This is a genomic window from Yersinia alsatica (assembly GCF_025133195.1).
Classification (GTDB): Bacteria; Pseudomonadota; Gammaproteobacteria; order Enterobacterales; family Enterobacteriaceae; genus Yersinia; species Yersinia alsatica.
Genome location: NZ_CP104006.1, coordinates 4,151,126 through 4,259,103, shown reverse-complemented (window position 1 = coordinate 4,259,103; position 107,978 = coordinate 4,151,126). Strand labels below are relative to the sequence as shown.

Here is a 107,978-nt window from a genome sequence, read left to right as displayed (position 1 = left end):
GGTTCAAAGTGAAAGTAGTAGGGGATGGTGTTGATTTCAGTTCGGTGTACAGTGATATTCAATCGGATGTATCGCTATAGGTTTTTTGAGATAATCATAAAGTTACTTTTGAGATAATCTACAAACAATAATCTGTTAACATTATGACTATAAAGTGTTTTTTAATCTATTTTTAAGATAATCATATTTACATATTTGAGATAATCTAACTTTATGCCTAAATTTAATCACTATGATTTAGCACTGTTAAACCCCAGTTTCGACTCGCCACTGGTTGATGCGTTGACCGAGCTTGAGTTACTGAGACACCTGCGCCTTGAAACTGATGTGCATCCTTTGTTATTTGCCCAGTTAAAAAGCATTTTTCATATGTTGGAATGATGCTTTTGATGGTTAAACATAGGATAAAGATAACAAAGCCATTCCCCAATCTGGGCTTTTTTTCAGCCCAATTTGGGAGCAAACATTAATTCGAGGGTATTGTTGGTGGTATATGAATAATTTAACTAAAAAACATTATTTAACAATTGGTTAAGTGTTTAGTTTTACTCCTGTAGGATCTCCAAATTATCCGTATGGGACGAATTTGGGACGTAACCGCCAAAAATGCTATCAATTTGCTTGGCATGAACACTCAAATAACACAGTGTAAGGTGTGCATATCTCTGTACCATTTCAATCGATTCCTAACCGCCCATTTCTTGCAAACTCCCTCCCTTGCCCCTGATCGGCAATGCGCTGGCGACGCCAAATGCTTTTCCAGTATCCGTTGCCGTTCCTGTTGATGAATACTTTGTTGAACCGGGATTAATTCTGCGCAATGATTGACGTGAGTAATAGTTACCGCAGGAAGTAATACGCCAGCAATTAATATAAAATTATAGGAAAACAGCTAGGGCATACTCTTATTTTCCCTGATAGGTAGATAAAGAGTAGATTTAAATAATTTATTGCATTATTCCTGCTTATCTATTGTTTTTAAGGTGTTTTTAATTCTATAAATAACACAGTAGCGCCTGATTATTGTGGGAGATATCCTGAAATCTGGATAAAGCCAAGAAATATCTTATTCTGATGGATGCAAAGTGAAAGGAAGTAAATATTAAATATCGCCGTAAATGTTAAATCAATTGTTACGTTTACGCCCATGAGTATGATAAAATCAATGCAGATTTTGAGCTTGGCAGAGTATGTCCGTTCCCCAATTAACAAAGCTTCGTAATCCGTAAAAGTCTGGCAGTTCCTGAACGTGACAACCTGTTTTGTGATGATGAAATGTAATTCAACATATAAAATACTGGCAGTATTAAATATCAGGAAAGTAAATGTTAGAAATTTTCGATGTCCGATACAGTGAGTTGACTGATGTACGGTCTGAAGATCTGTATAAATTGAGGAAAAAGACATTTAAAGATCGGCTTAATTGGGCGGTGAATTGCAGTAATGATATGGAATTCGATGAATATGACAATCCAGATACACGTTACCTACTGGGTGTTTATCAGGGGCAATTAATCTGTAGTGTCCGTTTTATCCCTCTCCGTCTACCTAATATGATCACCCATACTTTTAACGCTCTCTTCTCTGACGTGGTGTTACCTACAGAAGGGTATATAGAGTCGAGCCGTTTCTTTGTTGATAAAACCCGCGCCCAGTTGCTTTTGGGGAGCCGTTATCCCATCAGTTATGTGTTCTTTCTGTCGATTATTAATTACTCTCGACATCATGGATACTTAGGTATTTATACTATTGTCAGCCGGGCCATGTTCACCATACTTAGGCGATCAGGTTGGCAGGTAGAGGTAATAGAAGAAGGCGATGTTGCGGAAAAAGAACGTATCTATCTACTGCGTCTCCCGACAGATCAGAATAACCAGGCTCGTTTACTCCGACAAGTTAGTCAACTCTTGCAGGATCCAGATCTTACATTGAGTACATGGCCAATGGTGCTGCCTATCATATCAGAACCGGTTTGATCAGTTCGAGTTCAACGCCAAGCCTGATTGCCTGTTTGGCGTTAATCACTCCCAGTTTTTTTACCACATTTCCTATGTGATATTTTACTGTTCTTGGCGTGATGTCTGTAATCAGCGCAATTTCCTGATAGGTTTTTCCCATGCTGGCCCAGTGAAGTACTTCATTTTCGCGGGGGGTTAAAATGGCTTTACTCGGTATTTCTACCCCTTTGCGTTCTGGGTTATTACCCTTATTTTGACTTAGCATAAGCATCTTTTCATGGATTTCGATCAGGGATATCTGTAGTTTCCCCCTGTCTTTAGATACACTATCTTCTCGTCCTTGTTGAACACTATCGTCCATTATCAGTGATAACATTGCCATGTTATTCATTGTATCGTGGAGGACATAAGTGTAGCCATTAACGATATTATATTGTTTGGAAAGGGTAAAAATTTTTGATGATTTTAAATCTGACAAGATAGTGATATTTTCATCCCATGAGAACGGTGAGAATCGTTTCAAAGCAGTTAGAACGATGGGATCGATATGTTGGAAGCTATTGGTTGTGTAGAGTTCAGCCCACTCATTTGGATAGCTGGTAATAATAAATATATCGGCAGAATTCTTTTTATTGATCACCATATAAGTGTATTTGGGATTACCATAGGCGATGAGTTTTCTATCAATATAATCACGCAGCGTTTCTATTATCTCTGCATTTTTTTTGAAACCAGAATGCATTTCCCCACTCCATTTACTGTCTTAAAGTACAATACAATATTGCCCTTTAGTACAACTATCGTCCTACGCTAGCATCCGTATAATCATCATCAGGAGTTGATAAAAAAACCTGACCATGAGAGTCAGGCGACAACATTAGTCTAATCAACACCAGGGAAAACAATAAATATACTGATGGAAAATGCTACAGAAGTGCATTTGTTTTTGCAAGTGTAACTTCTGGAGTATGAAATATAATGAACTACTTACTTGTCCTTATTCCTCTTTCGACAGACCAAGATTAATTAGCATGTGAATTACTTTGCATTTTCAGGTAATAATATGATTGATAACGATTGGAATTAGATTAGATTATCCTGTTAGAAATAAACATCGTCATGATCCTTCCTCACTCGCAATTCAATAGCACCCGCCCAAAGTAGGCATTCTCAGTAGATCATTGTCTTTTGGGGCATTGGCGCTGCCAATACTTAAGCAGCACCAGGCTTTCATCATTACTGGATTTTGTTAATTGTAATGGCTCAATAAGACCGGACACATTATTAGAGATTTAATAAACAATATTAACGAGGTGAAAATGTTACGGCTACGACAATATGAGCCCAGGTGGATTTTCATTTAGAGTTCAATGTGGGCTCATTGCGAACTCGGCCATTTACGATGGCAAACCGCTACCAATCGGTTACTCCTCGCATTGGACGCTTAACAATGCGATCCCAGCTTCGTGGTAATCAGCAGCATCTTCCGGCAGGGTATCGAGCACAATGGTGTCGATTTGTGCCGGAGTGGCGAACTGCGCCAGTGAAGTGTTGCCCAGCTTTGTATGATCGCAGACTACAATCACCTGATTGGCGTGTTCCACCATACTGCGTTTGGTTTCTGCTAGCATAATGTCGGCCACGCATGCCCCATACCTACAGACGAAATATCTCCTCTAAATCTCAGGTTGAAAGTTTGTCACGTTTAAGGGGTAAACTTGAGGGTCGAACAGCCCAAAGGGATATTCCCCTTCAGGCTCTCTCACAACCGCACATGGAATAACCGGCATTCACCACCGGTAATAAATATGTTCCGCATGCTCGCGTGCTGACGCGTCATTCCCTTCCAGTCTTGCCGCAATAGTTAGAGCAAAATCAAATACGCGGCCTAATCCTTTGCCGCTGATTAAGTTACCGTCTTCCACCACGTCTGCATCCACGTAAACGCCGTCTGTGACTTGTTGCCATAAGTCACCAGAGCACACATAGCGACGGCCTTTCAACAAACCGTTACCTCCTAATACCCGCGCTGCAGCAGAACAAATTGGACAGATAAATTTCCCCGCTTCATCGTGGCGCTGCACAAAAGCAATCACGCTTTTGCTGTTAGCCATGAATATGCTGCCTTCCGGGCCACCCGGTAAAACGATGGCATCAAATGTAGTATCAAAACTTTCACTCAGTGTAGCATCGGCCACCATCGGGATATCGTGATAGCTCACCACTGTACGGGTATCAACACAGGAAAGTGTTTGTACATTAATCTTCAACCTGCGAAGAATATCAATGGTAACAATGGCTTCCCCTTCTTCAAAACCGGGTGCCAGTAGTACTGCAACAGTTTTCATTACTGCCCTCCAGGGGTTAAAACTTACCAGTAGGAATGCCAAACTTGACGCAGTCGTGCCAGCGCTTCGAGGTAGAAATAGTCTCCCCAACTGCAACATTCATCGACTCCTTTACCGCTCGCCATGTGGTAAACCGAGTGTTTCAGCAGACCTTCACACGCCTCATCATCGCGCGCCAGATAGTTGTCGGTAAGCGACTCAACAATGCACAGTGCCATTTCTTCGTAATGGGCGCGATGTTGGTCAAGTGTTGGCAATATCTTCACCAGTTCTAGTAGGCCGCAGGCTGCAATTGCCGCCGCCGAGCTGTCGCGTACTGCATTAGTGCCGAGCAATGCCAGATCCCAATGGCAAATGTTATCCTCCGGCAGGCGGTTGATAAAATAATGCGCCAAGCTGCGTGACAGTTCGACCATGCTTTTGTCACCGGAATGCAAGTAGCTGAGCAGGAAGCCGTAAATACCCCATGCCTGTCCGCGCGACCAGCAAGACGTGTCGTTGTAGCCTTGATGTGTGTTGCCGAAACGCGGCTCACCTGTTTTCACATCCATATAGTAAGTGTGCCAGGTCGAGGCGTCCGGCCGGACGATGTATTTCGCTGCCTGTTCGACGTGTGCTATCGCCGCCTGTGCATAACGTGGGTCGCCGGTTTGCTCGCTGGCCCAGTACAGCAGTGGTAGATTCATATTACAGTCGATTATCATACGCCCCTGCTGCTCTGGGTCGTTTAAGTCGCCCCATGCCTGAATGATTTTCGCTGTCGGATTAAAGCGTTCCATCAGTGCATCGGCAGCCTTCAGTGCCGACCGACGAGCAGATTCATTACCGGTTAGTCGCCATGCGTTAACGCAGGATAATGAATACAGGAAGCCGAGATCGTGAGTCGCCGTATCGATGCGTTTCTCGATACGTTCCGTGAATGAAGCAACATAGCGCTCGGCAGCTTCACGGTACTTCTTATCCCCGGTCATTTCCCAGACCAGCCAAAGTTGTCCTGGCCAAAAACCCGTGGTCCATTCCACGTTTTCAGTACGTGGCCAGACGCCATTTTCACAAGCTTCACCGGGGAATTTATCGCCAAAGGCAATCATGTTTTTGTCCAGCTTGCGCGTAATGCGTGCCAGTGCTTCGTCCAGTTTATGGCGCAGTGCCAGTCTATCGGTCTGGTGCAGTTCAATCGGGCGCAGGGCCTCAGTCTTCACAGAATGAGTCATAACATCTCCTGAATTAAGGTTTAACAGGTTCAATCGGGGCAGTATTGAGCACTGGGGTAAAATTACGAGATTCATCGCGTTTTGATTGACAGCGCGAGAGTGTAAAGGCGGAAATTAAAGTAAACAGCAACGCGCAAGAACCCATCATCAGGTAGGTGTGCTCAAAGCCAATTTTGTCGTAAAGATAGCCAGCAGGAGGCGCAACCACGACGGAACCGACATATATCATCGCCTGATAGCCAAGCAGGTACATGGTCGCGTTAACTTTCTTGTTAAAATGTTCGGCGATGTATTTGAAAACTGAAATCAGCAGCAGTGAAATCTCAAGGCCGTAGAAGGGTTTAATGATCGAAATAATCAACGGATCGGAGGTCAGGCCGGAAGCAATCAAGCGCGCACCCACCACGCAACCGCAGAGCAGTAGCCCGCGTTTTGCTCCGTAATAGTTAACCAGTAGCGGGATAAACATCATCATCACAAACTCGGTGCCGGACTGAACGGTACTCAGATAGCCGTACCAGGCATTGCCCTGTTCTTTGGTCGAGAAGAACGAGACGAAATAGCGCGGGAACTGCTGCTCGGCGATAAACATCATCCACACTACGCCAGCGACGTAGAGGCTAAACATCCAGAACTTGCGGTTTTGTAACAGCACCAATACATCGGCAAAAACAATCTTATTCGCCGAAACTACATTGTTATTACGCAAGTGTTCGTCGCCAATTTTCAGGCTAATCAGCACCAGCAGCATCAGAACTGAAGTGGTGCTACTAACAATGAAATTTGCCAGCGGTGTGAAGTTAAACAGCAGGCCAGATACCGAAGCCGCCATCGCCCAGCCGAGCGATCCCCACATACGAATACGACCAAACTCCAGGCCATATAAACGGCTAAAGCGGTCAGCATAAGATTCGGACGCAGCCACACCCGCATACCAGCCGAGGCTTAGGTAGAACGCACCGATAACAATCCCTACCATGGTGTGACTCAAAAGTAGAGGCTGGTAAATAAACACGAAGAAAGGTGCCATCAGCGCGGACACCAGGCAAACGAAATAGAGCAGGTATTTGCTCATGCCGATTTTGTCCATGATGTAGCCATAAATCGGTTTGAGGATCACTGCAAATACGCCGTTAATGGCAAATACGCTGCCGATAGTGATGCTGTCCAGCCCGACTTTCTGGCTGAGCCACAGTGCATAAAGTCCAAAACTTGATGACCAAGTAAAGAAATAGAGAAAAATGAAGCTGCTCATTTTTATCTGTGCGGTGCGAGTAATTGTCGAAATCGTCATACGAGTTTCTCCTGAGCCATCACGGCAAATCGACTAAAGTGAGACGTTTTTCATGATGGGCCGTTACCAGGCGTACTTCGTCATCGCCAATAAGGACCTGTGGGCAAAGCTGTGCATTGAAGGCTGATGTCTCTCCAGCCCAGACTGCGCTAATCAACACGTGTTTCCCTTGCGTGATTTCTCCTCGTAAAAGTGGGATCGCGGCACGTTCGGCAAACAATAAATTGCTGTTCGGTGGCGTTAACACTTGTTCGCCACTGCGCATATTTGAACTTAAACAAAAGATCGCGCTGACATCCGTCGGGGTGGTGAACTGGCAACTACCGTGCTCCATCTGAGCTTGCTGCATCGTGCTATTTGGCAGGCTGAAACCGCCTTCTGCCGTGTCGAGATCGCGCGCGGTGCTGATGTGGTGAACACGTATTTGCCAGTCACCAAGTGGTAGCAGCCAAGTGTCGATGGTGACGTCGTGCCACGGCTGCCAGCGGCTGTAAATTGCGCTGTCCTCCGTTCGTACAAAAGAACAGTCACGTCGCCCGCGCCAGTAATTGTCTTTTTCGCTCAGTAACAGCATCGAGTCTGCACTTGCGTGGGAAAGACCATAGCGTCCACGTTCAATGGTGAAGCCGTAGCGAGTGGAGTAAGCAAATTTGCAGTATTTGGTTTCGGTATTGACGAAATTATTCAGCTCAAGTTGCCCGGAGGTCAGCATCCATAAATGACCGGGCTGGTGAACCAGAATTTGATCGGCATGGGGAATGCTGTGCTGTGCGGCAAGCTCTGGTAACGGTAATTCCTGTGCTTGCCAAAACTCATCGTCTTCACCCAATGCAAGTACCAACATGGTTTTCAGCCCCCAGTACGGTGAACCCGGAGCGTTGTAATCTTCCGCCATAATCAGGTTCGGATAGCTGTAACCCACACTTAATATGCCGTCGCGATCGAACAACGGCTGTTTCATCCACCAGCGTAAATGGCGCAAAACAATGCCTTTTACTACGCCCGGCGAGTAAACCTCTAAACCGGCAAAGGCGGCGGTGCTCCAAAAAGCTGCCTGCGCAAAGCGATAGGTTAGACTGCGGCCAAACGGAATAGCAGCCCCGTCGTCGGCAAAGAAATGAATAAAATCAGCAGCAAACTGAGTGGCTCGGTGGCGTAGTATTGCGCAGCGTTTGGGGTCAACATCGGTCATCAATTTCGAATAAATCAGACCGTAGAAATGGAAGGCCATAGATATGTAGTAATCACGTGGACGGCCCTGCCCGTCGGAATACCAACCGTCACCGAGATAATAGTGCTCCATCGCGGCGAAGTGCTTTTCCAGCGCTAGCGGGTTTTCCGGCATCCCGGCATGATGAAAACCAACCTGTACCAGAATCGGGAAAAAGTGCCAGTTGTTATCAGGTATGTCCTGAGTTTCACACTGTTTCAGCCAACGCCAAAAGTTGTTCTTTTCCTGCTCGTTAAAATGTGCCAGCACGGATTTATGGGCCAGCGCCAATAACAGCCCGTAAGCGGCCATTTCCACAATGCGCTGGTCGTAAGGTGCAACTTCACCCCAATAATCAATATGCTGAGGATCTGTACCGTTTTTTATTGCCTGAATATAAAAAGCAAAATGTTCCGGCTCGCCGCCGCTAGCAAGTAATGGTGTCACTCCCCACAGCAGACGTGAAAAAGTTTCCATACTCGCCACTGCTTGTCCGTAATGTGCAGTGAAATTAGCGAGGTCTATGCGGCTAGCATCCTTTTTAAAAAAAGGCGTAACTGCGTTAAGTAATTCATTAACCAATTGCTGGGTATCATTCCGGCACAGCAACGGATTGGATACAGTTATATTTTTAGGTTGCACGATGTCCTCCCGCTTAAAACGAGAAATAGATAAGTCATTGTTATTAATGTTTTCTAAAGATATTTACACGACGTCGTAGCGAAGAGTAACTGCTTTTATTTAGTACACTGAGTGAGCCTGCTCACAAAATTGAACCGCCGTTTCAAATTCACTGGATTTTTCATATCGCAGCGGTAATAAATTGTAATTGGTAGCGTAAAAATTTAAATTTGTTGTCCTGGAGAATAATGAGCGAAGCACAACTGCTTGAGCGGATCACTCTTGATAGTCGGGTTATATCCTTTAACCGTCAGCGTTCTTTGAGCGCGGTGTATTATCACTGGCATCAGTGCGTGGAATTGCTTTATATCTCAAAAGGCTACGGTATTGTGGTGGTTGATAATCAACACTACACAGCACGGCCCGGGCGTTTGTTTATCTTCCCGCCGTTTCGCCTGCATAAAGTTCACGTTGATGACAGTGAGAAAAACCACTATCACCGTACTACCATGCATATTGAGCAATCGGTGGTCGAGAGCGCTCTGCATGCGTTTCCACGGCATCAGGCACAGTTTGCGGCGCTTGCTGCCAGCAATGTTCCTGCGCAGGTCTACGACTTAAGCGAACGTGCGGATTTTATGGAAACTATTCTTACGCAGTTTGATGCGATAGATGCCACAGGCCATTATCCTGCCTGCGAAGTGGCTTTTCTGATGATGCAAATCATGGCCTTCTTGCCCGCGCAGCCGCAGTCGCTGGTTTCACAACAGCAAACGGTGGCTTCACGCATCATGAGCTGGATTGAAATATACTACTCAGAGAAGTTTTCTCTTGATGAGCTGGCACAGGCGATGGGGCTTTCGCGTAGCTATACTTCACGCGTGTTCCATCAGCAAACCGGTGGAAGCATTCAGGAATTTCTGCTAACTCGCCGCATAAAGCGCAGTTGCGACTTGTTGCGTACTACGGCAGACAGTATTGATGCTATCGCCATAGCGGTGGGTTTTAATGAAGTAACCTATTTTATTACCTGCTTTAAGAAGATGATGCTTCAGACGCCATTGCAGTACCGCAAATCATCTCACCACCGGCAGCCAGTTTAAATATTAGAAATGTGCAATTGAACATTATATTCAGTCAGTAAATTGAATTAATTTTAATTCAGCACAATTAATATATCGTTTCTATATTCTTTAATTACCTAAATTACTATTAACTTATCTCAAATAATAACATCGGATACACTTGGATATTCATGTTGTCGCTACCTTTTCCCCTCCAGCCACTCAAGCTCTTAATATCGCCCAACTCTGATAACTAAACTGGAGTCGCAGTGGCTTTCTGGTGCACTGAATCCACGCCGTCAGCAATGTATTACGGTTAGGATCGGGGAATTTATCTGTGATGCCGAAATGCTGGGCAGTCATAGTTATGTCCATATCGCGGTGTATCACGAACTATCTTCGTTACCTTCAGAAGGAGGAGGGGCACCTGACGTTTAAACGCCTTGGGCTGATAGAGCATTATTAAGAAGCACTATTCGGGTATGCTGGTAAGGCTCATCTGAGCTGCTATTCCTCAACCGGCTTTTCTTTAGTAAACTCACTTAAAATTGTAAAGTCTGTCTTCTTTTAACTCATTGATATATTGATGCTATCAATCAAAAATCACTGAGTATATAAAGTAAGTTTATCATTATTTATAATTCAATGAATTAGACTTTATTGGCGAGTCCGGATTTCCTATTGCTATCAAGTTCGCATCGTGGACAATGTTTAATCATGTACTACGTGTATATCAACGAAATCAATAATTTTCATTAAATTATGGGGCAGGGATGGACATAAATACTCAGGGATTTGCATCATACTGGCGCAACTCCTTAGCAGATGCCGAGTCTGGCAAAGGGGCATTTGAGCGCAGAGATACGGATGCATTCACCCCGTGGATGGATATCACCACGGGACGATTGAATGAGGAAATTGTTCGCGCGTTCTTTGAGGGGGAAGGCGATACGGTGAAAACCGTTGAGGTACTGCTACGCCCACAAGCGTGGATCCGCCTGATACAGCATGGCAAAGAACGGACGGCCGGAGCGCCGGGCATCGTCACGCCGTTAGTGACTTCTGCTCTCCTGAATCGTGAAGGATTTTTATTCCCCACAGGGGCAACCACCATTCCTCGTGATCTACTCGAACCGCTCCCCAAAGGCACCTTCTCAATTGGCGAGATGGCGCAATATGATAAATATAAAACCACGCATAACTCGACTACCTTTGATGAGGATGATGAACAGCAAGGCCTTGAGGAAAATGACGAGCAGCGAGCTGAACGTTATGCAAAGCACCAGTTGCAATGGCAAAAGTATCTAACTGAGTCAAATAATCTCCTGAAGAACGTGGCCGAAACATGGCTCTCTACCCACGAGCAATACGAACCGGCTGGGTATGGTTATGTTATCAAAGCGAACCAACCCGGAGGGGCCAGTATCCATATCCTGCCCATGTACGATCATCTGCTGACGTGCAAAAAAGAGGTTCCGTTACTAACGCGCTTTGCTTCGACTAAAATGCCATCTGTAGAACCTCTCCTTGCCGCCAATGCCATGTTCTGCGAGCGTCTGGGGCATTCCGGGGATGAGTTCCCGCTGGCAATGGCGCAGCGAGATGCCCTAAACCATTATCTCACCCAGCAATCGGGCGATATCCTCGCGGTTAATGGCCCGCCGGGAACCGGAAAAACTACTCTGGTTCTCTCAATCATTGCCACTGAATGGGCAAGAGCGGCCCTCAATAAAATCGAGCCACCAGTGGTAATAGCCGCATCAACCAACAATCAGGCTGTGACCAACATCATTGAAGCGTTTGGTAAAGATTTTTCCACAGGCACTGGAGCAATGGCCGGGCGCTGGTTACCTGGGCTGAAAAGTTATGGTGCTTACTTCCCGTCTTCGGGTCGTAAGGCCGACGCCGCGAAAAAATACCAGACTGATGACTTTTTTAACCGTGTTGAATCTCTGGAATACGTTGAAGAGGCACAGGTCTTCTATCTGGAAAAGGCAAGGGCGGCGTTCCCGTCGTCGGATTGCAGCTCTCCCGAACGCGCCGCGGATCTTCTACACAAATGTTTAGTCGAGCACTCCGAACAGCTTAAGCAAATTAATCCGGCATGGGATAGTCTGAACCGTATTCGTGAGGAACGGACCGCTATCAGCGAAGATCTCGACCAGTACGTTCAGGATAAAAATACGTTACTACTCGGCAGCACGAATGAAATTGCATTTTTGAACCAAGGCAAAAAACAGTGGCAGCAATATCGGGCGGACGAGTCGATGGTGTATGCGTTCTTCTCCTGGCTCCCCGCAGTCCGTACTAAGCGCCACTATAAGATTAACCTCTTTCTGGACGAGATGTTTGGCGCAAGGATGGCTGCGTTTCGGGGTACCGCACCTGAAGGTATCGACGCGTATATTGACGACCTTGTTGCCCAGGTGAAAACAGAACAGGATGGATATCAGCAGCAAATCGATCTTGCTCAAGACGTTTCCCGACGCGAAAGCAAGGCTACCCGATATTGGCATGAACTAACCCAGTCACTAGGGCATACAAGCGAAGAGGAGCTGAGCCTGGCTGGAGCTGATGAGCTTGCCGATATGAAGATCCGCTTCCCGGCATTCCAGTTGGCGACCCACTACTGGGAAGGTCGCTGGCTGATGGATATGGCGGCGATTGATAATCTTCAAAAAGAAAAAGGCCGCAAAGGAGCTAAAACTGTTAAGGCCCGCTGGCAGCGCAGGATGAAGCTCACACCTTGTGTTGTGATGACCTGCTACATGCTGCCTCACCATATGAAAACCAATGAATTTGCCGGAAAGGGCAAGCCATTTGATAAAAGCTATTTTTATAATCTTGCCGATCTGTTGATCGTCGATGAAGCTGGGCAGGTGCTCCCCGAAGTGGCAGCAGCCTCCTTCGCATTAGCGAAGAAAGCGCTGGTGATTGGCGATACTGAGCAGATTGCGCCGATCTGGAACAGTTTACCCAGCATTGATATCGGTAATATGGTGGAGGAGAACATTCTCCCCGGCGGTACTCAGGAAGAGCTTACGGATGCCTATGCACTGGTGTGTGATTCAGGGAAAAGTGCAGCATCGGGCAGCGTAATGAAGATTGCCCAGTTTAACTCTCGCTATCACTACGATCCGGATTTAGCCCGTGGGATGTATCTGTACGAGCACCGTCGCTGCTTCGATAACATTATCGGCTACTGCAATACTCTGTGCTATCACGGCAAGTTACAACCAAAACGGGGAACCGAAAATGAGACGCTTTTTCCTGCGATGGGCTATCTGCATATTGATGGCAAAGGCATGCAGGCAAACAGTGGGAGCCGTTATAACGCTTTCGAGGCAGAGACAATAGCGGCTTGGCTCACAGCTCACAAAGAAGAAATCGAGCATCATTACGATAAACCGCTGCATAAAGTGGTTGGAGTCGTGACACCATTTTCAGCGCAGGTCAACGCTATCAAAGCCGCATTACGCAAGCTCGATATTAACTGTAGCGGTAGTGAGGATTCGCTAACGGTTGGTACAGTGCATTCGTTGCAGGGGGCAGAAAGAGCAATTGTGCTCTTCTCACCGGTCTATTCGAAACATGAAGATGGTGGGTTTATCGACAGCGATAGTAGCATGCTGAATGTTGCCGTATCCCGCGCTAAAGATAGCTTCCTGGTCTTTGGTGATATGGACTTATTCGAGATCCAGCCCGGATCTTCCCCGCGAGGGTTATTGGCAAAATATCTGTTTGCTTCCACCAACAATGCATTGCAGTTTGAGTTTCAGGAGCGCAAAGATTTAAGCGCGGCACAAACGCAGATCTCAACCTTGCACGGTGTGGAACAGCATGATGCATTTCTTAACCAGACTTTTGGCACTATCGGAAAGAGCATTACTATCGTTTCCCCTTGGCTGACTTGGCAAAAGCTGGAACAAACCGGCTTTTTGACGTCGATGATCCAGGCGCGCTCACGCGGCATTGATATCACTGTGGTGACAGATAGAAATTACAATACCGAACACGTTGATTATGAAAAACGCAAAGAGAAACGACAGCGCCTTAACGATGCTGTAGAAAAGCTTAACGAGATAGGTATTACTACAAAACTGGTCAATCGCGTTCACAGTAAAATTGTGATTGGGGACGAGGGTTTACTCTGCGTAGGGTCGTTTAACTGGTTTAGTGCCGCTCGAGAAGATAGGTATCAACGATACGATACGTCGATGGTGTACCATGGCGAAAGCTTAAAAGGTGAAATCAAAACGATTTATACCAGCCTGGAACAGCGTCAGTTATAGGGGCGCGCGAGTTGTCTAGGAAGGTGTCGACTTTTTGTGTATCAGATCTGTATGTCAATCAATGGGACAGGTCAGCGTGCAGTGGATAAAATGACGAAAGCAAGCGAGCCAGAAAGCATACGTATTGCCTGAGCCATAGATTCATCACAGGGCAACTGGCCCTAAAGTCTGATTTATTAAGCAATGCAGTTAATCAAGACAGTACAGCCAGTCCATTTTTACCTAGAATGCTCATTAACTCGCCAGCGTTGCAAGCGAATGGACATTGTCTGGAATAAGATACTTCCAGAGTCTATCGAGTAAAACGGAAGCGCTTTCACTATTATTTAGGGTAAAACAGCCTGTCTGATGTTGCTGCCACCAGGATTCACACTCCAGCCTTTCAAGTTCTTGATTGCGAGGAACCAGTAACAATGAAAGTACCGGTCGCTTTTGCTGCAAACGCAGGGAATCATGATAAATATGTGCGGATGCCATTTCTTCAAGAATGCGCTTTCCTCGTGAAGTATATTTACTGTCCAGGCAGATGAACTGCGTTGTACCTGATGTGGTGATTTCCAGTATCAAATCGGGTCTACGCATGGAGCTAATGGAATGGGGCATATCGTCGTTTATTGACGGTCTTTTTAATAAAGCGGGAAACGACTTTTGGCTATGCAGTTTAATGCTCTGGCCATTATGTTTTGCCCGGAATGTAAGTCTTCCGGCGTATTGCGACAGTTTCCATTTTATGTCGGGAAGTTTACGTTTTAGCCCTTCCGCTAACGCGACAAAACACCACGCCTCGTAGACATCCCAGCTTGGTATCAGATAATGGTTTTCATCACGGGACAAGCCGGATATACCTTCACGAAGTAATCTGACTCCCATGCGCCAAGTCAGTTGGTAGTGAGGGTGTCCGGCAATGGCATCGAAATCCAGACCATTCGACTGTTTTGGGTCAGCAGCGAAAAAGGGCATCTGTTCGACGGTGTAACGCAACTGCTTCTTTGCAGCTATCAGATAGTCAATCCTCCGTTCCAGCCGATCGTTGATATTGGTTCGTGTATCGGAGATTTCCTTAACGTTAGCCTTTTGTATGTTCTTTAGAGTGGTGAGCACCTGGGTTACCCGGCGGTCAATAAGCTGCAACTGGTATTTTAATTGACGGTTGGCAGGAGTATCCCAGGTGATATCGGAATGTGTGGCCCTTACCTGTAACTGATTGATATCATTATCGGAGCATCGCGACTCCGCAGAGCTCCCAGTCAGCAGATCTGCATACCGGACAAGTTGTTGCACTACTGAAGGTGTAATCTGTTTCAGTCTGCCCAGTGGATATTGTTTCGTCTGTTGTTGATATCCGTAAACAGGGTGATGAAGAACGGCGTTCAATCCCTGTTCATAACGTGGGAAAAACTGCTTTATACGTGCATAACGTAGCCAGACCCCCGCATAGCGCGACATTCCCCCTAATTGATGTTGAGCAGGTTCACTGCCTGCAATTCTTAAACTGTCAAAGGCGATTATATCCTGGAGGAATTGCTGCCACGCTTCTTTGCCACTTTTTAGCGGATCATTGCTCACGTCCACACGCCAGCTCACAGTGGTACCTCTATCATCCAGCACCAACTCTAGATCCACTTCTCCTGCATAGAAATTAGGGTGCCAGATCCAGTAACCGGAAATCTTCTGCAAGCAGGCGTCATCAGCGTATAGTTGAGCATTCTGCAATTCCTGAGGGCACTCGATCAGGTATCTGCGCAACTCCGAGAATCCTGTTACCGGCTGGTTTGCCTGATCCAGCATTGCGCAGTGATCTGAATTGATGTTTTCTTCTAGCCAAACTCTCAGTTTCATATTAGCGCCAGAACCTCATCATGCCCGCATTTTCCAAATCAGCAGTTAACGAGGCTATTTTGCGTGCGCAGCGTATCAGGCGGAATGCTTCACATGATGAATGACATTCTGCCAGCAACTGCCGTAGACGGTCGCTATCTGACCCGCGAAGCTTGGGCAGAACGCGGGCATAGATCACGTCATCCAAGGTGTTTTCTAGCCTAAATGAGTCAGACTGACGAGCGAGTGAAACATAGCTAAGTACATCTTCAATGGTACGCCAGCCGAAGTGTAATCGTTCAGGTTGTAAGTGCCCTAAGAGTGCCTCTAAGACTCTGCGAACATGGCTCTGTTCATCATTGGTCAATCCGTACTTAGTCCAACTAGGGAAGTCATCTAGATTGATATCCCAGAACTCCATTGTCCACGCCCTGTCGAGGACTTTATCCGACAGGCCATGAGTCGTTTCATCCATGTTAAGAGTACCTATAAAAGCTACATTAGAAGGGTAACGCATACGAGCAGGCACACCATCGAACATGTCACCTTCACTATGTAGCATCAACGGTGAACCAGACTCCATTGCTGAAAGGAATGGTGCGAAGTAATGCTCCGGATGGGAGAGGTTCATTTCATCCAGGATGATCACAAACGGTTTGTCGGGGGTATTGGCTGCCTCAAGTAAGAAGTTCAGCAACGGGGTCCGTGTATAACTTTCTGGACGTAGCGGGTTGATATAGCCTAATAGGGGCGACGGATCGTACCAGCCTGGCAAGACCGCCTGAATGAACCAGGTTTTTTTATCATCATCAAAGGTAGAACCAGAATGATGAGAACCTAATGCCTGAGCATACCTTAGTGCGAGTTGTGTCTTTCCTGATCCCGAGAGACCGGCGAGTATCGCGAAGTGTCGTTGTTTATTTGACCAAAGACCTAAATGAAGTTGTTCAACCTGCCAGAGTTGAAAAGCACTATCTTTGACGACGTCGTTAACAATTGCACTTATATCGAGGGCATACACATCAAATTCAGCAGAAACACCATCCGGTTGTAAGTCCGTTTCAATAACCGGGACTTGTGGCAGGTATTCAGGCTGCCAGGTAATCCGGTTCGACCACACATTACCTTCTTCGGTCAGATTGTAAGCTTTCTGGTCATCCTTTTTGACTAAACCAAGTTGAATAAGCCAACTGAGTATTGAACGGGGTACGGTCTCAGATGTCCATCCTGCATGCACTTTTCTGAGTAAAGCCAGCAGTTGTATAAAACTTTTACTCTCGTCACGCATGGCAAGTAGCACATGATCTACCCCGAGAATATGGGTGATCATCACTGGGATTAGCTCCTGCGGATCTTGGGTTCTGAGAAAAGCTGCTCCGCGTGAGGATAGGGTAAATTGGTCTCCGTCTTTTTCAATAACGAAGAATTCATTACTGAGTATGCTGATGATGGTGCTTAAGGTGCTGTTTTTTGAATCAGGAAACTCTTCCTGGAGAAAATCGATTAAATCGTTTCGTGTCTTAGGCGTTTCCAGAAAATAAAGTACACTTTTTATCGTGCTAATACCTCCGGTCAGTGAGGTCAACCCTTTACGACGCTGTTCTGCTGGTCGGTGCTGTAAGATGATATCACCCGATTTACCCAGTTCCTCTGATTGCTCTGGATTTTCACTCTGGCGTATGGATCTTAATGCTAACCACGGCAATGCCATACGTGCTGCAACCGCCGTCATATCTTCTCCGGTTTTCCCCAGCAGGTCATTCATGTGATCTGTAAGCGCCAGTTGCAACCTAGTTGCCGTAAAGTCAGTACTGCCAAACCAAACTCGCGCAATGTCATATGCCGGTGTAAAGCTACTCAGCGTTGTGAATTTACGTGGCCATAGAGCAGCGAGAGTTCGCATGGTCAATAAATAGGGTGTCGTAGTAGTAAACTGCCGGATGCGTATCAGTAACTCTTGATAAAAATTATGCAGCCAAAGCGCGCACGTTTCCGTGTCTTTATTCTCCAGCTTTTCCATAGATTGTTCCGCCACCCAAAGGCGAAATGGCTCATCAGCGATGGCTTTACTCACATCAATCGCTCCCTGTGCGGCGTTGCTGACAGGGTTTTGAGTCCACAGGCGCTGATGAAATTCAACAGATGAACGAGTCTCAAGATCTGCATTGTGAACTTCAACAATAAATTTATGGAGGTTATTCAACCACAAAGGGCTTTCAGCCCAAGGGTCAATGGTATTCAGGAGTTTTTTTAAATTTTCTGCATGAGTGTAATCAGTGCGCATGATGATGTCCTTGCTGTAAGCGATCAATGCGTATAAGCCATTGGCTATAAAATATAAACATGTTTATATCAGTACTGGCAGGAGAACGCAGAGTTAATGGCCACGTTTTCTTCAAAAACTCATCAGTATAAGCTTTCTCATCAAGTTCTATTCTCGAACGCGTTTCTGTAACACAAGCTGAATCACCGGCATCCCAGCACGATTTTAGCTTCTGAATATTTTCCGCCGATTCCTGAGCCATATTTTTACGGATATTCTGCTAACAACCCGTATTTCCATTACATTCTTTATATTTCTCAGTGTATTTCTACGGACTACCCTGACTCAGATGGCTATTCTCCACCACATTCTTCCTGGCCTATGCCCTGGCAATGGCACTACCCGTACCGCGCTATCCCCGGAGATGTCACCGGATCGTCCAGCGGCCAGAGAGCTCAGGTTAACAATAACCTGCTTCTGTGAGGTCTTTGGTATTGATATTCGGGTACAGACTGTTTTTGATGTAGATGGCGGCCAGATCATCGCTTAAAGCTCCGATACCACCGGCGGCGTTGTTGCCTTGTAAATGAGAAGGCACCGCACCCAGCACCGCATGCGCATCAATACGTGCCGCTCCATTATCGTCACCGACCACATCTTTAATTAACTGCGCCAGATACGCGGCTGATGCACCGGCCAATGCTTTGGTCCTATCGCCCACGCCAACCCTTGCAGGGCCGCAATGGCGACTTGCGCAATATTCTGGTAGGTACCTACAATGTTGTAATCCTTCATGACATCTTTGTAGGTTTGCGGCGCTTCTTTCTCTCTGTCAAATATTGGGGGGCGTTATTGTTCCCAGCCAGCACCAAGTTCCCCATGCTACTACCGCAGGTACTGATCCGTATAAAAACAGTGCGCTGTTGGTGTTGTTCGTCCTGCAAAAGTGACGGTTTTTTGTGATCACCTCGCGATTTTATCGCAATTATACTTGTATGGTAGTATGTGAGTTGAGTAAGTTCTATACATCGCAAAAGAGATGTAAGGAACAAAAAATGAAGATTGTAGCGGCTGAAGTCTTTGTCACCTGTCCAGGACGTAACTTCGTCACTCTGAAGATTACGACCGAAGATGGCATTACCGGTTTAGGTGACGCGACTTTGAATGGGCGTGAACTGTCTGTTGCGTCGTATCTAAAAGATCATCTATGTCCTCAGCTTATCGGGCGTGATGCGCACCGTATCGAAGATATCTGGCAGTTCTTTTACAAAGGTGCTTACTGGCGTCGTGGACCTGTCACCATGTCGGCGATTTCTGCTGTCGATATGGCGCTGTGGGATATCAAAGCGAAAGCAGCCAATATGCCACTGTATCAATTACTGGGTGGTGCATCCCGTGAGGGAGTGATGGTTTATTGCCATACCACCGGCCATAGCGTTGACGATGTGCTGGAAGATTATGCACGTCATAAAGAGATGGGTTTCAAGGCTATTCGGGTGCAGTGCGGCGTACCGGGCATGAAAACGACTTACGGTATGTCGAAGGGAAAAGGACTGGCTTACGAACCTGCAACCAAAGGGCAGTGGCCGGAAGAGCAACTGTGGTCAACTGAGAAATACCTCGATTTTACGCCAAAACTGTTTGAAGCCGTGCGCAACAAATTCGGTTTTAATGAGCATCTTCTGCACGACATGCATCACCGCCTGACGCCTATTGAAGCCGCGCGTTTTGGCAAGAGCATTGAGGACTACCGGCTGTTCTGGATGGAAGATCCCACGCCTGCTGAAAACCAGGAGTGCTTCCGCCTGATCCGTCAACATACCGTCACACCCATTGCAGTCGGTGAAGTTTTTAACAGCATATGGGATTGTAAACAGTTGATTGAAGAACAACTGATCGACTACATCCGCACCACCATTACCCACGCCGGCGGTATCACAGGAATGCGCCGCATTGCTGACTTCGCTTCGTTATATCAGGTTCGTACAGGCTCGCATGGTCCGTCTGACCTCTCTCCAGTTTGCATGGCTGCTGCGCTGCACTTTGACTTGTGGGTACCCAATTTCGGCGTTCAGGAATACATGGGATATTCGGAGCAAATGCTGGAAGTCTTCCCGCACAACTGGACGTTTGATAACGGCTATATGCATCCCGGGGATAAGCCAGGCCTCGGTATTGAGTTCGATGAAAAACTGGCGGCGAAATATCCGTATGAACCCGCCCATTTACCGGTTGCCCGTCTGGAAGATGGCACGCTGTGGAACTGGTAATCAACGATTCAGTAGTGAATACAGGAAAATAAACATGGACTTCATTAACGATCATTTCATGATCGACAATGAAGTCGGTGTTCGGCTGTATCAGGACGTCGCGAAAGATCTGCCGATCATCGATTATCATTGTCATCTCGAAGCAAAAGATATTTACGAAAATAAATCATTTGAAGATATTACCCAGCTCTGGCTGGCGGGCGACCATTATAAATGGCGGGCAATGCGTGCTAATGGCATCAATGAACACTTTATTACTGGAGACGCCAGCGCAGAAGATAAATTCCGTGCCTGGGCCGAAACCGTGGAGGCCGCATTCGGTAATCCGCTTTATCACTGGACGCACTTAGAGCTGAACAAATATTTTGGCTGCAATATGAATCTCGATAGCCAGAATTGGCGTGAGGTTATGGCGCACTGTAACCAGCTCATTAAACACAGTGATTTTAAACCGCGTCGTCTCATGGAACGGTCAAACGTCGAGGTTATTTGTACGACTGACGCACCGCTGGATTCTCTGGAATATCATCGTTTGTTACAGCAGGATCAAACCTTTGCCATTAAGGTTTTACCGACATTTCGCCCCGATGATGTTTTTAATGAAAAAGCGGCTGAGTTTGCACTCTTTATTACAAAACTCGCTCAGTTAACTGAGACCAGAATAGATACCTTTAATCAATTTGCTGATGCGATTGGTAAACGTATTGACTGGTTCCATAAAGTGGGCTGCCGTATTTCCGACCATGGCCCGGTGAGTATTCAATATAAGGCTTGTTCGCCAGAAGATGCGAACCATCTCTTTTCTCGTAAGGCCGAGGGGCAATCCCTGACTGATGAGGAAGAAATACAGCTCAACAGTGCCATTTTCATCATGCTCTCCGCGCACTACAAAGCTAGAAACTGGGCGATGCAGATTCATTTTGGCGCTATTCGTAATAACAACAGCCGAATGCGTCAGCAAGTGGGAATTAATGCCGGTTTTGATTCGATCAACGATCAATTGCACTTGGCATCATCCCTCAATCAATTGTTGGATGCGATGGTACAAGCAAACGCGTTACCGAAAACCATCCTTTATAACCTCAATGCCAGTTATAACGACGTTGTTGCGACAACTATCGCTAATTTCCAGAGTGCCGAGCACGGAGTGAAATCTCCGATGCAGTTTGGTTCGGGCTGGTGGTTTAACGACACACGTCGGGGTATGGAAAGTCAGCTCAATAGTCTTGCTGACCAGGGATTACTCATGCATTTCGTTGGCATGCTGACGGATTCCCGCAGTTTCGTTTCTTATACCCGACACGATTATTTTCGCAGGATCCTTTGCAACCTTATTGGCGGGTGGGTTGAGAAAGGTGAAGTACCAAATAATAAAGAAGTTCTGACGCGAATGATCAGAAACATTTGTCACGCTAACGCTAATAACTATTTCAACTTCTAATACTCTCCCTGTGAGGATAGAACATGACTCGTACCAACCGCAAAATTACCATTCCGGTCAGTATTGGATATGGTCTGACGGATATTATGGGTGGCGGCGCATTTACCGTTATTGGCGCCTGGTTACTTTTCTTTTATACCACCTTTGTGGGCTTATCTCCGGTCGAGGCGGCGTCAATTGTCGCGATTGCGAGGATCGTCGATGCCATTGTTAGTTTATTTATGGGATCTTTTACTGACCACTTTTATAAAAATGCATTAGGTAAAAGGTTTGGCAGAAGGCGCTTCTTTTTACTTATCGGCGCGCCATTAATGTTGGTTTATATTCTGCTGTGGGTAACTGGAATGAGTTTCTGGTTTTACCTTACGGTATATCTGGCATTCGAAATCATTGCCGCGGTAGTGTTAATTCCATGGGAAACGCTGCCCTCAGAAATGACGAAGGATTTTAATTCCCGAACCAAACTCTCGACGTGCCGCATGTTCCTCTCTGCATCAGGTACATTTCTGGCCACTTTTATTCCTGGTCTATTAATTGGCCATTTTGGTGAGCACGATCCTAATGCCTATTTTATTAATGGCGTAGTTTTTGCGGTCCTATTCATGCTGTGTGTGTTTATTTCTTGGAAAGTGACATGGGAGCGCGATTTAACCCCAGAAATGTTGCAAGAACTGGAACGCAGCAATCAGCCGACAACATTCAGCGAAAAATTAGTCATGGTTGGCGGGCTGTTTAAGGAATATGGATCGACATTAAAGGTTCGCGCATTCAGAAAACATCTGGCCATTTATCTGTTTTCCTTTACTGCAAAAGATGTCTACAACACGGTGTTTGTTTTCTTCTGTGTTTACTGCCTGAATGTTTCTTCATCACTGGCCGGTACGTTGTTGTCGATGAGTATTGTTGGTCTGCCGGTCACTTTGTTAGCTGGGGTGGCGATCATTAAATACGGTCCTTCGCGCCTATATGTTTTCGCATACACATTGATGATGTTGTGTCTGGCCGGCTTGTTCATGGTTTATCAGTTCCCGATGGGGAACAAAGTTACCGTGCTGCTGATTCTGGCAGCCCTGTATCAGGTTGGTCGCTGTGTGCTGGAGTTCACTCCGTGGAATGTGTTTCCTTTCATTCCGGATATTGACGAGATGATCACTCGCCAGCGTCGCGAAGGTTTGTTTGCTGCGGTGATGACTTTCTCGCGTAAAACGACGGTTGCCATCGCCACCTTTATTGTGGGGCTGATGCTACAGAACGGTGGGTTTGAGAAGGGGAGTCTGGTGCAGCCTGAGCAGGCGATCAATACCATCGCGACGTTATTGTTTGCTGGAACCGCAGGTTTACTGCTGCTGGCACTATGGCAGGCGGTTACATTCCACTTGAACAAACGCACGCATAAAATCTTTGTTGATGAGGTGGATCGTTTGAAAGCTCATGGCCTGAAGCAGGATGTGGAGCCAGAGACTCGCCGAATTGTTGAAGACTTAACCGGGTATTCTTATGACGCACTGTGGTGCGACGCGGATGATACGGTGGCCAAAGCAACCAAGTCGGCGACAACATTAAGTTAATACCGCGACACCTCTATGTAGGGGTGTCGCATAACTTAATAATGATGACGAAAAGCTTCGTTCAAAAACTATATAGGCGCTTCCTTAAAGACGTCCTGATTTTATTATAAAGTAGGTCATACAATGCAAAATAAGCTCTTAACGGCAAAGGCTACACTTCCTGGCTATGATCGCACTAAGCTGGTTCCACGTATGGTTCATCTTGGTTTTGGTGCGTTTCACCGTGCTCACCAAGGAGTGTATACCGATATTTTGGCTACCGAGCACAACAGTGACTGGGGCTATTGCGAAGTTAACCTGATCGGCGGCGAACAGCAGATTGCCGATCTGAAGCAGCAGGATAACCTCTACACCGTAGCGGAAATGTCAGCGGATACCTGGACGGCAAGAGTGGTTGGCGTGGTGAGAAATGCGCTACATGCAAAGGTTGATGGACTGGAGTCGGTATTGAACGCGCTGCGTGAACCACAGGTCGCTATTGTTTCGCTGACAATTACGGAGAAGGGATACTGTCATTCTCCGGCAACCGGTCAACTCATGCTGGATCACCCGATGATCACCGCCGATCTACAGAACCGCAAGCAGCCAAAAACCGCACTCGGCGTGGTGGTTGAAGCGCTGGCTCGCCGTAAAGTAGCGGGTTTACCGGCATTTACTGTGATGTCCTGCGACAACATGCCTGAAAACGGCCATGTGGTACGCAATGTGATCACCGCTTATGCTCGTGCCGTTGATGCTGATCTGGCCACATGGATTGAGCAGAATGTCACCTTCCCCTCCACGATGGTTGACCGTATTGTGCCAGCCGTAACGGCAGACACGCTGGATAAAATTGAGCAACTGACCGGCGTACGTGATCCTGCCGGGGTGGCGTGCGAGCCATTCCGTCAGTGGGTGATTGAAGATAATTTTGTTGCTGGTCGCCCTGAGTGGGAAAAGGCGGGCGCAGAGCTGGTCGCTGATGTCATTCCTTTTGAAGAGATGAAATTGCGTATGCTCAACGGAAGCCACTCCTTCCTGGCATATCTGGGCTATTTGGCGGGTTATCAACATATTAACGACTGTATGGGTGACGAAAATTATCGTCTTACCGCGCGTGCACTGATGCTGCAAGAACAAGCGCCGACACTGAAAGTGCGAGGTGTGGATCTTGCGCGTTACGCCGATCTGCTGATTGAACGTTACAGTAACCCGGCACTGCGTCATCGTACCTGGCAGATCGCCATGGACGGTAGCCAAAAACTTCCTCAGCGCATGTTGGATTCCATTCGCTGGCATTTAGCACATAACAGCAGTTTCGAGTTACTGGCGCTGGGTGTGGCAGGCTGGATGCGTTATGTCGGCGGGGTAGATGAACAAGGCAATGCGATTGAAGTCAGTGATCCTCTGCTGCCAGTGATCCAAAAAGCGGTACAAGAAAGTAAAGAAGGTGAAAATCGCGTTCAGGCACTGCTGGATATTGATGCCATCTTTGGCAATGAACTCCCGCAGGTTGAGCAGTTTACGAAGAGAGTGAAAGAGGCGTATCTGTCGCTTCTGGCAGATGGCGCAAAAGCTACTGTTGCAAAACATGCCGCAAAGCTGAAATAAACAGGCGATGAATACCGCTTTTGGGCGGTATTCACATCATTCTTCACTAAACCAGTCGCTATTTTCCTGACGAATCAACTGTACAGACTCACCAATCTCTTGCAGATGTATCGTCATCGCGCGTTCTACTGCATCACCATCATGCTTTTCAAGGGCAGTAAAAATCTCCAGATGTTGACGTAGCAGCATTTCTGGCGGTGAAATATGATCCAAGCTCATATAACGGACTCGGTCAATTGTCGCCTTAATGTTTTCAACGGTATCCCACGCTAGCTGGCAATCAGCAATAATCGCCAGTTGCTGGTGAAAATCATCATCGAGCTCGAAGAAATCATTAATCTGCTTATGGTCGATGGCAACGCGCTGCTGGTTAAGATTCTGTTCCAGTTGGTAGCATTGGCTGTCGGTTATCATCGATGCTGCACGACGAACAACCGCGCATTCAATTGCCTGGCGTACAAAACAGCCGTTACGCACCTGCGATAACGAAATTTTGTTCACATAGCTGCCGCGCTGGGGGCGAATTTGGATCAGACCGTTCTCCGCCAGTTTGATAAACGCTTCACGAACCGGCTGGCGAGAAACATTAAAACGGACAGAAACCTCTTTTTCAGAAAGCGGCGTGCCCGGCGCAATAAGGCAATGCACAATGTCTCGACGAAGAATTCGATAAATTTGCTGATTTACGGGCTGTGTAGGATTGAGCTGCGTTTCGACGGTCATTCATTCTTACTGTTTAGTGAGTTAACGCTGTGATTCTACCACTCTTTTGCCGGAACAGGGCGGCCTGATGGCCGCAAATCGAAAACCTGATTTATTCCGGCCGGGTTACCGCCACTTCTCGGGCAAAATATAGATGATTTAACACTCTATTTTCTTCAAGGTATTGCTTCATGCTGCCCCGTAAAAATATCGCCACTCTTTTGTCGTCTTATGTCTGAAAAACTTTTATTATCATATTGTTAATTTATAAATTAGCCTATATGACGCCAGCTTCTCCTACCTTTATGCGTAGCCAATCCAGTCTATTCGCTTGTGACAAGCCCTAAAAATCGGGGCCAATAATCCTATAATTATTAGCCCCGGAGTCATGTCAGTCAGATTTTACCCTTCATTAATTGCCGACTTTGATTGCCGAAGTCTACGTACCACTCGTAGGAGTGGCGGCAGAATCAACACCGCCACCGCTAGGATTAGTAAGCTTTTGGCGATGGGGCTCGACCACAAAATATCGTAGCTTCCATTGCTAATGGACAGTGCGCGGCGCAAGTTCTGCTCCAGCATTTCTCCCAAGACAAAGCCTAAAATCAGCGGGGACATGGGGAAATTCATTTTTCTGAGCAGATAGCCGAAGATACCCAACCCCACCATCAGCATCAGGTCGAAAGTGGTGCTGTGGACGGCATAAACCCCTACCGCAGAGACGGCGGCAATGGCGGGTACCAGGAACCATAACGGAATAGTTAGCATGCGGGTGAAGAAACCAACCAGAGGCAGGTTCATCAGCAGTAATATGACGTTGGCTATCAACAGAGAGGCAATTAACCCCCAGACAATATCCGGTTGCTCGGTGAACATCGCCGGCCCTGGCGTGATGTTATACAGGGTCAATGCGCCCATCATTACCGCTGTGGTGCCTGAGCCAGGAACGCCCAGAGTCAGCATCGGAATAAAAGACCCACAGGCAGATGCATTATTCGCCGCTTCAGGTGCGGCAACACCGCGAATATCGCCTTTACCAAAGCTATCACTGTTGCCACTGATGCGTTTTTCGGTCATGTAGGTCAGTGCACTGGCGATAGTGGCTCCGGCACCCGGCAAAATCCCGACAAAGAAACCGATGACTGAAGATCGCAGTGTTGGCCCAACACATTCAGCCGCTTCTTTACGGTTGAACATCAGACGACCGGTTTTACGCACCAGCTTCTGGCCGGTGCTGGTACTTTCCAGCATCAACAAGATTTCACTGACCGAGAACAAGCCGATTACCACCACGATAAATTGGATCCCATCCGAGAGATGGACACTATCAAATGTGAAGCGGTAAACGCCGGTGTTTGCATCAACACCCACAGTTGCCAGCCCCAATCCGATTAAGGCGGCAAGCAGTGATTTTAAGGGGTTTTGGCTCATCATGCTGCCAAGGCAGGCGATGGCGAAGACCATCAGCGCGAAATACTCTGATGGCCCGAAGGCCAGTGACCACTGTGCCAATAGCGGTGCGAACAGAATAATCCCACCAATAGCCAAGATTGAACCAACAAATGAGCTAACTGCTGAAATAGATAGCGCCACCCCGGCACGACCTTGCTGCGCCATCGGATAACCATCGAGGGCGGTCATGATGGCGGCAGCATCACCGGGAACGTTCAGTAATATGGATGAGATACGCCCGCCATATTCACAACCGATATAAACCGTGGCCAGCAAGATCAGTGCAGACTCTGCGGGGAGTTTTAGAGCAAAAGCGAGTGGCAGCAAAATAGCTACGCCGTTGATCGGCCCCAGTCCTGGGAGTAAGCCAACAATGGTACCGATAAAGCAGCCTATCAGGGCAATCATCAGGTTTTGCGGTGTTAATGCCACCTCAAATCCTTGCGATAAATACATCCAAGTTTCCATCACAGCCTCGTTAGTTCAGCCAAACGCCAAGCGGCAAGGTGACATCAAGTAAATAGTCAAAGGCGTAGAATAATGACGTGCCCAGAACCACGCCGGACAGCGCAGCGACCCATATTTTTGCCTCAAATAACAATGCGATGCTGAATGTTAGTAGGGCGGTCGCCAGCGGAAATCCAAGTGACTCAAACCCCCAGGCATAGAGCACCAGCGTTATCACCATCACTAACAAGCGCTGCAATACTTTGGCGTGCGGCCAGGCAATCACATCTGGTTTACGTAGCAGCAAAAGCAGCGCGCAGAGTGTCATTAACGCCAGAATGGCCATGGGGAAAGGACGCGGCCCTAGCGGCTCGTAGCTATATTCGCTTTGAATTCCCCAGCCGATAAATAAGCCGCTGATGCAAAGCAGTATCCAGATACTGGCAAAAATACGATCGCTCATCATCTTGCTCCTTAATTATTTGGCCAACCCGAATGCTTTGGCTTGCTCACGATATTGTTCAATCTGTTTTTTGACATAAACATCCAGCTCTTTGCCGGTTAGGTTGAACTCAAATAAGCCACGTAATTCACGTTGTTTTTTGAACTCGTCAGTTTGTACCAGAGTGTTAAAGGTATCCGTCCACCACTGATATTCGGCATCACTAACCTTCGGCCCCAGATAGAAGCCACGAATAATCGGCCACACTAAATTGAAGCCTTGTTCTTTAGCGGTCGGAATATTAGCGAGTTGACCGGGCAGGCGTTGTTCTGCATAAACGGCCAATACCCGTAATTTGTCGCCTGCCAGATAGGGCACCATTTCACTTAAATCCCCAGATACTGCCTGAATATGGTTGCCTAACAATGCGGTAACCGGTTCGCCGCCACCCTCAAAGGCCACATAGCGCATTTTATGGGGATCGACACCGACCTCGCGGGCCAGTAACGCCGTTTTCATCCAGTCCTGGCTGCCAATTGAGGCACCGGCCCCGAAAACCACACTATTAGGGTCCTGTTTAAAGGCATCCATCAGATCTTTTAGTGTTTTATAGGGAGAGTCAGCCCGCACGGCAATCATGCCGTAGTCAGTACCGATGGCCGCCAGCCACTTCACATCGTCAGGGCTATAACGGCCAAATTTATTTTGTGCCAGATTCAGTAAGGAACCGCCGGAGAAGGCGACCACTGTGCCGAATTCTGCTGGGCGCTGCGCCACAATGGCGTTATAGGCTACCGCGCCAACACCACCCGGCATGTAAGTCACCCGCATTGGGCGGTCAATCGCTTTAGTCTCTTGCAGGGAAACCTGAATCAATTTACAGGTAAGGTCAAAGCCGCCACCGGGTTTGGCAGGCGCAATACATTCTGTTCGGTTAGGTGCATCGATGGCCTGTGCCATTTGTGCCGTCAGGAGCAGAACCGAGGCGGCTAAGGTGCGGGTAATTATTCTTTTCATATTATTCCCTTATTATTTTCTTCTAAATTGTGAGCCTTCCCGCGATTGCGAGGTTGCTGAATTGTTAATAGATTAACCTTTCAGTTACCTTTCAATGGGAAGGAAAAAGTGCAGGATGTGATATGCGTCTCTTGTTGGTAGAAGATCACCCCGAGTTATCTCACTGGTTACAAAAAGCATTGACTCATGCGGGCTTCGCTGTGGATGTGGCAAATGATGGTGTTGCTGCCGATCATTTGCTGCAAAACGAAAATTACGCACTGGTGGTATTGGATGTGGCATTGCCACGCCTGAATGGGTTAGACCTGCTGGCACGGCTACGTAAGCGTGGGCAAACGCTGCCGGTGTTGCTGCTAACTGCCAGAACGGAAGTGGCAGACCGGGTAAAAGGGCTGAACTTGGGGGCCGATGACTATTTGACGAAACCGTTCGAAATGGATGAATTGGAGGCGCGGATACGTGCTCTATTACGGCGTAGTGTTGGGGGAAGCGGGCAGGTGGTGCAGTTTGGTGATTTGACTTATCACGACGAAGGATACTTTCTGTTGACCAATAAGCCATTGGCGCTGACACCGCGGGAATCGGCAGTATTAACGTCACTGATGCATCGCCGGGGGAGACCGGTTGCCAAACAACAGCTATTCGAGCAAGTATTTACCTTATCCGATGATGCCAATCCAGAAAGTATTGAGCTGTATGTGCATCGGGTGCGTAAAAAGTTACATGGCAGTAATGTGTCTATTCAAACCTTACGCGGTTTAGGTTATAGCTTGGAATGCACCGATGGAGCGCTCTAATACTCTTGCGCCACGATGGCTTAAAGCCCCGCGCTCGCTGTTTCATCAATTGCTGCTGTTTTTTGGCGTACCCTTATTGATTTTAGGGGGGATTTCTATTTATACCCACTATATCAGTGCGATGAATGCCGCTACGCTCGCTTATGATCGTACCCTATTAGCCTCTGCCCGAACGGTGGCGGAGCGGTTAGTTGTCCGTCATGGGCAGCTAGAGGTTGATGTCCCTTATATTGTCCTCGACAGCTTTGAACGGAACATGAATGATCAGCTTTACTATCAGGTGATTACGCCGGAGGGGAAAAGTATTGCTGGCTACAATGATTTGCCGCCTTTCCCGCTAAATACGCCGCGCTCCCTTCTTTACCCTGCATTGGTGCATTTCTATGATGCCGAGTATCGAGGCAAACCAATACGTGTGGCCGCGCTTTATCAACCGGTTAATGAGTCCGGTGTCATGGGGATGGCGATGGTGTTGGTGGCTGAAACGCTGGCATCCCGCCATGATTTGGCACAGCAGATCATGGTCTCCGCAGTTTTGACCCAAGGTACGCTGGTGCTATTGACGCTGGTAATGGCCTATATCTTACTCAAAGGTATTCTCAAGCCATTACGTAAGCTGTCGAGCTTGATGCTGCGCCGCAGTCCCGGTGAACTAACCCCGCTCCCCAAAGTGTTGCCATGGTCAGAAATGGAACCCTTGTTATTGGCCTTTGATCGCTACATCGAGCGTTTACGGGAAATGGTGGCTCGGCAGGGGCGCTTTAGTGCCGATGCCTCTCATCAATTGCGTACACCGCTAACGGTGTTGAAAACGCAGGTAGCGGTGGCTCTGGCCAGTGACGAACCACGGCAATGGCGTGAAAGCCTATTGGCGATGCGCGGGACGCTGGATCATACCGTCTCTCTGACTGATCGGTTGTTGCAGTTATCCCGGATGAAAGTGCACGAGCGCAAGCTCCAGCCGGTTAATCTTGGCCCACTATTACGAGATGCGTGTTTCGCGCATCTTGCCCAAGCCCGCAGTAAGCAGATTGATCTGGGCTATGAGGGGGCGTCTGATTGCTGGATCGAAGGAGATGCTTTGTTGTTGACCGAACTGTGCGACAACTTGCTAGATAACGCGTTGAAATACACACCAAAGCAAGGCGTGGTGACGGTAAGGTTGGTTATCGGCAAGGAAGCAGAGTGCTGTTTGTTGGAAATAGAAGACAGCGGCCCCGGCATTGCACAAGATGAAGCTGTACAAGCACTGATGCCATTTCACCGGCTGGACAATGTGGGTGAGCAGCCCGGCGCCGGGCTGGGGTTAGCCTTGGTAAAAGACATTACGACTTACCATAAAACCCGCCCAGAGTTATTGCACAGTGAGTTACTGGGCGGTTTATTAGTTCGGATAAATTTCCGCTTGTGTGAATGATGTGAATGGCCGCAAGATTTTGACTAAATTTATTTTTATGAAAAGAAAGCTGTTTTTGTAGGACTCACTTTTTCACTATTTTACTTTGTCATCTACGACGAGTTTCTTTCATACTCTTTATTCGCGCTGTGTCAGTATAAGCTTGATTCCCAGCCCAATAAAACTCAACGAGAAACTCGCTCGCAATATTTTCATGACTTTGGGGCGGGATAATATATGACCGCGCATGAAAGAAGAAAACACGCCATATAACATAAAAATCAGCAGTGTCATTAGCATGAAAATACCGCTGAGTATCAGCATGTCATTTGTCGGGGAAGCGGTTTCAGTACTGATAAACTGTGGTAGAAATGCTAAAAAAAACAGTGACAGTTTTGGATTAAGTAGGTTGATTAAGACCGCATGAACAATAACTTTTAAAGGCGTGGCGGTTTCATTGGTACTTTCAATTTGTAATGGGCCATTTTGCTTGAGGGTTATCCATGCCATATACAGTAACCAGATAACGCCTAGGAATTTTATAATCCCAAAGGCTGCGGCGCTGGTATGAAATATAGCCGCCAGCCCAGTAATGGCCGCCAACATATGAGGAATAATACCTAGGGTACAACCTACCGCAGCAATAAGACTTTGCTTTACTCCGCTCCCCAGGCCGGTGGCAATGGTATAAAGCGCCCCAGTACCCGGCGATATAACTACAATAAGTGATGTTATCAAAAATTCGCTACTCATCTGCATGGCGTATCTCTTTACGTCATCGGGATATGTAATGCAGAGTGTCTGGTATATTTAGCTGGTGTGTCTTGAAGAAAATTGCAGGTGAGAATTACTCTCTGGCTGATAAAAAATAACCGGGAGTCATGCCAAATTGCTTCTGGAAAGCACGGGTCAAATGACTTTGGTCAGCAAACCCTGTCATTAGTGCCGTATCGATAATTGTTTTCCCACCCGACAGTAATTTCCGGGCCAGACGTATACGTGACTGAACTAAGTATGCGTGCGGTGTAATACCTAACTCATGTGAAAATGCACGTATTAGCTGAAAACGGCTGATATCACAAAGAGCAGCCAACTGACTGAGTGTGATTTTTTCCTCAGGACAATCATCAAGATATTGTTTAGCCAGTATGACAGGGGGAGTATATTTTTTGAGTGGTAACTTTGAAAAAATATGATATTGAGTGACTCGCATTAGGCTCAGAATAAAAGCCTCTTCAATCGCAGTACTGTCAGGATGAGGTGCATTTATTTTATCGAACATCGTCCTCATATGGCTACTGAGTGCCGGATCAGTGATGACAGGAGACATCAGAATATCCTGAGTTTTAGAATCATGCTGTAGTTCTTGCGCCATTACGTCAGGTTCGAAAAAAATCATATGCCATCCGCGCGGCCCCTGTAGCGGTTGTCCATCATGGATTTCTCCCGGATTAACCATAATGATGTCCCCCGCACTGGCTTGCACATTCCCCAGGTGACTCCAGGAGCGCTGTGTTCCCTGAATGACAATACCAATGCCAAATTGGTCATGTGAATGACGGGGAAACGAGTGTTCGGTCAGTAATGATATTGCATCCATTCCAGGGATTAATGGCTGATGCCGCTTTACGTGATGAATATATTTCTTCATGTATATCCCTAGGATCTAAACCCGTTTTTATGTCTTCTCTAAGATAATGGCATCCACAAACTCTGCTGCCTTTTCAGATGCTTGATGTGCCAGCTCGGCATTAAATGCTGGGCTATCTGCATCACAAAATCCGTGAGGTGCATCGAACATAACACACTGTACTAACGGCAGTTTTTCCAGCTCTTGTTGCATCAGTAGAGTATCGAATGATGGCTCGTAGCGGGCAATAATAATCAGTGCCGGGCAGGGTGGAGCAATATCGCTGTATTGACGAATACGGGATCCATAATGGCAGATAACGCCGTCGCATAAATCGCTTCTGGCAGCCAGCCACGCATGTGTAGCGCCGACGCTGTATCCCACAACCAGCAGCTTACTGTACTTTGCTCTTAATTTAGTCAGCAGTGCAACCACGCGGGTGGGATCAAAGCCAACGTTTTCTGAAAAATGGCGGTAAGCTTTATCTTGCTGCGCATAGCCGAAAGGGGTGGTATGAGGAAACAGGGCTGGGATATAGACGTCGAACCCGCGCCTTTGCCACTTATCGTGCTCGCGCCGGATATGATGATTAATGCCATAGATTTCATGCAGTATGACGACGGCATAGCGGCTGGCGTTGGGCATGAGTGGGTTAGTCGTCAGCTTTATGTGCCCAGGCAGGCATTGCCGTCAAATAGCGCTTTGCCCGTTTGCGAGCTTCTTCAGGCCCGACTTTTTGCCAGGAGTCGAGGAATTCAGCCAGACCGGAAACGGCCTCTTCCCAAGGTTTAAGATGACCTTCAGTGTCGCTGCAATATGCGCAGTATTTATCGCTCGCGCCTTGTGCATCCGCAACTGACATCGGCATACCGCAGGCTTGGCAGAACTGTTCTTGCTGTGACATATAACGCTCCTTGCGTTGTGTTTATGTCTAATAAATATACTGGTTTTGCCAAGGGTGTATGCCGTGTCAGATCAACGAATCTTATAAACGATGTATGACCATCAACCGGTATTTCCTGACCACTACTGGCCTCATTCCTCCCATCAGTGTGGTCAAATATCTTGGGCAGATTTTATGGCAGTTTTTTGTCTCTTAATTTTCGACTGTATTTCATCTTTCTGAATCATTTGGACAGCAAAATAGAGGTCAGGCACTAAAATAATCTCTTCAGTGTAATGTGACATATCGTTTTTCGTTAGCCAGAGGGATAATTCTTTGTTACGACCGGCAAGAATAAGCGTCACGCCTTTTTCCCTCAACGTCGGGATCAGCTCTTTAAGCATCGAAAATACACTGGCATCATTATATGTAAAGCAAGTGGCTGCATCGACAACTAGCCAGTGAGGTGTAATAGGAGCATTACTAATTAGCTGGGTTACGCGTTTTTTAAAATAGGTCGCATTAAAATAGGTTAATATAGAGTTGAAGCGATACATTATTAAACCATCAATAGGTTTAATATTATTTTCAGCATCAATAGAGTGAATTATTCCTTGATTATCAACACCCAGTAACTGGTCTGTTGGTTTGAATACAGTGCGAAGGAATTGCAGTAGCCCAAGAATAATGGCAAATCCGATACCGTCAATCAATCCTACGAATAACACAGCAATTAAGGTAAATAGAGTCAGGATGTAGGCTGAGCGATTCTGTACTCGCATGGAGAAAATAGCTTTAAAACTGAACATTGACCATGCGGCATAAATAAGAACCGCCCCAAGAGTTGCTAATGGAATGAAACTAAGAGCTTGCGTCAAGAATAAAAGCACCAAGGCAATCATTAAGGCAGCAACCACCGAGACCATTTGAGTTTTACCACCATTATCATCATTAACTGCAGTCCGGCTTGTTGCTGCACTGACGGCGAATCCTTGTGATAATCCGGCAACGATATTGATATAACCTAAAGCATATAACTCTTTATCAATATCGACCTCATAACCATTTTTACTGGCAAAACTTTGTACTGTCATCATAAAGCTAACAATACTGATCACGGCAAGATTGAGTGATGGGACAATAAGTTCGCGCAATAAGTTAGGGTCAAAATGCGGCATGCTTATATGTGGCAACCCTTGGCCTAAGCTACCAATAATAGCTATTCCCCTCGAGCTAAAATCTAGATATCCACTTAATAGTGTGGCGATCGTCATCACAATAAGAGGAGCTGGCCATTTCGGGCGTAGAGCTTTGAGAATAAATAGGGCCAAGAGGCTGGCAACTGAGAGTATTAATGTTAACTCATGAGTGTCTGATAATCTTTCAGGTAAGGCAATCAAGCACTTAATCAAATCTGATGGGAGTGAATTTAATCCTAAGATATTGCCAAACTGCCCGATCACGATGGTGATGGCTACGCCATTCAAAAGCCCTTGCAAAATAGGCTGAGAAAGAAAATCGGCAAAGATGGCGAGCCGAAAGCGGCCGGCAATGACGCACCAAAACCCAGTCATTATTGTCATGGCAATAGCCATTTGCCAGACAGTGTCTTGATTGCCAAGAGCAAGAGGGGCCACTGCCGCCGTAATGACGGCACAGGTCGCGGCATCTGGGCCAACGATCAATTGCCTTGATGTACCAAACAATGCATAAACAATCATGGGTAAAATGCAGGCATACAGCCCGACAACAGCATTGATCCCCATTAACTCGGCGTAAGCAATGGCGACCGGTAATGCGACAGCTGCGACTGAAAGCCCTGAACGAACATCAGATTTTAAATTTGCTTTATTATAATGAATGAACGTCGTGAGCCCAGGAATCCACCGAGTAGTCCATTTTGGTTGCATTAGATTAGGATCCTTAGTTTTAACATAATCAAAAATATCACTATAGGCTATTTATCTCATCGTAGGAGTATTACATTGTCATTGTCGTCTCATTGAGGCCAGTCATCCTTGATTGTTGATCCCCCACATACTGGGTAATGTTAAATACTTGTCACAATCAACACCAACATGTAACGGGTATCACTTGATCCCGACTAAGAATTAGGTTAGGTATTTATCCCAAAATAAAAAGAGGTATTCTGGAGTTGAGAAAAAAGTAGTCGCAAGACTAGCTAGTACGATAAATATTACTAAAATTTGAACGCTGGAGATGGTTTTCGTATGGCAATTAGATAATTTTTTGTAGATTGGTAGCTTAGGCTATGCTTGAAATAGTACTCTCAGATAACGGGTTAACGTATTTTATATTATTGGATTTATTCGAATCTGGTTACTACGAATAGATAAAAAGTTACCGAAGAGTCATCATCCGGTAACTAAAGCCCCAAATGGAAATTTCAAATTTATGTGGAAATACTCTTGGAGTGTTTTTTAATTTTTAATACAGTATATACTTTTCACATATTGAGAAGGTACACGAATATACCAATCTGTGGAAGGTAATATGACTATCCGGCTAAACCCATTACCCTCATCACTCGCATTACATAGCGTGTTAATATATACATAGTCTAATGCTATGCGCCGCTTTTCTTGAGTGCTTTCGAATAATGACTTACTTCCTAATATATAAATCACGAATAAGATCGCTATAAATATATACCTTATTGTCCTGTTTTTAACTTGAGAAATACACAGGGTAAAGAGAAGAATAGATAAAATATTAATTCCCATAAAGTAACGGTCAGGATATGTTGAACTATAATTATTAAGCAGCCCAGTTATTCCAGATCTTCCTGCAGTTGTTGCTACACAATATATTATTAGCGTCGAGGCAATCATTGCAATTGCAAGACGAATGTTTTTTTCTGATTTTACAAAGATAAATACTACAAACGCAGCATATACTACAGAAAAAGCTATTGATATAGTATCATTTAGTTTCCCATAGAAGGGAAAGATAAATGGATACAATATTGATCTGGCAGTTATCATTTCTATCAGATTATCAGCGTTATAGAACCCCATTACACCACCACTTCCATTCATTCTTGGGGCTATAATCAGAAATAATACAAGGAGAGATATAAGAAGTGGTAACATGCCAATAATAAATTTGTTTTTATTATCGACACTAAATAGTTTAGCAACTAAGTAGACACCCGTAATAGCAAAGTTTACTGGATTAGTAGCAGCCATAAGAAATATTACTACGTCTAATGCAGTTCTTTTTAGAACAGATTTAGATTCAGAACGGAATAAATGAAAGCAAACAGAAAGCACTGGCATGTAAAATCCAACCTGTACAAGTGTTCCTATTGATTCTGCTTGTGATAACCCTAGCGGTATAAATAAAGACATCAAAAAAGCAAGAAAAGCGATTGATGAGTTTGAGTATTTCCTTGCTGTTATATAGACAACAATAGAGGTGAAAGAATAGAATGAATATGATATACATGCAATAAAAAAAGGAAGTAGTAGCAATTCGCTACCACTAAAAAAACTGCTTAGATATGAAGCTATAAATAAGAAAAATATATTGAAAAATACAAAATAGTCGGGCCTTGCATGAATGAAAGTATGCATCCATCCATTTGATAATGCAGACCCAATCCATATGCCATCCTCTGCATAAATAGTCGGGGTGATAATCGGTTGTGGAAATCTAAAAAAAAACACAATAAATCCAACGATAAAAAGTAAAATAATAAACCTAAGCGATAATTTATTACTGGTCATTCTTCTAAATCCTTTAAACATACCAATTAGAAAAAATATATTTAACTAAATAAATTGATTGGCTTACATAAAACACTTAGATAATCAATCAACAACTTCCCACTATCTAATAATTACCTATATGACGCTATATGTTTTCATTTTTCATAGTTATTTCTCAATGGGGTAGACTATAATACTTATTGGTAAATATGTCTAAATTTCTTGATACGGTTTGTTTATCAGTCACAGCTTTGTTCTCTGTTGGCACAATTCCTCGTTATAGTTCAGTCTACTTGAGCGGTTAAGGAAAGCTTTGGTATGGTGGTGTAGAGTTAACCACAGCATAGGTGAGAGAGATAAAAAACAGTTTATTACCCATAAAACTCTGAAGACAAAAGAGGGATTGGCTCTCATCAATGGCACGCGGTTGATGACTGAAATTAGCACAATTACAGTTGTTAGATTGGAAAAACACTTAAAGTAGGATTGGCTGGAATTCCTATGGCGATTGAATCATTGCAAGCTTTCGATGAACATTTTGATCCTGTATTCAAGAAATAAAAACCATCTGGGACAAAAGCAATTGCCGCCATATTACGTAAACGCCTGAAAGGATCCCGAGGGTGGTCTACTTTTCAGCTGAAGCTGCTGAGTTGTATCACGCAGTTCGTCGCTTCACCCCGGTACTTGATAAAGATCGCCCTCTGGATGAAGACATTATTCGTCTATCAAACGCAATTATTTCCGATGAATTACCGTTACCAGAAATTGTGTTGAATTAATGCCTTAACATCTAACTCTGAGGTATATCATGTTCTTAAAAAGTCTACGCGAACAAATAAATCTTCTTAAAAGGCAGGGTGATTTAAGGATAATAAACCGTCCAGTTGATAGCTATCTGGAAGCGGCCGCAATAATTCGACGCAGCACGGAAACCAAAGCGCCAGTCCCATTAATGACAAATATAAAAGGTTATCCTGGTTGCTCAATTGTGGGGGGGCTCGCAGCACTGTCATCTAATCCTGAATATCCGCTCTCACGAGTGGCGATGTCATTGGGGTTATCAACAACAGCAAGTGCACAGTCTATTGTTCAATATCTGATTGATGGATTAAAGAAAACGCCTTATTTACCCGTAGAAATAGACAGTAACTCTGCACCTTGTAAGCAAAATATCTTACGCGGCGAGGATGCCTCATTAGCGCACTTTCCTATACCTCAGGTTCATCAACATGATGGTAACCGCTACGTAAATACCTGGGGTGTTTTTATTGTTGAATCACCCGATGGTCAGTGGTGTAACTGGTCAATACAACGAGTGCAATATCTTAATGACCGGCAGATGATTGCACTGGTTTTTCCCAGCCAGCATATTTCTGATATATGGGAAGAGTGGGTGAAAATTGGTAAACCTATGCCTTATGCATTGGTTCAGGGATGTGAGCCAATTGTTCCGTATATTGCTGGATTACCTCTTCTTGAACGTAATGTTAATGAGGCAGAATATATTGGTGCGCTCTATGGCAAGGGGATTGAGGTTGTTAAATGTGAAACCCACGATTTAAGAGTACCCGCCAGCTCCGAAGTAGTTATTGAGGGTTATTTTGCTATTACCCGCGAAGGTGTTGAAGGACCGTTCGGTGAATTTGCCGGGTACATCCCGAATGAAAACTCTCTGCAACCTATTCTTTCCATTACAGCTATCAGTTGGCAAGATGACCCCATCTGGCCAGTCGTGGCTGAAGGTAAACCGGTTGATGAATATCACACTTGTTCAGGAATAGGTGATGCAGCCGCTATTCAAAATGTATTATTGACAGCGAATTTGCCCGTGTCTTTTGTTTGGGTACCACTATATTCCGCTTGTCACTTAATGATTGTTTCTATTAACCGTCATTGGCGTCAGACTCATCCAGATTTGACCAGCGAACAATTAACTAAAAAGGTGGGAGATGTTATTCATCAAACACGAAATAGTATCAAATTACCCAAAATTGTTGTGCTGGATGATGATGTTGACCCCGCGGATACCGAGTCCCTACTTTGGGCGTTAGCAACGCGTATACATCCTGAGAGAAAACGCTATTTCTATGAAAGTTGTATTTTACCATTATTGAGTTGTTATTCTGAGGAAGAGCGTCATAACCGCAAGGGGAAGCGCGTTATTATCGATGCACTGCTACCGGAAAATCATGGGGCTATTAGCTCATTCGATTATGCTTATCCCGATGATATTAAACAGCGGGTATTGATGCATTGGGAGACTGATTTTAGTCATGACTAATAGTGTTGTTGGCTGGTAATAATAAAAAGTCCCACTCAATCTAAGTGGGACTTTTAGTTTATTAGTTTTTCGCGGTCTGGCCGGCGGTATTGGTATTTTGGCCCTGGCTTACAGGGTAGGTGCCTTGGTAGCTGTCATGGTCACCGATATTTGCCATTGAAACTGTTGGTGCCAAGATTGCTGCGATGAGGGCGAGTGCGGCGATAGTTGTTTTCATAATAAATTCTCTTCTGTTGGTTCAGGGGAAAGCTGATTGCTTTCGATAGAAGAAATGTTACTCCGATCACATAATTTGAATATCGAAGAGAATTGCTGGTATTAGTCAAAAAATATGAACAATCTTTATCTGCATCCTCATGCTGTGACAACCCAGCCTGATTAGGCCATTGCTCTGATACGTGGCAGAATATAAAAAAACAATGACAGCTGTTTCACCTGAGATGACAAAGACCTATATATGGATCGCTCCCGTTTACTGAAGTTTCTGCTACCTTATTTGTGGCCTAAAAATAGCCGCAAACTGCGCTATTACCTGATTGCTGCCGTCATATTTATGGTGGTTTCCAAGGTCAGCACGACACTGGTTCCGCTCGCCTATAAGGCTATGGTCGATACATTAAGCAGCGAAAGCGCCAAGATGATGGCGATTCCTCTTGGTTTTATTGTCGCTTATGGGGTCGCGAGAATTAGTGCTTCTTTATTTGAAGAACTGCGTAATGTCATGTTTATACATATCAGCCAGAATGCAACTCGATTACTTGGCCTGCGAGTATTTAAACAATTACATGAGCTCAGTTTACGCTTTCATCTTGATCGGCAAACGGGAGGGTTATCGTTATCTATCGAACGTGGAACACAAGCCGTAGCGACAGTTCTTTCACGTATATTGTTCTCTATATTCCCCATTTTATTTGAGATAACACTGGTCTCTTTGATCATGTGGCATCTGTTAGATGGTTGGTTTGCCGTCGCTATTTTAGTCACTGTGGCGTGTTATATCCTGTTTACCGTGGTGGCGGTCAGCTGGCGAACGCGTTTTCGTCGGGAGTTAAATAAGGCCAATGCGGATGCCAATACAAAATCTATCGACAGCTTGATAAATTATGAAACGGTAAAATATTTTGGTAATGAAGAGTTTGAAGCTGAGCGTTTCAATACCTCGCGTCAACTCTATGAATATGCAGCGATAAAAAATCAGTTCAGTTATACAGCATTAAGTCTCGGGCAAACCGCAATTATCTCAATAGGGTTGGTTGTGATGATGTCTATGGCGGCGAAAGGCATCACGCAAGGCCATATGACCATCGGCGATTTCGTTCTGGTTAATGCCTATCTTCTCCAGTTATATCAGCCGCTCAATTTCTTTGGGTTTATTTACTCCGAAATCAGGCAGGCACTAATTGATATGGAGAATATGCTCGATTTGTTGATGGTTAAGAAAGAAATTACAGATCGTCCTAATGCGCCAGCTTTGCATCTTACCAAAGGTGAAGTACGTTTTGACTCAGTGAGTTTCGGTTATGATCCGCGCAGACCTATTTTAAATAAAGTGAGTTTTACTATTCCCGCAGGTAAAACGGTGGCGGTTGTCGGCGCATCAGGTGCAGGTAAATCGACACTCTCTCGCTTACTGTTTCGTTTTTATGATGTCACTGATGGCGCGGTTTATATTGATGGTCAAGATATTCGCAATGTGACCCAAGCGAGTCTGCGTGAAGCTATTGGTATTGTCCCTCAGGATACCGTGTTATTTAACGATACGCTGCGTTATAACATTGCTTATGGTAGAACCTCTTCAAGCTTTGAAGAGATTGAGCGCGCAGCAAAACTCGCACATATTCATAATTTTATCATTAGTCTGCCAGATGGTTATGATACTCGGGTCGGAGAACGTGGGCTTAAGTTGTCCGGCGGTGAGAAACAACGAGTGGCAATTGCGCGCACTATCCTTAAAAATCCGGCTATTTTAGTTTTTGATGAAGCGACGAGCGCATTAGATACTCATACTGAACGCGAGATTCAGTCCCATCTGCGGGAAGTCAGCCGAGATCACACCACATTGGTTATTGCTCACCGTTTATCAACCATCATTGATGCCGATGAGATTATTGTGATGGAAGCCGGCGAGATCGTAGAGCGTGGGCGGCATGAGACATTATTGCTTAAGAATGGGCGATACTCAGCCATGTGGCAAAATCAGTACCATGAAGAGGAACAACTCGCTTTGTAACACACTGTTGCATTATGAGTATTTAGGGCGGTTTGGTTCTTCCGCCCTAAGCTCCGGTAAAGTGAGTGTAAGCAAATACTGCCAAGGCTATGGCAATCATTATCATCGTTGTCTTTCGCATTTAAGTTCTGCTCTCGTTATACATTGTTAGTGTTTGGTTGCTGCCCAAGAAGATAACGGAAAACCAGCGAAAAAACATCGATCAACTGCAAACATCGATCAACTGCACAATACTCCAATGTCATCTAAACCTAATTGAATTGATAACGGCGCCAGCACTGGCGTTCACTATGACAAATGATCCTTGTAAGTTGATCCATATCACGGTTTTATGATAATTATTTGTGTTATTTTGGAGGGCGTGCTAGGCCGCATGAGGGGGTTAAAATGTCAGCACTTGAGAAGCTTGTTTCTGCCTATTGCCATACCAGCCTGGACTTTGTGGCATCCACGGTTGCGTTTATGGAAAACCAAAAAAAGAAGATTAATGTTGATGAGATTGAAGCCAAATTTTCACCGGAGGAACGCGATTTCTTTCGGGAAAGATTAACTCATTATAGGGATATTTATCGGCCACTGTAAATGGAGCGGCCAATACATCAATATTTAGTTATGCTAAGTAAGCCGCCAGAGAGCGGCTTACTCTATATTGCTATCACTCAGTGCAAAAACCAAGATGAATATTCTCAGGATTTCTTGGTGGCAAGAATCACACTTGATGCTTTAAATAACGCAGTGACCTCACTCCCTACAGATAATGCCATCTCTTCCAGACTTTCATTAGTAATCACCGAAATAAGCACCAATCCATTAACGGTAACGACATGAACAGTAGAGTTTACGGCACCTTTTGTGACGGTTTGGACTTTACCGGTAAATTGGTTACGGGCAGAGAAATTTAAACCGCAATCCAGAGAAGCTAAAATAACCCAAGGCGCTTTTATTAGGGCGACAGCCGGTTTACCTACTGTTAATCCTAATGCTTTGCAGCTGGTTTTGGTAATAACAGTCGTTAGCTTTTCCCCGCCCTCTAAAGTCAGGACGACTTCATCATTGACTGAACCTTCAATAATGGCATGGACTGTTCCAGCTAACTGATTTCGTGCGGAGATAGACATCGGATTTCCTCATGGTCATGTCAGATTGAAGTTGAGCCAGATAAGGCCCTTACTCGACACCCCATTTGACCAAATACACCTGTAGGAGTACAGGTATGACTCATATCGAGCACATAAAAAAATGCACATGTGCTGGTCGTCACAATATTCCCGCTATTTTTTACCAAACCCTCGAGGTGCCTGCTCAAAAAACGGTCAATTAAGCTAAGATCAATAGAGGCAATGCACTGACCGTGGAGCCTGTTATGTACCATCGGATAGAGGGAAGTGAATACCGCCGTATCTTTATTGTCGGAGATATTCATGGCTGCTATAAAAAATTGATGGATGCTCTGGATCGTGTCCAATTTGAGCGTGCGACTGATTTAGTGGTTTCAGTGGGGGATCTCGCTGATCGTGGTTCACAGAATCTTGAATGTTATGAACTGCTTAATGCGTATTGGTTTCGTGCTGTCCGTGGCAATCATGAGCAAATGGCCATTGATGTACTAGCTGGAGGGGAGTTTGATACCTGGATTGCAAATGGCGGGCGGTGGTTTTTCTCTCTGGAGGAGGGCAAGAAACATCAGGCCGAGCAGTTGATTAAACTGGCGGAAAAACTGCCGTTAGTCATTGAGGTCAATACTGATAGCGGAAAATATGTTATCGCCCATGCTGATTATCCTTCCGATGAATATGTTTACGGCAAGCCTGTTAGTGAACAATTGGTGGTATGGAATCGTAAACGTCTGAATGCGGCGATGAAGGGGGAAAGTAATGAGATTACTGGGGCAGATAAATTTATTTTCGGTCACACCCCCTTGGTAAAACCGTCATTATTTAAAAACCAGCTTTATATTGATACAGGGGCAGTATTTGGTAATACACTGACTTTGATTCAAATTCAGTAGAGAGATATGTCGTTGTCATTTATTAGTCTTATTCCTGCAATAAAAATGCCTCGTTAGCTGAATACACTCGCATTTCCGATATTAAGTCCCAAAGAGGATACCACCATGTTATTTTCCCTGCTGTTATCAGCGCGGGCGGTTGCTGCACGCTGGTTGTTACCTCAATACGGCATCTATAATGCCGTTCAACATGATATTTATCCCCCTTCACTTTATAGCGATTGCGCTATTGATTGGCACTAACCATGAGCCAACCCAATATGTTGCAAACTGCGGGCATTTCATTGTCCGGGATATCTCATTCCTTTGCCCACCATCAGGTGCTCAATAACGTCAATTTAGACGTGCCACAAGGTACGGTTTTGGCGTTGTTAGGCCCTTCTGGTTGCGGGAAAAGTACCTTACTAAAACTCTTAGCCGGCTTGCTACAACCCTCTGCGGGTGAAATTCATTTTGGTCAGCAACGAATAGCAGGTGAGAACTTTAATCTGCCTCCTGAGCAACGTGGGTTGGGAATGGTATTTCAGGATTATGCACTGTGGCCGCATATGACCGTGGCGCAAAATGTTGGCTTTCCCCTACAGATGCGCGGAGTGCGCGGTGAACTCAAACAGGCACGCATCGATGCTGCATTGGCACGTGTCGGGTTGGCTGATTTTGCTCGTCGTCGCCCGTCTGAACTTTCTGGGGGACAACAACAGCGGGTGGCATTAGCCCGGGCCATTGTTGCCGAGCCACAAGTGCTGCTGTTTGATGAGCCGCTATCCAACCTGGATCGTGAATTACGTGAGTCTTTGAGCCAAGAGATGCGGGTGCTACTGCGCCAACTGGGTACCACGGCGGTCTATGTCACTCATGATCATGCTGAGGCCACCGTGTTAGCGCACCGTATAGCTCGGCTATCTAAGGGCCAGATTGTTGATATTTCAGTACTTTAATAACCTATGGGATAAATGGAATGAGCACAAAACTGATTAACGTAAAGAGAACAGGAGTGATAGTGGGTATGGCGCTTTCTTTGACCATGGCGGCAGGCAGTGCTCAGGCGCTGACACTGTATACCGCAGGGCCGGGGACTCTGGCAAAAAAACTGGCTGCGGGTTATGAAAAACAAAGCGGCGTAAAAGTTGATATTTTTCAGGCGACTACTGGCAAAGTTATGGCACGACTGGAAGCGGAGCAAGCCAATCCTCGTGCTGATATCCTGATTTCAGCTTCATGGGATACGGCAACCGATTTGCAGCAGCGTGGTTGGTTGCTCAATTATGAAAGCCCGAATGCTGCACAAGTGCCGGCGCAGTTTAAAACACCTTACTATGTCGCTCAGGGTATTTCCGCATTGGGCATTGTATGGAATAGCAAAAGTGGGACGCCGGAGCCCCATGAATGGCAAGATCTTGCTCAACCAGTGTTTAAAGACAAAGTCACTACGCCAGACCCTGCGCTGTCAGGGGCTTCCCTCGATTTATTGATTGGACTACAGAATGCTCAAGGTGAAAAAGCCTGGCAACTGTTTGAACAACTTAAGGCCAATGGCATGATCATTGCTGGGCCGAATGCGCAAGCGCTGACGCCAGTATTGCAAGGGGCTAAAGCAGCTGTATTTGGTGCAGTAGATTATGTCGCTTACAGCAGTGTTGAAAGCGGGGAGTCAATTAAAGTGATTTTCCCAGCCAGCGGCACGGTTATTGCGCCACGACCAATGATGATTCTGAAAAGTACGCCACAACCTGAGCAGGCAAAAGCTTTCATCGACTATGTTTTATCGCCAGAAGGACAGCAGGCGGTGGCGGACGCATGGTTGATGCCCGCCAGACAAGATGTCGAGGCTAAGCGACCCCTGTTCAAATCGCTGACATTACTGCCGGAAGGGGATGGTGCTTCAGCTTCCCGTACGGCGGTATTATCGCGTTTTGCCACGCTATTTGGTCAGCGCTAATCTCAGGGATATCGCGCGTGCCTTTACCGGTGCGCGCAGGAGTATGGGATGAAAAAATTCTCTTTACTGCCATTGGTGACCTTGGCGGCGTTACTATTATTGGTTGCGATACCGGTCTTTTTTGTGGTGCTTCAGGCGGTTTTTCCTCAATTGGAAAAAGGTTTATTCAGCGCACCTTTCAGTGCTTTTTATCTACTATTCAATCAGTCAGGGTTAGGGGCGCTACTGAGCGGCACCTTGCAAGTCGGGCTTGGTGTTGCTGTGGGCAGTGCCATTATCGGGATCCCATTAGGTGCATTGCGAGGGCTATTCTCCTTGCCTCTGGCGCGCGTTTGGGATCTGTTATTTTTGGTGCCATTTCTTATCCCTCCCTATATTGCGGCTCTGTCATGGATGCTGGCGCTACAACCTCAGGGGTATATGGAACAGCTATTCTCACTGCACTTGAGTGAATGGCTGTTTTCTCTGCCCGGTATTATTGGGGTGATGACGCTGAATATTTTCCCGGTGGTTTATTTCGCCGTTTCGCGCAGTATGGCAGCCAGCGGTCATCGACTTGCTGAGGTTGCCAGAGTGCACGGCGCAGGGCCGTGGCAGGCTTTTGCGCGAGTGACATTGCCATTGGCACTTCCTGCAATGGCGGCCAGCTTACTATTGGCATTCACTCTGGCGATTGAGGAATATGGCGTACCGGCGGCGTTAGGTAGCCGCTCGGGTGTCAGAGTCATGACTTCGGGCATTGAACAGCGGCTGGCGGACTGGCCGATTGATTTGCCGGGAGCGGCGGTATTGTCACTGTTGTTAGTGGCTATTGCATTGACGGCATTTACTCTGCAACGTGCCATTGTCCGTGGGCGCAATGTGGAAACAACAACCGGCAAACCGGCTCCCGTAATTGAACGGCATCTGGGGGGCTGGCGGTGGCCGGTACTCTTTCTGTTTGCCGGTACGGCATTGATCACTGTGGGGCTGCCGGTAGCATCGATGCTAGCAACCGCCTTCTCTCGCACGCTTTCCGGTGGCCTGTCTCTCAGCAATCTCACCGTTCAGCATTTTTCTGGGTTATTGGGTGGGGAAAGTGAGGGTTTATCCGCACTGACTACCAGTATCTCGCTGGCGTTGGGCAGTGCCATATTGACCGGAGTGATAGGTTTTCTTGCCGCTTGGTTGGTGGTGGGGCGACGAGTTCGTGGGGCGACAGCCATTGATGCTTTATCACTGCTGCCCGCAGCAGTACCGGGGATAGTAATTGGCGTGGGGCTAATTTTGGCTTGGAACCACAGCTTCTGGCCCATTAGCCCATACAATAGCTGGGTTATCTTGTTAATGGCGTACAGTTGCCTGTTACTGCCTTATCCGGTGCGCTATGTTGGCGCGGCACTAGCACAAATTGGTGGGAATCTAGAGTCGGCGGCGAGAGTCCATGGGGCTACGGCATTTAATGCTTTGCGCTGCATTGTTCTGCCATTGATATTCCCAAGCTTAATGGCATCAATGATGCTGGTATTTGCTGTGGCGGCGCGGGAGTTAGTCACCTCTCTATTGCTGTCACCGGCGGGTGTCCAGACCGTATCAATCTTTGTCTGGCGTCAGTTTGAGCAAGGTTCGGTCGGTGATGGAATGGCCATGGCCAGTGTTACGGTATTTTTTAGCCTGACTATCATGTTACTGGCTTTACGTTTGAATCAACGCCACTTGCGATGAGTTTTCTCTCTATCTAAAACCACGTCCTGATAATACGACCCGCGCTCACTGGGGGCGGGTCGTATCAATCAAAATGATATAAAGCGCGACGTGTACTTATTGAGTAACAGAATTCGTGATAACAATACTGATGCCGCGAATACGGAGAACAGCAGAGTGAACCTCAGTGTGACATCGGATAAGTTATATGCGCTGGAGATAAAGTAGAAAATACCATCATGCAGAATATAGACCCCGATCATCGATGGGCTGATATAGGCTAACGTTTTTCTTATCCATTCGTGTTTTGTATTAAAGTTATCAAATATGACAAATAAACATAAACTCAGGATTAAAACGTGTAAATTATCGAGAAAGTAGCCTGCATTCACTGTTTTATACACATGTATCGACATAAAACTTTCATAGTAATACATGGAAATGGCTGTCGGGATAAGGAGCACTTTGGCGGCAAGACGTACTCTTGGCAATTTAGTTATTCTTTGGCAAACCCTCGAACATAGGAATCTGCCCGCTATATAATAGAAAACCCAAGTCCATAATCTAAAGTATTGTGGAAAATCAATCAGATATGGCCTTTCACTGAATGCACTAATCAAGTCGATAGAAATAGAAAATATAACCAAGCAGGAGAGGGTTATTATTGCCGTTCTGTTACTTTTTAACACCTTAGAGATTATTGGGTTAATGAGATAAATAATGGCAATGCTGAATAACAGCCAACTCTGCAAGAAATATCCACGTTTGAAACCATCTTCATTGATAAAGAAGAAAAGCACGTTCCAGAAGATAATAATGCTTATTATCGACTTTAGTTTTCTTAGGATATCTTGTTGATCTATTTCATCATTTGAGTCGATATAACCGATAATCATGAAGAATAGTGGAGTCGCGATGATCGACAAAAAGTACAAAACGCTCATCACTTCGCCGCCTAAAAAACACTGTTCAGTACAGGTTTTACTGGCTGAATAAAAAGTAACAGCAGAAAAACAGCTCAACGTTTTGAGAGCATGTAAACCAACGTTTCTCATAAAGTAGTCTGACTTAGAATAAGGTTAGATGAGATATACAGCTTCATAGGGCGTAGGCTTTGCATCTGAACCTTCCTATTTAGGCTACTAATTTCTATATATTTTTACATATAATCTCAATGCTGTCACGTTTGAGAAACTTAATTATAAATAAATCGTCAGGAAAGATGTCTGACAGAAAAAGACGTTTCCTACACTCCTAGGTGTTGACATCCTATATATCTCCTCTCCCCCCTGTGGTCTACTAAAATAAGGATATATCTAGTCTATCTTTCTAATTTTTAATGATATTTCATTTAATCACATGTAGACGTGAGTTAACAATTCATAGAGTGCTGAAGCACTAACGGGTGTGGCCAATATGATAAGTTGCATGATAGTTGATAACGATAAATATCAAACACTAGGTATGGTATCTATCGTAAAAAAGATATTTACATCGTTAGGATTTAAAAAGGAGATTAAATTCTATCGGAAGGCATTTTATTCGGCAGATATCATTTTTATTGGTGTAGATGAGTTCAGCTTTTTTGAAGCATTAAAACGTTTGGATAAAGCTCCTTCAGAAGCAGATGTTTTTTTGATTTGCGATGCCAGATTGAATAGCTTTTTGCAGGGCATCCCACGATTCAGTAATGTCACTATGATCTTTAGAGAAGACTCAGTCGATACTGCAACGAATAAGATCACTGCGGTGCTTAAACGTAGGCTTCGTGGGATTAAAGATAATTTAACTGAGCGCAAAGTCACTAAGGTGTTGAGTCTACCGTCCTCGGATAGACAATATTTAACACCAAATGAAAATATTGTATTGAAGTTGTTTAATGAAGGTTTTTCGGGCGGAGATATCGCCAGAATTTTGAAGAAGAGTGAAAAAACAGTCAGTGGGCAAAAACGGTCTGCGATGAAGAAATTGGGTGCCCGTACTGACGTTGAGTTAATTAAAATGTTTATGTTCAAATAGTTAATACAAAAAACGGACTGAATTTTTGGTTAGTTTTATCGTCAACACCAGAGAATACCAAAGGGATTTTCTTGTGCTAGCGGGCAGGGATGCCAGCATCAGTCTCCCGGGGGAGGGCCCCGGGCAGCCCCAGCGTTATGTCATTTGGGGCTGTTGATGGGGGATACTCTGCAACTGCTTCAGTAAAAAAGCATCAGTATTAAATACTTTTCAACTTCGCCACCGTAGCGTCGATATCAACTTCATGCTCAGAAAATGTATAAGTTACATTTTGGAATGTAGTAATCGACAGCATTTTTAATGGCACGGTCTTCTCTGAAATATCTTCTTCCTGCGGCCGGATTTTATTCATCAGTAAATTTACTGAGAGGACGGTATTGGCTTTATCAACCTCAGCCTGTGCAGGAACTTCTTTGGTGAAAGTATTAAATGACTTAATGCTGGTGAGTTTGATTCTCTCATTGGCAATGAATATATACTTGCTCTCAATGGCCACTTTTACCGCATATGCAGACAATCCTTTGGTATTGGTTGTCGGTTCGAAAGTCACTTCCGCACCTTTTTTGATCATCTCGGGATTAGCAACTTTAATAACGTGAAAATAACGGTTATCTCCGTTCTCATCGGTGATAAACCCAAAACCTTTATCTTCAAAAAAAGTTGTTATTCTACCGTTCATCATGCATCTCATATTAGCGAATCCAATGGGTAAGTATAATACAGGTGAATCGCTTTCAGATACAGTCTGGTGGTTTTGTCGCGTCTTTTAGACCTAGTTAAGGTGAGTTGTAAAAGCAAGAAATATGGATTTCTGTGCTATAAATTGAGCAGAAAAGGCGACTTTTTCACTTTTTCTCTGTTTTTTGTGATCTCTGCCGTGGACAAAAAACGGTTCTATTGCTGTACTGTATTTGACACACATTTTGTGTCCAACATTCACGTAAAGGTAAGTTTGATGTCTAAGATTAAAGGTAGCGTTAAGTGGTTCAATGAAGCTAAAGGCTTTGGTTTCATCACCCCAGAAGATGGCAGCAAGGACGTTTTCGTTCATTTCTCAGCCATCGCTAGCAACGGTTTCAAAACTCTTGCTGAAGGCCAGCGTGTAGAATTTGAAATCACGACTGGTGCTAAAGGGCCATCTGCTGCTAATGTTATCGCTATCTAAGTAGCCCATATCTCTTAAAACCCGCCTCAATAGGCGGGTTTTTTATTTATGGCATTGAATTGGCACAAGAAAGAATGTTTGTTAAAAGAGATATTCTTTTAAGAAAATGAAGGTGATAGACAGGCAAAAAATCACTGTTATCCATTCAACCCGAGTCTTGGGTACACTAAACATAGAATCTATCCAGCGCATCAGTCACCCCAATGGCTAACTGTTCTTTGCTGAATAATTATCCGGCCCGAAGATTAAGAAAACATTAAGAGGGTGACCGCCAGTGAGGAATATTTTCCCCTCAAGATAGGTGCCTGAATCAATGTTATTAACACTCTGAGTAATAGATGGTTTATTGACTCGCGAATTTATTGGCTAGCAATAGAGTTGACCAACATAAAAGCCAGCATAGTCATGGCGAGTGAACCGGCTAAATTAAGTAAGACAGTCCCAGCTGCCCAGGCTAATTTCCCATCCTGTATTAAATAGACCACTTCAACTGAGAAAGTGGAAAACGTGGTTAGGCCACCACAAAACCCAGTGGTAATCAGTAATTTCCAAACGGGGTCAATATGGGTCATTCGGGTAAATAGGGCTAATGCCAAGCCGATAATAAAGGCACCCGCCAAGTTTACGATAAGTGTCCCCACCGGGATATTGCTTGATAGACTGTTTAGCTTCATGCTGACTAGCCAGCGGGCAACGCTACCCACACCGCCACCAATAAATACTGCAAGTAATGTATTAAACATAAATACCTATTCTTATGGGTATCCTTGTGCGAATACCTTGTTCAACTCGCTAATTCAATACGGTTACGGCCATTATCTTTTGCCAAATACAGTGCGGAATCAGCGGCTTTTAGCCATTGCTGATAGTTAATCATGTCGTGCCGGTAGTCGGCAATACCGGCGCTAACTTTGAGTTGTAAAGGGGGGGCTTGGGCAAAGGCTAAACCGGCCAGTTTTTCCTGGATTCTGGTAAGGACTTCTCTGGTTTGCTCCGCCGTCGTATTGGGCAAAATAGCCCCGAACTCATCACCCCCATAGCGGCCAACAATATCGATGGCTCGCAGCCCCAGCAATAGCTCTTCGGCAAGGACAGTAATAGCCTCATCACCGACAGCATGACCAAAGGTATCATTAATCGATTTGAAGTTATCAATATCAAGTAAAATCAGTGTGGCACCGTGTTGGTAGCGCCGACAGCTGTCAAATTGATTATGTAGCTGATGTTCCCAATGTCTGCGGTTATACAGCCCGGTCAATCCATCTCTTACACTGATGCGCAGTAACTCTTCTTTATTTTCGGCCAGACGTTTTGCGGTTCGATAGGTGACTAATCCGAGCAGGGAAGGGTAGATAATAATCATTGGCAGGCACGCATAAACTTGGATGGGTGATGTTTCGGGCCTAAAGGGTAAATTAAATATCCATGCGGTCAGTAAACTACAGGCGATTTGTAATGCCAGCCCTTTGTAGAAAACATTTTTTCCACCCGAGGCAATATTGTTCATACTCATCATGGAGAGAATAACAATCGATGGTAGGGCATTGAATGACATTATTGCGACCCAAACGCCGCCTAGCGCTGAGTCTATTTTCATATTAATTATTTCTTGCTCAAACGGCTGTTCAGAGCGCAGGGCCAGAAGGAATGCAATATGTGGCCAGATGAGCCCATTGATGGCCAGCGCAATCCATAGCCACAATGAAGCATTTTCCGTGTACAACACTGAGCCGACACAAAACATGCCAATACCTAAGCCAAATGCTCGCGGTAAATAGGTTCTTTTAGCAAAACTTAACCCGGATCGGCGGGTATTTATTCTACTTGAATAAGGCAATTGGCGGTTCCCTCGTTTTTTCTGCTTTAGGGGGATGTTAACGGCAATGTCTCATCCGGAATGAGTCAAAAATAAGTAAGTACAGACTCTTGAGTAAATCATAGTTCACTAACGAAATCTGTTACATATTACTGTTGTTTTAATCAATAATTTATTCGTAAATAGTCCATGATTTAATGAACAGTGCTAACCAAGAAGGTATATATGGAAGGTCTCAGTATTACCAAATTACTGGTAGTCGGCATATTGATTGTGTTGTTGTTTGGCACCAGCAAGCTGCGGACGCTGGGTGCAGATTTAGGCGCTGCTCTTAAAGGCTTCAAAAAGGCCATGGGCAATGATGATGCACCTGCGGCAACGACAACGGCTGAATCTAAAGCAGCAACAGAAGCCAAAACCACACCGCCTATTGAGCATAAGGACTGATTGTATCTACGAGTTTTAGCCGGTATTTAGGCGACTTCGCAAGATTAGTCATCTATTAGCTCCAGCATTATCAGCGATCCGATAATGGCTGATAACAAAAAAACGGATCTCCAATGGAAATCCGTTTTTGCCTTTCTGCTGCCTAAGGTGTAATAAAATATTTCAGTCAACCAGGTCTGAACATCAGCTCAGACCCTATAGGCTTATTTGACTTCTAACCCTTTAGCTTGCAGGTCAGCATGGTAAGAAGAACGAACAAATGGGCCGCAAGCTGCGTGGGTGAAGCCCATCGCCATTGCTTCAGCTTTCATCTCGTCAAACTCAGCCGGGCTAACATAGCGCTGTACCGGTAAATGGTGGCGGCTAGGTTGTAAATATTGCCCCAGTGTCAACATGGTTACCCCGTGACGGCGCAAATCACGCATCACCTCAACGATTTCTGCATTGGTCTCACCCAAACCTACCATCAAACCAGACTTGGTCGGAATATCAGGGTGAGCTTCTTTAAAGCGCTCTAATAATTTAAGCGACCACTCATAGTTAGCGCCAGGGCGAACCTGACGATATACCCGAGGAACGTTTTCCAGATTGTGGTTAAACACATCCGGTGGTGTGACAGTCAAAATATCCAGTGCGCGATCCATACGACCACGGAAATCGGGCACCAAGGTTTCAATTTTAATGGTTGGATTCTTGGCGCGGATTGCTGAAATACAATCGGCGAAATGCTGCGCACCGCCATCACGGAGATCATCACGGTCAACCGAGGTGATCACCACATAGCGTAATCCCATATCCTTGATGGTCTGAGCCAGTTTCTCTGGTTCATTGGCATCAGGGGTCACTGGGCGGCCATGGGCGACGTCGCAGAATGGGCAGCGGCGAGTACAAATAGCGCCGAGGATCATAAAGGTGGCGGTACCGTGGTTAAAGCACTCCGACAGGTTAGGGCAGGATGCCTCTTCGCAAACCGAGTGCAGACCGTTTTTACGCATTGCTGCCTTGATCCCCTGAATACGGCTGGAGTCAGCAGGGAGTTTGATTTTCATCCATTCGGGTTTACGTAGCAGCTCCTGACGTTCGGTAACCACGGTTTTAATCGGGATTAACGCCATTTTATCTGCGTCGCGGTATTTGACGCCGCGTTCCATCTGAATCGGTTTACTCATAATCGTGCTGGTTCCAGTTCTGAATCTCTCAATTTGAGATTTTTCATTAAATTCAACGGGATGTGGCGTTCGTTAAAAAATATTTGAAAATTGTTTAAAAATTATATCATCTTTGTCCCACTCCATTCAGCCCCCAATTTTGTAAGTGTTAGTGGCTGCTGCGGGTAACTTATAATGCGTCAGATGATACATAGTCAGCCAGTGACCAAGGCTGTTGTTCTGCCTCGGGATAACCCAGCTGGCGAGTAAATTCATGCACCAATATCGGTTGGATATCAGCGACTGTCGTACCGGCTTTCAGCGCACTGACTTGCGTCATTTGCATTCCGGCATAGCCGCAGGGGTTAATGCGCTGGAAGGGCTCCAGATCCATGGCAATGTTTAATGCCAGACCATGAAATGAACAGCCTCGGCGAATGCGTAACCCCAGCGAGCATATCTTCTGCTGACCAACATAAACACCGGGCGCATCTGGACGCGCTTGTGACTCAATACCAAAATGGGCGAGTGTTTGTATCACGGTGTTCTCAATGGCGGTGACTAACTGCCGCACCCCCACTTTGGCACGTTTGAGATCAATCATGACATACATGACTTGCTGGCCGGGGCCATGATAGGTGACTTGCCCGCCGCGGTCACTTTGGATAACCGGTATATCACCGGGCATCAGAACATGTTCGGCTTTTCCTGCCTGGCCCTGAGTAAAGACTTTCTGATGCTCAACCAGCCAGATTTCATCGGCACTGGCTTCAGTACGAAACTCAGTGAAATTATGCATGGCTTGAGATACGGGGGCATAGGGTTGTAACCCTAGCTGGCGTAAAATGATCTTGTGTTGTTGCAAGCGAGGCATCATCTGGTTACAGAAATGGTGGCGTCAGTATACCAGTCCAGAAGTGTGGGGCTACTATTTTGATATTTTAAAAAATAGATTAAAATTTTAAAAAATAGGTTTTCACTTAAATTCATTGAGTTAGCGGTACCAATATGGAATTTAAGGTAAAAATAAGGCCCGGAGAGAATAACCAGTCCGGGCCATTATAAGGCGAGTTTGAAATTGATGTGATGTTTTGCCAATAGGCAAAATGGGCTGAATTACAACACCATCCGCACTAATTCCAGATTGCCCAGTTCTTTATACAGCGTTTCCACCTGATCAATATGGGTTGCTGTGATGGTGATGGAAACGGAGTGATAGTTGCCTTTGCTGCTCGGTTTTACCTGTGGGGTATAATCACCCGGAGCATGGCGCTGTACCACTTCAACCACCTGGTTAACCAACTGAGGTTCAGCGATGCCCATTACCTTGTAGGTAAAAGAACAAGGGAACTCAAGCAGTTCGTTCAGTTTAGTTTTCATGTGCGCTCCTGGGTTGTAGCCGGAAAAATCAATATGAAATATATCCGACTCTAAAATTATAACTCCCGCCGCAGCGGGAGTTTCATATTATTTTTAATATGAGGGTCGGTCTGCTGATTTTCAAGTATCCCCGTCATCTTTCAAGCCGCAGGTGTGTTGGCTGCTTTCGCTCACCCGAGTCACTTACTAATGTAAGCTCATCGGGATTCTCTCATTTGCCGCCTACCTGCGATTTGAAATCTATTGGGTATAGCTTTGTCGTCATCTTTCAAGCCGCAGGTGTGTTGGCTGCCTTCGCTCACCCGAGTCACTTACCAATGTAAGCTCATCGGGATTCTCTCATTTGCCGCCTACCTGCGACTTGAAATCTATTGGGTATAGCTTTGTCGTCATCATTCAAGCTGCAGGTGTGTTGGCTGCTTTCGCTCACCCTAGTCACTTACCAATGTAAGCTCATCAGGATTCTCTCATTTGCCGCCTACCTGCGATTTGAAATCTATTGGGTATAGCTTTGTCGTCATCTTTCAAGCCGCAGGTGTGTTGGCTGCTCTCTTGAGATCTGTAAGGAAAATCAGCAGATTAGCCGAACCAGCGATGGAACATCAATTTGATGTAGTCCACCATACGGCCAAAGATACCGCCTTCTTTCACTTCGTTCATGACGACCAGTGGCCGTTGATCGATAGTTTTGCCATCTAACTGGAAGTTAATCATCCCGACCACTTGATTCTTCGCCAGTGGGGCATGAATTTCAGGTGTATTCAGCACATAGCTGGCTTTCAGATCTTTCATTCGGCCACGTGGGATAGTCAGGTAAACGTCTTTATCCACCCCGAGCTGAACACGGTCACTGTCACCAAACCAGACTGGCTCAGAAGCGAACTCTTTACCGACTTTCAGTGGTGCGACGGTTTCAAAGAAACGGAAGCCCCAAGTCAGCAGCTTTTTACTTTCGGTTTCACGGCCTTTAAAGGTGTGACCACCCAATACCGCTGAAATTAAACGCATTTGCCCATCGGTAGCGGATGCCACCAGATTGTAGCCCGCGGCGTCAGTATGGCCGGTTTTGATACCATCAACATTCAAGCTGGTATCCCACAGCAAACCATTACGGTTAGTCTGACGGATATTGTTGAAAGTAAACTCTTTCTCTTTATAAATGGCGTATTCATCCGGCACATCACGAATCAGCGCCTGACCAATCAGTGCCATATCGCGAGCCGAACTGAACTGCCCATCAGCATCTAAGCCGTGAACGGTTTTGAAGTGAGTGTTTTTCAGACCCAGCGCATTAACGTAATTATTCATCAGGTTAACGAATGAGTCTTGGCTACCGGCGACATAGTCGGCCATAGCAACACAGGCATCGTTACCGGATTGCAGGTTGATACCGCGAGTCAGTTTAGAGACTGGTACACGATCACCCGGTTTCAAGAACATCAGCGAGGAGCCCTTGAACTCAGGGTTGCCGGTCGCCCAAGCATCTTTACCCACGGTAACCATATCTTCCGGCCCGATTTTACCTGCTTTGATGGCCTGCCCAATCACATAGCTGGTCATCATTTTGGTCAGACTGGCTGGGTTGCGGCGCACATCCGCATTCATTTCTGCCAATACTTTGCCGGAGTTGTAATCAATCAGAACATAAGCTTCCGCGTCGATTTGTGGCACGCCGGGGATCATGGTTTTCAGATTGACGTCATCAGCGTTTGCAGCAGACGCTGCGCTCATAACAATAACAGTGCCGAGCGCCAGGCTCTTGATAATGCGAGAAGTAGTTACATATTTCATGATCAGGACAACAACATCCGTGGGAGTAAGTTAAGAACGTGCCACACTATAACATACCCATCTTCATTGACATCGCAGGGTTAGCGGCTTTCACTCACGACCCGCAACGCCAATGATTTGGGTAGACACCAATGTGGCGTTTATACATTTCTACCGGCCGAATTATCTACCGGATTACTACTATTCTTTCAACCGTAACATCCTGTTTGTACGGCATGTTACGGTTATTTTTGTTAGAGCGACCTTAAATTGCTACAAGGTATGTATGATTTAAGGTGCCGCGACCACAAATGACTGCTGTTGTGCTTCACTCGACAGGCGCTGTTGCAGTGCGACGGCTTGCTGGCGAGTACTGAATGGCCCAAGCTGTACGCGGTGTACGCTGCCATTGGTCGCCACTTTTCCTGGCACACCAAAACGTTGGCTCAGACTTTGCTGCCAAGTTTGCGCACGCTGGGCGTCACTTAATGCTCCAACTTGAACCACATAGCCATAGCTACCCGCCGTTGTGCTAGCAGCAGATGCGGTGGCTGCAGATGAAGTTACCGGGCCTGGGTTGGCAACCACTGGTGGCCTGACGGTCTCAGCACCCATCGATGCTTCTGTGCTCACTGCCGGTTCTGAGCTTTCCAACACTCCTGCCGGTACTGGAGTTGAGGCGCGCAAGAAACCGCTGCTTTGTGGCGCAACAGGTTGCGTGGCATCAGCACCCGACAAATTACTATTATCGATAGGCCGTACTGGCGCACTCACTGCTGGAGCATCTTGCTGTATTGGTGTCCCCATGCCACCAGAGGTTAAATCTGGGCGACTGGGTAATGCATAGCTTTGTTTGGCGATAGTCGTGCCGACCATACCGGGACCAGACAATGAGCCATCCGGTGCCACATTGATAAAGTCGATTTTCACCTTGGTATTATTCGAAATATTCAAGCGATCAGCGGCGGCTTTGGATAAATCAATGACCCGACCTGGGGTATATGGGCCACGGTCGTTCACGCGCACCACAATTTGGCGGCCATTACTGACGTTAGTCACGCGCACATAGCTAGGAATGGGCAACGTTGGGTGAGCAGCGGTCAAGGCATTGGGATCGAAGATTTCGCCAGTCGCGGTGGAATTGCCATTCGCCTCTTCACCATACCAGGCCGCCAAACCCACTTGCGTGAAGTTTTGTGGATCCTTGACGATGGTGTACGACTGACCATTGGCTTTGTAATCCTGATTAAAATTAGGATTAAAAGGCTCATAGCGTGGCTCAGCACCGCCGATTTCTTCAACCGGGCCATTATATGTTTGCTGCACTTGTTGCTGGGGTGCCGGGGGCTGACTGGTACATGCTGATAGCAGCACGCCTGCGATGCCGATCCAAAGCCATTCCTTACGCATTGCTCACCTCTATAAATTCTTAGATAACATTTTTCGATGAGTATGTATCGACATCACGATACCAAACCCGGCCATCAGAACTATCAGCGCCGAGCCTCCGTAGCTGACCAAAGGCAAAGGTACGCCAACCACAGGTAAAATTCCACTGACCATACCTATGTTAACAAACACATATACAAAGAGTATCAGCATTAATCCGCCGACCATCACTCGGCCAAAGGTCGTTTGCGCATGGGCCGCAATCACCAGACCCCGCATAATAAGACATAAATAGAGTGCCAGCAGTACCAGAACCCCAATTAACCCGAGCTCTTCTGCCAGTACGGCAAAGATAAAGTCAGTATGGCGTTCCGGTAAGAATTCCAACTGTGATTGTGTTCCGTGCAGCCAACCTTTGCCTGATAACCCACCCGAACCAATGGCAATTTTCGACTGAATAATATGGTAGCCGGCACCTAGCGGATCACTTTCCGGATCCAGCAGCATCATCACCCGGTCACGCTGATAACCATGCATCAGGAAGAACCAGAGAATAGGAATAAACCCAGCAACTAATACAGCAGCAATAGCAATTAAGCGCCAACTCATACCTGAAAGGAATAATACAAACAGGCCTGAGGAGGCGATCAGAATGGAGGTGCCGAGGTCGGGTTGAGCCGCAACCAACAAGGTTGGCATAAAGATTAAAATCAGCGCGATACCGGTATTTTTCAGTGAGGGCGGGCAGACATCACGGTTCATGAAGCGCGCGACCATCAATGGAACGGCAATTTTAGCAATTTCAGAGGGTTGGAAGCGAATAAAGCCCAAGTCTAGCCACCGCTGTGCCCCTTTACTGATTTGACCAAATGCATCAACCAACACCAACAAGATCACACAGACAAAATAGAGATAGGGCGCCCAGCTTTCATAGACGCGTGGCGGAATCTGTGCCATGACCAGCATGACAACCAGGCCCATGGCAATTTGGCCAACCTTGCGCTCCATCATGCCCATATCTTGCCCGCTGGCGCTCCACATGACGAAGGCGCTATAAGCCAGCAGCGCCAGTACGCACAGCAGAAACGGCAGGTCGATGTGCATTTTGTACCACAAAGAGCCTTTTTGTTGATTATCAGTCATGAGTTACCTTCATCCGTTTCAACTAACCCGCTTCAACTAATCGGCTTCAACACCCGGAGGCAGAGGAGCGGCATCCGGTAATTCAGTATTGTTATCGCCCAACAAAATGTGGTCGAGGATTTGACGAGTAATCGTCCCCACCGCCGGCCCGGCACCGCCATTTTCTAAAATCATGGCGACAGATACTGTCGGATTTTCGTAGGGTGCAAATGCAACCATCAACTTGTGGTCGCGCAAATGCTCGGCCACTTTGTGAGCATTATAGGTTTCGTAGCTATAAACCTGCGCAGTACCTGATTTTGCCGCCGCTTTATAGGGGGTGCCTTCAAAGAACTTGCGGCCAGTCCCATTAGGGCGGTTGGCGACGCCATACATGCCATCTTTAGCAATCTCCCAGTAGCCGGAGTGGATGTCGCCAATCTGGGTGGTATCTTCTTGTTTATAAGGGACTAATTGCCCATCAATACGCATGCTTTGTAACAAATGGGGTGTTTTAACGGCCCCATCATTAATCAATGTCATCAACGCTTTTGCCATCTGAATCGGTGTTGCCGTCCAATACCCTTGGCCGATACCAACAGGGATAGTATCCCCTTGATACCAAGGTTTTTTATGGCGCTTTTGTTTCCATTCACGGGTCGGCATCAGGCCAGCCCGCTCTTCGGACAAATCGATGCCAGTATATTCGCCATAACCAAACTTGCTCATCCATGAAGATAAACGGTCAATCCCCATGTCATAAGCCACTTGGTAGAAGAAGGTATCTGCAGACTCTTCCAGTGCTTTGGTGACATTCAACCGGCCATGGCCCCATTTTTTCCAGTCACGGAAGCGTTTTTCAGAGCCCGGTAATTGCCACCAACCGGGATCAAACAGGCTGGTATTTCTGTTGATCACACCAGCACTGAGTGCAGACACTGCAATATAAGGTTTTACCGTCGATGCCGGGGGATAAACACCCTGAGTCGCACGGTTTATCAGCGGGCGATTGGGGTCGTTCAATAACCCCTGATAATCCTTACTAGAGATACCATCAACAAACAGATTAGGGTCATAACTTGGGTTTGACACCAAGGCTAATATTCCGCCGGTACGTGGGTCGGTAACCACAACTGCTGCGCGGCTACCACTCAGTAACTGTTCGATATAAGTTTGTAGGTGCAAATCGAGCGTCAGGTAAATATCTTTACCGGCCTGTGGTGGCTGCTCATGCAACTGGCGGATCACCCGACCACGGTTATTGACCTCAACTTCTTCATAGCCGGTTTTCCCGTGTAATACCGACTCATAATAGCGCTCAATACCTAGCTTGCCGATATCGTGGGTAGCAGCATAGTTAGCCAGAATGCCATCTTTATCCAGGCGCTCCACATCTTTATCGTTAATTTTTGAGACATAACCGATTACATGGGTCAGCGCTGAGCCGTACGGGTAGAAACGGCGTTGATAGCCTTTAACTTCAATACCAGGGAAGCGAAATTGGTTGACTGCGAAACGGGCGACTTGCACCTCTGTGAGCGGTGTTTTCACCGCAATGGAGGTAAAGCGGCGCGAGCGCTTGCGCTCTTTTTCAAAATTGGCGATATCCTCATCCGTCAAATCCACTATTGGGCGCAGTGCGTTCAGGGTCGCGGGGAGGTCTTCAATTTTTTCCGGCATCAGCTCTAATTGATAGATAGTCCGGTTCATCGCCAATGGTGTGCCATTACGGTCAAAAATCATGCCGCGGCTGGGGGCGATAGGGACGAGCTTGATGCGGTTTTCATTGGAACGTGTGCGATAGTCCTCAAAACGAACTATCTGCAAATTGTACAGATTGGCGATCAATATCCCGCTTAGCAGCAGGATACCGAGGAAAGCCACGAGGGCGCGGCGGACAAACAGGGCTGATTCAGCCGAATAGTCGCGAAAAGGGTTAGGTTCTTTTTTCATCCCGCTACTTACTTCATTCTATTCAGGATCATCATATTACTCAGGTTCATCGCCCGCTTATTCCCGATGATAAGGGTGGTTGGTCGTAATACTCCAGGCGCGGTAAAGGCTTTCTGCCACTAAAACACGCACTAAAGGATGTGGTAGCGTCAACGGAGAGAGCGACCAGCTCTGCTCTGCCGCAGCTTTACAGGCCGGGGCTAACCCCTCCGGCCCGCCAATCAGTAGACTGACATCGCGGCCATCCTGCTTCCAACGTTCTAATTGCTGAGCCAACTGCGGGGTCTCCCAGGGAGTGCCTGGGATATCCAGCGTGACAATGCGGTTATTCTTGCCAACCGCCGCCAGCATTAGCTCGCCTTCTTTTTCCAAAATGCGTTTGATATCCGCATTTTTGCCCCGTTTACCGGCCGGTATTTCTACCAACTCGAAGGGCATATCTTTGGGAAAGCGGCGCAGGTAATCGATAAAACCTGTCTGCACCCAGTCTGGCATTTTGGTGCCGACGGCTACCAGTTGCAGTTTCACCGCTTAGCTCCAGAGTTTTTCCAGTTCATACATACGGCGGCTTTCTTCTTGCATGACATGCACAATCACTTCGCCCAAATCAACGACTATCCAGTCAGAGACACCTTGACCTTCGATACCTAGAGGTATCATGCCTGCCTTACGAGATTCTTGAACCAGGTTATCTGCCAGCGCCATAACATGGCGTGTAGAGGTACCGGTACAAATGATCATGCAATCAGTGATGCTGGATTTACCCTGAACATCCAGAGCAATAATATCTTGGCCTTTCAAATCATCGAGTTTGTCGATAACAAACTCTTGGAGTGCTTTACCTTGCAAAGGTTCCCCTTAATTTTTTCTAATTTAATCAGTTGGTTACACAGCGCAAGTCGAAATCATTCGATATTCATTCACTACGCTACTATCTCTATCCACTCACTACCGCGCACATCTCGATACTTATCTGTTGTTTGAGATGATTTATGACCTAAGATTTTTTGCGCGAATTCCTTTCCTTTTTCCTTCTCATAAAGTCTAGAAGCTAAACTCCTAATTTCATGAAATGGTGGTGGGTTTGTTCCTTCCCATGTAATGCTTGCTAAATCTCTTGCCCTGGCGAATCGTTTTGTAAGTGTTTTGTCTGCGAACGGTTCACCTTTTTCAGATGAAATAATTGTTACACCTTTTACGGGGCGTTTTTCACAGCGCGAAATTATATCACGCAAAGACAACGAGAGGGTATCAATCCGTAAATCTAATGGGATCACTAGTCTCATGCCGGTTTTTTCTTGTTCAACAAACAATTTATCATCCTTGATATCTGCCCATTTCATTTTGCGTACGTCACCAACACGCTGCCCTGTCACTATAGCCAAGTCCATACTGTCAACAACCCATGCTGGCATTCCTGCCGCAGCCACCCTAATAGCCAGGAAGTTATCAAGTGATAACCTTGCTCGTTTAACCTCTACTTTAGGGTTTTTTGTTGCATCCACAGGGTTGTTGTAAATTACCCCCTCAGATACTGCTTCTCTGAAAAAGTCAGTCAAAAACGATCGCATTAATTTAGCAGATGCTGCCTTTCCATTATTTGTGTAATCGTTAAGAAGTGTTGCAATATCTTTGGTGCTAATGCTGTCCATGGATCTTGATGAGAAAACCTCACCGACCACCTCTAATCGACTATGGTAATCAGTGATTGTTTTGCTTTTTAAGCCGCGCTTACTTAGCACATCAGTATAGGTTTTAACCCATTCCGAAACAGTGACAATTGCGACACCGTTGATCCGGTCAACAAGCCTTGCTGTTGTACCTGAATCCATAAACTGCATATTTGCTTCTACCGCCTGATTTATTGCAAATCGCTTATCCCGGCCAAGGCCGAATTCCTTGCCCGTCCGTGGGTCTTTATAGCTGTAATAGCCACCATTTCTAACGTACAGGTTTGGTGGCAAATCACGCAGTGCGGCTGACCGCCTTCTTGCTGCCATTTCTAATCCTTGATATTAAGTTATTTGTTTGCGTAGGGCTGCCTCGGGAGGTAGGGTTTCTATATATCGCGGTTGATTCAACTTCATACTCTTTTCCCACGCGTTCTGGCGGTGGATATATTTTACCTGCCTCAACCCATCTATATATTTGCTTCATTGATCGCGGCCTGTCTCGTCGCTCATTCCACTCTTTCAGGCTAATTTTCATTGTTGGCCTCTTATCTCTTTATCAATCTGACGGACGTAATAACTCAGCCAGCGTTTAGCCGGGAAAGTGTTAGGGGGTAGAGCGGTGATTTTTTTTGCGTGGCGGTCGAGGATTTCAGTGATAAGTTTGTCGTGTTCTGAGATTGGCTTGCCGTCCGTGGCTTCTATTATTTCTGTCCTACAACATCGAGCTACTGACCTGATTGCGTTTTCGATGGTTGTATCCATATACTCACCATCCCTTTACCCACACCAGCCAGAACGCAGCGCAACCGCCGATAACCAGGAGTATCCAGTCCAGGTAGGTCATCACAAAGCTAAGTACGTTCATCCAAACATCCCCCTAACAGCCTCAGTCTCAATTGTATAAATTGTTGCCAGCACCGCCCACGCGATGATAACGATAAAGAACCAGGTACCGTCTGATATTTTTCTCTTCATGCTGCTTTACTCCCGGTTAATATTTCCTGTCCGATCGCCTTTAGCTCATCGCGCTTAACAGTCGTGAACATGCAGCGGGGCTTAATGAATGGCCGCCAGATGAATAGCAGCGAACCTTTGTTGTTACCGTTGATTGGCTTGCCAGTATCAGAGCGAAGAAACGATATACGGCCATCAGTAATGAATCGCACCTCATCCACTGATTGCAGCGCCTGGCTAAACCAACCGACTGATGAATCAGCAGGCACAAGCATCACCACCGGTTGGAGTTGCTGCTTACATTGCTCAGCCGCCTTGGTTACCCAGGGTGAGATATCGGAGTAGGGTGGATTGCACCAGATAGCGCCGTAGCTTTCCCATGCACTATTAAGAGCATCGCTTTGCTCGGTCAGGTATCTGGCACATAGGGCACTTTTATGACTTGCTGCTGCATCAAGATAAAAGCCAAACTCGATGTCTAGTGCGGTAAATATGTCGGCGGGTGTCATCCATAAATCTTTCAGGTTATCCGGGGTGTGGCTGCCGCCAAAGTCACTCATGCCGCCTCCATTATCTTTCTCACTTTCGCTTTCACTGACTTCACCGTTTTAACCGGAGTGGGTGGGACAACTTGCCGCGGTACCGGTCTTTTTGACTTGTCGCCGGTTCGTAGCCGCTGCTTTATTTTCATATCCCACAAATAGGCCTCTTTATGGTCACGTCCGTCATCCCCAGCGCGGGACACGGTTAGAATTAGTTCGCTAATATCGTCCATCAGGCCACCTCAGCTATTTCAAAGGGAATCATGCTCAACAGTACGTAGCCCGGCTTAAACTCACTGATGTCAGCTACGTGAGTTATTTTTCTCAAGGCAAACGCGCCAGTGAAATGGCCCGCATTCCACTCATTGAGTTCAAGTAAGTCACCCACTTGGAAGTTGCGGTCATTCAGCCGTATCTCTGCGGTCTTCACTCCCTGACGTACGGGCGCAAAGAATTCCGGCCTGATTTTCAGGTCGTGAGTTTTCATAGGGAATCTCCAGTTTATTTAGATGAAGTCCGTTTCCCTTTGATTGCCTTTTCGCAATCTGTCCATACTGTTTTGGCGAAGTGTTGACGGGGTATGCTAAGGACGTAGCGGCGTTGCTCACCGTTAGGGCCAATAGGCTCGTTGAGCCACTTCTCGAATGAGTCGCTCATGATTTACTCCCAATAAAAAACCCCGCATTAGCGAGGTTCATTAAGTGGTGTGGCGCTTAGTAATTGTTGAACAGGTAGTAAGTATTTAATCCGTTATCTTGCTCATCCATGAGCTTCCACTTGCGCTCGTATCGGGCGATATATTCATTAGCCTGAGCCGGGCCGAAATGATGGTTAACCTTCAACAATTCCATGATAAATCTGTCAACCGTAACCACCTTGCGCCCGCGAGAATCAACGACTATTGATGCCCTAAACGCTATTGTTACATCCTGACGGCGAGCCATTTACTTGCGCTCTGGCGGGGTATATTCCATCTTACCCAGCGTTTTACTCACTTCCCTGTAATATTTTACTCGGTCGCGAAAATACTCGCGCAGATGCTCTGGCTGCTGTTCCTCTATTTGCATAGGGATAACTGGCATGTTGTAGCGCTCTTTGAATGCAACGCCACTGGCAGCCTGGTCAACAGCCATCTTGTCTTTATCTTCTTGTGACAGTTTAGCGAGATTGTAGCCCATAGCTCCCTCCTATTCGTTTAGAGGAAGTATAGCGCTACTGCCGATAGACTTCAGAGCAAATCAGCACAGCATCAGGCCGCCGCTCATGTATCAGCGTTGAGATTTGTTGGCATTCGGATTGAGTGGGGTAGATATCTTCGGTAACTGGCTGGGCATTGCAGGTAGAGCATGAGGTGACGAGTAGAACGAAACCTATGAGCATGGCTATTCCTTTGGTTCCGGGTGGAGGTACAACAATGTACCGTCAGCGAAATTATCCCAATCGGCTTGGTCATGGAGACACACAACCTTCCCTTGGCGATAACCGCAATTATCGTAGTCACTGAGGACAACTTTCCCTATTGGCTGTTGCCCACCCTTAATTGCTGCCAATTCTTCCCTGAGTTTTCGGTTTTCAGAGCTAACCGCCGCTAGCTCGTTAGTACACATGACAGCCGTTTTTTTCCAACTACGTAAATCCAATAATTCAGCCGCCATTAACTTATCCTGAAGTTGAGTTAACATCGCACCATCTTCTATATCTCGTAAGTCCTGCTCAGTTAGCTTGTTCATCTGCATTCCCCTCAATCCCACTGTAAAACAGAAGCAAAGAACGAGCCTCTGCACGGATTATCCAAAGGTGCGTACCATGCGGAATATTCGCTCTTTGGCACCGCTTTGTAGTTTGTTTGATAATAATTGGCACTTTGCCAATCCTCTGCGAATTCAGAGTCTATTTCACCTTGTTCAATGGCTGCTTTGATAATCGCATCTTTATCATAGTCGCCACGCATAACGAGAAAAGTGCAATCATCACTCCGTAAGTATTCGCATGTACCGTCAGTTTTTTTCTTTTTCATCTGCATTCCCCTCTACCAGTCGCCATCACCGACATGTAACTCAACTGAAGAAACAGCGCAAAGTTTCTGATTCGCCGCACCATTTGTATGAGATTCCCCGATCAGTAGATTAAATCCCCCTGAGCCGGTGTAATATTCTGCATCAGGAAATTCTTTTCGCACATCTTCACAGAGCTTGCTTAATGCTTTGGTTAATCTGTAAAATCGCCGCGCCGCCGTAGGGCATTTTTTACATAGCAAAAAATATGCTTGGTATTCTTCGCTCTCATCAATAAATTCAATTAGCTGTTCAGTGTTCACTACTCACCCCCTTCAACCGGATAGCCAGCGGCTTTGATATTTTGCTCACAGCGCCACACCCCGAAGTTATAACCAGTATCAAAGTCGTTTCGCCAATTATCGGGCCACATGCTTATACAGTCTTCCAGACCATCATCAGGCGACTTAACCGGCACGAGTAGCCGCGCCTCTGCTGCCTTTGCGCGTTGTTCCGCTCGTACCCTGTCCGCAAACAAACCCTCAACCGCATCAAACGGGCTATCGCCGGTCTGTTCACATCGTTCTGGCGTCCATCCCGCTGCTTTGGCTAAATCATCAAAACGCTGCTCTGATGCCTCTGCGCGACATCTAAGCGTTGCTGAATAGGCAGCAAGATTCATTAACTGTGTATTTTCTAAATCACCTTCATTATTTGCTTCAATTATCTGATTTGCCGCTTCCAGCTTGGCGGCAAGCTGCATCCATATTATTTTCGCTACCTGCATATCCCACGCCATATAATCGTTATCATCACCATTGAGGCATTTGCGGCGGTCTATTGAATCCCCGAACCGTTCCGCCATGAATGCCTCAAATTCTTCAATATGCTTATCCATCACTCACCTCCCCGCAGACTGGCGGCGAACTGGCGAGCCATTTCTGAAATTTGACTATGCAATTCCTTTCCCTGCCAATTATCGGCAAAAGCTTCAACACCCTGCGCCTTTATCTCGTTAAGCGCCTGAATGGTGGCTGGGGTTTCCGATTTGATTATTTCTACTGCTTTGGCGTGAGTTATATGACCAACCATGTTTTCATCAAACCAACGTTGCAAATCACTAAGCATCATTTCTGGCGGGATAACTAACTCAGCATCATCAGCGATACTCTCTAGCCAGCACTGCGCCTCATATATATTTGTGCCGTGAATACAATGTAGGGCTGCTTGAATGGTCATAACAGCGCGATGCAACAACCATGAGTTTGAAAGCTCGCTAGCGGATTTATCAGTAAGCGCCGCATTCTCAGCAGCCACGGCCAGATATTTCTTTTCGAGTTCTGCATAATCACTATTTTCAGACATAGAAAGTCCTCAGCAGATTGACTGCCGGTTAAATGGGGGGGAATTAGGCGGCTTTAGTAATGAATAGCGAGGCCCGTTTGCACATAACTGATTTCAGCGTCCTGCCAGTTAAGTGGGCTACTTTCTCGTCGGCATCCTTGCCAAGTAACTGCAATTCCGTTTCTGTCCATCGCCGAGAGGGTCGATTTGAAATTAGGGTGACATCCATGTCAGAAGCTTTTGAGTAAACAGACTGAATAGAGCGTTCAAGTTTTTCAGCTATCAGGCTGCCGGGCATATATCCAGAAACCTCCCTCATAAACTGCTCTTCATATCCTTCCCATGGTTCATAAGGTTTTGTCATAACAGTCTCACATTGGAACTTCTTCCATTTCAGCCTTGCGGATGCCGTAAATGTCGGTGGCTTTTTCGAGTTGGTCATGGTGATCTGCAAGAACGCGCTGGCTGTACTTGAAGAATTTATCCAACTCTGCGACTGATTTTGCATTGCTGGCGGCGGCGGTAAAATCAGAAAGCAGTGTGTCAGGAGAGCGCTCCTCGACCTTCGTAGTTTCTAATTCTCCTTCGATAGGTTCCTGTTTTTTCGTATTAATCATCTTATTCAGGTCAGCATTAGTGCGTGGCGTTACATCTCGCTCAGGCTTTGGCTTACTGTCCAGTTCATCGGTGGAGTACACGCCGAGAATAACCTCGGGGCAGTACAGGCGTGACCAGCGCTTAACTGCGAGATAGGCCAACTGTTGCTTGGGGTCGCTGGCCCATAAAGTGGAATTTCTTACTTGCGCCTGAGACAGTAGCAACTCAAGAACGCGGGGTTCATCCTCGCCTTTCATCGTGGCCCAAACTCTAATGCCCAAGCCTTTCTCATCAGCCAGCGTCCAGTCTGGTGCAATGTATTTGTTGCCTTTTTGGGATGTTTTCTCTGCGAACTTGCCGATCACGTTCTCCCACGGCCCGAACCAGTCATAATGGATCCGGTCTTTGGTGGGAGCCATTGCGTAAATCACCGCGTTAACGAGCTGCGCCTCATAACCCAGGGTGCCGCTGACAACGTGAGTCTTTTGAGCAACAACAAATGGGTTCATTCCCCATTGAACGGCCTGCATCGCAACTGCCATACAGTCAGCTTTATTACCGGCAAGATGCGCGGGGATTGTTGATCGACCGCTTGCCATTAGCGTTGCAAAGTTTTGGATAGCCATTAAGTTTTGCGGGCTGAAAATAGCCACGTTAGCATTAGTGATGGCTGGCTCATTACTAAGTTCGATATTGGCGATGTCAGTCATTGTTCTTTTTCCTTGCCCATGCCGGGCGGTAAATGGTTTCTACACCGCCCCATTCGTTGCTGAGTCGGCATTCGTGATAGGTCTGTAAATTTTTGCGATAAAGTTCGTGCCCGGCGGCAACATCGTCGGCATCAAGCTGGAATACCCGAGTTGGGTATCGGCCACAGTCGATGGTTTCGCTAACGGCAAGAAAGATAAAAGTGGGGTATCCGTTGAAGTGATTCAGGTAACCATCCCGGTACATGGCATCCTGCACGTGATACCGAAATTCTTCGATGTCGCGAGAGAAGCGATCCATGTCAGCTACTTTTTTCACATCGACGATAATTGGCTGATTTTGAAGAAACTTATCTGGGCGTATTCGGCATAGCTCTTCCGTTTCCTCGTCTCGCCAGTAAATGGATGATTCGCAGTATCCTTCTGCTTCCAAAAAGTACCGCGCCGCCGGGTGAGCTAAGGCGCTTCCTCGCATTAATTCCAGCTTCCTGTGCTGTTCAAAATCCATGACAGTCTTCCCTGACTCTTCGCACTCTTTCAGAAAATCCTTTTCTGCTGCCTTACCGTCAGTTGTGCGCCGGTTGAATTCTGGCGCTTTTATAAATCGCTTATCGAACTCATCAGGCTCAAGTAACAGGCAGTGGAGTGCCGTTCCCATATCCAGCGCCTTGAGCTTTTCCGTGTCTACTGGCGCTGTTTTCTTCCATGTGAGTATTGCGGGGTTGATAGCTACATCATCCAGTTGCGACTTACTTACCCCCGGCCCCGAGTGATAATCCTCGTTTGATATATCTTGATAGTGGCCCGGTTCCATCATGCCGCCTCATCGTGTTCAGCCAGTCGCCGCTGTATTTCCAGCGCCTGTTGCCATTTGGCATTCTCAAATAGGACGTTGTAGAGTGCGGTGTCGAATCCCTCGAAGTCGTACTCATCAACTAAAATATTGAAAGCTTCACGGTCGAATTCAGGGAGGTGTTCAAAGGTTTTAATTAGGTTATGAACCCGCAGTGCCTTTTCCTGCCTCTCTGCGACTTGTCCAGCTTGTTCTAAATCTTGCTCGTTCAGTGAGCTATAAAGCTTCCTTGCTTCATTCATTTCTGCGTATGTCATAGCAGCCCCTTACTTTCACAAAACGCCAGCGACATAAGTCGATAGCCGGTTTCATTGTTTGGGTAGTAGTGCTCACTGTCACCGATGCGGATAAATAACCGGCCGCCAATTATCTGAAATTTCATGGCTCACCTCGTTGGTTAAGTATTTCGATAAGACGACGCGCACCGTTTTTAACGTTGCGGCAAATGCGGTCGAGCAAAGTCTCAGAGCAGCCCACGCAAGGCCACCCTGCTATACAAAAGGTATGCATGGGATACTCCGGTTTAATTAGTAGTGGATATTTGTGTGAGGAATTTTGCTGTCTTTAATCGCGCAGAGAGTGGCAATGGCTTGTTCGCGGGTTAGCCCGGCGTGTTCAATCAGTCCATTTACCACGGCGGTGCCAACAGTTTTGCGATGTGCTTCGTTAGCTGCTCTCGCCGCCGCTTCATCAGCAACACGCTTCTCTTCTGCCAGCCGAACATCTTCTTTCTGCTTGGCTTCACGTTGAACTCGCTCAGCTTCCTGCTGTGCTTTACGTTTCTCGGCGTCGATAGCTTCCTGCTTTTCGCGCCCGACACGTTCAGCTAATTCTTTGGCGTCACGTTCAGCTTTAGCGGCGGCATCCTTGGCAGTCTGTTCAGCTCGTTCCTGAGCCAGTTTTGCATCACGCTCACGTTGTTCCGCTGCTTCAATGTCACGTTTGGCTTTCTCTTCAACTTCGCGTTTCGCTTTCTCTGCTGCCTGTTGAGCAATGAATTCTTCATGGGCCTTGCGCAGGCGTTCAATTTCATCAGCTTTCGCTTTGGCGTCACGGTCGAAAGCGTCATTCATCAGCAGAGCCATCTCATGGTCAGACTCTTTCTTAGCTGCCCGTTCTGCTGTAATTCTGGCGTCCATTTCATGGGCTTCCTGCCACATGGCTGCATAGGCCGCTTCTGCTGCAATTCGTTCTTGTTCTGCTTCATACTCCAACTTCGGTAGCAAAACCTTTTCTTTCAGTGCGTCCAACCGGTCACGAACCGTCTTTCGGCTGGCATCAATTTTCTTTGGCACCTCTTTGTATTCGGTAACCAGATCCTTACCCAGACCATCCAAATAAGTTTTGGTCTTAGCCACTTTCAAGCCGAGAGAAGCAATAGCGTCGCGGCCTTTCTTTGTGCTGACGTCTGGAACAAACGAATTAACTTCTTTCTCAACCTGCTGAAGAATTGATTCGATGTGGTCAGGCTGGGTAAATACTGCGAGAGCGTTCTTAGCTTCGATAACAATCGATAAGCCGGTTGCTTCACTCATGCTCATTTCCTTTGTTTAGCCCACAGCAAAACACCGACAGTTGGCAGGCTTACTCTGGGGATTGGTGGGGGTGGGGAGTTACTCGGTTTCTGTTACGGTGTAGCCTTGATTTTCAATCCAAGAAATAACGTCGGTTTTGCCAATTTCTTCCAGTAAATCAGTGGAACCGTATTCGCCAACGATGTCTTTTATTTCTACAGCCTCAACCAATTCAGCGCGAACTAGCTCAAGAGTAAGGTGCTTGTATCGATCTATCTCTACGCCAGCACTTTCAACTTTTATCGTCATGTCTAAGCTCATATCTCACCCTCTCGCCTTAATCATTGCGTCTGCCATCTGGTAGGCTTCTTCTGCCAAGTCATCGTTGCTGTACAATCTTTCAGGGTTAGCGCTCACACCCTGCATGTACTTGGCTGCCATGTAATCGCGCACTGATAAATCGTCAGATGTCTCTACAGGTGAAACCTCATCATCAGTAAATCGATACAGCAAATCGTAATTACCAGCGTCGTCAAAGCTAGTGTGTTCGTAGGCCCAGCGATGCCCATCAAACTCAAATGAATGTGATGATCTATCAGCAAATCTAGCTTTTATGTAAAGTGCGTACTCTGGAGTGTTTTTATAAACTTTCTTAGAAAACTTCATCGCCTTACCCTCTATCAATGAACTTGCCAAAGCTCACTAATAAGCAAGCAGTGGTAAGGTCACTCATTAGCGGTCACATAATTACCTCTCCAGTTTTGCGCCTGTTATCCATGGTCAGGCTCCTTATAGAATCTAGTGGTCTTATTGCTGCCACCGGTTAAGTGGCAGGGGTAAGGTCACTAGGGGTTAGCGAGTTGTTAAGGCAGCAATTTCATCTGACGAAAATCCCTTTTCGCGCATCTTCTCGACAATCTGGTCGAGTGCCTCATTCTTTTTTCTAATCACTTTATCTGCATCGCTTTCTGGTACGATTTCCCAAGGAACTAGCCAGCGAGTACCAATCTTTACCGCTGTTGCTTTGATGGTGTCGGCGTCACTTCCCTGAACTGACTTTTTCTTACCCAGTCGATCTGCTGTTACTGGGCTGTCACACACATACAAAATCACCGGTCGCCCGCGCCCCTCTGTTAAATCGCTATTGGTAACCGTTAGCCAAACATCCTTCGTTTCTTTGATTTCCACCATCATTCATTCCTCATTTACCCGCCAATAAAAAAGGCCACCTAAGTGACCTCATATAATTTGTGCTGGGATATTTATCCACGCCCAGCCGTGGTTTCCCTGCTTTCCACAGTCAAAGGAAATTGATATGTTGGTTATTCCACAGTCAATAAAATGGATTTGAAGATGAGTGATAACGAATTAGCCTCCAAGCTCGCACTTAACTTTCTTGGTCAGCAAAAGAATAACGGAGAGCCATCAGAGTATTTCGATAGATACCAGCAACTCACTAAAACGTTCTTGGCGCTAATTAAGGAAGAAGGTAAAAAGAACCCTAGCCCTCTTGAGATTCTTTAAAATAAACAAGTGACTTAAGTCCGAAAGCAATTCCGACGGCAGCAGATTTTGTTGCCGCTTTTATTTTCTCTTCGTCCCAATCATTTATTGCACCATATTCCGCAATAACGTTCAGTGAGTTTCCGATAACCCTGACAAGTACGTCCAATGCTTCCGAATCCATTTCCTTGCCAAATATCGTTACTTTTGGTTTATCGCTCATATCTGCACTTGGTGCCATCAAGAGTTTTTCTTGTGTTTTTTCCATACCTACCTCGCTGTTAGTGATTCTGACTTACGGAAGCCTGCTGCAAACTTAGCGACCTCTGGCAAACATATGTTGTCCGCGCTTGGCCGCTCTGTGCTGCGAATCTGAATAGGCATCGTTGCTTTACATACCCTCGATGTGCAGCCCTCAGAGAGATTTGTGAACGCTGCTTCAATTCGGCTTGCCAGCACTCGGTTGGCATCCTTCGCCGCGAAGAATTCACCTGTACGCTTAAATTTGCGTGTCTTTGAATTCTCTTTAGCTGGTTTGATTGTGATCGCTACCATGATTACCTCCGGTGATTGGCTTTGGTGATGTGGTGGCCGGTGCTGATATCCGGCTTGAACTATGTTCAGTGTTAGCTGCCACCTCTTAGAGAGGGATACGCGTCATGATTTTCACTGAATTTATTGGGTAACCCTGTCTTCCGGCTATTTACGCAGCTTGTCTTCCAACACAGACTCGTGCCTCACCCATTCACACCCGTTACAATGTTGCGCATCAGCCTGCGCATTCACCACATCCCAAAGCCAACTTCTCTTTGGTCTCCCAGACTATCCGGGAGAAATCCGTCAATGTTAAAGAGCACTTCCTGTCGTACTGCTTCGGCGTCCTGCCGTGTTGATGGAATTGATAATCACATAATGTGTTTTTATAATCAACACGAAATGTGATTAATTTGAGTGTGATTCTTTATTTGATTGATTTTTAAAGTAATTTAATTTGAAAATAATTCAGCCGCGACCCTTCGCACCTGGCTATCAGGCGTGAAAAGTGTGAGGTGAGTAGTGTTTAACGCGGGTAGGGTGGTGAGATTGTCAGATTACAGGCACAAAAAACCCGGCAGCGGGGCCGGGTTAGGCGTGGGAAGTATTAATTGAATGATTTCACAAAATAGTTTTTTCTGTGCAACCCAAGGTTATCATTATTAATATCAGTAACTTCAACAACAAGAGATAATTTTTTACCAACCTTGTGTTTTTTCTGTATATTTTCCAGCATATCTACAGGGAATGATGCTCGTATCTTTTCACCATCCACTTCAATTTCAAGCTTGCCATATTTTGATAGTGAAGCTAGCTCACCAACAATAGTTTCTATGACCGGAGAGGAAATGGTTGTGGCAGCTAGGCGGTCACTTAGCATTTTTATCTTTGTGGAATTAACAGAAACCTTACGATTTCCATCACTAAATGGGCCAATCCATGATAAATCAAAATCAATATGATTTTTATCGCACTCTTCTACGATTTTTTTCAAACTTTGGGCCGAGTTGAATCCAATTTCGGCGACCTGATTCATCATTGTAGTAGCGTCAACTGCATCCAGTAAGTTAATGATTTCTTTAACTGCTTTACTAGATACGGTTTCAACTAGTTCACATTGCCCCGTTGAAAATGTAAGTCCAAGCCTAGTGGACCCAGGAGAAATCTCAGCAAGTCGCATATTTAATGAGCTCTTTATACTATAAGGAACTTTATGTGAATCCCTGCCTGAAGATAGTTTGTGCGTTGCTCGCTGAACCATTGCAGCTAAATTGCTAGTGATTATGCCCATAATTTCAAGTGGCACAGTTCCTAGGTCAACGATTGAACCTTTTAATCGCAATTCCATGAAATCAAGTAGTGGATGACGAATATCCAACGCGCGTTGTTCTGCTTGGAGATCGCTCATATAAGCATCCATGTTATTTAACATGATGCGATCTGCAAATGTCATATTCTTGGCAGAGGATATCGAATCGAGTTTATTCTGAACGAACTTAATACGTTTCTTTAGTGAAATCATATCCTTATTATCGTTCATAGTGATAACCTCGCTACCCCTTTAGGGGTATCCTCTCTATCATGGCAAAACACACCACGCCAATGCATTCTATCTTCATCATAATCACTTCGTGGGCAATTTTTATACAACAAAAGAAGGTCAATATGATAGTTATTCTTAATGTACTTCCTGTTGAGTATGCACTCTATTTGCGGCTGGAACATTACTGGAATAAGATTCAGTTGGTCGAAATCAATAACTAACAAGATATCAATATCGTCAGGCTCGGGTTTTTCCGTTGTGAATGAACCATCTACCCATAGTTCTAAAAAACACTTAAATTGTTGGTTTAAACTTCTAACATCACTCATGAGCTGTATGTAATTACAGTATAGCATACTCCTTCTGGCGGATTTCGGGAATGCATCAACACATAGCGTCTTGATTTCAGCATCATTCAAATCATGAAATCCGGGAGGAAGGAGGGGAGGGAAGCAAAGCTTTTCCATCCTAAGTCCTTATTTTTATGCTAGAAAATTATAAACTAACATTTTCGCTTCAATGTAAATCTAACAAAATCCCCCCCCCCACCCCTCTATGGGCTAGCAGTGGGTTAGAGACTTTCATTCCACGCCATATCTTTAACGACGCCGATAAACTTACAATCTCTCTTTACAGGGATTGTTTTGTAGTCGTTATTAAGCGGCACCAAATAAGGCTCTCCACCTTCTATAACGAACTTCTTAAAGGTCACGGAGTTCTCTTCCGTTAGTTTCGCGATAACGTAACTACCAGGCTCATGGTTTGCTTTTGGATCAACTAAAATCAGTATCCCTTTTGGAAAGGTTATTCCTTTATCAGATGTCATTGAGTCACCATCAACTTCTAACCAAAACGAATCATCACTAACTCGCTTTGTCGTTTCTTCCCAATGTTCAATATCACGAATCCTTTCAGGCTCTATTGCTTCCTGCCACGGCCCCGCGCTTACCTTCCCAACCACTGGGTATGACCTTTGTACGTAAACTTTATCCGATTCATTTCCAAACATTAACTCTCCAGGGCTAATCCCCAGAGCAGAAGCCAACGTAACAGCATCCTCTGCGCTTATCTTTCTAGTGCCAAGTTCATAGTTTCCAACTCTAGATTGTGATTCCCAGCCGCATTTCTCAGCTAATTCTCGCTGACTTAATCCCAAGGCCGATCTTGCCGCCTTTAAGCGTTCTGCTATTTGGAGGTTGATATTTTTCATGACGTCCTTTTAACACATTGCGTGTTTTTCTTCTTTCACGATTCGTGTTTACAAGTAATCACAAATTGTGTTTAATAAGAGTATCTGCAACCAAGAGGGACATTCGCAATGAATCAAATTGCTGAAGAGCGAAAAAGGATTGGAGTAACCCAGGCTGACTTAGCCAACAAACTCCACTGGAGCCAGTCTCGCATTGGCAATTATGAATCAGGAACCCGAACTCCTGACCTTCACACAAGTAGAAAAATAGTTCAGGCACTCAATGAATTAGGCGGTAATTGCTCATTGGATAGTGTTTTCCCGCCAGAATCGAAAGCAGCTTAAGCACTACCGCTCTTTAACACTACTGACCTCACCCCGGAAAGTCTGGGGCTACCAAAGTGACAAGCTCACAGCTTTGTCACGTAACAACATCTAACAAGGGAAGAGTACGCAATGGAACGTGCAAGTAACAGCAAGAGAATTATGGAAGTTGAATCTGAGCTACGAAGCCGAATGGCTATCAAGGGCCAGAGCAAGTTTGCGCGGGATGCTGGCTGGGCCGAATCAAAGGTAAGCCGGTTGAACGTACATGATATGGCAGTGACGTTTGTTCTTCTTGAGAAGATATGGGAGACGAGCGTGATAAGGGAAATCGCAAGGCAGGCTGTGATTGCGGTGACCGGAAAGCAAAAAGCCTCACCTGCACGAACAGGAGAGGCTTCTCAAATAACGCTCAATTTCTGAGGTAACTATACATGAGTTTATCTACGGTAGTAAACCCGACTATGACCAGTCAGGAAATAGCTGATCTCGTTGAGTCTCGTCATGACAAAGTTAAGCAATCAATAGAAAGACTGGCACTTCGTGGAACAATTCAACTCCCCCCATTGGGGGAAGTTAAGAATCATCTTGGGCAATCGGTAGCTGTGTACCAAGTTGGCAAGCGAGACAGCTACATTGTAGTTGCCCAGCTTTCCCCTGAGTTCACGGCTCGATTAGTTGATCGCTGGCAGGAGTTGGAAAATCAGGCGCGCATTCCTCAAAACTTGCCAGATGCTTTACGGCTGGCGGCAGACCTCGCAGAAGAAAAACAGAAACTGGAAAATCAACTTGCTATTGCAGCTCCGAAAGCTCAGTTCGTTGACAGCTACGTCACAGCGACCGGATCTCTTGGTTTTCGCGAAACGTGCAAGCTTCTTCACATCAAAGAACCAGCCTTCCGTAAGTTCCTGCTCGATAGCGAGATCATGTATCTGCTGGCTGGGAAGTTAACGCCTTACGCTCAACACATCGATGCAGGACGCTTCACTATTAAAACAGGCGAGAACCTAACAAACGGTCACGCCTTCATCCAAAACAAGTTCACCCCTAAAGGCATCCAATGGATCGCCGGATTACTGGCTGCTCATCAAATCAAGGATATTGCCGCATGAGTACAGCCAAAGTATTTGATATCAGCGCCGAACGTGAGCGCAGGAGCAACAGGATGGAGAACCAGAAGCTTGGTTATGTCCCGTTGTACCGAAGCATCAAGAAGAAACCTTGGGCCAAAGACGTTTTCCTGCGGACTCTCTGGGAGGACCTGCTATTTGGTGCTCAAAGAAAGCCCCGTACGGTTAACTTCAAAGGTCACCAATGGAATCTTCAAGCCGGTCAACTGGTCACGACAGCGGCTGATTTAGGGCTATCTCTGTGCGATAGAGAAGGTAAGCCAACAAGCCGTGATGCGGTGGGCAGGATGCTCTCCTTTTTCGTCAAAGAAGGGATGATTGCAACGGGTGGAGAGAAGCGAAAAGGGACGGTAATCACCATCCTAAATTACGCTGAATATGCCGAAAAAATAGACAATTTACCCGCACATAATGCCGCACTTAAACCCGCACATGGTGAAGCCAGTAACGGCGCGGCTTTAGATGGTGGTGCCGCACATAACGCCGCACTTAAGCCCGCACATCATGAACAAGAAGGTAATAACAATAATATAAAACCCTTTACGTCAGAGAATTCTAACGAATCCCCTGACACCCCATCTAAGAAGCTTCCTGTAGTTCGTCCTGATGCTGCAATCCAAAGTGGTAAAAATTGGGGGACTGCTGATGACCTTCGGGCAGCGGAGTGGATGTTCAGCGCCGTGCTGATGATTGCCCCCGATGCTAAGAAGCCGTCTTTTGCTGGCTGGGCCAATAGCATCCGCTTGATGCGTGAACGGGATGGCAGGAATCACCGAGACATGTGTGTGCTCTTCAAGTGGGCCACGCAGGATAGTTTCTGGTGTGGCAACGTGCTTTGCCCGTCAACGCTCCGCGAAAAATGGGACAAGCTGGACATCAAGCGTAAGAAACAGCAATCAGGCACTGCCACTGGTAAGCCTGTTTTGGACTTCGATAACACTGACTGGATAAACGGGGTATCGGTATGAGAAATGTCGTCACAGCCATCCAGAACCGTGATGGTCAATCATTGCAGCAGATGTACGCCGCTGATAAGCCAAAGCAGCAGGTGCCAGAGCAGGCCGCGGATATATTCAACGAGCTATTTCGCCAGTTGAAGGCTGCATTTCCAGCGCTGATGACTAGCATCAAAGACCAACGCGACCTGAACGAGCTACGTCGCCAGTGGGTGTTGGCATTCATAGAAAACGGCATTACCAACATGGATCAAGTTGATGCCGGTATGAAGATTGCCCGTCAGCAGGCTACGCCGTTCCTCCCGTCACCCGGCCAATTCATTGCATGGTGTAAGCAGGGTGCCACCCGCGCCGCTGGACTGCCCGATGCGGATGAGCTTTATGACATGGTGATGGACTATGCCAAGCGGAGGGATATGTTCAGCAGCGCAGAAGCGTTCCCTTGGCCCAGCAATCCGGCTTACTGGATGGTCACAAAGCTTTATTCACAGCAGCGAGTGCAGGGGTTATCTGAGCAGGACTTACGGAAACGTTGCGGCAAAGAGCTGGCTGACATGTCGAAGCGCATTGAATCTGGTGAGCCAATCCCCGCGCCGGTGGTGCAAATCCCTAAGCTTCACATCCCGGTCAGCAGCGAGAAAGCACTGGATCACATTGCCGCACTCCGCGCCAAGCTGAACATGACGAGGAAATCATGATGGACATAACTAAATCGCGGGAAGAGTTTGAGAAGTGGCTTGAAGAGGTTCATGGGCTATATGGCGAAGATATTGATTGGGAGCCAGAGAGAAACTGCTATCGAATTTTTGGCATCCATTTGGCGTGGTGTGCATGGCAAGCATCCAGAGAAAGCATTGTGGTGGATATTCCTGAAGAAATGACCTGTCGTGAGGCGCTTGAACAAGGCCATACGAGTGATTATGCCAACGGGTTTACGGCCGCAATTATTCAATGCTATGCCGTTGTGCGCACTGCCGGTATTCGAATCAAGGGAGAGAGTGAGAAATGTTAGCAATCCCAAGCCGAATAAAGAGAGCACTTGATGTAATGGATTCGATTCTTTTCACGCATAGCTATTACTTTGACGATACCCAGCATTGGTCAAAGGTTGCTAAGCAGCAAATTGAAGGGATGCGGATTGCCACTAAAGCCAAGGCCATTGTTTATCACGACAGAATACTGAATGAGAGAAAATGCTGATGAAAGAATTAGATAGTTTCACTGTAGAGAGATTGGAAGAGCTGACAGCATTGTCATTCCCACCATCACATCATGAACTCACAGCACTGGCCCGAATCGCGTTAGCTGCAAAGAGGGCTGAGCCGATTTATCAGTATCAGTCAGGGGTATGCATGTTCGACGACATTGAATGGGTTTGGGATGACTGCGATAAAGGATTTTATGTCCAATACGACCCCACCCGCCGCCGCATCGTTTACACCACCCCACAGTTGAACTCTCCGGAGATACCAGATGGTTGGAAGCTGGTTCCGATTGAGCCAACTTTAGCAATGCTCACACTGCTCGGATTGACAGGAAGTTTTGAAAGCATGTTAGAGCGTTATGCCAATATGCTAGACGCCGCGCCGGAGAAGGAAAATGGATAGACAGAAGTATTTACTTCTAAACGAAAGCATCAGAAATAACGCAATAGCAGCCATCAGAAACACACCGCTCGATTTCAAATCCCCCAAAGAAGTCATCATCCAGGAACCCAAGCGAAGTCTTCCACAGAATAACAAAATGTGGCCGCTGCTTACTGACATTGCTGAACAGGTTTTCTGGCATGGCGTGAAGTACAGCAAAGAGGACTGGAAGGATTTAATCACTGACCTTGTAGCAGAAACCAAGAAGCAGGAACGCAGGCAAGCACCGGGCATTACTGGTGGCTATGTTCGCTTTGGTCATCGCACAAGCCAGATGAGAAAGAGCGAGATGGTAGAGATTATTGAGGCTGCTTACTGGTTTGGCACTGAGCATAACGTGAAGTTTAGCGACGATGCCAAGCGAGAAGTTGAGTGGGCCAACCGGTTCGGTGACAAGGGGAAGGTGGCAGCATGAGCGAACTCCCCCAATCAATCTGCGTGTATTGCTTCCTGATGTTGCACAAAGGCGAAACCTACGCTCATCAGAAATGCATTGATAAAGCAGCGAAGGAGGCCGCCGATGATAACCGGCAAGCCGAAGAATAAACCGGTAAAGCTAAAGAAGTGCAAAGTCTGCCCCACCAAGTTCACCCCATTCTCTTCAACTCAAAAAGCCTGCTCAATTCCATGCGCCAGAATCATAGCCAAACAAGATGCTGACGCCAAGCAACAGTCAATAGACCGCAAGGCATGGCAAAAGCGAAAGGAGATCCTCAAGACGGCATCCGATTGGAATAAAGAGGCACAGGTAGCAGTCAATAGATACGTGTTCTGGAGGGACTACGGCAAGCCCTGTATCGCATGTGGAAACGCATTAAATTACGGAGTAAGGGGTGGGGCTGTTGATGCCAGTCATTACCGGTCAAGAGGAACAGCATCACATCTCAGGTTTAACCTTTTCAATATTCACGCTGGCTGCGTTCGCTGCAATCGGGAAATGTCCGGCAATCTTATTCCATTCAGACGAAATCTCATTATCAAGATAGGCATCGACCGAGTTGATCGCCTTGAAACAGATAACACACCAAGAAAATTCGACATCCCATACCTGCAACGAGTGAAAGCGATATTCACCCGCCGGGCGAAGCATTACGAAAAACTACGCAAGAGATACCTGGAGGCCGCATAGATGAATCTTTCAGAAGCAATATCAATAGCCAGGGAAAGAAGAGATAAGCGCTTATCGGATGGCAAGTGCGATGACTACTCAGTTGTTCAATCTATTTCAGGCCTACGCGTATACCGGAATGACAGCATTCTAAGTATGCACCGGATTGTGTACAGCACAGATAGAGACAGGCTAGGTGGAACGGTTAACACTGACGAGCAGAGGGCAGCATGAACGTAACGCAATTAAAGCTCACCAAGGACCAGCATGATTGGGTTAACGGCTGGCTTGAATTATGGGGTTCATGGGTTTACTCAGGGAGATTAGAAAAGCGCATGAGCAGCGTTATAGCGCAGTACATGGCGACGGTTGAACCGCAAGGCAGCCCATCAAGGCCGATGTGCAATGACGATGACGGAATGTTGATTTCTCAGGTCGTAGATTCCGTTATGCGCATTGACACAAAGGCCCTTGGTATTCTGATTAGCTATTACTCTCATGGGGCATCAAAGCGATCAATTGCATCGTACTACTTCGCGACTGCAAAACCCCGCAAGATGTCAACGAGAGGTGGGGATAGGTTGAAAAAACCGTCATTGGGTACGTGTAGAAATGAAGTTGACCAAATACTGGAGGCTGCACTCTGGTTATTGTATCAACCACTGCAAAAAGCATTTATCTCCCGCAAACGTGTAGCTAAAATAAAGAAAGTTGCATAAACGTGTTGACATCTTGTAGCCAATTAGCCACTATTAGAAGGTAAGGTGCCGTATCTGTCTTAAGTCGGTGCCGCAAGCACAAAGAAGGCTCAGTTTAACGACTGGGCCTTTTTGCATTTCTACATTTGCGTCTATGGTTAAGTGGCATAACTACTGGCTTCCACCCAGTAAGCGCCAGTTCGATTCTGGCTAGACGCTCCACATTTCAGGCTGCCAATTTGGTGGCCTTTTTTATTTAGCCCTCCGTCTACACCAATCAACCGCAAACACCCTCTAGCGAAAAGTGGAAACGGCGGCAGGGCTATTCCCTACACAACAGCAAACGAACCCGACCAACGCCGGGAAGATGATTCCCCAACTGGGGAGGTGGTGCATGAAAATGAACGACACAAGCCAATTCCAGTATTGGTGGACGGGCTCACTTGCCGCGTTCTCTGTATTAAGCACGCAGGACTACATCTTTATTGTTGGAGCTGCAATTAGTGCGTGGTTCACAATAAAAACGTATTACGCAAACAGGCGTGAAAAGGACGCTCAACTAAAAGAAGAGCAGAAGCGGACACAATTACTTCGTGAGTTCTTGCAAGACAAGACGCTAGAAACCAGCCCTGAAGCTATTGCTGTAGTGAATGAAGCATTGCAGAGAATGGAGGCTGAATAATGGCAGCATTGAAGCGCGTTGCCACCGGTGCTGCCTGTGCAGTGTCAGCCATCATTACGATAGTTGTATCTAACGGAGCGGTCAGGACGAGCGAGAAAGGTTTAGAGCTGATCGGTAATGCCGAGGCTTGTCGTCGTGATCCGTATGTTTGTCCGGCTGGCGTTCTGACTGATGGCATTGGTAATACTCATGGCGTTAAGGCCGGAGTCATTAAGACCGATGCTCAGATAGCCGCAGATTGGGAAAAGAACATTCTTGAAGCGGAGTCTTGCGTAAACAAATACGGCAATGGAAAGAAGCTAAACCAAGGCCAGTTTGATGCTGTTACCTCGATCACCTTCAATGCTGGTTGCGCCCAGATGCAGAAATCCACGATGTACCGGATGCTGCGAGAAGGGAAATTCACAGAAGCCTGTTATCAATTCCCTCGCTGGACTTATGGTGGCGGCAAACAGCTCCCCGGACTGGTTACTCGCCGTGAGAAGGAAAAGTCGCTATGTCTGGCAAATTAATCACCGCTCTCATTGCTGTACTGATAGCCATCTTCACTGGTTTAGCCTGGATAGCTTTTCACTACCACAGTCAGTCAGTAGAGAAAGACGCTGTTATCACCACAGTAACCGGTGAGCGTGATAATGCTCTCGCTGATATCAGGGTGATGGAAACTCAACGCCAGACTGTAGCGGCTATCGACATCAAGCAAGCAAAGGAGTTGGCAGATGCCAAATCTGAAAATGAGCGTCTTCGTGCTGCTGTCGCTGCTGGTAATAAGCGGTTGCAGCTCAACGCAACGTGTGGAAAGGGTAATACCTCCGCCACCTCCGGCAGCCCTGATGCAGAAAGCCCCCGACTTACAGCAGATGCTGAACTCAATTATTGGCGTCTCAGAGACGGGATCGCAACCCTCACTAGTCAAGTGAATGGCTTGCAGGACTACGTAACTAACGTGTGCCTGAAATAACCAACAGGATAAATCATGACTGAGAAAACCGCAGAAGAAATCAAGAGTGATGCAATGGCAACGATGCAGGAATACTTCCCGAACGGCGGTCGTGATTGGGATAACGTCAGCGCGCTATTTGATGCTATTTGTGGCGGCAAGGTTTCTGGGTTGGGTTGTACTTCCGAGCAAAGCCAAGTAACCCCATTAGACCCACCCCGTGCACAGATGGTTGAGTACATCAAGACTGCAATCGGAGAAGGGTATCAGCCTGAACATGAAGGCGCAGTAACTGACCTGAATGTAATAGATAGTCTTGGTGATAACTCGCTAAACCGTGAATTTGGTAAGTGCTGGCAGTGGTACAACATGGGCGGCGGCTTCCATGAAACTTTCGATAAAAATAAAACCCACGATCACGCTTGTGTTAACTGCTTTACCGATAAAGGCCCATGCCTTGGTGAGTGCAACATAACCGACAGCAATAAAAAGCTAGCGAGTTTCGAAGAAGCATCAAAGCCATTGATTAAGTGGCTGGCTGAAAACGTTCACCCACACCACACAGTAATCGTCACCAGCACTGGCGCTGAGTTAATGATGGGTGAGATGTCATTCCCCACTGAAGAATTCCTGAAAGACTAATTCCCCCGACAAGGAATAGATAGCTTCTTAGCCTCGCAATAGCGGGGCTTTTTTTATCCCTAACGCTGTCGCAAGCGTATCCAACCAAGAGCCTACAGAAAGCAAACCTGAGAACAGCCGTATAGGTGCGGACCTCTCTTGGGCGGCTTTTCTGTGCGAACAGGCTTGCTTTCTATAGGTGTCCGAAATGAAAAAAGAGTTCACCCCAGAGTATTTACTCTCCCTTACAGGAAGAGTTCCGCTAATTGAGCGCCTTAATAGGAAAGTTATTATTAACGAACGTGGATGCCACGAATACAGCAGCAATCTTGATAGGTGTGGATATGGAAGATTTAAGGTTGGAAAACATCAGCTAGGTGCGCATAAGGTTATGTATTTATTGACGGTTGGTAATTATGACCAAATAAATAAAGAGCTTATGCATATTTGTGACAACCCCGCCTGCATTAATCCTGAGCATTTAAAGCCAGGGACACATAAAGAGAATATCCAAGATTGCATAATGAAAGGAAGGCATACCAGTCAAAGATATCCCTCCCATATTCGTGTGAGACCTCCAAAAAGGAAAGCAAAGCCAAGGAAGACTATAAAATCATCAACAGCAGTTATTTCATTTTTCTCCTCTCGTAAGTTAGCTATTTCAAATGGCGATAAAACTTATATTGGGTCTAACTGCGCCAAGCATCACCTTGGAATTAGGAAAACAAATAACGGTGCATGCATTTATTGCATGGACGAGTATCGGTTAAGTAAGAAAAAATCTCGCGACAATAAATCGAGGTGATCCCGCCTGTTTCACAGGGCCTATCTTGCTGACGGGTAAGCCGTAAGTGGTGTAGCAACGCCGAGAGGAGTCGCAAAGCCGCGAACAAAGAACATGAAGGCTCAGTTTAACGACTGGGCCTTTTTTGTACCCGCAATACCCCGCGCACCGAAAGCGCAATAACCCACCGAAGAACCTGTTTAGGAATGAAGCCTGTGGATCCCAGCATGACTGGCGAGTCTCTTCGGGCTGCTATCCATTTCGGCAGGCTTCATCTCTAAAAAGGTAATCGCCATGCAATTAGTCGAAATTAAGAAATTTGATTTGGTTACTAACTCCGCCGCTATTGCTGAGGGAGTTAAGAAAGGCCATAAACCAGTTATTCAGCTCATCAGGAAATACAAAGCAGACTTGGAAGAGTTCGGAAGGGTGGAATTTGAAATGCGACCCTTTCAAACAGATGGTGGTATGCAGAAGCAAGAGGTGGCCCTGCTTAATGAGCAGCAAACCACTCTGCTGATAACGTACATGCGTAACAGCGATATCGTTCGTGCTTTCAAAAAGCGCCTGGTATCGGAATTCTTCAGGATGCGCGGTGCGCTGGCTAGCAAGAAGTTAGACCGCAACACTTCACGTCTCGAATATAAGCCAATGACTGATGCTATTAAGCATGAGCGCGAGGCTTTGGGGAAAACCATATCGCCACACCATTTCAGTAACGAAGCCGACTTAATCAATCGAATCACCCTGGGCATGACATCAGCTAAGTTCCGTGTGCATAACGATATAGACAAGAAAGAGTCTATTCGTGACTACCTGACTCCTGAGCAGATCCACTGCATCACAGAGCTACAACGTGCGAACACAGTGTTCATCAGCATGGGATGGGAGTTCGAACATCGCAAAGAAGTGCTGAAGGGGATGTTTGAGCGAAACCACAAGACGCCGCTAATCGAAGAACAACACCGGCTGGCGGCCTAATAGCTAAATGGGCTTTCAAAACCTATTTAAATTGAGAGCCACTTTCACAACGGCTCTCAATCATTACAGACATAAACCAGAAGAAGGAACAGAAGAATGATGACGATAAAGTTTGTATACAAAGAGTCAGAAGAGCGAATCCACGAAGCGACAGAAGTCCGATTATCGAAGGGCGGCAACCTGCACGTCACGCGCCCAGACAAGACAACTGATGTAGTTGAGCTGAGTCCCGGTACTACTGTCTACGTGGCTAACGATGCAGGAAAGACGGTATCTCGATACTTTGGGCTAAACAAAGAAGAACCGGAAGCCGGCATTCAATTGCAATGTGCGTAATTTATAAAACCCTGCAAAAGGTACTCATGAAGTGCCTTTGACAGAATCTTATATAGGTTTGCAATCATATCGGTCTCACCACTACCGAGTGGGAGACTTTACTAACCAGCGGAATATTCTGTTATGGCTAAAACTAAATGGCCGAAACCGCCTAAATATTCAGTCCCTTTATTTAACTGTGCTGAAATAGTTCTCCTCCGGGAAAAAGAAGAAGCAATTGAATATCTGGATAGGCTGGGCCTTAGTTTCGATTTAAACGGATTTAACGGTTTTGCATACAGCCATCACCGGGAAGGGAAAACTCCAATCATGATTATTGCCGTATTTGTGCATGAGCCACAGATACTTGCGCATGAGGCATGTCATATCGCATTTGATATTTGCAATCATGTTGGAGTGCCAACACCTAACGATGGTATGAACGAAACCTTCTGCTATCTGGTACAGCAGATAGTGAGCACATTCCTTCCTCACATTAGACAGGATTAACACATGGCATCGAAAAAGCTCACGGCAGAGCAGCAGCAGCTTTTCGATGCGCTGACTTTGCTACAAAAGAAGTTCGTTACAGAGTTGCTGAAAGGCAAAAATCAAACTGATGCTTATAAGAAAGCCGGGGGAAAAGCGAAAGGCGAGTCTGCTCACGTCCAAGCCAGTCGAATGATAAGTTTTGATAAGGTTGCAGCATTCATGTCGTCGGTAGAAGGCAAGGCCATTGACGATGCCATCATGACCCGCGAGGAAGCACTAAAACGCCTCACGTCGATGGCCCGCGCTCGCATCACTGACCTAGTTGAATTCGCAGAGCACGACATGGGCGTTGATGATGATGGGCGTGAGGTCATTCAGGCCGCATGGCGATTTAAAGATTCCGTCAAAAATGCCCCTGAGCTACTCGACGCTATCGCTGAGCTAACCGCTGGCAAAGACGGTATCAAGCTGAAGCTGCATGACGCTCGCAGTGCTATCAAACAATTAGGCGACATGGAAGGCTGGGAGGCTCCGAAGAAAACGGAACTCACCGGTAAAGATGGCGGGGCAATTCAGCACAGCCATTCTATAAGTGCAGAGGATTTGACCGATGAACAGCTTGCCGCAATCGCAGGCGGTAAGTAAGCAGCAGGCCGCACAGGAATTAATCAGACGCCGAACAGCGCGTAGCAGCCTCCATCAGTTTATCCAGTATATAAACCCAGAGTACATCACTAGCACCTTTTCAAGAACCGTTTGCGATGCGCTGGATCAGTTCCTGCTGGACATGATGAACGGCGTGCGCCCGATACTAATCCTGGGTGCGCCACCACAGCACGGTAAATCAGATATTGTCTCGCGTTATCTGCCCGCTTATTTCTTCGGAAAATATCCGGAGATGCGCGTGGGGGCGCTGTCATATTCATCTGACCTCGCAGGGGATATGAACGCTGATGTTCAGCGGATCATGACCACGCCAGAGTATCGCAACCTTTTCGCCGATTCATGGTTAGGAAATAAACCTGCTGATGGCGTAGCTGTTAAGCGAAATTCTGATGAGTTCGGGATAGCCAATCACAAAGGCACTTATGTATGTGCTGGTGTTGGCGGGCCACTGACGGGCAAGAAAGTCGATCTCGGTATTATCGATGACCCGATTAAGAACGCCAAAGAAGCACTCAGCCCAACGACAAAGAAATCAATCTGGAACTGGTACGTTTCCACGTTTAAAACTCGCCTGTCGAAGAACAGCGGCGAGATAATCATGGCTACCCGCTGGGCGACGGACGATTTATCCGGGCGCGTGGTCGAGATAACGCCAAGGGCCAAGGTGCTGGCTTTCCCTGCCATCAATGAGTTGGGTGAAGCGCTGGTACCGGAGTTGCACCCTAAAGAGAAACTACTCGAAACCAAAGTTATTCTCGGTGACTACTTCTGGTCTGCGATGTATCAGCAATCGCCTAAGCAGGCTGGCGGATCCATCTTCAAAGATGAGTGGATTAAGTATTACCTGCCGAAAGATTTGCCTACCAGCTTCGATACGGTAATTCATAGCTGGGATATGACATTTAAGGACAACGAGGGCACTGACTACGTTGTCGGGCAAGTGTGGGGCAGGAAGGGTGCTAACTCTTACTTGCTACACCAGGTTCGTGCACGAATGAGCTTTACTGCGACCCTCAAGGCCGTGAAGCAAATGGCTGACGAATTCCCCAAAGGCTTGAGAAAGCTAGTAGAGGATAAAGCTAATGGCCCCGCTGTTATTGACTCCCTGAAAAGCATTGTGGCTGGACTTGTTCCTGTTGAGCCAGATGGAAGCAAGGTGGCTCGAGCGCATGCCATCACTGCCGTATGGGAATCCGGGAATGTATTCCTACCCCACAAAGACATCGCCCCCTGGATTGTCGAGACAGTTGCGGAAATAACAACATTCCCCGTTGGTGCGAATGATGACGTTGTTGATGCAATGACACAGGGACTACGTGATTTATACCAACGCAAGACACTCAGCCCACTGGACATCATGTAATGACGAAGAAAAATATCGTTGGTCGTCTTAATGATGGCCTAGTTAGTTTAATGACTTCGCTCGGAGAGAAGATAGGCGCGGTACGATACAGCAGCAGTAAGCCAGATGTGCCCGATAAAGAGCTGCTCGCGATGTACAAAAAATCGTGGGTGGTGAAAAAGTACATCGATAAAACAGTAGCCGACATGCTCAAGCTGCCGCGCAAGTTTTCTGGCGACGTAGATAGCACGATGGTGCAGAGCATTAAAGATACTGAATCAGAGCTTGAGTTAAGCCAAGTGTTTAATAATGCTCTTTGCTGGGCCTCTCTGATGGGCGACTCGCTAATCGTGGCGATCACCGATTGTGCTGACGAGCAGATAGCGAATGAGGTTGATTTGCAGGGTGAGAAAATCGTTAAGTTTTTGGTGTTCCGTAAGGGTGAGTACACGCCTGATAGTAATATCATCACTGACATTAAGTCTGATCACTTCGGCGAGCCTCTCACCTATCAGATCGACGTGGGAAGCAAGCAACTTAAATTCCACCACTCACGTTGCTGCCGGACAAAGCTTGGCCGGCACAGCATCAAAGATCGCGCCAAGTTCGGCACCTCTGACCTGCAAGCCCCCTACGAGCACATCAAGACATTCGATACCGCGATCCTGAGTACGGGTGACACCATCCAGGAAGCAAACGTTGATGTCCTGTTTGTGCCCAATATGAACAATCAAATTGCCGCCGGGCAGGAAAGCCAGGTCAGAGAGTACGCTAGGGTGATGAAGGAGACTAAATCATCAACCGGACTGTTACTCATTGATGCCGGGACACCAGAAAGTCAAGGTCGCTACGAGCAGAAAAATGCGCAATTTACCGGGCTGTCTGACGTCATTACCAAAATGGCAACCGTTCTCGCAGGGGCGCTGGATAGGCCGATAACAGTCCTGTTTGGGCAGTCTGCTAGCGGTTTCAGTAGCGGCGAAGAGGACAACAAGGCTTATTACGAAACCATTAACGGAATGCAAGAGTCACGGCTTAGGCCGATGCAGGACTTCGCTGACCAGTTCATTTTGGACAAGTTGTCAGTCGCCGAAAATCTAACCTACGAATACCCCTCTATCGACAGTATTAACGAAGCCGAAGAAGCAACACGATTCGGACTTTATGCGACGGGGTTCAACACTTTGGTTACCTCATCAATCGTGACTGAAGAAGTTGCAATACGAGAGATGATTGCTCGCGGCGTGCTGAAAACGGTAACCGAAGAGGAAATTCAGGGCATCGTCAGCGCTGGGTCAAATACTGATTCATGGGGAAGCTATGGAACTCCAACAGCTACTGGAACGCAAGCAGGGCCGCCGCAAGCCACGCCGTCGTAAAATGCGACCACCCACGCCGAGCAAGAGAGCGGAGATATGGTATCGGGACAGACTGACAGAGTTCATCAACAGCATGACTCAGATGGTTATCGACGAACTTGAAAGGCCAACCCTCACCGACGCACCAGACACTTCCGCACTTTCAATTACCGCCAGACTATCCCGGATCATGCAGCGACTCGCCAGCATATCGATTGATGAAATAGCCAGCCGAATTGCTTCCGGGTTGGTTAGTCGCGCCAATTTCCAGAACAAGGAGCAAACGCAGCGCACTTATAGCGAGGCTTTTGGTATCGACCTTACCGGAATGCTGGGTGACGGGGCGATAAGGGAGAAGATGGCTGATGCCGTCCGTGAGAACGTTGGGCTGATAACGTCGATTCAGACGGACTTCATCAACGATATCGGCGAGAAGGTGTTCGGGAATCTACTCGAGGGTGGCAGAAGCGAAAACCTAATCAACATCATCCGGGAGCGCGGTGATGTCACACTTAGCCGAGCTAAGTTCATTGCTCGCGACCAGACATCAAAACTTAATGCTGAGTTGACCGAGGCTCGAAGTAATGCGCTAGGGCTTGACGTGTACGAGTGGAGCGGAACCGGTGACGAGCGCGAGAGAAAGAGCCATTTCGTATTGAATGGGATGCTCTGTAAATACTCAGATCCAACCGTCTACTCAGATGATGGCGGCAAAACATGGAAGAAACGAAGCAGTATTGGGGCTTTCGAGGGTAAGCCTGGAGAGGACTATCAGTGCCGCTGCCTGTCTCTACCTTACGTTTCATGGGAATAATAAATGACGTGGAAACGAACATCGCAGGGGTACGTAATTACCACTGCGACGATAACCCGTGCCGGGCCTATTGAATATTACGGCCACGAAATGGGGTTAACCGGCAGCGATGCCAATAAAAAAATCACAGTAATACGCACGCTCGACGAGCTATCAAAGCCTGAAACACTCGCGTCATTCAATGGACTGCCTTTCACACTGACCCATCCTGACGATGGTGAGGTGACAGTTATAGACCACAAAGACAAAGCATCAGGACATATCGCCAACACCCGCATGGATGGTGATGAAATGGTTTGTGATGTCTATCTGACCGACTCGGTAGCCATTGAAACGCTGGAGAAAACGGGAATTCGTGAGGTTTCGGTCGGGTATGAACCTGCTGAACTCGCAGATCGTGGCGGCAAATTTTACCACATCAATATTCGCGGCAATCACGTCGCGGGCGTGGCAGAGGGGCGTTACGGTGCCCAATGTAAGTTAAACGACAAAAAAGGTAAGCCGATGTTCAAAACATTAACCGATGCCCTTAGTTTCCTAAAGGGTAAAAAGCTAAAAGATGCAGAAGGCGCAGCCCTTACGCCGGAAGAGCTGATCGGCATGATTGCCGCATTAGAGAAGGCGCTGGAGGGGCTTAATGGGCAGGGAACTGAAGAGGCGGCAGCGCAGGCGCAACAGGTACTGGCACAGTTGGCTGAACTCAAGGCTCAACTGGATGGTGCCACTGCCTCCGCACCTGTGGATGCCGATCCAGCCGCGCCTGCTGATGGTGATAAGGATGCGAAAATTACCGCGCTGGAAACTGAAAACGCCGATCTGAAAGCGAAGGTGAAAGAGCTTGAGGATGAGCTGGCAAAACTGAAGGGTGACAGCGAAACCGAAGCCACTATGACCGACGCTAAATCACGTTTTCCTAAATTAAACCTGACCGATGCAAAGTCTGCGCGTGATGTTCGTACCGCTGTCCTAGTTAGCACTCGAGCCTTTAACGATGCACAGGTGAAGGGCATGACGGACAGCGAAGTACGCGCCGCATACGCTGCTATCCAGGCCACATCAAAGCCACGTAGTGAAATCGGCAGCCACCTGTTTAACGACAGCAAGCCGACGCCTACAAAAAACGCAACTCAACGCCTTGGGGGTAAATAATCATGGCATTTGGATTCACTGATTGGGATGGCGCAGACGGCACTATCAAGCCTGGCTCTATCAAACGCGCTTCAAGCTCTAATGACAAGGTTTGGGGTGAAGGTAATCTAACCGAAGTGGCACTACCATACGGCACTTTTGTGGCTGTCAACCCGGAAGGTGGCGTTAAGGTTCTGGCTGCTGGAACTCGCATTCACGGGATTGTTGTTCGTGATATTTACGGAGACGCAGCACCGGCTAATAAGCAAGTCAATGTGGGTCACTTCTCACATGGTGACTGTGTGGGTGCGTTGGCTGTGTCTGGATCCGTCTTCACTCGTGGCGCACCAGCGTACATCGTGGCGACAGGCGCAAACGCTGGCAAAGTTACTACTGTGGCGGCTGGCAATATCGACCTGGGATACTGGGTAGAAGACGTAAGCGCAGCTAACGACTGCGTGGCTATCACCTTGGGTTATGTACAGCAAACGGCGGGAGCATAATCATGCCAATGAGTTCAGTAGATTTTGAAGAAGTTCTTCAGGAAGCCCTGACAGAACGCGACATGCAGTTGCAGGAAAAAGAACTGCCAGAAATTAACATTGGTGAAGCGCTGCCAATCAAAGAAGGCTTAGATTTCGCTCTTGAGTTCGTTGACTTTGGTGTGTCAACCGTGATGGGGTCTGTTAAAGACGGCATCATCGGTAACAAGACCAACAGCCTTAAAACGATTGATAGTGAAATCGAGTGGATGAAGGCTCCAGTGGGCCAGTGGGCAAAAGCTGCCACCTGGACGCAACAGGAACTGGAGAAAATTGCCCGCCTCAGCATTAACTTGCAGTCGAAGAAGCAAGACGACTTGTATGCCAACGCCACGGCTACTATCCAGTACGCCGGGTACGTTGGGCACGGTGGCGTGAAGGGGCAGGAAGGGTTGCTGACCGGAACGGGTGTCCAGTTGATCACCGACGCAGGTAACAAAACTATCGCTGACATGACTTCTGATGAGTTCGTGAAGATGGTTCTGGATGCCTACAACGTTGCATGGCGCAAGTCGAGCTACCGCATTCAGCCTACGCATATTGCGATGGATGCCAGTGATTTCATGCTCGCTATGCAGAAATTCGACCCGACCCCGGTAATCGTTGGCACTGATCTTCTGCCAATCGCGGCAATGGATCGCATTATGGCAGCGCTGCGCAAGGCATCTGGGAATGATGGCTTTAGCATCACGTTCGTGAAGGTGCCAAGCAATTATGCGGTAGGCATCAATACAGGTAAAACCCGCATGGTGGTGTACACCTACGAAGCGGATTATCTGGAAATGGAAGTTCACATGCCAGAGCTTCTGGCGGTTCGCTCACGCGACCTGCTGACCTACGAGTGTGGGTATCGCTCTGCATTCGGCGGGGCAATGTGGAAGCAACCACAATCCGCTGTTTATGTCGATTACAAGTCCTCACCTCAGTAACCCAGGGGGGTAGCATGGAATTTATTGAACGTTACCCCGAATTCGCCAGTACCGCACCAACCCGCAGAGAAATCGCGCTACAGGACGCAGAAAACCAGATGAGCCGCAAGGTATGGGGCAAGCTTTTTGAGCAAGGCCACCATGCTTTAGCGGCTCATTTACTTTACGTTTCAGGTGCGCTAACTCCATCAGGCAGCAGTAACGGAAAGCCTGCGCAGACGATAACCAGTAGGTCAGTAGCTGGCGTGTCCTTGGGGTATTCGGCACCTGATGCGGGGTTTGGTGCAAATCATGACGGTTATGCCATCAGTAGCTACGGGCAGGACTACACCCGGTTGCGAAAGTTGGTAGGCGTTCATGTGTTGGCAATTCGGTAATGACAATGGGGAGTATTTGTTATGACTCCAGAAGAAACGCTAAAGGCAACCACTGAGTACCTTAAAAACCTTCAGGCGATGAAAACGCATTATGTCGCCGTTGGTCTGCCAGCTTCGAAAGTGGCGGGAAAGAAATACGATGGTGGAGTATCTGTAATTGAGGTTGGTACGGCCCATGAGTTTGGCACAGAAGACCTTGATGAGCGCTCGTTTCTTCGTGCGCCATTCACGCTTAAAAAGTCCGAAATAAACCAAGCTATCGAGAGGGGAGTTGCAGCGGTAGGTTCGGGCAAGATGGATGCTGATAAGGCATTAAACCTTATCGGCGTCGTCGCCCGTAATATCAGCGTTAAAGCCTTTGAAACAGCCGGGTATGGAACGTGGCCGGACATCAAGGAAGCGACTAAAAAGGCAAAAGGTTCATCTGGGATACTGATTGATAAAGGTGAGTTGCGCGGCGTAATTACATGGGAGGTTCGTAGTGAGTGATTTATCGGATCTTGATATGACCGACGCCCTTATTGATTGGGAGCAGCCGGTTAAACTCAAAACTAAAACGGAAGTAACCGTAAACTTTGAACCTACTGTAAAGATTGTTGTTGAGGATATTCTGGCGGTGGTTCAAAGCGCGAATAAGCAGACACTCACAATGGATAGTCTTGATTGGTCTAAAGAGTACTTACTTATCCATTCTAGAGTAAAAATCAAAGCGGGCCAATTCATTGAGAAAGGCGGCAGGGATTACAAAGTCGTCTCGCCAGCTGATTATATGGATTATGGATTTTGCGCCGCTATTGTGGAAGAAACCAGACTCCCGCTATTGGTCGCAACAGCATGATAAAAACCCAACCACACCTTATCGCCGTTGCTCGGTTCGTTCGTGACCTGCTGGATTATGACGAACAACTGATTAAATTCGACCGCAGAAACATCATTTCATCTGATTTCGCAACGAGCTATATCGTCGTCAATGGCAGCCTTCCGCAGTCAGTGCTTGCAAGAGGACAGCGATTCAATGGTGATGTAGAGGTAATGACGTACACCGCCTCAGTGAGCCGCAGCATCGTACTGGAGTTCTACGGTGATAGCGCCTACACAAATGCGGAATCGTTCCTGATGCTCAGCGAGATCCAGTTAGCTAACGAGTTACGCCGCAAGAACGCACTAACCATTATGTCCGTATCAAACATTACTGACGTTGGTCAGTTGCTTGGTCAATCCCACGGCAACCGAGTACACCTGAGTTTCAACGTTCAATACGCCCCGGCTCGCGATGTGCAGACGCTGCGTATCGACACGCCGCAGTTTCAATTTCTAGAGGACAAGTAAATGTCGGCATCAATTAACAACGTCATCAACGTGACGCTTCTCGAAGAAGGCCGCTCGGCTGCACGGGATAACATCAACGTCTGCGCTATCATGACCAGTCAGCCAGGGGTGTTAAGTACATCTGAGCGTTACCGTTCTTACAAGTCGCCAGCGGCAGTGGAGCAGGATTTTGGTGCTTCATCTGTCACGGCGGCGTTCTCTAATGGTTTCTTCGGTACCAGCCCTAACCCTATATCTGCTGGCGGCACGCTGATTATCGGTTTTTGGAATGCGGCAGGCGAAACGCTGCCAGCCACTGCAGGTGTATTGCACGGGGCTGAAATATCACAAGCCACGGTCATGCCAGTGCTACGGTTGGTTGACGATTGGTCATTCAGCATCAGTATTGATGGCACCGATCGCGATGTGACAGGTATCGATGGATCAACCGCTGCGACACTGTCCGATATTGTTTCTCAAATTCAGACAAAGATTACCCCTGCTGTTGCTGATGTATCATTTGATGGTACCAGGATTGCTTTCACAAGCCCTACCACTGGCGCGGCTTCAATTATTGACTTCCCTGAGCCTGCATCAGCCGGTACGTTCATTGGTGACGTTTTGGCTATAGCGGCTGGTTCTGGTGCTGCAAAAATTAACGGCAAAGCATCTACTCCAATCGCACCCGAATCGCAGCTTGAAGCACTCAGCGCGATCAAGTCGCAGGTGAACGTTAAAGGCGTTGGCTTCATCGATAAAATTCTCGATGCCCAAGTTCCGTTAATCGCGTCATGGGCGAAGGCCAACTCCGTCATCGTGTACGAGACGTTCACTGGAGAGGGTGCGCTTGAGGTTAACCCAGCAAGCCCAGCATGGGCTGTCACACTCGCCAGCCAGAGCAATTTCCGAATGCTCTACAGCAAATCTGGCAACCGTAAGCTGGCTATCAGCTATATGGCGCGTACCCATACCGTGAACTTCAATGGTGAGCGAACTGCAATCACCCTGCATCTTAAAACGCTGAATGTCCCGGCTGAAGAATACTCTCAGACCGAAATCGACAAGGCCAAGCGTGTTGGCCTCGATATCTATACCACCATCAAAGACGTGCCTTGTGTCCTGACTAGTGGCTCTAATGACTTTGTGGATAACGTCTACAACCTGATGGCCTACGTTGACGCGGTGCAGACTGATTCATTCAATCTTCTAAAAACCACGCCGACTAAGGTACCTCAAACCTATTACGGCGTTGACCAGTTGGAAGACTGCGCAGAGAAGACGACTCGCGGGTTTGTGCGTGCTGGCGTATTCAGTCCCGGCACTTGGACGCTTCCTGACTTCTTCGGTGACCGCGATATGTTCTTGCGCAACATCGAACAAAACGGTTTCTACGTGCTGGCTGGTGATTTGAAAGACCAGTCCACCGCTGACCGCCAGGAGCGCAAGTCTCCTGTGATGCAAATCGCAGTGAAGAATGCCGGGGCCATCCACAGCGAAGACATCATCATCAACTTCAATAAATAAGGGGCGGTAAATGTCTCAGATTGTTATCAGCGCAGATACCGCAACGGTAGTGATGAACGGGCGCATCATCACAGATATCGCTGCTGGGGATTACATTACCCTAACCCCGACCAACCCGCTAACCAGTCGTGCAAACAGCGCACAGAATGGCGTAACCATTTCTAAACGTGTTGATGCTGGTGTGACCGTAATGGTTGTGCGTGTGCAAAAGTTCTCCAACGATGATGTGTGGCTTAACCAGCAGATTAATACCGATATCCCGGTAGTTTTCAATGGTTCGGTAAAAGAGTCGTTTGTTCGAGATGGCGCAGCACTGAAAGAAACCTATGACCTTCAGGTTGGATCCATTACCACTCAGCCTACCCAGACCAAAAATAACCAGGACGTTAACGCGCTGATGGAATACACCATCGAATTCCGCAACATCCGTCGCAACGTATAAGGCCCATCATGTCTAAAGAAAAGCAGAATAAGGCGCTTGAGATGATCAAGGCTGTCTATAACGACGGCTACGCTGAAATCAACGGAAACCGCTACGACTTCGCGAAGATGACGCACAAGAAGCGGCGAAAGGTGTTCGCGTTCTTCACTGGGATGGCCAGCGAGTTATCGCGTCAGTCGCTGGAGTTCCTCGACACTGAACGTTTCGAGGAAATTGAACGCCTAATGTTTGATTACGTGCTGTTCGATGACGTTCAGCTTTCAAAGCAGCCTGACCATTTCGAAAGTTATGCCGGGGATTACATCATGCTGATCACCACAGCATTACAGGTAATCAGTTTTCCTTTTATGGCCGGGAGCAATATGAACTCACATTCAGAAGCTCCAGGAGTCCAGAAGTTTACGTTAAGTCCTCGAACATAAGCGATGAGATGAGCATGTACTTGGCGCTATCAAAGGCCGGGTATGGCTCATATAAAGAACTCACTGAGTTGGATACGCCGGAACTGCTGGACATGGTTGAATTCGAAAATATCAGCGCTGATATCCAGCACTATCAGATGGAGAAGGCGAAAAATGGCAATAGTTAATGAGCTGATTACCAAGTTTGGATTCATTGGCGATCTGGCACCTCAAGAGACATTCAATGCCAATCTTAAATCATCCATCGGTCTGCTGGCGGGTATGGGTGCGGCGATTGCTGGGTCTGCTGCTGGTATCGCCGGATGGGTTACGTCGGTCAGTAAATCTATAGACCCACTGATTCAGTTCGGGCGAGAAACGGGTATTGCCGTTGAAACCATTCAGACGCTGGGTTATGCCGCATCAGTCAACGGTTCAAGCGTTGATGCCCTGCAATCATCACTGGGCGAGATGACGAAGCGAGTTGGTGAGTTTGTGTCAACGGGGGAGGGTGAGGCGAAAGATGTAGCTAGTCGTCTGGGGTTGCAGTTTAAGGGGCTGAACGGTGAAGTTAAATCCTCTGATGTCATATTCCGTGAATTAGCCGACAAGTTGCATGGCATGAGTCAGGCCGAAAAGTTTTCTGTTCTGGATAAGATGGGTATTGATCGCTCGATGGTGCAGTTGCTCTCCAAAACGGGTGATGAGATTGAGGCGCTTCAGAAGAAGTCAGAAGCGCTAGGCGTTGTCACGCAAGACCAGGCTGACCAGTTCGCCGCTTATAATGACTCACTTACGACACTAGGAAAGGGATTTGACGGTATTAAGTTTCAGGTCGCTATAGGCTTCGTGCCGGTGCTTAAAGACCTGGTTGATGGCTTCACTGATATCCTGATAGCAAATAAAGACCTCATTAAAAATGGATTATCCCACCTCGGCGAAATTATTTTCTCTGTCATGGGTATGATCCGCCGCTTTTTGCCGATTGTCGCAGCCATCACCATTGCGTTTGCTGCATGGTGGTTGGTTACTGGTGGGCTTGCTACGGTGATGGGGGTTCTAATGTCACCTATCGTGCTCATCACTGCTGCCATTCTTGGCATTATCCTAGTGATTGATGACCTTCTTACTGCAATGGAAGGCGGCAAAAGCGTAATCGCCGACTTCTTCATGGATAACTGGGGGATTGATATTGTTCCGGGGCTGCTAGCCATTAAGGACGTCGTGCTTGAAGTGGTAGATTTAATCATCGATTCATTTAAGGTCGGCGTTGAGAATATTAAACTGATGTTTTCCGCACTCTGGAAGTTGTTAACTGGTGATTTCGAAGGTGCGTGGAAAGACGTTGTTAAAATCTTCAATAACACCGTTGAACTACTGAAAAAGCCGTTCATGGCATTTATCGACTGGGCAAAAAACATTTTCTCAAACCTAGGCGACTACATTGGTAATGTGATCAGCAATGCGGCCTCAAGCGCGTGGAACTCTGCAAAGTCATTTATCGGCCTAGGCGATGATGAAGAACAGTCCTTACCTGCTTACTCTGGCAGCGCTGGAATGAATGGGATCCCCTACGGCAACCCTGGGTTAAATGGCAATCTGGCATACACACCAGGTGGCGGCGTTAGTAATTCAAGCGTCAGCCAGAGCAACACTATGTACATTAATACATCCGATCCGGTAGTGGCGGGTAATACAGCCGCGAACGGGTTACAGGAGAGTATGCGCGACGCTAATAGGATGAACGGAAGGGGGGGTAGGTAATGGGAATTATGGACGGGTTTACCACTGCCCAGGAGTCAGGCAAAAGCACGGTAAAAAAGGTGGGGATCGGCGGGTACTCGATGTTTGCTCGCGTAAACGACTCTACAAGCTACCCCTCGCAAGTCCCCGTTGATGTACTGGAAGATGGTAGTAACGCATCGGACGATATCATTAACGGCCCTATCACGATAAAGATTAGTGGTGTAGTGGCTGATGTGTATATGGATGCAAAACCAAACTCATCCTTTGGTTTGATCCCTGATTATTCAAAGTATGGCGAAGTAGTGGAATACATCCCCGCCAAGACTCAGCAGCAGTTGCAGAAGATGAATGAGATTGCTGACCGTGCCGAGCAGAAGATACTAGAGGCTAAGCGTCTGGCTGATAAGGGCGCGGAGCTTTTCGGTCTGGTTGGCAATCCGGTAGCCGGTGGTACTAAAGGTATTCGTGAACAGTTCCTTGATTTCATTGAGGCTGTGTATTACGGCAAGCAGCTTATATCTGTCGAAGTGGACTACCGGACTCATGAAAACATGGCTTTAAGTGGACTGACAATTAGCACTGATAATCAGACGATGGAAACAAAGTTTGAAGCTAGTTTTACGAAAATCACATTTACCAAGCTCACCACCACCGCTATTGAGAAGCACTTCAAATCACCGTCTGCCGCGGCTAAATCAAAAACTGCCGCTGTGGCAAATAAAGGGGCACAAACCCCGGCTGATAATTCGAAGACAAGCGGCCAGTCAAGGTCTGTTCTAAGTTCAGTGAAAGGGGCCCTCTTTGGTAAATAGAAATGGATAGAATCACAAACATCACAGATGAACCCATTCAGCGGCATGTGCTGCTGTTTGATCGTGACGAGGCCGTCATTACTATTCGCCATCTCCCGACAGTTGAAATGTGGAAAATGCGGGTGGAATACAACGGTGATTTCATTGATGGGGTAAAACTGTCACTGGGGGCGCTGCATTTTCGCCATAAGAACTGGCCTTTTGACATCGCTTTACTTTGTACTGATAACTCCGGTATCGACCCGTACCGCGCAGATGATTTCGCCAGCGGACGATGTGAACTTTACATGGTAACACCGGAAGAAATGATTGAGATTCGAGGGGGAGACGTACCGTAATGGAAACTTTTTATCGTGACTACCGGCTAACAGTAGGGATCGGAAATCAGGCTGTAATTATTGAGCCGCCAATGTCGGTATCGTTCAAGGCACTTGAGTCGGTGGATAAGAAATCGCTGGGTAAGTTGACTGTCTCAGTTAACGGATTAAAGCCATCGACGCGCCTGCAACTGGTCAAGGCTGAGGATGACGAGAAGTACATTCCCGTCAGACTTGAAGTGGGTTATGACGGCAAATTACGTCAGGTGTTTCAAGGGTCAGTAAAAAGCGGGGCGGTGAAGCGAGAGGGTGCGATACACGTTGTAAGCCTTGAGTGCGAGGATGGTGGGCACGACTTCATTAACTCGTTCACATCTCGCACGGTTCGTGGTAAAGACCAAGTGGTCGATTCTGTTCTCCAAGATATGCCGAACACGAAGAAGGGCGCGGTAACAAGCCAACAGCAGTTGATAAGGCCGAAGGTGCTTGTTGGCAGCTCCAGCAAAATCCTCACTGATATGCTGTCACCTGGTGAGAGCTTCTTCATTAAAGATGAGCGGATTCACATTCTGAAAGATAGTGAGGTAACGTCGGGGAATATCCCGGTTGTAAACGCCCGTAGCGGGCTGCTTAATACCCCGCAGTCAACAAAGGGAAGTGCGCAGAACGACTCTGGAAAGAGCGCCAAACCTGCAACAAACAACCCGAAAACCGATCCGGGCTCAGCCAGCAAGGATGGCGATGACTCAAGTACGCTGGTTAAACAGTCTAAAGGTCAAGTTACCTTCGATACCAAGTTAAATCCGATGCTGACCATTGGGGGGCTGTGTTCACTGGAAAGTGTGACTAACCCCGCATTGAACGGGGTTTACAAAATATACCAGATTGAAACCAGCGGGCAGTATACCGGGGGCGCATGGCACCAGAAGGTAGTATGTCAGCCAGCTGGAAGCTATAAAGTTATTAACTAATCATTTCATATCAAGGCAAATTGTAGCTATGTAATCAGCTGACGCTGAAAGAGAGGATTCAGCAAAGTCTTTATCTGGCCAGTCTTCCTTATCCATTAATTCTTTTTGTTCTTTCACGAAGTCGCGCTTAATTTTTAAGCATGATTTCTTTTCTTTAAGCTCTCCACGGACAATACCCCTTAGCTGTTTTTGGATGCCCGGCAGTTGCGATATTGCATCACTTTTCTTTGATTGGTCTTTATCGGTGAGTTGTATTGCCTGCACCATTTCACTTTCAAACTTTGCTTTTGCAATATCGGCATAAGGCCCTGCATGAGCAGTGGTAGCCGCCAGTAATCCAGCAATTAAAATTAATTTTTTCATAAGTCATCCCAGAGAAAACCATGATTGAAGAACTTCACGACACTATCGGCGCTGGCGTGGATTTCGCGCTGGCTGATGTTCACACTATTGTTGTCGCAAAAATAACTGCTGTAAATGATAAAACTATCAGTTGCATCCCTGTTATCAATCGCGTTGTGAAAGGCGAGGGAAAGCAACTACCTGAATTCATCGAAGTACCTCCGGTCATATTGCAGGGCAGTGGCAGCTATATAGCTGAGCCGATAGCCGCAGGATATTACTGTTTGGTGCTTATATCAGAGCGCTGCTATGACGAATGGTATGCAGGCAGCGACTTTGTATCTCCTCTTGAAATGCGGATGCACGATTACTCTGACGGCTTCGCCCTATGCGGCGTAAACCCGTTGTCGACCGCAATATCCATCCCGAAAATTAACCGCATGATGATGGGCAACACCGATCATGAGGGTGACTTGGTGCTCACTGGCAACATTACCCAACAGGGTGGCATAACAACGCTAGAGTCATGCGTTGTTCAGGGACAGATGCAATATGACTCTTTATTGACTGATGGGCAGAGTGGCGTTAGTGGTTCATTCAGGAGTGATGACGGGAAAACAATCACAGTAACCAACGGCATTATTACGGGGATAACATGATTGTATCAGCGCTTGATAAAAATAGTGATTGGAGCTTTGGGCGTGGGCGACAGAATTATATTACTGGTGGTGGTGCCATTGCTCAAAAAGTGAAGTGCAGAATTCGCTCATTTAAAAACGATAACCCATTAAATATGGGAGATAACATTGACTGGTTGTACCTCATGTCAGAAAAAAACACCGAACAAGAAACGCTGAGAGAAATAGAGAGGGTGACGCTGGCTACCGATGGCGTGATGCGCATTGTAGAACTGTCGATGGTAGTAAATAAAAAAACAAGGCACCAGTCCATCGAGCTGCGCATTGAGACAGTTTTTGATGAGCAGTTAATCACATTCCCCGTCAGTGGAGCGCAGAAAGATGGCACTACAGTTTGATAATAACGGGCTTCAGACGGATACGTTCAGGGACTTGTTCCAGACCCTGAGTGATTCGTATAAAGGTATTTATGGGCAGGATATAGATTTAGACCAGGAATCACCAGACGGCCAGCGTGTGGCAATCGAAGCGCAGGCGCGAACGGATATTGAAGCATCACTTCAGTGGCTTTACTCGCAGATGGATCCTGATTTTAATACCGGCGATATGCAACAAATTATCGCTAAATTACACGGGCTTTATCTGCGCCCTGGGTCTCGTTCTCAACGTGATCTAAATGTGGCGACTGATCGACCCGTATTTTTATACAGCGGGTATAAAATCATAGACCAGTCCAATCAGGTTTGGTTTGTCCGACAGAATGTCACCATTCCAGCAGGAACAACAACAGTGACGTTTTTCGCTCAAGACTTCGGGAAAGTAACCGGACTTATTGCTGATACATTCACCCAGTTAACCCCTGAACTGGGTGTGCTGAGCATAACTTCTGATGCAGTTGCCGTTGTTGGTCGAGATGAAGAAACACCGGAAGAGTTTCGCCAGCGCCGAAATCGCTCTCTTGAGAATCCAGCCACCGGTAGCACTGGAGCGATATTCGCTAAGGTCGCACAATTGCCCGGAGTGACTGATTTAAATATTGGTGAGAATGACACCAAAGTTGACAATCCCGCTACTGGCATTCCTGCTAACTCCATCTGGCTAGTCGTCGAGGGTGGTGCGGTTTCAGACATAGTCGAAGTAATAATCAAGCAAAAGGGCGGAGGTACTGGCGTTAAAGGCGAGGTGACAGGTCGCTACATTGAAACTCTCGTCCGGCCAGACGGATCTACACTTTCCATCGCTCACGATATGCAGTTTGATCGCCCTGTCTACATACCTCTACATATTAACTTAACCGCCAGGCGAAAGGCTGTAAATGACCCTGTTGACGTGGAGACACTCAAGCAGGTGTTGGCGGGCCGCGTGATGCACATTGGTGAGGATATTGATGCCAACGAGCTTTATGCGGATGGTTACGGCTCGGCTCGTGTGAACTACGTGCTTACCAATATGAAGATTAGCGCTGATGGCGTCACATTCACAGACGCTGAATTATCGCCTGGCTTCCAAGGTAAGTTCACTTTAGATGTTGCTAATATCGTTGTTGACGAGGTGACTTAATGAATAACGACATAATTAATCGCTATGCGTTAATGCTCATCAAACAATACTGGGAAAAGCCAAAGGCAAGATCTGAAATAGAAGCCATGATGAAACAGTGGCAGATAATTTCTGATTTTATTCGAAACCCCGGTAATTTCGATATTGATCGCGTGACGGGGTATCGCCTTGATGTTATGGGACGTATCGTCGGATTGCCACGAAGCGTACCGGCAGTGATTGCTAAGATATTTTTTGGATTTGAAGGTCACACTAATTCAGAGGGTTTTGGCAGAAAGTCAAACTCAGGAGTTATTGGTGCGCCATTCTTCAGTAAGTTCTCTCCAGCTTACGGCGATTACCAGTTGGGTGATAATGAGTACCGTAAATTTCTGAAAGTAAAAATAGCAAAGAACGCGGCATCGGCGACCATTTCATCTGATGACAGGGTAAGTTTGCAGGAAGTCATTCAGGCCGCTTTCAATGGAGAGGCTTACGTCACCGACAGAAAGGATATGACGCTCGCGTTAAATATATCACCTAAAGTCTCGCAAGATGAACTGCGTCTTATCGTTAAACTCGGGCTGCTGCCTAAGCCTGCTGGGGTTCGTTACAATTATTATTATCAGGTTACCCCTGGGATGACTTTCGGCTTTTCAAGGAACCCAGCAGCCAGGGGATTTGCCAGCAAATTCAACACCGCCTATCAGGGCGGTTTTTTTTCGAGGAAAATTCATGTCTAAGATTGAGAGATATGCAGGTAATTTACGTGCGTTTGGTTCTAATGCGCAGGGCTTGGAAAGAACGCTATTCGGTGAGACAACACAGGCAGATGATCTTACCTCGCAGGTCACAAGTTCATTTCTTCGCGGCTGGGGAATAGTTGGGCCATCTGAAAACCCATCAATGGAGGATTTCAACGCTGCAATGTATACGATGAGCCAGTTCATCGCTTATCAGCATCAGATGGGAATTCCTGAATGGGATGCTCTTCAGGAGTATTATTCCGGTTCGATCTGTGTCCGCAATGGAGAGGCTTATTTATCACTCGTAGACAGTAATATCGGCAGCGCTCCGCCATCTGCTAAATGGACGTCGGTATTAACAGCTAAAAACGCTCTTGCAAATATAAGCGGCTTCCTGAAAAGCTCTAACAACCTTTCTGAAATTGCCGCTGCTGGTTCACCATCAGTGATATCGGCCCTGACTAATCTTAAGCTGACTGAATCAACAGACGGCTATGTGGGTCGGTTAGTAAGAGTCACAACTTTCCCAACAAGTGGAACAGTAACATTCAATACCAATACGAAGCAGGTAATATTTAAAATTTGGGGTGCTGGTCAGGGGGGAGGGAGCGCGGCGGCAGCCACAAGCGCTTCGGGTGGCGATTCAGGTGCAGGCGGGGGATATACGGAGGTAATCGCTAATGTTAAATCGCTGGGGTTGGCAAATGTGGCGATTACGATAGGTTCTGGCGGATCTCCCGCTGTCCTAAACTCAGGTACTCAAGGTGTTGCTGGCGGCGCAACAGTTGTAGGTACACTTGCAACTGCTGGCGGTGGTTCAAACGGTACAGGTGGATCATTAACGGTAAACCCTTTAATCGGTACAATTATTTCGGTAAATGGACAAAACGGGCAGGGGGGCGGTCTCTCTGGCACTGGCGCAACCGGTGGTGCCGCGTCATGGTCATTTGGTGGACTGCCTCACGCGGCCAGTGTGGGTGATAACGGCGGTTTCCCCGGAGGTGGAGCTGCCGGCGGTGCAAATATTAGCCCAAGCAATAACTACATTGGTGGGCGCGGTGCCAATGGACTTGTGATTGTAGAGGAATACGCATAATGAACTACGCACTAATTAAAGATAATACGGTAGAAAATACAGTTCTCTGTGAGTCTGACTCTGCTGCCGTAGAACTCTTCCCGGATTACACGGTTGTTAATATTGATGATATGACTGTGGGTATCGGCTGGTCGTACTCGAACGGTGAATTTACCGCCCCGCCGTTACCGGCTCCTACACCGTCGGAAAATTTAGCCAAAGCACATGCTGAGTATGACCGTGCAACATTGGTAATTACTGGTTTGAACGAGCGCATAGAAGATGACGACTATGACGGCACAACGGAAGAAGCTATTAATTCTGAACTTATCGAATGGACTGACTACCGGAAATTGTTACGCGCCTACATCAAGGCCGGTAACGGAAAACAACCTCTCCCTACTTTTAATTAATACCTGGCTTGCATGAAAATTGCCGACTAAAAAGGCGTGGCTATGCAAAACATCGATGCTTCTTTTTCCATAGATATCGAGTGGACAGCATTACATGAGTGATGATGGGGCAGGGATGCCTATTGAGGTGGGGTGAGATTTTAGAGGTCAAAACTGGCGGGTAAGTTATTGATTAATATGTCGCGGAATGTCTCATAATGTCCTGAAATGTCGCATAAATATTAAGCAATAAATCACGTTACTAATTGATTTTTATTGTTTTTAATGTCTTAAGGGGCGCTTTACCTTGCAAAGGTTCCCCCTCGGGTGGTTTCTGTCCATAACGTTCTCAGGTACTGTCTGACGGCAAAACCCATCGATGGTGACCGGTAGTGAACGGTTATGGTCTATTTATCGGCAGGATGCCGCTGAAAGCCAACTGTTTTATGTTATTTCACAGGGGTTTTCAGCGAATACCTGAAATTTAGCGGCGGAGTATAACATGGGTCAATGCATCGCGATATAAACCCTCAGCCGCGATACAAACCTTGTAACTCAATATATCGCTGAACAGGTCGTGGCAGCAGGTCATCGCAATTCTCACCATTATGACGCCGATGACGAATATCGGTAGCCGAAATATCTAATAAAGGTGTGTCTGCCAGATAGATTGCCCCATGTGGTCGTGAGCTTAGCACTTGTGGATCAAAGACCTGATGGGCTTCAAGCCAGTGCTGTAACTCGGCGGTGTCCAGTGTTTGCGAATAACCGGGGCGGGCACAAACTAACAGATGGCACATATCCAACAGTGATTCCCAACGATGCCATTTATGCAGCGATAATAATGAATCCTGCCCAATAATAAACGCTAAAGGCAGTTCAGCACCACGTTCTTTACGCAGTAATTCTAGCGTATCAACAGTGAATGATGGGCTGTCACGTAATAGTTCGCGTGAATCGACACTGAATAATGGATTACCCGCAACCGCTAGCTCTACCATCTTCAGACGCTGCTGTGCATTGGCCTCGGGTTGAGGGCGATGGGGCGGGACATTATTGGGCAATAAAATAATATGCTGTAAACCCACTTCTTGAGCTAATGCTTCAACCGGCTTTAAATGCCCGTAATGAATAGGGTCAAAGG

The 107,978-nt window shown here is 46.7% G+C and carries 134 protein-coding genes, 1 tRNA gene and 3 pseudogenes (1 of these 138 cut by a window edge); 70 read left to right on the top strand and 68 right to left on the bottom strand.

Features of this window, described 5'->3' with window-relative positions; translation table 11 throughout:
• Window positions 1-213: 213 nt before the first annotated feature.
• Window positions 214-378 (top strand): annotated as a pseudogene (locus N0H69_RS19270) (Fic family protein); the annotation flags it as partial.
• Between the two features lie 167 nt (window positions 379-545).
• Here N0H69_RS19270 and N0H69_RS19265 read toward each other — a convergent pair.
• Window positions 546-707 (bottom strand): annotated as a pseudogene (locus N0H69_RS19265) (integrase); the annotation flags it as partial.
• Between the two features lie 618 nt (window positions 708-1,325).
• On the opposite strand from N0H69_RS19265, the gene N0H69_RS19260 reads away from it, so the two are divergent.
• The gene (locus N0H69_RS19260; protein WP_050108832.1) at window positions 1,326-1,976 is read left to right on the top strand and encodes an acyl-homoserine-lactone synthase; all 651 of its coding nucleotides are present in this window, start codon (window positions 1,326-1,328) and stop codon (window positions 1,974-1,976) included.
• Here N0H69_RS19260 and N0H69_RS19255 read toward each other — a convergent pair.
• The 6 genes and pseudogenes from N0H69_RS19255 to N0H69_RS19230 form a co-directional block, all read right to left on the bottom strand.
• The gene (locus N0H69_RS19255; RefSeq protein ID WP_050108830.1) at window positions 1,957-2,700 is read right to left on the bottom strand and encodes a LuxR family transcriptional regulator; all 744 of its coding nucleotides are present in this window, start codon (window positions 2,698-2,700) and stop codon (window positions 1,957-1,959) included. The two genes, N0H69_RS19260 and N0H69_RS19255, sit on opposite strands and share 20 nt — an antisense overlap.
• Before the next feature lie 682 nt (window positions 2,701-3,382).
• Window positions 3,383-3,616, bottom strand: a pseudogene (locus N0H69_RS19250) (DeoR/GlpR family DNA-binding transcription regulator); the annotation flags it as partial.
• Window positions 3,617-3,748: 132 nt separating this feature from the next.
• Window positions 3,749-4,306: a DJ-1 family glyoxalase III gene (locus tag N0H69_RS19245; protein WP_050144953.1), complete on the bottom strand. Its 558-nt coding sequence runs from the start codon at window positions 4,304-4,306 to the stop codon at window positions 3,749-3,751.
• A 23-nt stretch (window positions 4,307-4,329) separates the two neighbouring features.
• On the bottom strand, window positions 4,330-5,520 hold the full coding sequence (locus tag N0H69_RS19240) for a glycoside hydrolase family 88 protein (RefSeq protein ID WP_050151497.1): 1,191 nt from the start codon (window positions 5,518-5,520) through the stop codon (window positions 4,330-4,332).
• Between the two features lie 13 nt (window positions 5,521-5,533).
• The gene (locus N0H69_RS19235; protein WP_050108822.1) at window positions 5,534-6,814 is read right to left on the bottom strand and encodes an oligosaccharide MFS transporter; all 1,281 of its coding nucleotides are present in this window, start codon (window positions 6,812-6,814) and stop codon (window positions 5,534-5,536) included.
• Window positions 6,815-6,833: 19 nt separating this feature from the next.
• Window positions 6,834-8,666, bottom strand: coding sequence for a DUF2264 domain-containing protein (locus N0H69_RS19230; protein ID WP_050151495.1), 1,833 nt, complete (start codon window positions 8,664-8,666; stop codon window positions 6,834-6,836).
• Between the two features lie 227 nt (window positions 8,667-8,893).
• Here N0H69_RS19230 and N0H69_RS19225 point away from each other — a divergent pair, with 227 nt between their 5' ends.
• The 3 genes from N0H69_RS19225 (at window position 8,894) to N0H69_RS19215 (ending at window position 14,001) form a co-directional block, all read left to right on the top strand.
• Window positions 8,894-9,748, top strand: coding sequence for a helix-turn-helix domain-containing protein (locus N0H69_RS19225; RefSeq protein WP_134957244.1), 855 nt, complete (start codon window positions 8,894-8,896; stop codon window positions 9,746-9,748).
• A gap of 207 nt (window positions 9,749-9,955) precedes the next feature.
• Window positions 9,956-10,147, top strand: coding sequence for a type IV toxin-antitoxin system YeeU family antitoxin (locus N0H69_RS19220; protein ID WP_151419980.1), 192 nt, complete (start codon window positions 9,956-9,958; stop codon window positions 10,145-10,147).
• A gap of 335 nt (window positions 10,148-10,482) precedes the next feature.
• Window positions 10,483-14,001 (top strand): AAA domain-containing protein, encoded by a 3,519-nt coding sequence (locus N0H69_RS19215; protein ID WP_050151493.1) that lies wholly within the window; start codon window positions 10,483-10,485, stop codon window positions 13,999-14,001.
• A 234-nt stretch (window positions 14,002-14,235) separates the two neighbouring features.
• Here N0H69_RS19215 and N0H69_RS19210 read toward each other — a convergent pair whose 3' ends face one another.
• The 6 genes from N0H69_RS19210 to N0H69_RS22290 form a co-directional block, all read right to left on the bottom strand.
• Window positions 14,236-15,840 carry a DUF2357 domain-containing protein gene (locus tag N0H69_RS19210; RefSeq protein WP_050151491.1) on the bottom strand — a complete coding sequence of 535 codons (1,605 nt, stop codon included), beginning with the start codon at window positions 15,838-15,840 and terminating at the stop codon, window positions 14,236-14,238.
• A 1-nt stretch (window position 15,841) separates the two neighbouring features.
• Window positions 15,842-18,103, bottom strand: coding sequence for an McrB family protein (locus tag N0H69_RS19205; protein WP_050151489.1), 2,262 nt, complete (start codon window positions 18,101-18,103; stop codon window positions 15,842-15,844).
• A complete protein-coding gene (locus N0H69_RS19200) occupies window positions 18,093-18,344 on the bottom strand; it encodes a hypothetical protein (protein WP_050108811.1) in 252 nt (83 codons plus the stop codon). Before N0H69_RS19200 ends, N0H69_RS19205 begins: the two co-directional genes overlap by 11 nt.
• An 83-nt stretch (window positions 18,345-18,427) precedes the next feature.
• Window positions 18,428-18,625, bottom strand: a complete 198-nt coding sequence (locus tag N0H69_RS22295; RefSeq protein WP_375541925.1) for a VENN motif pre-toxin domain-containing protein — start codon at window positions 18,623-18,625, stop codon at window positions 18,428-18,430.
• A complete protein-coding gene (locus N0H69_RS19195) occupies window positions 18,543-18,803 on the bottom strand; it encodes a hypothetical protein (protein ID WP_050151487.1) in 261 nt (86 codons plus the stop codon). Before N0H69_RS19195 ends, N0H69_RS22295 begins: the two co-directional genes overlap by 83 nt.
• Complete coding sequence (locus N0H69_RS22290; protein WP_375541924.1) at window positions 18,746-18,877, bottom strand: hypothetical protein; 132 nt, start codon at window positions 18,875-18,877, stop codon at window positions 18,746-18,748. Before N0H69_RS22290 ends, N0H69_RS19195 begins: the two co-directional genes overlap by 58 nt.
• A 260-nt stretch (window positions 18,878-19,137) precedes the next feature.
• Here N0H69_RS22290 and rspA point away from each other — a divergent pair, with 260 nt between their 5' ends.
• The 4 genes from rspA (at window position 19,138) to N0H69_RS19175 (ending at window position 24,951) form a co-directional block, all read left to right on the top strand.
• Entirely contained in the window at window positions 19,138-20,352 is a 1,215-nt protein-coding gene (gene rspA / locus N0H69_RS19190; protein WP_050108807.1) for a starvation-sensing protein RspA, read from the top strand.
• A gap of 34 nt (window positions 20,353-20,386) precedes the next feature.
• The gene (gene uxaC / locus N0H69_RS19185; RefSeq protein ID WP_050151485.1) at window positions 20,387-21,793 is read left to right on the top strand and encodes a glucuronate isomerase; all 1,407 of its coding nucleotides are present in this window, start codon (window positions 20,387-20,389) and stop codon (window positions 21,791-21,793) included.
• A gap of 23 nt (window positions 21,794-21,816) precedes the next feature.
• Window positions 21,817-23,361, top strand: a complete 1,545-nt coding sequence (locus N0H69_RS19180) for an MFS transporter (protein WP_050108802.1) — start codon at window positions 21,817-21,819, stop codon at window positions 23,359-23,361.
• A gap of 123 nt (window positions 23,362-23,484) precedes the next feature.
• Window positions 23,485-24,951, top strand: coding sequence for a mannitol dehydrogenase family protein (locus tag N0H69_RS19175; RefSeq protein WP_050151483.1), 1,467 nt, complete (start codon window positions 23,485-23,487; stop codon window positions 24,949-24,951).
• 36 nt (window positions 24,952-24,987) lie between these two features.
• On the opposite strand, the gene N0H69_RS19170 is transcribed toward N0H69_RS19175, so the two are convergent.
• The 4 genes from N0H69_RS19170 to N0H69_RS19155 all read right to left on the bottom strand — a co-directional run bounded on the left by N0H69_RS19170 (window position 24,988) and on the right by N0H69_RS19155 (window position 29,011).
• On the bottom strand, window positions 24,988-25,674 hold the full coding sequence (locus N0H69_RS19170; RefSeq protein WP_050151481.1) for a GntR family transcriptional regulator: 687 nt from the start codon (window positions 25,672-25,674) through the stop codon (window positions 24,988-24,990).
• Window positions 25,675-26,055: 381 nt separating this feature from the next.
• A complete protein-coding gene (locus N0H69_RS19165) occupies window positions 26,056-27,573 on the bottom strand; it encodes a tripartite tricarboxylate transporter permease (RefSeq protein ID WP_050108796.1) in 1,518 nt (505 codons plus the stop codon).
• A gap of 10 nt (window positions 27,574-27,583) precedes the next feature.
• Window positions 27,584-28,015 carry a tripartite tricarboxylate transporter TctB family protein gene (locus tag N0H69_RS19160; protein ID WP_050108794.1) on the bottom strand — a complete coding sequence of 144 codons (432 nt, stop codon included), beginning with the start codon at window positions 28,013-28,015 and terminating at the stop codon, window positions 27,584-27,586.
• A gap of 15 nt (window positions 28,016-28,030) precedes the next feature.
• On the bottom strand, window positions 28,031-29,011 hold the full coding sequence (locus tag N0H69_RS19155) for a Bug family tripartite tricarboxylate transporter substrate binding protein (protein ID WP_050108792.1): 981 nt from the start codon (window positions 29,009-29,011) through the stop codon (window positions 28,031-28,033).
• 122 nt (window positions 29,012-29,133) lie between these two features.
• Here N0H69_RS19155 and tctD point away from each other — a divergent pair, with 122 nt between their 5' ends.
• Complete coding sequence (gene tctD / locus N0H69_RS19150; protein ID WP_050122485.1) at window positions 29,134-29,808, top strand: transcriptional regulator TctD; 675 nt, start codon at window positions 29,134-29,136, stop codon at window positions 29,806-29,808.
• The gene (locus N0H69_RS19145) at window positions 29,795-31,225 is read left to right on the top strand and encodes a sensor histidine kinase (RefSeq protein ID WP_050108788.1); all 1,431 of its coding nucleotides are present in this window, start codon (window positions 29,795-29,797) and stop codon (window positions 31,223-31,225) included. The genes tctD and N0H69_RS19145 overlap by 14 nt, the downstream gene beginning before the upstream one ends.
• Before the next feature lie 117 nt (window positions 31,226-31,342).
• Here the strand turns inward: N0H69_RS19145 and N0H69_RS19140 are convergent, their stop codons facing one another.
• From N0H69_RS19140 to N0H69_RS19115, 6 genes are all read right to left on the bottom strand, one after another.
• Window positions 31,343-31,957: a LysE family translocator gene (locus tag N0H69_RS19140; protein ID WP_050122550.1), complete on the bottom strand. Its 615-nt coding sequence runs from the start codon at window positions 31,955-31,957 to the stop codon at window positions 31,343-31,345.
• Window positions 31,958-32,051: 94 nt separating this feature from the next.
• Window positions 32,052-32,855, bottom strand: coding sequence for an AraC family transcriptional regulator (locus tag N0H69_RS19135; protein WP_050151478.1), 804 nt, complete (start codon window positions 32,853-32,855; stop codon window positions 32,052-32,054).
• Window positions 32,856-32,882: 27 nt separating this feature from the next.
• A complete protein-coding gene (locus N0H69_RS19130) occupies window positions 32,883-33,479 on the bottom strand; it encodes a dienelactone hydrolase family protein (protein WP_050151476.1) in 597 nt (198 codons plus the stop codon).
• 7 nt (window positions 33,480-33,486) lie between these two features.
• Entirely contained in the window at window positions 33,487-33,696 is a 210-nt protein-coding gene (locus N0H69_RS19125; protein ID WP_235895946.1) for a zinc ribbon domain-containing protein, read from the bottom strand.
• Between the two features lie 194 nt (window positions 33,697-33,890).
• Window positions 33,891-35,627, bottom strand: a complete 1,737-nt coding sequence (locus N0H69_RS19120; protein ID WP_050151472.1) for a SulP family inorganic anion transporter — start codon at window positions 35,625-35,627, stop codon at window positions 33,891-33,893.
• A 531-nt stretch (window positions 35,628-36,158) separates the two neighbouring features.
• Window positions 36,159-37,466: a hypothetical protein gene (locus N0H69_RS19115; protein WP_050151470.1), complete on the bottom strand. Its 1,308-nt coding sequence runs from the start codon at window positions 37,464-37,466 to the stop codon at window positions 36,159-36,161.
• 605 nt (window positions 37,467-38,071) lie between these two features.
• Between N0H69_RS19115 and N0H69_RS19110 the strand changes: the two genes are divergently transcribed.
• Both N0H69_RS19110 and N0H69_RS19105 read left to right on the top strand, forming a co-directional pair.
• Window positions 38,072-38,230, top strand: a complete 159-nt coding sequence (locus N0H69_RS19110; protein WP_155412596.1) for a hypothetical protein — start codon at window positions 38,072-38,074, stop codon at window positions 38,228-38,230.
• A 29-nt stretch (window positions 38,231-38,259) separates the two neighbouring features.
• Complete coding sequence (locus tag N0H69_RS19105) at window positions 38,260-39,732, top strand: UbiD family decarboxylase (protein WP_050108772.1); 1,473 nt, start codon at window positions 38,260-38,262, stop codon at window positions 39,730-39,732.
• A 61-nt stretch (window positions 39,733-39,793) separates the two neighbouring features.
• Here the strand turns inward: N0H69_RS19105 and N0H69_RS19100 are convergent, their stop codons facing one another.
• Entirely contained in the window at window positions 39,794-39,949 is a 156-nt protein-coding gene (locus N0H69_RS19100; RefSeq protein WP_172665437.1) for a hypothetical protein, read from the bottom strand.
• Window positions 39,950-40,189: 240 nt separating this feature from the next.
• On the opposite strand from N0H69_RS19100, the gene N0H69_RS19095 reads away from it, so the two are divergent.
• A complete protein-coding gene (locus N0H69_RS19095; RefSeq protein ID WP_050151468.1) occupies window positions 40,190-41,962 on the top strand; it encodes an ABCB family ABC transporter ATP-binding protein/permease in 1,773 nt (590 codons plus the stop codon).
• 387 nt (window positions 41,963-42,349) lie between these two features.
• Window positions 42,350-42,544: a glycogen synthase gene (locus N0H69_RS19090; RefSeq protein WP_050108766.1), complete on the top strand. Its 195-nt coding sequence runs from the start codon at window positions 42,350-42,352 to the stop codon at window positions 42,542-42,544.
• 104 nt (window positions 42,545-42,648) lie between these two features.
• Here the strand turns inward: N0H69_RS19090 and N0H69_RS19085 are convergent, their stop codons facing one another.
• Entirely contained in the window at window positions 42,649-43,080 is a 432-nt protein-coding gene (locus N0H69_RS19085) for a TOBE domain-containing protein (RefSeq protein WP_050122473.1), read from the bottom strand.
• A 245-nt stretch (window positions 43,081-43,325) separates the two neighbouring features.
• Between N0H69_RS19085 and N0H69_RS19080 the strand changes: the two genes are divergently transcribed.
• The 5 genes from N0H69_RS19080 to N0H69_RS19060 all read left to right on the top strand — a co-directional run bounded on the left by N0H69_RS19080 (window position 43,326) and on the right by N0H69_RS19060 (window position 47,613).
• Complete coding sequence (locus N0H69_RS19080) at window positions 43,326-43,970, top strand: metallophosphoesterase (RefSeq protein WP_050108762.1); 645 nt, start codon at window positions 43,326-43,328, stop codon at window positions 43,968-43,970.
• 105 nt (window positions 43,971-44,075) lie between these two features.
• Window positions 44,076-44,213: a hypothetical protein gene (locus N0H69_RS19075; protein WP_155412595.1), complete on the top strand. Its 138-nt coding sequence runs from the start codon at window positions 44,076-44,078 to the stop codon at window positions 44,211-44,213.
• Between the two features lie 17 nt (window positions 44,214-44,230).
• Entirely contained in the window at window positions 44,231-44,908 is a 678-nt protein-coding gene (locus tag N0H69_RS19070; RefSeq protein ID WP_050108995.1) for an ABC transporter ATP-binding protein, read from the top strand.
• Window positions 44,909-44,976: 68 nt separating this feature from the next.
• A complete protein-coding gene (locus tag N0H69_RS19065) occupies window positions 44,977-45,909 on the top strand; it encodes an ABC transporter substrate-binding protein (RefSeq protein ID WP_172665439.1) in 933 nt (310 codons plus the stop codon).
• A gap of 48 nt (window positions 45,910-45,957) precedes the next feature.
• Complete coding sequence (locus N0H69_RS19060) at window positions 45,958-47,613, top strand: ABC transporter permease (protein WP_050133421.1); 1,656 nt, start codon at window positions 45,958-45,960, stop codon at window positions 47,611-47,613.
• A 68-nt stretch (window positions 47,614-47,681) separates the two neighbouring features.
• Here N0H69_RS19060 and N0H69_RS19055 read toward each other — a convergent pair whose 3' ends face one another.
• Complete coding sequence (locus tag N0H69_RS19055; RefSeq protein ID WP_050108757.1) at window positions 47,682-48,647, bottom strand: acyltransferase family protein; 966 nt, start codon at window positions 48,645-48,647, stop codon at window positions 47,682-47,684.
• 373 nt (window positions 48,648-49,020) lie between these two features.
• Between N0H69_RS19055 and N0H69_RS19050 the strand changes: the two genes are divergently transcribed.
• Complete coding sequence (locus tag N0H69_RS19050) at window positions 49,021-49,611, top strand: helix-turn-helix transcriptional regulator (protein ID WP_050108756.1); 591 nt, start codon at window positions 49,021-49,023, stop codon at window positions 49,609-49,611.
• A gap of 199 nt (window positions 49,612-49,810) precedes the next feature.
• On the opposite strand, the gene N0H69_RS19045 is transcribed toward N0H69_RS19050, so the two are convergent.
• Window positions 49,811-50,290 carry a cold shock domain-containing protein gene (locus N0H69_RS19045; protein ID WP_050108754.1) on the bottom strand — a complete coding sequence of 160 codons (480 nt, stop codon included), beginning with the start codon at window positions 50,288-50,290 and terminating at the stop codon, window positions 49,811-49,813.
• A gap of 276 nt (window positions 50,291-50,566) precedes the next feature.
• On the opposite strand from N0H69_RS19045, the gene cspE reads away from it, so the two are divergent.
• A complete protein-coding gene (cspE, locus tag N0H69_RS19040) occupies window positions 50,567-50,776 on the top strand; it encodes a transcription antiterminator/RNA stability regulator CspE (RefSeq protein WP_004712236.1) in 210 nt (69 codons plus the stop codon).
• Window positions 50,777-51,135: 359 nt separating this feature from the next.
• Here the strand turns inward: cspE and crcB are convergent, their stop codons facing one another.
• A complete protein-coding gene (gene crcB / locus N0H69_RS19035; protein WP_050122468.1) occupies window positions 51,136-51,519 on the bottom strand; it encodes a fluoride efflux transporter CrcB in 384 nt (127 codons plus the stop codon).
• A gap of 41 nt (window positions 51,520-51,560) precedes the next feature.
• Window positions 51,561-52,613 carry a diguanylate cyclase gene (locus N0H69_RS19030; protein WP_050108751.1) on the bottom strand — a complete coding sequence of 351 codons (1,053 nt, stop codon included), beginning with the start codon at window positions 52,611-52,613 and terminating at the stop codon, window positions 51,561-51,563.
• Between the two features lie 204 nt (window positions 52,614-52,817).
• Between N0H69_RS19030 and tatA the strand changes: the two genes are divergently transcribed.
• On the top strand, window positions 52,818-53,039 hold the full coding sequence (gene tatA / locus N0H69_RS19025) for a Sec-independent protein translocase subunit TatA (protein ID WP_050108748.1): 222 nt from the start codon (window positions 52,818-52,820) through the stop codon (window positions 53,037-53,039).
• Between the two features lie 203 nt (window positions 53,040-53,242).
• On the opposite strand, the gene lipA is transcribed toward tatA, so the two are convergent.
• The 33 genes from lipA to N0H69_RS18865 all read right to left on the bottom strand — a co-directional run bounded on the left by lipA (window position 53,243) and on the right by N0H69_RS18865 (window position 73,173).
• Window positions 53,243-54,208: a lipoyl synthase gene (lipA, locus tag N0H69_RS19020; protein ID WP_004712243.1), complete on the bottom strand. Its 966-nt coding sequence runs from the start codon at window positions 54,206-54,208 to the stop codon at window positions 53,243-53,245.
• A 169-nt stretch (window positions 54,209-54,377) separates the two neighbouring features.
• Window positions 54,378-55,064 carry a lipoyl(octanoyl) transferase LipB gene (lipB, locus tag N0H69_RS19015; RefSeq protein WP_072077560.1) on the bottom strand — a complete coding sequence of 229 codons (687 nt, stop codon included), beginning with the start codon at window positions 55,062-55,064 and terminating at the stop codon, window positions 54,378-54,380.
• A gap of 239 nt (window positions 55,065-55,303) precedes the next feature.
• Window positions 55,304-55,567, bottom strand: coding sequence for a DUF493 family protein YbeD (gene ybeD / locus N0H69_RS19010; protein WP_004712247.1), 264 nt, complete (start codon window positions 55,565-55,567; stop codon window positions 55,304-55,306).
• 579 nt (window positions 55,568-56,146) lie between these two features.
• Entirely contained in the window at window positions 56,147-57,358 is a 1,212-nt protein-coding gene (gene dacA / locus N0H69_RS19005) for a D-alanyl-D-alanine carboxypeptidase DacA (protein WP_050111185.1), read from the bottom strand.
• Window positions 57,359-57,628: 270 nt separating this feature from the next.
• On the bottom strand, window positions 57,629-58,747 hold the full coding sequence (gene rlpA / locus N0H69_RS19000; protein ID WP_050151464.1) for an endolytic peptidoglycan transglycosylase RlpA: 1,119 nt from the start codon (window positions 58,745-58,747) through the stop codon (window positions 57,629-57,631).
• A gap of 9 nt (window positions 58,748-58,756) precedes the next feature.
• Entirely contained in the window at window positions 58,757-59,869 is a 1,113-nt protein-coding gene (mrdB, locus tag N0H69_RS18995; RefSeq protein ID WP_050111189.1) for a peptidoglycan glycosyltransferase MrdB, read from the bottom strand.
• Window positions 59,870-59,905: 36 nt separating this feature from the next.
• Window positions 59,906-61,801: a peptidoglycan DD-transpeptidase MrdA gene (mrdA, locus tag N0H69_RS18990; RefSeq protein ID WP_050111191.1), complete on the bottom strand. Its 1,896-nt coding sequence runs from the start codon at window positions 61,799-61,801 to the stop codon at window positions 59,906-59,908.
• Window positions 61,802-61,858: 57 nt separating this feature from the next.
• The gene (gene rlmH / locus N0H69_RS18985) at window positions 61,859-62,329 is read right to left on the bottom strand and encodes a 23S rRNA (pseudouridine(1915)-N(3))-methyltransferase RlmH (RefSeq protein ID WP_004390602.1); all 471 of its coding nucleotides are present in this window, start codon (window positions 62,327-62,329) and stop codon (window positions 61,859-61,861) included.
• A gap of 3 nt (window positions 62,330-62,332) precedes the next feature.
• Complete coding sequence (gene rsfS, locus N0H69_RS18980) at window positions 62,333-62,650, bottom strand: ribosome silencing factor (RefSeq protein ID WP_050122465.1); 318 nt, start codon at window positions 62,648-62,650, stop codon at window positions 62,333-62,335.
• A gap of 74 nt (window positions 62,651-62,724) precedes the next feature.
• Entirely contained in the window at window positions 62,725-63,801 is a 1,077-nt protein-coding gene (locus N0H69_RS18975) for a tyrosine-type recombinase/integrase (protein ID WP_050151462.1), read from the bottom strand.
• On the bottom strand, window positions 63,767-63,958 hold the full coding sequence (locus N0H69_RS22285) for an excisionase (RefSeq protein ID WP_375541946.1): 192 nt from the start codon (window positions 63,956-63,958) through the stop codon (window positions 63,767-63,769). Before N0H69_RS22285 ends, N0H69_RS18975 begins: the two co-directional genes overlap by 35 nt.
• Before the next feature lie 47 nt (window positions 63,959-64,005).
• Entirely contained in the window at window positions 64,006-64,236 is a 231-nt protein-coding gene (locus tag N0H69_RS18970) for a hypothetical protein (RefSeq protein ID WP_151419948.1), read from the bottom strand.
• Between the two features lie 209 nt (window positions 64,237-64,445).
• The gene (locus N0H69_RS18965; RefSeq protein WP_050151460.1) at window positions 64,446-64,988 is read right to left on the bottom strand and encodes a phage N-6-adenine-methyltransferase; all 543 of its coding nucleotides are present in this window, start codon (window positions 64,986-64,988) and stop codon (window positions 64,446-64,448) included.
• Window positions 64,985-65,203 (bottom strand): hypothetical protein, encoded by a 219-nt coding sequence (locus N0H69_RS18960; RefSeq protein WP_050151458.1) that lies wholly within the window; start codon window positions 65,201-65,203, stop codon window positions 64,985-64,987. Before N0H69_RS18960 ends, N0H69_RS18965 begins: the two co-directional genes overlap by 4 nt.
• Window positions 65,203-65,457, bottom strand: a complete 255-nt coding sequence (locus N0H69_RS18955; RefSeq protein ID WP_050146272.1) for a DUF3850 domain-containing protein — start codon at window positions 65,455-65,457, stop codon at window positions 65,203-65,205. The genes N0H69_RS18960 and N0H69_RS18955 overlap by 1 nt, the downstream gene beginning before the upstream one ends.
• A 14-nt stretch (window positions 65,458-65,471) precedes the next feature.
• The gene (locus N0H69_RS18950; protein WP_155412594.1) at window positions 65,472-65,627 is read right to left on the bottom strand and encodes a hypothetical protein; all 156 of its coding nucleotides are present in this window, start codon (window positions 65,625-65,627) and stop codon (window positions 65,472-65,474) included.
• A 56-nt stretch (window positions 65,628-65,683) separates the two neighbouring features.
• Window positions 65,684-65,821 carry a hypothetical protein gene (locus N0H69_RS18945; protein WP_155413409.1) on the bottom strand — a complete coding sequence of 46 codons (138 nt, stop codon included), beginning with the start codon at window positions 65,819-65,821 and terminating at the stop codon, window positions 65,684-65,686.
• 93 nt (window positions 65,822-65,914) lie between these two features.
• Window positions 65,915-66,148 (bottom strand): DNA polymerase III subunit theta, encoded by a 234-nt coding sequence (locus N0H69_RS18940; RefSeq protein WP_145533479.1) that lies wholly within the window; start codon window positions 66,146-66,148, stop codon window positions 65,915-65,917.
• Window positions 66,149-66,352: 204 nt separating this feature from the next.
• Window positions 66,353-66,700: a hypothetical protein gene (locus tag N0H69_RS18935; protein WP_050151452.1), complete on the bottom strand. Its 348-nt coding sequence runs from the start codon at window positions 66,698-66,700 to the stop codon at window positions 66,353-66,355.
• 11 nt (window positions 66,701-66,711) lie between these two features.
• Entirely contained in the window at window positions 66,712-66,987 is a 276-nt protein-coding gene (locus N0H69_RS18930; RefSeq protein ID WP_235896024.1) for a hypothetical protein, read from the bottom strand.
• 12 nt (window positions 66,988-66,999) lie between these two features.
• Window positions 67,000-67,287, bottom strand: a complete 288-nt coding sequence (locus tag N0H69_RS18925; protein ID WP_151419949.1) for a hypothetical protein — start codon at window positions 67,285-67,287, stop codon at window positions 67,000-67,002.
• A complete protein-coding gene (locus N0H69_RS18920; protein WP_050151448.1) occupies window positions 67,287-67,862 on the bottom strand; it encodes a hypothetical protein in 576 nt (191 codons plus the stop codon). The genes N0H69_RS18925 and N0H69_RS18920 overlap by 1 nt, the downstream gene beginning before the upstream one ends.
• The gene (locus N0H69_RS18915) at window positions 67,862-68,329 is read right to left on the bottom strand and encodes a hypothetical protein (RefSeq protein ID WP_050151446.1); all 468 of its coding nucleotides are present in this window, start codon (window positions 68,327-68,329) and stop codon (window positions 67,862-67,864) included. The genes N0H69_RS18920 and N0H69_RS18915 overlap by 1 nt, the downstream gene beginning before the upstream one ends.
• Window positions 68,330-68,372: 43 nt before the next feature.
• On the bottom strand, window positions 68,373-68,672 hold the full coding sequence (locus N0H69_RS18910; protein ID WP_050151444.1) for a hypothetical protein: 300 nt from the start codon (window positions 68,670-68,672) through the stop codon (window positions 68,373-68,375).
• A 7-nt stretch (window positions 68,673-68,679) separates the two neighbouring features.
• A complete protein-coding gene (locus tag N0H69_RS18905; RefSeq protein WP_050151443.1) occupies window positions 68,680-69,615 on the bottom strand; it encodes a RecT family recombinase in 936 nt (311 codons plus the stop codon).
• A complete protein-coding gene (locus tag N0H69_RS18900; protein WP_151419981.1) occupies window positions 69,608-70,426 on the bottom strand; it encodes a PD-(D/E)XK nuclease-like domain-containing protein in 819 nt (272 codons plus the stop codon). Before N0H69_RS18900 ends, N0H69_RS18905 begins: the two co-directional genes overlap by 8 nt.
• Window positions 70,426-70,722 carry a hypothetical protein gene (locus N0H69_RS18895; RefSeq protein WP_057636582.1) on the bottom strand — a complete coding sequence of 99 codons (297 nt, stop codon included), beginning with the start codon at window positions 70,720-70,722 and terminating at the stop codon, window positions 70,426-70,428. The genes N0H69_RS18900 and N0H69_RS18895 overlap by 1 nt, the downstream gene beginning before the upstream one ends.
• Window positions 70,719-70,847, bottom strand: a complete 129-nt coding sequence (locus N0H69_RS18890; RefSeq protein ID WP_259705570.1) for a hypothetical protein — start codon at window positions 70,845-70,847, stop codon at window positions 70,719-70,721. Before N0H69_RS18890 ends, N0H69_RS18895 begins: the two co-directional genes overlap by 4 nt.
• Window positions 70,844-70,975: a protease FtsH-inhibitory lysogeny factor CIII gene (locus tag N0H69_RS18885; RefSeq protein ID WP_113773209.1), complete on the bottom strand. Its 132-nt coding sequence runs from the start codon at window positions 70,973-70,975 to the stop codon at window positions 70,844-70,846. Before N0H69_RS18885 ends, N0H69_RS18890 begins: the two co-directional genes overlap by 4 nt.
• A 17-nt stretch (window positions 70,976-70,992) precedes the next feature.
• Window positions 70,993-72,000, bottom strand: coding sequence for a hypothetical protein (locus N0H69_RS18880; protein WP_259705569.1), 1,008 nt, complete (start codon window positions 71,998-72,000; stop codon window positions 70,993-70,995).
• A gap of 78 nt (window positions 72,001-72,078) precedes the next feature.
• Window positions 72,079-72,300 (bottom strand): hypothetical protein, encoded by a 222-nt coding sequence (locus tag N0H69_RS18875; RefSeq protein WP_050148820.1) that lies wholly within the window; start codon window positions 72,298-72,300, stop codon window positions 72,079-72,081.
• A 3-nt stretch (window positions 72,301-72,303) separates the two neighbouring features.
• Window positions 72,304-72,645 (bottom strand): hypothetical protein, encoded by a 342-nt coding sequence (locus N0H69_RS18870; RefSeq protein ID WP_050881091.1) that lies wholly within the window; start codon window positions 72,643-72,645, stop codon window positions 72,304-72,306.
• Window positions 72,646-72,831: 186 nt separating this feature from the next.
• Window positions 72,832-73,173 carry a hypothetical protein gene (locus tag N0H69_RS18865; protein WP_050322439.1) on the bottom strand — a complete coding sequence of 114 codons (342 nt, stop codon included), beginning with the start codon at window positions 73,171-73,173 and terminating at the stop codon, window positions 72,832-72,834.
• Between the two features lie 159 nt (window positions 73,174-73,332).
• Here N0H69_RS18865 and N0H69_RS18860 point away from each other — a divergent pair, with 159 nt between their 5' ends.
• Window positions 73,333-73,503, top strand: a complete 171-nt coding sequence (locus N0H69_RS18860) for a hypothetical protein (RefSeq protein WP_154236146.1) — start codon at window positions 73,333-73,335, stop codon at window positions 73,501-73,503.
• Here N0H69_RS18860 and N0H69_RS18855 read toward each other — a convergent pair.
• The 4 genes from N0H69_RS18855 to N0H69_RS18840 all read right to left on the bottom strand — a co-directional run bounded on the left by N0H69_RS18855 (window position 73,481) and on the right by N0H69_RS18840 (window position 76,769).
• A complete protein-coding gene (locus N0H69_RS18855; protein ID WP_050072795.1) occupies window positions 73,481-73,750 on the bottom strand; it encodes a hypothetical protein in 270 nt (89 codons plus the stop codon). The genes N0H69_RS18860 and N0H69_RS18855 overlap by 23 nt on opposite strands.
• A gap of 873 nt (window positions 73,751-74,623) precedes the next feature.
• A complete protein-coding gene (locus N0H69_RS18850; RefSeq protein WP_050919442.1) occupies window positions 74,624-75,556 on the bottom strand; it encodes a hypothetical protein in 933 nt (310 codons plus the stop codon).
• Window positions 75,553-76,026, bottom strand: coding sequence for a DUF6932 family protein (locus N0H69_RS18845; protein WP_050101195.1), 474 nt, complete (start codon window positions 76,024-76,026; stop codon window positions 75,553-75,555). The genes N0H69_RS18850 and N0H69_RS18845 overlap by 4 nt, the downstream gene beginning before the upstream one ends.
• Window positions 76,027-76,130: 104 nt before the next feature.
• Window positions 76,131-76,769 (bottom strand): LexA family protein, encoded by a 639-nt coding sequence (locus N0H69_RS18840; protein WP_050311058.1) that lies wholly within the window; start codon window positions 76,767-76,769, stop codon window positions 76,131-76,133.
• Window positions 76,770-76,877: 108 nt separating this feature from the next.
• Between N0H69_RS18840 and N0H69_RS18835 the strand changes: the two genes are divergently transcribed.
• The 40 genes from N0H69_RS18835 to N0H69_RS18640 all read left to right on the top strand — a co-directional run bounded on the left by N0H69_RS18835 (window position 76,878) and on the right by N0H69_RS18640 (window position 102,102).
• The gene (locus N0H69_RS18835) at window positions 76,878-77,093 is read left to right on the top strand and encodes a helix-turn-helix transcriptional regulator (protein ID WP_050322448.1); all 216 of its coding nucleotides are present in this window, start codon (window positions 76,878-76,880) and stop codon (window positions 77,091-77,093) included.
• 111 nt (window positions 77,094-77,204) lie between these two features.
• The gene (locus tag N0H69_RS18830) at window positions 77,205-77,495 is read left to right on the top strand and encodes a CII family transcriptional regulator (RefSeq protein ID WP_151419951.1); all 291 of its coding nucleotides are present in this window, start codon (window positions 77,205-77,207) and stop codon (window positions 77,493-77,495) included.
• An 11-nt stretch (window positions 77,496-77,506) separates the two neighbouring features.
• Entirely contained in the window at window positions 77,507-78,184 is a 678-nt protein-coding gene (locus N0H69_RS18825; protein WP_054878762.1) for a phage antirepressor KilAC domain-containing protein, read from the top strand.
• Between the two features lie 53 nt (window positions 78,185-78,237).
• The gene (locus N0H69_RS18820) at window positions 78,238-79,170 is read left to right on the top strand and encodes a phage replication protein O (RefSeq protein ID WP_151419982.1); all 933 of its coding nucleotides are present in this window, start codon (window positions 78,238-78,240) and stop codon (window positions 79,168-79,170) included.
• Window positions 79,167-79,856, top strand: coding sequence for a replication protein P (locus N0H69_RS18815; RefSeq protein ID WP_151419952.1), 690 nt, complete (start codon window positions 79,167-79,169; stop codon window positions 79,854-79,856). Before N0H69_RS18820 ends, N0H69_RS18815 begins: the two co-directional genes overlap by 4 nt.
• Window positions 79,853-80,170 (top strand): phiTE_015 family protein, encoded by a 318-nt coding sequence (locus tag N0H69_RS18810; RefSeq protein WP_151419953.1) that lies wholly within the window; start codon window positions 79,853-79,855, stop codon window positions 80,168-80,170. The genes N0H69_RS18815 and N0H69_RS18810 overlap by 4 nt, the downstream gene beginning before the upstream one ends.
• 35 nt (window positions 80,171-80,205) lie before the next feature.
• The gene (locus N0H69_RS18805; protein WP_154295269.1) at window positions 80,206-80,358 is read left to right on the top strand and encodes a hypothetical protein; all 153 of its coding nucleotides are present in this window, start codon (window positions 80,206-80,208) and stop codon (window positions 80,356-80,358) included.
• On the top strand, window positions 80,358-80,765 hold the full coding sequence (locus N0H69_RS18800) for a type 2 periplasmic-binding domain-containing protein (protein WP_259705568.1): 408 nt from the start codon (window positions 80,358-80,360) through the stop codon (window positions 80,763-80,765). The genes N0H69_RS18805 and N0H69_RS18800 overlap by 1 nt, the downstream gene beginning before the upstream one ends.
• A complete protein-coding gene (locus N0H69_RS18795; RefSeq protein WP_145550190.1) occupies window positions 80,758-81,219 on the top strand; it encodes a recombination protein NinB in 462 nt (153 codons plus the stop codon). Before N0H69_RS18800 ends, N0H69_RS18795 begins: the two co-directional genes overlap by 8 nt.
• Complete coding sequence (locus N0H69_RS18790; RefSeq protein ID WP_259705567.1) at window positions 81,216-81,350, top strand: hypothetical protein; 135 nt, start codon at window positions 81,216-81,218, stop codon at window positions 81,348-81,350. Before N0H69_RS18795 ends, N0H69_RS18790 begins: the two co-directional genes overlap by 4 nt.
• Window positions 81,325-81,933, top strand: coding sequence for a recombination protein NinG (locus N0H69_RS18785; RefSeq protein ID WP_151419955.1), 609 nt, complete (start codon window positions 81,325-81,327; stop codon window positions 81,931-81,933). Before N0H69_RS18790 ends, N0H69_RS18785 begins: the two co-directional genes overlap by 26 nt.
• 209 nt (window positions 81,934-82,142) lie before the next feature.
• Entirely contained in the window at window positions 82,143-82,631 is a 489-nt protein-coding gene (locus N0H69_RS18780; protein ID WP_151419956.1) for an antiterminator Q family protein, read from the top strand.
• A gap of 127 nt (window positions 82,632-82,758) precedes the next feature.
• Window positions 82,759-82,832: transfer RNA gene (locus N0H69_RS18775), tRNA-Gly, on the top strand.
• A 178-nt stretch (window positions 82,833-83,010) separates the two neighbouring features.
• On the top strand, window positions 83,011-83,292 hold the full coding sequence (locus N0H69_RS18770; protein WP_151419983.1) for a hypothetical protein: 282 nt from the start codon (window positions 83,011-83,013) through the stop codon (window positions 83,290-83,292).
• Window positions 83,292-83,804 carry a lysozyme gene (locus N0H69_RS18765; RefSeq protein ID WP_151419957.1) on the top strand — a complete coding sequence of 171 codons (513 nt, stop codon included), beginning with the start codon at window positions 83,292-83,294 and terminating at the stop codon, window positions 83,802-83,804. The genes N0H69_RS18770 and N0H69_RS18765 overlap by 1 nt, the downstream gene beginning before the upstream one ends.
• Window positions 83,789-84,253: a lysis protein gene (locus N0H69_RS18760; RefSeq protein WP_151419958.1), complete on the top strand. Its 465-nt coding sequence runs from the start codon at window positions 83,789-83,791 to the stop codon at window positions 84,251-84,253. Before N0H69_RS18765 ends, N0H69_RS18760 begins: the two co-directional genes overlap by 16 nt.
• A 15-nt stretch (window positions 84,254-84,268) precedes the next feature.
• Window positions 84,269-84,874 (top strand): hypothetical protein, encoded by a 606-nt coding sequence (locus N0H69_RS18755; RefSeq protein WP_259705566.1) that lies wholly within the window; start codon window positions 84,269-84,271, stop codon window positions 84,872-84,874.
• Between the two features lie 187 nt (window positions 84,875-85,061).
• Window positions 85,062-85,658: an HNH endonuclease gene (locus N0H69_RS18750; RefSeq protein WP_050881089.1), complete on the top strand. Its 597-nt coding sequence runs from the start codon at window positions 85,062-85,064 to the stop codon at window positions 85,656-85,658.
• 273 nt (window positions 85,659-85,931) lie between these two features.
• Entirely contained in the window at window positions 85,932-86,618 is a 687-nt protein-coding gene (locus N0H69_RS18745) for a Rha family transcriptional regulator (RefSeq protein WP_145533508.1), read from the top strand.
• Between the two features lie 96 nt (window positions 86,619-86,714).
• The gene (locus tag N0H69_RS18740; RefSeq protein WP_145533510.1) at window positions 86,715-86,954 is read left to right on the top strand and encodes a hypothetical protein; all 240 of its coding nucleotides are present in this window, start codon (window positions 86,715-86,717) and stop codon (window positions 86,952-86,954) included.
• A gap of 123 nt (window positions 86,955-87,077) precedes the next feature.
• Window positions 87,078-87,443, top strand: a complete 366-nt coding sequence (locus tag N0H69_RS18735; RefSeq protein ID WP_151419960.1) for a hypothetical protein — start codon at window positions 87,078-87,080, stop codon at window positions 87,441-87,443.
• A 3-nt stretch (window positions 87,444-87,446) separates the two neighbouring features.
• Window positions 87,447-88,070: a terminase small subunit gene (locus tag N0H69_RS18730; protein WP_151419961.1), complete on the top strand. Its 624-nt coding sequence runs from the start codon at window positions 87,447-87,449 to the stop codon at window positions 88,068-88,070.
• The gene (gene terL / locus N0H69_RS18725) at window positions 88,036-89,454 is read left to right on the top strand and encodes a phage terminase large subunit (RefSeq protein WP_151419962.1); all 1,419 of its coding nucleotides are present in this window, start codon (window positions 88,036-88,038) and stop codon (window positions 89,452-89,454) included. The genes N0H69_RS18730 and terL overlap by 35 nt, the downstream gene beginning before the upstream one ends.
• Window positions 89,454-90,812 (top strand): phage portal protein, encoded by a 1,359-nt coding sequence (locus tag N0H69_RS18720; protein ID WP_259705565.1) that lies wholly within the window; start codon window positions 89,454-89,456, stop codon window positions 90,810-90,812. The genes terL and N0H69_RS18720 overlap by 1 nt, the downstream gene beginning before the upstream one ends.
• Window positions 90,754-91,605, top strand: a complete 852-nt coding sequence (locus N0H69_RS18715) for a phage head morphogenesis protein (protein ID WP_151419963.1) — start codon at window positions 90,754-90,756, stop codon at window positions 91,603-91,605. Before N0H69_RS18720 ends, N0H69_RS18715 begins: the two co-directional genes overlap by 59 nt.
• A gap of 3 nt (window positions 91,606-91,608) precedes the next feature.
• Window positions 91,609-92,754, top strand: a complete 1,146-nt coding sequence (locus tag N0H69_RS18710; protein WP_151419964.1) for a DUF2213 domain-containing protein — start codon at window positions 91,609-91,611, stop codon at window positions 92,752-92,754.
• Window positions 92,755-92,756: 2 nt separating this feature from the next.
• A complete protein-coding gene (locus tag N0H69_RS18705; RefSeq protein WP_151419965.1) occupies window positions 92,757-93,236 on the top strand; it encodes a structural cement protein Gp24 in 480 nt (159 codons plus the stop codon).
• Window positions 93,237-93,238: 2 nt separating this feature from the next.
• A complete protein-coding gene (locus tag N0H69_RS18700; protein ID WP_259705564.1) occupies window positions 93,239-94,204 on the top strand; it encodes a major capsid family protein in 966 nt (321 codons plus the stop codon).
• Between the two features lie 14 nt (window positions 94,205-94,218).
• Window positions 94,219-94,581 carry a DUF4054 domain-containing protein gene (locus tag N0H69_RS18695; protein WP_151419966.1) on the top strand — a complete coding sequence of 121 codons (363 nt, stop codon included), beginning with the start codon at window positions 94,219-94,221 and terminating at the stop codon, window positions 94,579-94,581.
• Window positions 94,582-94,602: 21 nt separating this feature from the next.
• Window positions 94,603-95,070 carry a hypothetical protein gene (locus tag N0H69_RS18690; RefSeq protein ID WP_050130574.1) on the top strand — a complete coding sequence of 156 codons (468 nt, stop codon included), beginning with the start codon at window positions 94,603-94,605 and terminating at the stop codon, window positions 95,068-95,070.
• Window positions 95,063-95,419: a hypothetical protein gene (locus N0H69_RS18685; protein ID WP_151419967.1), complete on the top strand. Its 357-nt coding sequence runs from the start codon at window positions 95,063-95,065 to the stop codon at window positions 95,417-95,419. Before N0H69_RS18690 ends, N0H69_RS18685 begins: the two co-directional genes overlap by 8 nt.
• On the top strand, window positions 95,416-95,910 hold the full coding sequence (locus N0H69_RS18680) for a phage neck terminator protein (protein ID WP_151419968.1): 495 nt from the start codon (window positions 95,416-95,418) through the stop codon (window positions 95,908-95,910). Before N0H69_RS18685 ends, N0H69_RS18680 begins: the two co-directional genes overlap by 4 nt.
• A 30-nt stretch (window positions 95,911-95,940) precedes the next feature.
• A complete protein-coding gene (locus tag N0H69_RS18675; RefSeq protein WP_259705563.1) occupies window positions 95,941-97,413 on the top strand; it encodes a DUF3383 family protein in 1,473 nt (490 codons plus the stop codon).
• 10 nt (window positions 97,414-97,423) lie between these two features.
• Entirely contained in the window at window positions 97,424-97,855 is a 432-nt protein-coding gene (locus N0H69_RS18670) for a hypothetical protein (protein WP_099466365.1), read from the top strand.
• 8 nt (window positions 97,856-97,863) lie between these two features.
• Window positions 97,864-98,277, top strand: coding sequence for a hypothetical protein (locus tag N0H69_RS18665; protein ID WP_151419970.1), 414 nt, complete (start codon window positions 97,864-97,866; stop codon window positions 98,275-98,277).
• A gap of 8 nt (window positions 98,278-98,285) precedes the next feature.
• Complete coding sequence (locus tag N0H69_RS18660) at window positions 98,286-98,444, top strand: hypothetical protein (RefSeq protein ID WP_259705562.1); 159 nt, start codon at window positions 98,286-98,288, stop codon at window positions 98,442-98,444.
• On the top strand, window positions 98,431-100,020 hold the full coding sequence (locus N0H69_RS18655; RefSeq protein ID WP_151419971.1) for a phage tail tape measure protein: 1,590 nt from the start codon (window positions 98,431-98,433) through the stop codon (window positions 100,018-100,020). Before N0H69_RS18660 ends, N0H69_RS18655 begins: the two co-directional genes overlap by 14 nt.
• Window positions 100,020-100,814 carry a phage baseplate protein gene (locus tag N0H69_RS18650; RefSeq protein WP_151419972.1) on the top strand — a complete coding sequence of 265 codons (795 nt, stop codon included), beginning with the start codon at window positions 100,020-100,022 and terminating at the stop codon, window positions 100,812-100,814. Before N0H69_RS18655 ends, N0H69_RS18650 begins: the two co-directional genes overlap by 1 nt.
• Window positions 100,815-100,816: 2 nt before the next feature.
• Complete coding sequence (locus N0H69_RS18645; RefSeq protein WP_050875774.1) at window positions 100,817-101,152, top strand: hypothetical protein; 336 nt, start codon at window positions 100,817-100,819, stop codon at window positions 101,150-101,152.
• The gene (locus N0H69_RS18640; RefSeq protein ID WP_259705561.1) at window positions 101,152-102,102 is read left to right on the top strand and encodes a hypothetical protein; all 951 of its coding nucleotides are present in this window, start codon (window positions 101,152-101,154) and stop codon (window positions 102,100-102,102) included. Before N0H69_RS18645 ends, N0H69_RS18640 begins: the two co-directional genes overlap by 1 nt.
• Here N0H69_RS18640 and N0H69_RS18635 read toward each other — a convergent pair whose 3' ends face one another.
• Entirely contained in the window at window positions 102,103-102,465 is a 363-nt protein-coding gene (locus N0H69_RS18635) for a hypothetical protein (RefSeq protein ID WP_151419973.1), read from the bottom strand.
• Window positions 102,466-102,485: 20 nt separating this feature from the next.
• Between N0H69_RS18635 and N0H69_RS18630 the strand changes: the two genes are divergently transcribed.
• Genes N0H69_RS18630 through N0H69_RS18605 form a run of 6 tightly spaced genes read left to right on the top strand, consistent with a single transcriptional unit; the run spans window position 102,486 to window position 106,855 of the window.
• The gene (locus tag N0H69_RS18630; protein ID WP_151419974.1) at window positions 102,486-103,103 is read left to right on the top strand and encodes a Gp138 family membrane-puncturing spike protein; all 618 of its coding nucleotides are present in this window, start codon (window positions 102,486-102,488) and stop codon (window positions 103,101-103,103) included.
• A complete protein-coding gene (locus N0H69_RS18625) occupies window positions 103,100-103,480 on the top strand; it encodes a contractile injection system sheath initiator (protein WP_151419975.1) in 381 nt (126 codons plus the stop codon). The genes N0H69_RS18630 and N0H69_RS18625 overlap by 4 nt, the downstream gene beginning before the upstream one ends.
• Window positions 103,464-104,642 carry a baseplate J/gp47 family protein gene (locus N0H69_RS18620; protein WP_151419976.1) on the top strand — a complete coding sequence of 393 codons (1,179 nt, stop codon included), beginning with the start codon at window positions 103,464-103,466 and terminating at the stop codon, window positions 104,640-104,642. Before N0H69_RS18625 ends, N0H69_RS18620 begins: the two co-directional genes overlap by 17 nt.
• Window positions 104,642-105,364, top strand: a complete 723-nt coding sequence (locus N0H69_RS18615) for a baseplate wedge 1 family protein (RefSeq protein ID WP_050875780.1) — start codon at window positions 104,642-104,644, stop codon at window positions 105,362-105,364. The genes N0H69_RS18620 and N0H69_RS18615 overlap by 1 nt, the downstream gene beginning before the upstream one ends.
• Complete coding sequence (locus N0H69_RS18610; RefSeq protein WP_259705560.1) at window positions 105,357-106,463, top strand: hypothetical protein; 1,107 nt, start codon at window positions 105,357-105,359, stop codon at window positions 106,461-106,463. Before N0H69_RS18615 ends, N0H69_RS18610 begins: the two co-directional genes overlap by 8 nt.
• Entirely contained in the window at window positions 106,463-106,855 is a 393-nt protein-coding gene (locus tag N0H69_RS18605) for a hypothetical protein (protein WP_145533348.1), read from the top strand. The genes N0H69_RS18610 and N0H69_RS18605 overlap by 1 nt, the downstream gene beginning before the upstream one ends.
• A gap of 509 nt (window positions 106,856-107,364) precedes the next feature.
• On the opposite strand, the gene nadD is transcribed toward N0H69_RS18605, so the two are convergent.
• Window positions 107,365-107,978, bottom strand: partial view of a nicotinate-nucleotide adenylyltransferase gene (gene nadD / locus N0H69_RS18600; RefSeq protein ID WP_050107857.1) — the 3' portion only. The gene runs 49 nt beyond the window's last position; the window shows 614 of its 663 coding nt (coding positions 50-663); its start codon lies beyond the right edge, outside the window; it ends in the stop codon at window positions 107,365-107,367.

What these genes read in the sequence shown, in the direction of transcription:
- N0H69_RS19180 (WP_050108802.1), top strand. Translation starts at nt 21,817, where the DNA reads ATGACTCGTACCAACCGCAAAATTACCATTCCGGTCAGTATTGGATAT.
- N0H69_RS18920 (WP_050151448.1), bottom strand. Translation starts at nt 67,862, where the DNA reads ATGGATAAGCATATTGAAGAATTTGAGGCATTCATGGCGGAACGGTTC.
- N0H69_RS18930 (WP_235896024.1), bottom strand. Translation starts at nt 66,987, where the DNA reads ATGAAAAAGAAAAAAACTGACGGTACATGCGAATACTTACGGAGTGAT.
- N0H69_RS18870 (WP_050881091.1), bottom strand. Translation starts at nt 72,645, where the DNA reads ATGAAGTTTTCTAAGAAAGTTTATAAAAACACTCCAGAGTACGCACTT.
- N0H69_RS18810 (WP_151419953.1), top strand. Translation starts at nt 79,853, where the DNA reads ATGATGGACATAACTAAATCGCGGGAAGAGTTTGAGAAGTGGCTTGAA.
- N0H69_RS18850 (WP_050919442.1), bottom strand. Translation starts at nt 75,556, where the DNA reads ATGAACGATAATAAGGATATGATTTCACTAAAGAAACGTATTAAGTTC.
- N0H69_RS18800 (WP_259705568.1), top strand. Translation starts at nt 80,358, where the DNA reads ATGAAAGAATTAGATAGTTTCACTGTAGAGAGATTGGAAGAGCTGACA.
- mrdB (WP_050111189.1), bottom strand. Translation starts at nt 59,869, where the DNA reads ATGACTGATAATCAACAAAAAGGCTCTTTGTGGTACAAAATGCACATC.
- N0H69_RS18740 (WP_145533510.1), top strand. Translation starts at nt 86,715, where the DNA reads ATGATGACGATAAAGTTTGTATACAAAGAGTCAGAAGAGCGAATCCAC.
- N0H69_RS19235 (WP_050108822.1), bottom strand. Translation starts at nt 6,814, where the DNA reads ATGACGATTTCGACAATTACTCGCACCGCACAGATAAAAATGAGCAGC.
- N0H69_RS18860 (WP_154236146.1), top strand. Translation starts at nt 73,333, where the DNA reads ATGAGTGATAACGAATTAGCCTCCAAGCTCGCACTTAACTTTCTTGGT.
- N0H69_RS18760 (WP_151419958.1), top strand. Translation starts at nt 83,789, where the DNA reads ATGTCTGGCAAATTAATCACCGCTCTCATTGCTGTACTGATAGCCATC.
- N0H69_RS18960 (WP_050151458.1), bottom strand. Translation starts at nt 65,203, where the DNA reads ATGGACGATATTAGCGAACTAATTCTAACCGTGTCCCGCGCTGGGGAT.
- N0H69_RS18610 (WP_259705560.1), top strand. Translation starts at nt 105,357, where the DNA reads ATGTCTAAGATTGAGAGATATGCAGGTAATTTACGTGCGTTTGGTTCT.
- N0H69_RS19085 (WP_050122473.1), bottom strand. Translation starts at nt 43,080, where the DNA reads ATGTCTATCTCCGCACGAAATCAGTTAGCTGGAACAGTCCATGCCATT.
- N0H69_RS18885 (WP_113773209.1), bottom strand. Translation starts at nt 70,975, where the DNA reads ATGCATACCTTTTGTATAGCAGGGTGGCCTTGCGTGGGCTGCTCTGAG.
- N0H69_RS18975 (WP_050151462.1), bottom strand. Translation starts at nt 63,801, where the DNA reads ATGGCAGCAAGAAGGCGGTCAGCCGCACTGCGTGATTTGCCACCAAAC.
- N0H69_RS19045 (WP_050108754.1), bottom strand. Translation starts at nt 50,290, where the DNA reads ATGAACGGTAGAATAACAACTTTTTTTGAAGATAAAGGTTTTGGGTTT.
- N0H69_RS19245 (WP_050144953.1), bottom strand. Translation starts at nt 4,306, where the DNA reads ATGAAAACTGTTGCAGTACTACTGGCACCCGGTTTTGAAGAAGGGGAA.
- rlpA (WP_050151464.1), bottom strand. Translation starts at nt 58,747, where the DNA reads ATGCGTAAGGAATGGCTTTGGATCGGCATCGCAGGCGTGCTGCTATCA.
- N0H69_RS18695 (WP_151419966.1), top strand. Translation starts at nt 94,219, where the DNA reads ATGGAATTTATTGAACGTTACCCCGAATTCGCCAGTACCGCACCAACC.
- N0H69_RS19215 (WP_050151493.1), top strand. Translation starts at nt 10,483, where the DNA reads ATGGACATAAATACTCAGGGATTTGCATCATACTGGCGCAACTCCTTA.
- N0H69_RS18750 (WP_050881089.1), top strand. Translation starts at nt 85,062, where the DNA reads ATGAAAAAAGAGTTCACCCCAGAGTATTTACTCTCCCTTACAGGAAGA.
- N0H69_RS18780 (WP_151419956.1), top strand. Translation starts at nt 82,143, where the DNA reads ATGAACGTAACGCAATTAAAGCTCACCAAGGACCAGCATGATTGGGTT.
- N0H69_RS19065 (WP_172665439.1), top strand. Translation starts at nt 44,977, where the DNA reads ATGGCGCTTTCTTTGACCATGGCGGCAGGCAGTGCTCAGGCGCTGACA.
- N0H69_RS19070 (WP_050108995.1), top strand. Translation starts at nt 44,231, where the DNA reads ATGTTGCAAACTGCGGGCATTTCATTGTCCGGGATATCTCATTCCTTT.
- N0H69_RS18935 (WP_050151452.1), bottom strand. Translation starts at nt 66,700, where the DNA reads ATGAACAAGCTAACTGAGCAGGACTTACGAGATATAGAAGATGGTGCG.
- N0H69_RS18835 (WP_050322448.1), top strand. Translation starts at nt 76,878, where the DNA reads ATGAATCAAATTGCTGAAGAGCGAAAAAGGATTGGAGTAACCCAGGCT.
- N0H69_RS18660 (WP_259705562.1), top strand. Translation starts at nt 98,286, where the DNA reads ATGAGCATGTACTTGGCGCTATCAAAGGCCGGGTATGGCTCATATAAA.
- N0H69_RS19200 (WP_050108811.1), bottom strand. Translation starts at nt 18,344, where the DNA reads ATGGCTCAGGAATCGGCGGAAAATATTCAGAAGCTAAAATCGTGCTGG.
- cspE (WP_004712236.1), top strand. Translation starts at nt 50,567, where the DNA reads ATGTCTAAGATTAAAGGTAGCGTTAAGTGGTTCAATGAAGCTAAAGGC.
- N0H69_RS18865 (WP_050322439.1), bottom strand. Translation starts at nt 73,173, where the DNA reads ATGATGGTGGAAATCAAAGAAACGAAGGATGTTTGGCTAACGGTTACC.
- rspA (WP_050108807.1), top strand. Translation starts at nt 19,138, where the DNA reads ATGAAGATTGTAGCGGCTGAAGTCTTTGTCACCTGTCCAGGACGTAAC.
- N0H69_RS18770 (WP_151419983.1), top strand. Translation starts at nt 83,011, where the DNA reads ATGAACGACACAAGCCAATTCCAGTATTGGTGGACGGGCTCACTTGCC.
- N0H69_RS18845 (WP_050101195.1), bottom strand. Translation starts at nt 76,026, where the DNA reads ATGGAAAAGCTTTGCTTCCCTCCCCTCCTTCCTCCCGGATTTCATGAT.
- N0H69_RS18715 (WP_151419963.1), top strand. Translation starts at nt 90,754, where the DNA reads ATGGAACTCCAACAGCTACTGGAACGCAAGCAGGGCCGCCGCAAGCCA.
- N0H69_RS18830 (WP_151419951.1), top strand. Translation starts at nt 77,205, where the DNA reads ATGGAACGTGCAAGTAACAGCAAGAGAATTATGGAAGTTGAATCTGAG.
- lipB (WP_072077560.1), bottom strand. Translation starts at nt 55,064, where the DNA reads ATGATGCCTCGCTTGCAACAACACAAGATCATTTTACGCCAGCTAGGG.
- ybeD (WP_004712247.1), bottom strand. Translation starts at nt 55,567, where the DNA reads ATGAAAACTAAACTGAACGAACTGCTTGAGTTCCCTTGTTCTTTTACC.
- tatA (WP_050108748.1), top strand. Translation starts at nt 52,818, where the DNA reads ATGGAAGGTCTCAGTATTACCAAATTACTGGTAGTCGGCATATTGATT.
- N0H69_RS18645 (WP_050875774.1), top strand. Translation starts at nt 100,817, where the DNA reads ATGGATAGAATCACAAACATCACAGATGAACCCATTCAGCGGCATGTG.
- dacA (WP_050111185.1), bottom strand. Translation starts at nt 57,358, where the DNA reads ATGAAATATGTAACTACTTCTCGCATTATCAAGAGCCTGGCGCTCGGC.
- N0H69_RS18690 (WP_050130574.1), top strand. Translation starts at nt 94,603, where the DNA reads ATGACTCCAGAAGAAACGCTAAAGGCAACCACTGAGTACCTTAAAAAC.
- N0H69_RS19050 (WP_050108756.1), top strand. Translation starts at nt 49,021, where the DNA reads ATGATAGTTGATAACGATAAATATCAAACACTAGGTATGGTATCTATC.
- N0H69_RS19075 (WP_155412595.1), top strand. Translation starts at nt 44,076, where the DNA reads ATGTTATTTTCCCTGCTGTTATCAGCGCGGGCGGTTGCTGCACGCTGG.
- N0H69_RS18805 (WP_154295269.1), top strand. Translation starts at nt 80,206, where the DNA reads ATGGATTCGATTCTTTTCACGCATAGCTATTACTTTGACGATACCCAG.
- N0H69_RS18855 (WP_050072795.1), bottom strand. Translation starts at nt 73,750, where the DNA reads ATGGAAAAAACACAAGAAAAACTCTTGATGGCACCAAGTGCAGATATG.
- N0H69_RS18745 (WP_145533508.1), top strand. Translation starts at nt 85,932, where the DNA reads ATGCAATTAGTCGAAATTAAGAAATTTGATTTGGTTACTAACTCCGCC.
- N0H69_RS19100 (WP_172665437.1), bottom strand. Translation starts at nt 39,949, where the DNA reads ATGAAAACAACTATCGCCGCACTCGCCCTCATCGCAGCAATCTTGGCA.
- N0H69_RS18635 (WP_151419973.1), bottom strand. Translation starts at nt 102,465, where the DNA reads ATGAAAAAATTAATTTTAATTGCTGGATTACTGGCGGCTACCACTGCT.
- N0H69_RS18655 (WP_151419971.1), top strand. Translation starts at nt 98,431, where the DNA reads ATGGCAATAGTTAATGAGCTGATTACCAAGTTTGGATTCATTGGCGAT.
- N0H69_RS19090 (WP_050108766.1), top strand. Translation starts at nt 42,350, where the DNA reads ATGTCAGCACTTGAGAAGCTTGTTTCTGCCTATTGCCATACCAGCCTG.
- N0H69_RS19145 (WP_050108788.1), top strand. Translation starts at nt 29,795, where the DNA reads ATGGAGCGCTCTAATACTCTTGCGCCACGATGGCTTAAAGCCCCGCGC.
- N0H69_RS18680 (WP_151419968.1), top strand. Translation starts at nt 95,416, where the DNA reads ATGATAAAAACCCAACCACACCTTATCGCCGTTGCTCGGTTCGTTCGT.
- N0H69_RS18605 (WP_145533348.1), top strand. Translation starts at nt 106,463, where the DNA reads ATGAACTACGCACTAATTAAAGATAATACGGTAGAAAATACAGTTCTC.
- N0H69_RS18650 (WP_151419972.1), top strand. Translation starts at nt 100,020, where the DNA reads ATGGGAATTATGGACGGGTTTACCACTGCCCAGGAGTCAGGCAAAAGC.
- uxaC (WP_050151485.1), top strand. Translation starts at nt 20,387, where the DNA reads ATGGACTTCATTAACGATCATTTCATGATCGACAATGAAGTCGGTGTT.
- N0H69_RS18825 (WP_054878762.1), top strand. Translation starts at nt 77,507, where the DNA reads ATGAGTTTATCTACGGTAGTAAACCCGACTATGACCAGTCAGGAAATA.
- N0H69_RS18890 (WP_259705570.1), bottom strand. Translation starts at nt 70,847, where the DNA reads ATGAAATTTCAGATAATTGGCGGCCGGTTATTTATCCGCATCGGTGAC.
- N0H69_RS19175 (WP_050151483.1), top strand. Translation starts at nt 23,485, where the DNA reads ATGCAAAATAAGCTCTTAACGGCAAAGGCTACACTTCCTGGCTATGAT.
- crcB (WP_050122468.1), bottom strand. Translation starts at nt 51,519, where the DNA reads ATGTTTAATACATTACTTGCAGTATTTATTGGTGGCGGTGTGGGTAGC.
- N0H69_RS18785 (WP_151419955.1), top strand. Translation starts at nt 81,325, where the DNA reads ATGATAACCGGCAAGCCGAAGAATAAACCGGTAAAGCTAAAGAAGTGC.
- N0H69_RS18670 (WP_099466365.1), top strand. Translation starts at nt 97,424, where the DNA reads ATGTCTCAGATTGTTATCAGCGCAGATACCGCAACGGTAGTGATGAAC.
- N0H69_RS18940 (WP_145533479.1), bottom strand. Translation starts at nt 66,148, where the DNA reads ATGGGCTACAATCTCGCTAAACTGTCACAAGAAGATAAAGACAAGATG.
- N0H69_RS22295 (WP_375541925.1), bottom strand. Translation starts at nt 18,625, where the DNA reads ATGATCTGGCCGCCATCTACATCAAAAACAGTCTGTACCCGAATATCA.
- N0H69_RS19135 (WP_050151478.1), bottom strand. Translation starts at nt 32,855, where the DNA reads ATGAAGAAATATATTCATCACGTAAAGCGGCATCAGCCATTAATCCCT.
- N0H69_RS18705 (WP_151419965.1), top strand. Translation starts at nt 92,757, where the DNA reads ATGGCATTTGGATTCACTGATTGGGATGGCGCAGACGGCACTATCAAG.
- N0H69_RS18710 (WP_151419964.1), top strand. Translation starts at nt 91,609, where the DNA reads ATGACGTGGAAACGAACATCGCAGGGGTACGTAATTACCACTGCGACG.
- N0H69_RS18625 (WP_151419975.1), top strand. Translation starts at nt 103,100, where the DNA reads ATGATTGTATCAGCGCTTGATAAAAATAGTGATTGGAGCTTTGGGCGT.
- N0H69_RS18950 (WP_155412594.1), bottom strand. Translation starts at nt 65,627, where the DNA reads ATGAGCGACTCATTCGAGAAGTGGCTCAACGAGCCTATTGGCCCTAAC.
- N0H69_RS19260 (WP_050108832.1), top strand. Translation starts at nt 1,326, where the DNA reads ATGTTAGAAATTTTCGATGTCCGATACAGTGAGTTGACTGATGTACGG.
- N0H69_RS18620 (WP_151419976.1), top strand. Translation starts at nt 103,464, where the DNA reads ATGGCACTACAGTTTGATAATAACGGGCTTCAGACGGATACGTTCAGG.
- N0H69_RS19170 (WP_050151481.1), bottom strand. Translation starts at nt 25,674, where the DNA reads ATGACCGTCGAAACGCAGCTCAATCCTACACAGCCCGTAAATCAGCAA.
- N0H69_RS18640 (WP_259705561.1), top strand. Translation starts at nt 101,152, where the DNA reads ATGGAAACTTTTTATCGTGACTACCGGCTAACAGTAGGGATCGGAAAT.
- N0H69_RS18970 (WP_151419948.1), bottom strand. Translation starts at nt 64,236, where the DNA reads ATGGATACAACCATCGAAAACGCAATCAGGTCAGTAGCTCGATGTTGT.
- terL (WP_151419962.1), top strand. Translation starts at nt 88,036, where the DNA reads ATGAACAGCTTGCCGCAATCGCAGGCGGTAAGTAAGCAGCAGGCCGCA.
- N0H69_RS19095 (WP_050151468.1), top strand. Translation starts at nt 40,190, where the DNA reads ATGGATCGCTCCCGTTTACTGAAGTTTCTGCTACCTTATTTGTGGCCT.
- N0H69_RS19165 (WP_050108796.1), bottom strand. Translation starts at nt 27,573, where the DNA reads ATGGAAACTTGGATGTATTTATCGCAAGGATTTGAGGTGGCATTAACA.
- N0H69_RS18665 (WP_151419970.1), top strand. Translation starts at nt 97,864, where the DNA reads ATGTCTAAAGAAAAGCAGAATAAGGCGCTTGAGATGATCAAGGCTGTC.
- N0H69_RS19205 (WP_050151489.1), bottom strand. Translation starts at nt 18,103, where the DNA reads ATGCGCACTGATTACACTCATGCAGAAAATTTAAAAAAACTCCTGAAT.
- N0H69_RS19060 (WP_050133421.1), top strand. Translation starts at nt 45,958, where the DNA reads ATGAAAAAATTCTCTTTACTGCCATTGGTGACCTTGGCGGCGTTACTA.
- N0H69_RS18965 (WP_050151460.1), bottom strand. Translation starts at nt 64,988, where the DNA reads ATGAGTGACTTTGGCGGCAGCCACACCCCGGATAACCTGAAAGATTTA.
- N0H69_RS18840 (WP_050311058.1), bottom strand. Translation starts at nt 76,769, where the DNA reads ATGAAAAATATCAACCTCCAAATAGCAGAACGCTTAAAGGCGGCAAGA.
- N0H69_RS19130 (WP_050151476.1), bottom strand. Translation starts at nt 33,479, where the DNA reads ATGCCCAACGCCAGCCGCTATGCCGTCGTCATACTGCATGAAATCTAT.
- N0H69_RS18790 (WP_259705567.1), top strand. Translation starts at nt 81,216, where the DNA reads ATGAGCGAACTCCCCCAATCAATCTGCGTGTATTGCTTCCTGATGTTG.
- N0H69_RS18765 (WP_151419957.1), top strand. Translation starts at nt 83,292, where the DNA reads ATGGCAGCATTGAAGCGCGTTGCCACCGGTGCTGCCTGTGCAGTGTCA.
- N0H69_RS19140 (WP_050122550.1), bottom strand. Translation starts at nt 31,957, where the DNA reads ATGAGTAGCGAATTTTTGATAACATCACTTATTGTAGTTATATCGCCG.
- N0H69_RS18955 (WP_050146272.1), bottom strand. Translation starts at nt 65,457, where the DNA reads ATGAAAACTCACGACCTGAAAATCAGGCCGGAATTCTTTGCGCCCGTA.
- N0H69_RS22285 (WP_375541946.1), bottom strand. Translation starts at nt 63,958, where the DNA reads ATGAAGCAAATATATAGATGGGTTGAGGCAGGTAAAATATATCCACCG.
- N0H69_RS19160 (WP_050108794.1), bottom strand. Translation starts at nt 28,015, where the DNA reads ATGAGCGATCGTATTTTTGCCAGTATCTGGATACTGCTTTGCATCAGC.
- tctD (WP_050122485.1), top strand. Translation starts at nt 29,134, where the DNA reads ATGCGTCTCTTGTTGGTAGAAGATCACCCCGAGTTATCTCACTGGTTA.
- N0H69_RS18735 (WP_151419960.1), top strand. Translation starts at nt 87,078, where the DNA reads ATGGCTAAAACTAAATGGCCGAAACCGCCTAAATATTCAGTCCCTTTA.
- N0H69_RS18795 (WP_145550190.1), top strand. Translation starts at nt 80,758, where the DNA reads ATGGATAGACAGAAGTATTTACTTCTAAACGAAAGCATCAGAAATAAC.
- N0H69_RS19120 (WP_050151472.1), bottom strand. Translation starts at nt 35,627, where the DNA reads ATGCAACCAAAATGGACTACTCGGTGGATTCCTGGGCTCACGACGTTC.
- N0H69_RS19155 (WP_050108792.1), bottom strand. Translation starts at nt 29,011, where the DNA reads ATGAAAAGAATAATTACCCGCACCTTAGCCGCCTCGGTTCTGCTCCTG.
- N0H69_RS18875 (WP_050148820.1), bottom strand. Translation starts at nt 72,300, where the DNA reads ATGAGCTTAGACATGACGATAAAAGTTGAAAGTGCTGGCGTAGAGATA.
- N0H69_RS19210 (WP_050151491.1), bottom strand. Translation starts at nt 15,840, where the DNA reads ATGAAACTGAGAGTTTGGCTAGAAGAAAACATCAATTCAGATCACTGC.
- N0H69_RS18880 (WP_259705569.1), bottom strand. Translation starts at nt 72,000, where the DNA reads ATGAGTGAAGCAACCGGCTTATCGATTGTTATCGAAGCTAAGAACGCT.
- N0H69_RS19105 (WP_050108772.1), top strand. Translation starts at nt 38,260, where the DNA reads ATGTTCTTAAAAAGTCTACGCGAACAAATAAATCTTCTTAAAAGGCAG.
- N0H69_RS18915 (WP_050151446.1), bottom strand. Translation starts at nt 68,329, where the DNA reads ATGTCTGAAAATAGTGATTATGCAGAACTCGAAAAGAAATATCTGGCC.
- N0H69_RS19125 (WP_235895946.1), bottom strand. Translation starts at nt 33,696, where the DNA reads ATGTCAGTTGCGGATGCACAAGGCGCGAGCGATAAATACTGCGCATAT.
- N0H69_RS18700 (WP_259705564.1), top strand. Translation starts at nt 93,239, where the DNA reads ATGCCAATGAGTTCAGTAGATTTTGAAGAAGTTCTTCAGGAAGCCCTG.
- N0H69_RS18755 (WP_259705566.1), top strand. Translation starts at nt 84,269, where the DNA reads ATGACTGAGAAAACCGCAGAAGAAATCAAGAGTGATGCAATGGCAACG.
- N0H69_RS18720 (WP_259705565.1), top strand. Translation starts at nt 89,454, where the DNA reads ATGACGAAGAAAAATATCGTTGGTCGTCTTAATGATGGCCTAGTTAGT.
- N0H69_RS18895 (WP_057636582.1), bottom strand. Translation starts at nt 70,722, where the DNA reads ATGACATACGCAGAAATGAATGAAGCAAGGAAGCTTTATAGCTCACTG.
- N0H69_RS18630 (WP_151419974.1), top strand. Translation starts at nt 102,486, where the DNA reads ATGATTGAAGAACTTCACGACACTATCGGCGCTGGCGTGGATTTCGCG.
- N0H69_RS18900 (WP_151419981.1), bottom strand. Translation starts at nt 70,426, where the DNA reads ATGGAACCGGGCCACTATCAAGATATATCAAACGAGGATTATCACTCG.
- N0H69_RS19225 (WP_134957244.1), top strand. Translation starts at nt 8,894, where the DNA reads ATGAGCGAAGCACAACTGCTTGAGCGGATCACTCTTGATAGTCGGGTT.
- N0H69_RS18615 (WP_050875780.1), top strand. Translation starts at nt 104,642, where the DNA reads ATGAATAACGACATAATTAATCGCTATGCGTTAATGCTCATCAAACAA.
- N0H69_RS19115 (WP_050151470.1), bottom strand. Translation starts at nt 37,466, where the DNA reads ATGACCAGTAATAAATTATCGCTTAGGTTTATTATTTTACTTTTTATC.
- N0H69_RS18815 (WP_151419952.1), top strand. Translation starts at nt 79,167, where the DNA reads ATGAGAAATGTCGTCACAGCCATCCAGAACCGTGATGGTCAATCATTG.
- N0H69_RS19080 (WP_050108762.1), top strand. Translation starts at nt 43,326, where the DNA reads ATGTACCATCGGATAGAGGGAAGTGAATACCGCCGTATCTTTATTGTC.
- N0H69_RS22290 (WP_375541924.1), bottom strand. Translation starts at nt 18,877, where the DNA reads ATGAAGGATTACAACATTGTAGGTACCTACCAGAATATTGCGCAAGTC.
- N0H69_RS19240 (WP_050151497.1), bottom strand. Translation starts at nt 5,520, where the DNA reads ATGACTCATTCTGTGAAGACTGAGGCCCTGCGCCCGATTGAACTGCAC.
- N0H69_RS19055 (WP_050108757.1), bottom strand. Translation starts at nt 48,647, where the DNA reads ATGAGAAACGTTGGTTTACATGCTCTCAAAACGTTGAGCTGTTTTTCT.
- lipA (WP_004712243.1), bottom strand. Translation starts at nt 54,208, where the DNA reads ATGAGTAAACCGATTCAGATGGAACGCGGCGTCAAATACCGCGACGCA.
- N0H69_RS18910 (WP_050151444.1), bottom strand. Translation starts at nt 68,672, where the DNA reads ATGACAAAACCTTATGAACCATGGGAAGGATATGAAGAGCAGTTTATG.
- N0H69_RS19255 (WP_050108830.1), bottom strand. Translation starts at nt 2,700, where the DNA reads ATGCATTCTGGTTTCAAAAAAAATGCAGAGATAATAGAAACGCTGCGT.
- N0H69_RS18730 (WP_151419961.1), top strand. Translation starts at nt 87,447, where the DNA reads ATGGCATCGAAAAAGCTCACGGCAGAGCAGCAGCAGCTTTTCGATGCG.
- N0H69_RS18820 (WP_151419982.1), top strand. Translation starts at nt 78,238, where the DNA reads ATGGAGAACCAGAAGCTTGGTTATGTCCCGTTGTACCGAAGCATCAAG.
- N0H69_RS18905 (WP_050151443.1), bottom strand. Translation starts at nt 69,615, where the DNA reads ATGACTGACATCGCCAATATCGAACTTAGTAATGAGCCAGCCATCACT.
- mrdA (WP_050111191.1), bottom strand. Translation starts at nt 61,801, where the DNA reads ATGAAAAAAGAACCTAACCCTTTTCGCGACTATTCGGCTGAATCAGCC.
- N0H69_RS18945 (WP_155413409.1), bottom strand. Translation starts at nt 65,821, where the DNA reads ATGGAATTGTTGAAGGTTAACCATCATTTCGGCCCGGCTCAGGCTAAT.